This is a genomic window from Streptomyces speibonae, from assembly GCF_984686075.1.
In genome coordinates, this window is the sequence record NZ_OZ480260.1 from 2152691 (window position 1) to 2268033 (window position 115343).

General features: G+C 70.3%; 85 protein-coding genes, 1 tRNA gene, 3 rRNA genes and 4 pseudogenes (2 of these 93 running past the window's edge). 37 read left to right on the forward strand and 56 right to left on the reverse strand.

Going from position 1 to position 115343, the window contains the following annotated elements; all coding sequences use genetic code 11:
• Positions 1 to 103, reverse strand: the 5' portion of a protein-coding gene (locus AC5L3C_RS09395) for a hypothetical protein (protein WP_493653795.1). Its footprint begins 398 nt before the window's first position; the window shows 103 of its 501 coding nt (coding positions 1-103); the start codon lies at positions 101 to 103; its stop codon lies beyond the left edge, outside the window.
• Positions 104 to 211: 108 nt separating this feature from the next.
• Entirely contained in the window at positions 212 to 1150 is a 939-nt protein-coding gene (gene miaA / locus AC5L3C_RS09400; protein ID WP_493648375.1) for a tRNA (adenosine(37)-N6)-dimethylallyltransferase MiaA, read from the reverse strand.
• Between the two features lie 182 nt (positions 1151 to 1332).
• Between miaA and AC5L3C_RS09405 the strand changes: the two genes are divergently transcribed.
• Together AC5L3C_RS09405 and AC5L3C_RS09410 are read left to right on the forward strand one after the other, a co-directional pair.
• Complete coding sequence (locus AC5L3C_RS09405) at positions 1333 to 1602, forward strand: hypothetical protein (protein WP_493648377.1); 270 nt, start codon at positions 1333 to 1335, stop codon at positions 1600 to 1602.
• Positions 1603 to 1625: 23 nt separating this feature from the next.
• Positions 1626 to 1898, forward strand: coding sequence for an antitoxin (locus AC5L3C_RS09410; RefSeq protein WP_493648379.1), 273 nt, complete (start codon positions 1626 to 1628; stop codon positions 1896 to 1898).
• Between the two features lie 77 nt (positions 1899 to 1975).
• Here the strand turns inward: AC5L3C_RS09410 and AC5L3C_RS09415 are convergent, their stop codons facing one another.
• The 4 genes from AC5L3C_RS09415 to AC5L3C_RS09430 form a co-directional block, all read right to left on the reverse strand.
• On the reverse strand, positions 1976 to 2710 hold the full coding sequence (locus AC5L3C_RS09415) for a class III extradiol dioxygenase subunit B-like domain-containing protein (RefSeq protein ID WP_493648381.1): 735 nt from the start codon (positions 2708 to 2710) through the stop codon (positions 1976 to 1978).
• An 83-nt stretch (positions 2711 to 2793) separates the two neighbouring features.
• Complete coding sequence (gene miaB, locus AC5L3C_RS09420) at positions 2794 to 4311, reverse strand: tRNA (N6-isopentenyl adenosine(37)-C2)-methylthiotransferase MiaB (RefSeq protein ID WP_493648382.1); 1518 nt, start codon at positions 4309 to 4311, stop codon at positions 2794 to 2796.
• 71 nt (positions 4312 to 4382) lie between these two features.
• Complete coding sequence (locus AC5L3C_RS09425; RefSeq protein ID WP_493648384.1) at positions 4383 to 4967, reverse strand: DUF7010 family protein; 585 nt, start codon at positions 4965 to 4967, stop codon at positions 4383 to 4385.
• Positions 4968 to 5052: 85 nt separating this feature from the next.
• Complete coding sequence (locus tag AC5L3C_RS09430) at positions 5053 to 5484, reverse strand: pyrophosphohydrolase domain-containing protein (protein WP_493648386.1); 432 nt, start codon at positions 5482 to 5484, stop codon at positions 5053 to 5055.
• An 85-nt stretch (positions 5485 to 5569) separates the two neighbouring features.
• On the opposite strand from AC5L3C_RS09430, the gene AC5L3C_RS09435 reads away from it, so the two are divergent.
• Positions 5570 to 6565 carry a TAXI family TRAP transporter solute-binding subunit gene (locus tag AC5L3C_RS09435; protein ID WP_493648388.1) on the forward strand — a complete coding sequence of 332 codons (996 nt, stop codon included), beginning with the start codon at positions 5570 to 5572 and terminating at the stop codon, positions 6563 to 6565.
• Here the strand turns inward: AC5L3C_RS09435 and AC5L3C_RS09440 are convergent.
• Both AC5L3C_RS09440 and AC5L3C_RS09445 read right to left on the reverse strand, forming a co-directional pair.
• Entirely contained in the window at positions 6544 to 7971 is a 1428-nt protein-coding gene (locus AC5L3C_RS09440) for a sensor histidine kinase (protein WP_493648389.1), read from the reverse strand. The genes AC5L3C_RS09435 and AC5L3C_RS09440 overlap by 22 nt on opposite strands.
• A 9-nt stretch (positions 7972 to 7980) precedes the next feature.
• Positions 7981 to 8667: a response regulator transcription factor gene (locus tag AC5L3C_RS09445; RefSeq protein WP_493648391.1), complete on the reverse strand. Its 687-nt coding sequence runs from the start codon at positions 8665 to 8667 to the stop codon at positions 7981 to 7983.
• A gap of 284 nt (positions 8668 to 8951) precedes the next feature.
• Here AC5L3C_RS09445 and AC5L3C_RS09450 point away from each other — a divergent pair, with 284 nt between their 5' ends.
• From AC5L3C_RS09450 to AC5L3C_RS09485, 8 genes are all read left to right on the forward strand, one after another.
• Entirely contained in the window at positions 8952 to 9728 is a 777-nt protein-coding gene (locus AC5L3C_RS09450; protein WP_493648392.1) for an amino acid ABC transporter ATP-binding protein, read from the forward strand.
• 82 nt (positions 9729 to 9810) lie between these two features.
• Positions 9811 to 10656 (forward strand): glutamate ABC transporter substrate-binding protein, encoded by an 846-nt coding sequence (locus AC5L3C_RS09455; protein ID WP_493648394.1) that lies wholly within the window; start codon positions 9811 to 9813, stop codon positions 10654 to 10656.
• Between the two features lie 111 nt (positions 10657 to 10767).
• On the forward strand, positions 10768 to 11445 hold the full coding sequence (locus AC5L3C_RS09460) for an amino acid ABC transporter permease (RefSeq protein ID WP_493648395.1): 678 nt from the start codon (positions 10768 to 10770) through the stop codon (positions 11443 to 11445).
• A complete protein-coding gene (locus tag AC5L3C_RS09465) occupies positions 11442 to 12350 on the forward strand; it encodes an amino acid ABC transporter permease (RefSeq protein ID WP_493648397.1) in 909 nt (302 codons plus the stop codon). Before AC5L3C_RS09460 ends, AC5L3C_RS09465 begins: the two co-directional genes overlap by 4 nt.
• Before the next feature lie 295 nt (positions 12351 to 12645).
• Positions 12646 to 14271 (forward strand): FAD-dependent monooxygenase, encoded by a 1626-nt coding sequence (locus tag AC5L3C_RS09470; protein WP_493648399.1) that lies wholly within the window; start codon positions 12646 to 12648, stop codon positions 14269 to 14271.
• Between the two features lie 141 nt (positions 14272 to 14412).
• On the forward strand, positions 14413 to 14460 hold the full coding sequence (locus tag AC5L3C_RS09475) for a hypothetical protein (protein WP_309506048.1): 48 nt from the start codon (positions 14413 to 14415) through the stop codon (positions 14458 to 14460).
• Positions 14461 to 14530: 70 nt separating this feature from the next.
• Positions 14531 to 15058: a cupin domain-containing protein gene (locus AC5L3C_RS09480; protein ID WP_493648401.1), complete on the forward strand. Its 528-nt coding sequence runs from the start codon at positions 14531 to 14533 to the stop codon at positions 15056 to 15058.
• On the forward strand, positions 15055 to 15468 hold the full coding sequence (locus AC5L3C_RS09485) for a rhodanese-like domain-containing protein (protein ID WP_493648403.1): 414 nt from the start codon (positions 15055 to 15057) through the stop codon (positions 15466 to 15468). The genes AC5L3C_RS09480 and AC5L3C_RS09485 overlap by 4 nt, the downstream gene beginning before the upstream one ends.
• 30 nt (positions 15469 to 15498) lie before the next feature.
• Here AC5L3C_RS09485 and recX read toward each other — a convergent pair whose 3' ends face one another.
• The 4 genes from recX to AC5L3C_RS09505 all read right to left on the reverse strand — a co-directional run bounded on the left by recX (position 15499) and on the right by AC5L3C_RS09505 (position 19223).
• Positions 15499 to 16311 (reverse strand): recombination regulator RecX, encoded by an 813-nt coding sequence (recX, locus tag AC5L3C_RS09490; protein ID WP_493648405.1) that lies wholly within the window; start codon positions 16309 to 16311, stop codon positions 15499 to 15501.
• A 3-nt stretch (positions 16312 to 16314) separates the two neighbouring features.
• Positions 16315 to 17430: a recombinase RecA gene (gene recA / locus AC5L3C_RS09495; protein WP_493648407.1), complete on the reverse strand. Its 1116-nt coding sequence runs from the start codon at positions 17428 to 17430 to the stop codon at positions 16315 to 16317.
• A 228-nt stretch (positions 17431 to 17658) separates the two neighbouring features.
• The gene (locus AC5L3C_RS09500; RefSeq protein ID WP_493648408.1) at positions 17659 to 18969 is read right to left on the reverse strand and encodes an AI-2E family transporter; all 1311 of its coding nucleotides are present in this window, start codon (positions 18967 to 18969) and stop codon (positions 17659 to 17661) included.
• Positions 18970 to 19028: 59 nt separating this feature from the next.
• Positions 19029 to 19223, reverse strand: a complete 195-nt coding sequence (locus tag AC5L3C_RS09505) for a DUF3046 domain-containing protein (RefSeq protein WP_493648410.1) — start codon at positions 19221 to 19223, stop codon at positions 19029 to 19031.
• Between the two features lie 78 nt (positions 19224 to 19301).
• On the opposite strand from AC5L3C_RS09505, the gene AC5L3C_RS09510 reads away from it, so the two are divergent.
• Both AC5L3C_RS09510 and AC5L3C_RS09515 read left to right on the forward strand, forming a co-directional pair.
• Positions 19302 to 20246, forward strand: a complete 945-nt coding sequence (locus tag AC5L3C_RS09510; RefSeq protein ID WP_493648412.1) for a hypothetical protein — start codon at positions 19302 to 19304, stop codon at positions 20244 to 20246.
• A gap of 39 nt (positions 20247 to 20285) precedes the next feature.
• Positions 20286 to 20657 (forward strand): annotated as a pseudogene (locus AC5L3C_RS09515) (transposase); the annotation flags it as partial.
• A gap of 73 nt (positions 20658 to 20730) precedes the next feature.
• Here the strand turns inward: AC5L3C_RS09515 and AC5L3C_RS09520 are convergent.
• The 4 genes from AC5L3C_RS09520 to AC5L3C_RS09535 all read right to left on the reverse strand — a co-directional run bounded on the left by AC5L3C_RS09520 (position 20731) and on the right by AC5L3C_RS09535 (position 23290).
• On the reverse strand, positions 20731 to 21090 hold the full coding sequence (locus tag AC5L3C_RS09520; RefSeq protein WP_493648414.1) for an SCO0607 family lipoprotein: 360 nt from the start codon (positions 21088 to 21090) through the stop codon (positions 20731 to 20733).
• A gap of 276 nt (positions 21091 to 21366) precedes the next feature.
• Positions 21367 to 21675, reverse strand: a complete 309-nt coding sequence (locus AC5L3C_RS09525; RefSeq protein WP_493648416.1) for an AzlD domain-containing protein — start codon at positions 21673 to 21675, stop codon at positions 21367 to 21369.
• Positions 21672 to 22388: an AzlC family ABC transporter permease gene (locus tag AC5L3C_RS09530; RefSeq protein WP_493653796.1), complete on the reverse strand. Its 717-nt coding sequence runs from the start codon at positions 22386 to 22388 to the stop codon at positions 21672 to 21674. The genes AC5L3C_RS09525 and AC5L3C_RS09530 overlap by 4 nt, the downstream gene beginning before the upstream one ends.
• The gene (locus AC5L3C_RS09535) at positions 22289 to 23290 is read right to left on the reverse strand and encodes an AraC family transcriptional regulator (protein ID WP_493648417.1); all 1002 of its coding nucleotides are present in this window, start codon (positions 23288 to 23290) and stop codon (positions 22289 to 22291) included. The genes AC5L3C_RS09530 and AC5L3C_RS09535 overlap by 100 nt, the downstream gene beginning before the upstream one ends.
• 90 nt (positions 23291 to 23380) lie before the next feature.
• Between AC5L3C_RS09535 and AC5L3C_RS09540 the strand changes: the two genes are divergently transcribed.
• The 3 genes from AC5L3C_RS09540 (at position 23381) to AC5L3C_RS09550 (ending at position 29634) form a co-directional block, all read left to right on the forward strand.
• Positions 23381 to 28210, forward strand: coding sequence for an ATP-dependent helicase (locus AC5L3C_RS09540; RefSeq protein WP_493648419.1), 4830 nt, complete (start codon positions 23381 to 23383; stop codon positions 28208 to 28210).
• A gap of 91 nt (positions 28211 to 28301) precedes the next feature.
• The gene (locus AC5L3C_RS09545) at positions 28302 to 28763 is read left to right on the forward strand and encodes a GNAT family N-acetyltransferase (RefSeq protein ID WP_125503896.1); all 462 of its coding nucleotides are present in this window, start codon (positions 28302 to 28304) and stop codon (positions 28761 to 28763) included.
• Positions 28764 to 28833: 70 nt separating this feature from the next.
• On the forward strand, positions 28834 to 29634 hold the full coding sequence (locus AC5L3C_RS09550; RefSeq protein WP_125503897.1) for an Fpg/Nei family DNA glycosylase: 801 nt from the start codon (positions 28834 to 28836) through the stop codon (positions 29632 to 29634).
• Here AC5L3C_RS09550 and AC5L3C_RS09555 read toward each other — a convergent pair.
• The 10 genes from AC5L3C_RS09555 to AC5L3C_RS09600 form a co-directional block, all read right to left on the reverse strand.
• Positions 29607 to 29900 (reverse strand): hypothetical protein, encoded by a 294-nt coding sequence (locus AC5L3C_RS09555; RefSeq protein WP_493648421.1) that lies wholly within the window; start codon positions 29898 to 29900, stop codon positions 29607 to 29609. The two genes, AC5L3C_RS09550 and AC5L3C_RS09555, sit on opposite strands and share 28 nt — an antisense overlap.
• Positions 29897 to 30367, reverse strand: a complete 471-nt coding sequence (locus AC5L3C_RS09560) for a Dps family protein (protein ID WP_125503898.1) — start codon at positions 30365 to 30367, stop codon at positions 29897 to 29899. Before AC5L3C_RS09560 ends, AC5L3C_RS09555 begins: the two co-directional genes overlap by 4 nt.
• A 196-nt stretch (positions 30368 to 30563) precedes the next feature.
• Complete coding sequence (locus AC5L3C_RS09565) at positions 30564 to 30944, reverse strand: helix-turn-helix domain-containing protein (RefSeq protein ID WP_003993396.1); 381 nt, start codon at positions 30942 to 30944, stop codon at positions 30564 to 30566.
• Between the two features lie 109 nt (positions 30945 to 31053).
• The gene (locus AC5L3C_RS09570) at positions 31054 to 31599 is read right to left on the reverse strand and encodes a CinA family protein (RefSeq protein ID WP_125503899.1); all 546 of its coding nucleotides are present in this window, start codon (positions 31597 to 31599) and stop codon (positions 31054 to 31056) included.
• Positions 31596 to 32480 carry a CDP-diacylglycerol--glycerol-3-phosphate 3-phosphatidyltransferase gene (gene pgsA, locus AC5L3C_RS09575; protein WP_125503900.1) on the reverse strand — a complete coding sequence of 295 codons (885 nt, stop codon included), beginning with the start codon at positions 32478 to 32480 and terminating at the stop codon, positions 31596 to 31598. The genes AC5L3C_RS09570 and pgsA overlap by 4 nt, the downstream gene beginning before the upstream one ends.
• Positions 32477 to 33952, reverse strand: a complete 1476-nt coding sequence (gene rimO / locus AC5L3C_RS09580; protein WP_125503901.1) for a 30S ribosomal protein S12 methylthiotransferase RimO — start codon at positions 33950 to 33952, stop codon at positions 32477 to 32479. The genes pgsA and rimO overlap by 4 nt, the downstream gene beginning before the upstream one ends.
• A 93-nt stretch (positions 33953 to 34045) precedes the next feature.
• Positions 34046 to 34879 carry a helix-turn-helix domain-containing protein gene (locus tag AC5L3C_RS09585; protein ID WP_125503902.1) on the reverse strand — a complete coding sequence of 278 codons (834 nt, stop codon included), beginning with the start codon at positions 34877 to 34879 and terminating at the stop codon, positions 34046 to 34048.
• Between the two features lie 252 nt (positions 34880 to 35131).
• A complete protein-coding gene (locus AC5L3C_RS09590; protein ID WP_493648426.1) occupies positions 35132 to 37882 on the reverse strand; it encodes a DNA translocase FtsK in 2751 nt (916 codons plus the stop codon).
• 175 nt (positions 37883 to 38057) lie between these two features.
• On the reverse strand, positions 38058 to 38735 hold the full coding sequence (locus AC5L3C_RS09595) for a response regulator (protein WP_125503904.1): 678 nt from the start codon (positions 38733 to 38735) through the stop codon (positions 38058 to 38060).
• 306 nt (positions 38736 to 39041) lie between these two features.
• A complete protein-coding gene (locus AC5L3C_RS09600) occupies positions 39042 to 44534 on the reverse strand; it encodes a HAMP domain-containing protein (protein WP_493648428.1) in 5493 nt (1830 codons plus the stop codon).
• A gap of 414 nt (positions 44535 to 44948) precedes the next feature.
• On the opposite strand from AC5L3C_RS09600, the gene AC5L3C_RS09605 reads away from it, so the two are divergent.
• On the forward strand, positions 44949 to 47702 hold the full coding sequence (locus AC5L3C_RS09605; RefSeq protein ID WP_493648430.1) for a SpoIIE family protein phosphatase: 2754 nt from the start codon (positions 44949 to 44951) through the stop codon (positions 47700 to 47702).
• 47 nt (positions 47703 to 47749) lie between these two features.
• Here the strand turns inward: AC5L3C_RS09605 and AC5L3C_RS09610 are convergent.
• From AC5L3C_RS09610 to thyX, 8 genes are all read right to left on the reverse strand, one after another.
• Positions 47750 to 47822 (reverse strand) — tRNA-Thr (locus AC5L3C_RS09610).
• 92 nt (positions 47823 to 47914) lie between these two features.
• Positions 47915 to 48616 carry a DegT/DnrJ/EryC1/StrS family aminotransferase gene (locus AC5L3C_RS09615; protein ID WP_493648432.1) on the reverse strand — a complete coding sequence of 234 codons (702 nt, stop codon included), beginning with the start codon at positions 48614 to 48616 and terminating at the stop codon, positions 47915 to 47917.
• Between the two features lie 99 nt (positions 48617 to 48715).
• Positions 48716 to 48832 (reverse strand): 5S ribosomal RNA (gene rrf / locus AC5L3C_RS09620).
• A 93-nt stretch (positions 48833 to 48925) separates the two neighbouring features.
• Positions 48926 to 52048, reverse strand: a 23S ribosomal RNA gene (locus AC5L3C_RS09625).
• A 321-nt stretch (positions 52049 to 52369) separates the two neighbouring features.
• Positions 52370 to 53897, reverse strand: a 16S ribosomal RNA gene (locus tag AC5L3C_RS09630).
• Together the 16S, 23S and 5S rRNA genes form the textbook arrangement of a ribosomal RNA operon.
• Before the next feature lie 497 nt (positions 53898 to 54394).
• Positions 54395 to 56080, reverse strand: a complete 1686-nt coding sequence (locus tag AC5L3C_RS09635; protein WP_125503908.1) for a ribonuclease J — start codon at positions 56078 to 56080, stop codon at positions 54395 to 54397.
• Between the two features lie 152 nt (positions 56081 to 56232).
• Positions 56233 to 57135 (reverse strand): 4-hydroxy-tetrahydrodipicolinate synthase, encoded by a 903-nt coding sequence (gene dapA, locus AC5L3C_RS09640; RefSeq protein ID WP_125503909.1) that lies wholly within the window; start codon positions 57133 to 57135, stop codon positions 56233 to 56235.
• Positions 57136 to 57345: 210 nt separating this feature from the next.
• Positions 57346 to 58098 carry an FAD-dependent thymidylate synthase gene (gene thyX, locus AC5L3C_RS09645; protein ID WP_493648434.1) on the reverse strand — a complete coding sequence of 251 codons (753 nt, stop codon included), beginning with the start codon at positions 58096 to 58098 and terminating at the stop codon, positions 57346 to 57348.
• Positions 58099 to 58268: 170 nt separating this feature from the next.
• On the opposite strand from thyX, the gene AC5L3C_RS09650 reads away from it, so the two are divergent.
• A complete protein-coding gene (locus AC5L3C_RS09650; protein WP_125503910.1) occupies positions 58269 to 58823 on the forward strand; it encodes an SCO5741 family PH domain-containing membrane protein in 555 nt (184 codons plus the stop codon).
• Between the two features lie 46 nt (positions 58824 to 58869).
• Here the strand turns inward: AC5L3C_RS09650 and AC5L3C_RS09655 are convergent, their stop codons facing one another.
• The 5 genes from AC5L3C_RS09655 to rpsO form a co-directional block, all read right to left on the reverse strand.
• Positions 58870 to 59313 carry a tetratricopeptide repeat protein gene (locus tag AC5L3C_RS09655; RefSeq protein ID WP_125503911.1) on the reverse strand — a complete coding sequence of 148 codons (444 nt, stop codon included), beginning with the start codon at positions 59311 to 59313 and terminating at the stop codon, positions 58870 to 58872.
• A 15-nt stretch (positions 59314 to 59328) separates the two neighbouring features.
• Positions 59329 to 60081, reverse strand: coding sequence for a 4-hydroxy-tetrahydrodipicolinate reductase (gene dapB, locus AC5L3C_RS09660; RefSeq protein ID WP_125503912.1), 753 nt, complete (start codon positions 60079 to 60081; stop codon positions 59329 to 59331).
• A 26-nt stretch (positions 60082 to 60107) separates the two neighbouring features.
• The gene (locus AC5L3C_RS09665) at positions 60108 to 61487 is read right to left on the reverse strand and encodes a M16 family metallopeptidase (protein ID WP_493648437.1); all 1380 of its coding nucleotides are present in this window, start codon (positions 61485 to 61487) and stop codon (positions 60108 to 60110) included.
• Positions 61484 to 63700, reverse strand: a complete 2217-nt coding sequence (locus tag AC5L3C_RS09670; RefSeq protein WP_493648438.1) for a polyribonucleotide nucleotidyltransferase — start codon at positions 63698 to 63700, stop codon at positions 61484 to 61486. The genes AC5L3C_RS09665 and AC5L3C_RS09670 overlap by 4 nt, the downstream gene beginning before the upstream one ends.
• Before the next feature lie 358 nt (positions 63701 to 64058).
• Complete coding sequence (gene rpsO / locus AC5L3C_RS09675) at positions 64059 to 64346, reverse strand: 30S ribosomal protein S15 (protein ID WP_125503915.1); 288 nt, start codon at positions 64344 to 64346, stop codon at positions 64059 to 64061.
• 280 nt (positions 64347 to 64626) lie between these two features.
• On the opposite strand from rpsO, the gene AC5L3C_RS09680 reads away from it, so the two are divergent.
• Positions 64627 to 64908: a DUF397 domain-containing protein gene (locus tag AC5L3C_RS09680; RefSeq protein ID WP_125503916.1), complete on the forward strand. Its 282-nt coding sequence runs from the start codon at positions 64627 to 64629 to the stop codon at positions 64906 to 64908.
• A 55-nt stretch (positions 64909 to 64963) separates the two neighbouring features.
• Here the strand turns inward: AC5L3C_RS09680 and eccD are convergent, their stop codons facing one another.
• The gene (gene eccD / locus AC5L3C_RS09685; RefSeq protein WP_493653798.1) at positions 64964 to 66463 is read right to left on the reverse strand and encodes a type VII secretion integral membrane protein EccD; all 1500 of its coding nucleotides are present in this window, start codon (positions 66461 to 66463) and stop codon (positions 64964 to 64966) included.
• 321 nt (positions 66464 to 66784) lie between these two features.
• Here eccD and eccCa point away from each other — a divergent pair, with 321 nt between their 5' ends.
• The 10 genes from eccCa to AC5L3C_RS09735 all read left to right on the forward strand — a co-directional run bounded on the left by eccCa (position 66785) and on the right by AC5L3C_RS09735 (position 82329).
• Positions 66785 to 70762, forward strand: a complete 3978-nt coding sequence (gene eccCa, locus AC5L3C_RS09690; RefSeq protein ID WP_125503917.1) for a type VII secretion protein EccCa — start codon at positions 66785 to 66787, stop codon at positions 70760 to 70762.
• A 158-nt stretch (positions 70763 to 70920) separates the two neighbouring features.
• Positions 70921 to 71400: a hypothetical protein gene (locus AC5L3C_RS09695; protein ID WP_125503918.1), complete on the forward strand. Its 480-nt coding sequence runs from the start codon at positions 70921 to 70923 to the stop codon at positions 71398 to 71400.
• Between the two features lie 17 nt (positions 71401 to 71417).
• Positions 71418 to 73751 (forward strand): DUF6571 family protein, encoded by a 2334-nt coding sequence (locus AC5L3C_RS09700; protein ID WP_493648440.1) that lies wholly within the window; start codon positions 71418 to 71420, stop codon positions 73749 to 73751.
• Positions 73748 to 74332, forward strand: coding sequence for a hypothetical protein (locus AC5L3C_RS09705; RefSeq protein WP_125503919.1), 585 nt, complete (start codon positions 73748 to 73750; stop codon positions 74330 to 74332). The genes AC5L3C_RS09700 and AC5L3C_RS09705 overlap by 4 nt, the downstream gene beginning before the upstream one ends.
• 137 nt (positions 74333 to 74469) lie before the next feature.
• Positions 74470 to 74862 carry a hypothetical protein gene (locus AC5L3C_RS09710; protein WP_125503920.1) on the forward strand — a complete coding sequence of 131 codons (393 nt, stop codon included), beginning with the start codon at positions 74470 to 74472 and terminating at the stop codon, positions 74860 to 74862.
• 75 nt (positions 74863 to 74937) lie between these two features.
• A complete protein-coding gene (locus tag AC5L3C_RS09715) occupies positions 74938 to 77301 on the forward strand; it encodes a DUF6571 family protein (protein WP_125503921.1) in 2364 nt (787 codons plus the stop codon).
• Positions 77298 to 78137, forward strand: a complete 840-nt coding sequence (locus AC5L3C_RS09720; protein ID WP_125503922.1) for a hypothetical protein — start codon at positions 77298 to 77300, stop codon at positions 78135 to 78137. Before AC5L3C_RS09715 ends, AC5L3C_RS09720 begins: the two co-directional genes overlap by 4 nt.
• Before the next feature lie 208 nt (positions 78138 to 78345).
• Positions 78346 to 80619: a hypothetical protein gene (locus tag AC5L3C_RS09725; RefSeq protein WP_493648443.1), complete on the forward strand. Its 2274-nt coding sequence runs from the start codon at positions 78346 to 78348 to the stop codon at positions 80617 to 80619.
• A gap of 1 nt (position 80620) precedes the next feature.
• The gene (locus tag AC5L3C_RS09730; RefSeq protein WP_493648445.1) at positions 80621 to 81643 is read left to right on the forward strand and encodes a hypothetical protein; all 1023 of its coding nucleotides are present in this window, start codon (positions 80621 to 80623) and stop codon (positions 81641 to 81643) included.
• 38 nt (positions 81644 to 81681) lie between these two features.
• Positions 81682 to 82329: a hypothetical protein gene (locus AC5L3C_RS09735; protein ID WP_493648447.1), complete on the forward strand. Its 648-nt coding sequence runs from the start codon at positions 81682 to 81684 to the stop codon at positions 82327 to 82329.
• Between the two features lie 146 nt (positions 82330 to 82475).
• On the opposite strand, the gene AC5L3C_RS09740 is transcribed toward AC5L3C_RS09735, so the two are convergent.
• The 7 genes from AC5L3C_RS09740 to eccB form a co-directional block, all read right to left on the reverse strand.
• Positions 82476 to 82778 (reverse strand): WXG100 family type VII secretion target, encoded by a 303-nt coding sequence (locus tag AC5L3C_RS09740; protein ID WP_125503925.1) that lies wholly within the window; start codon positions 82776 to 82778, stop codon positions 82476 to 82478.
• A gap of 45 nt (positions 82779 to 82823) precedes the next feature.
• A complete protein-coding gene (locus tag AC5L3C_RS09745) occupies positions 82824 to 83165 on the reverse strand; it encodes a WXG100 family type VII secretion target (protein WP_125503926.1) in 342 nt (113 codons plus the stop codon).
• A gap of 69 nt (positions 83166 to 83234) precedes the next feature.
• Positions 83235 to 84347, reverse strand: a complete 1113-nt coding sequence (locus AC5L3C_RS09750) for a S8 family serine peptidase (RefSeq protein ID WP_493648450.1) — start codon at positions 84345 to 84347, stop codon at positions 83235 to 83237.
• 193 nt (positions 84348 to 84540) lie between these two features.
• Positions 84541 to 86292 (reverse strand): WXG100 family type VII secretion target, encoded by a 1752-nt coding sequence (locus tag AC5L3C_RS09755; RefSeq protein ID WP_493648452.1) that lies wholly within the window; start codon positions 86290 to 86292, stop codon positions 84541 to 84543.
• Positions 86292 to 86726 (reverse strand): DUF2563 family protein, encoded by a 435-nt coding sequence (locus AC5L3C_RS09760; protein ID WP_493648454.1) that lies wholly within the window; start codon positions 86724 to 86726, stop codon positions 86292 to 86294. Before AC5L3C_RS09760 ends, AC5L3C_RS09755 begins: the two co-directional genes overlap by 1 nt.
• A gap of 240 nt (positions 86727 to 86966) precedes the next feature.
• Entirely contained in the window at positions 86967 to 88229 is a 1263-nt protein-coding gene (gene mycP / locus AC5L3C_RS09765) for a type VII secretion-associated serine protease mycosin (protein ID WP_125503928.1), read from the reverse strand.
• A gap of 14 nt (positions 88230 to 88243) precedes the next feature.
• Positions 88244 to 89779 carry a type VII secretion protein EccB gene (gene eccB / locus AC5L3C_RS09770; RefSeq protein WP_125503929.1) on the reverse strand — a complete coding sequence of 512 codons (1536 nt, stop codon included), beginning with the start codon at positions 89777 to 89779 and terminating at the stop codon, positions 88244 to 88246.
• 217 nt (positions 89780 to 89996) lie between these two features.
• On the opposite strand from eccB, the gene eccE reads away from it, so the two are divergent.
• The 8 genes and pseudogenes from eccE to AC5L3C_RS09810 all read left to right on the forward strand — a co-directional run bounded on the left by eccE (position 89997) and on the right by AC5L3C_RS09810 (position 102767).
• Positions 89997 to 91316: a type VII secretion protein EccE gene (gene eccE, locus AC5L3C_RS09775; protein WP_493653800.1), complete on the forward strand. Its 1320-nt coding sequence runs from the start codon at positions 89997 to 89999 to the stop codon at positions 91314 to 91316.
• Positions 91313 to 92143 carry a hypothetical protein gene (locus AC5L3C_RS09780; protein ID WP_493648457.1) on the forward strand — a complete coding sequence of 277 codons (831 nt, stop codon included), beginning with the start codon at positions 91313 to 91315 and terminating at the stop codon, positions 92141 to 92143. Before eccE ends, AC5L3C_RS09780 begins: the two co-directional genes overlap by 4 nt.
• Before the next feature lie 397 nt (positions 92144 to 92540).
• Entirely contained in the window at positions 92541 to 95720 is a 3180-nt protein-coding gene (locus AC5L3C_RS09785; protein WP_493648459.1) for an SCO5717 family growth-regulating ATPase, read from the forward strand.
• Between the two features lie 274 nt (positions 95721 to 95994).
• On the forward strand, positions 95995 to 97845 hold the full coding sequence (locus AC5L3C_RS09790) for an ABC transporter substrate-binding protein (protein ID WP_493648462.1): 1851 nt from the start codon (positions 95995 to 95997) through the stop codon (positions 97843 to 97845).
• Positions 97846 to 97862: 17 nt separating this feature from the next.
• The gene (locus AC5L3C_RS09795) at positions 97863 to 98960 is read left to right on the forward strand and encodes an ABC transporter permease (RefSeq protein ID WP_493648463.1); all 1098 of its coding nucleotides are present in this window, start codon (positions 97863 to 97865) and stop codon (positions 98958 to 98960) included.
• Positions 98957 to 99871: an ABC transporter permease gene (locus AC5L3C_RS09800; protein ID WP_493648465.1), complete on the forward strand. Its 915-nt coding sequence runs from the start codon at positions 98957 to 98959 to the stop codon at positions 99869 to 99871. The genes AC5L3C_RS09795 and AC5L3C_RS09800 overlap by 4 nt, the downstream gene beginning before the upstream one ends.
• A pseudogene (locus AC5L3C_RS09805) lies at positions 99868 to 100815 on the forward strand (ABC transporter ATP-binding protein); the annotation flags it as partial. The gene AC5L3C_RS09800 and the pseudogene AC5L3C_RS09805, both read left to right, overlap by 4 nt.
• 941 nt (positions 100816 to 101756) lie before the next feature.
• Positions 101757 to 102767, forward strand: a complete 1011-nt coding sequence (locus tag AC5L3C_RS09810) for an ABC transporter ATP-binding protein (protein WP_125503935.1) — start codon at positions 101757 to 101759, stop codon at positions 102765 to 102767.
• Here the strand turns inward: AC5L3C_RS09810 and AC5L3C_RS09815 are convergent, their stop codons facing one another.
• From AC5L3C_RS09815 to nusA, 9 genes and pseudogenes are all read right to left on the reverse strand, one after another.
• Positions 102768 to 103721, reverse strand: coding sequence for a bifunctional riboflavin kinase/FAD synthetase (locus AC5L3C_RS09815; protein ID WP_125503936.1), 954 nt, complete (start codon positions 103719 to 103721; stop codon positions 102768 to 102770). It abuts the gene before it with no gap.
• Positions 103722 to 103919: 198 nt separating this feature from the next.
• Positions 103920 to 106649, reverse strand: a pseudogene (locus AC5L3C_RS09820) (serine protease); the annotation flags it as partial.
• Positions 106650 to 107801: 1152 nt separating this feature from the next.
• Positions 107802 to 108647 (reverse strand): annotated as a pseudogene (locus AC5L3C_RS09825) (S1 family peptidase); the annotation flags it as partial.
• 325 nt (positions 108648 to 108972) lie between these two features.
• A complete protein-coding gene (gene truB / locus AC5L3C_RS09830) occupies positions 108973 to 109878 on the reverse strand; it encodes a tRNA pseudouridine(55) synthase TruB (protein ID WP_493648467.1) in 906 nt (301 codons plus the stop codon).
• The gene (gene rbfA, locus AC5L3C_RS09835) at positions 109875 to 110324 is read right to left on the reverse strand and encodes a 30S ribosome-binding factor RbfA (RefSeq protein ID WP_125503938.1); all 450 of its coding nucleotides are present in this window, start codon (positions 110322 to 110324) and stop codon (positions 109875 to 109877) included. The genes truB and rbfA overlap by 4 nt, the downstream gene beginning before the upstream one ends.
• A gap of 50 nt (positions 110325 to 110374) precedes the next feature.
• On the reverse strand, positions 110375 to 110668 hold the full coding sequence (locus tag AC5L3C_RS09840; RefSeq protein ID WP_493648469.1) for a DUF503 domain-containing protein: 294 nt from the start codon (positions 110666 to 110668) through the stop codon (positions 110375 to 110377).
• A 216-nt stretch (positions 110669 to 110884) separates the two neighbouring features.
• A complete protein-coding gene (gene infB, locus AC5L3C_RS09845) occupies positions 110885 to 113884 on the reverse strand; it encodes a translation initiation factor IF-2 (protein WP_493648471.1) in 3000 nt (999 codons plus the stop codon).
• 149 nt (positions 113885 to 114033) lie between these two features.
• A complete protein-coding gene (locus tag AC5L3C_RS09850; RefSeq protein WP_125503941.1) occupies positions 114034 to 114354 on the reverse strand; it encodes a YlxR family protein in 321 nt (106 codons plus the stop codon).
• A gap of 101 nt (positions 114355 to 114455) precedes the next feature.
• A protein-coding gene (gene nusA / locus AC5L3C_RS09855; RefSeq protein WP_493648473.1) for a transcription termination factor NusA crosses the window boundary here: on the reverse strand, positions 114456 to 115343 show its 3' portion. The gene runs 123 nt beyond the window's last position; 888 of the gene's 1011 nt are visible here — the last part of the coding sequence; its start codon lies off the right edge, out of view — the gene reads right to left on this strand; the stop codon is at positions 114456 to 114458.

Genomic DNA, 115343 nt, shown 5'->3' on the forward strand with positions numbered 1-115343 from the left:
CCGGCCCGTCGGGGCTGAGACGGTCGGTTTCCTGCTCCGGTGCACCCCGCTCGGTGGTGAGCGGCTCGGTGCCGTGTGCGGTGTCGCGAGGGCCGGCCTCCATCGCCACGCGCCCTCCCAACTAGGACTCCACTTGGTCGATCGAAGCTCGATGATGGCACGGTGTCACAGGCCCGGATGACGGCCTGGGCGTCCCGATGCCAGGACGTGATCAGGCTGTAACCGGTCGTTCGACCAACGACATCGCGAGGCGTGGAAGTTCCGCGAGGTCCTCCGCGGCCCCACTCAACCAGTGCACCCGGGGATCGCGTCTGAACCATGAATCCTGACGGCGCGCGAAGCGCTTGGTGGCACGAACGGTCTCGGCCCGTGCCTCCTCGAGCGTGCACTCCCCGGCGAGCGCCGTGAGCACCTGCTGGTAGCCGAGGGCACGCGACGCCGTACGCCCCTCGCGCAACCCCTGCGCCTCGAGTGCGCGCACTTCCTCGACGAGGCCCGCCTCCCACATCAGGTCGACCCGGCGGGCGATGCGCTGATCCAGTTCGGGGCGGGCCACGTCGACGCCGATCTGGAGGGTGTCGTACACCGGGTCGGGGACCGGGAGGTTGGCGGTGAAGGGCCTTCCGGTGATCTCGATCACTTCGAGCGCGCGGACGATGCGGCGGCCGTTGCTCGGCAGGATCACGCGTGCCGCCTCGGGGTCGGCCGCCGCGAGGCGCGCGTGCAGCGCTCCCGAGCCGCGCAGGGTGAGCTCCTCCTCCAGCCGGGCCCGGACGCCGGGGTCGGTGCCGGGGAACTCCAGGTTGTCGACGGCCCCGCGGACGTAGAGGCCGGATCCGCCGACCAGGACGGGCCAGCGTCCGCCGGCGAGCAGCGCGTCGATCCGCTCCCGGGCCAGCCGCTGGTACTCGGCGACCGAGGCGGTCTCCGTGACGTCCCAGATGTCCAGCAGGTGGTGCGGGACGCCTTGGCGCTCCTCGGGCGTCAGCTTGGCGGTTCCGATGTCCATCCCCCGGTAGAGCTGCATGGAGTCGGCGTTGACGACCTCACCGCCGAGCCGACGGGCCAGGAAAACACCCAGATCGGACTTTCCGGCCGCGGTGGGTCCGACGACTGCGATGACGCGGGGGGCGGGGGGTGCGCTGCTCACCGACCCAGTCTCGCAAACCTCGCAGCACGCTCTCGAACGGGTTACGTGACGTGATGTCCACCGGGTCGTTGCCCGTTGCGAGGTTCCTGCCGCCGGATCGCGGCGGCGACGGCCCGGCTCACACGAATGGGCACACCGGGCCACGCAGAATGCAGCCCGCACGAGTAACGTATGGAGTGGATATGGGCGTTTTTGCACGACTTTTTCGGAGGTCGAAGACCACGGAGGAGACGCGGGCCGCCGAGACTCGGACCGACCCGGCGCCGACCGGTCCCGAAGCGGACGACGCGGCCGGGTCCGCCGAGCCGCAGGGGTCCGCCGAGGCGCGGGAGACCGTCGAAGCGACGGCCAAGGAGGCCGACGAGGTCGGCTCCGGCGAGTCCGTCGACATCCCCAAGCAGCAGTCCTCCGAGTCCGCCGGCAGCGAGGCCGGTGAGGGCGCCCGCACGTAGACGGCCGCGAGGGAAGGTACATCATGGGTCTGCTGGACAATCTGAAGGCCAGGATCGGCCCGGCCAGGGACAAGGTCTCCGGGCTCGCGCAGCAGCACGAGGACAGGATCCAGCACGGTCTGGACAAGGCCGCGCAGACCGTCGACAAGCGGACCAAGGGCAAGTACAGCGACCGGATCCAGTCGCGCACCGGCAAGGCCAAGGAGGCCGTGGACCGTTTCGCGCACAAGCACGACCCCGGTCAGGGCTCGGAGGGCGGCACCACCCCGCCGGCCGGGCCGCCGCCCGCGTCCTGAGCCGAGCGGCACAACGACGGACGGCCGCGGAGCACCCCGGGCGCTCCCGGCCGTCCGCCGCTGTTCCGGCAATCCGGCTACGGCTGCCGCACCGCGGCCCGGGTCCAGGCGGCCACGATGTACCCCACTCCGTAGGGGGCGTCCTCGTAGAGCAGCGTGCCGTCCAGTTCCCCGGCGTCCGCGGCCGCCCCGGCGAGCACCTGCCAGGGGGCCCGGCCGGACACCCTCAGCTCACGCGCCGGCCCGTCGTCCAGCGCGCGCAGCGCTGCGGTGTCGGCGGCGCCCAGCGCACGGGCGAGGTCCGCGTCGAAGGGCGCGGCCCGCTCGTCCAGGTAACCCGGCGCCTTGAGCGTGCGGCAGGCACTGGCGTCGCCCATCACCAGCAGCGCCACCCGCTCCGCGCGGCCGGCGATCGCCGCCCCCTCCTCCAGGCACCGCTCGGCGGTGAGACCGTCGCCCACGCCCCGGCCTTCGACCGGGGCCGCGGTCCACCCGGTCCGCTCCAGCAGCCAGGCGCCCACGGCGAGCCCGTACGGGAGGCGGCCTCCCGGCGCGGCCCCGCCCCGCCCGAGGGTGACGTCCAGGTCGACGCCGAAGCCCCGGAAGGACCCCGGGGTGCCCTCCGGGTAGCTCTCGGGCCCGGCACCGTCCGCCGGGCCGACCACGACGAGCAGGTCGGGGCGGGCGGCGGCGAGCACGCCCAGCGCGTCCGTGCAGGCGGCACGCGCGGTGTCCAGCTCGGCGGCGGCGCCCGCGGCGACCTCGGGCACGAGCAGCGGCGGACAGGGGCAGACTGCGGCGGCGACAAGCATGATCAGCAGCCTACTGCGGCGGCCCGGACCCGCCCCGCCGAGCGGTGCGCACAGCGCGGGCCGCGGGCTCCGGGCCGGTCGTGTCAGTCGACGGCGCAGCCCCCGGTCATCGCCGGCAGCGGCTCGGGCACGCCCACCTTGGGCAGGCCCAGCATCACGCCCGCGGGCCGCGCCGCCTTCTCGGCGGTGCGCTTCTCCCAGGCGTCGCCCGCGCGTGTGCGGCGCACGTCCAGTACGGCTCCCTCGGCGAGGAGGTGGTGCGGGGCTGCGTAAGTGATCTCGACGGTCACCACGTCGCCGGGACGCACCTCCTGCTCCGGCTTGGTGAAGTGCACCAGGCGGTTGTCGGGGGCGCGGCCGGAGAGCCGGCGGGTGGTGTCGTCCTTGCGGCCCTCGCCCTCCGCGACCATCAGCTCCAGGGTGCGCCCGACCTGCTTCTTGTTCTCCTCCCAGGAGATCTCCTCCTGGAGGGCCACGAGCCGCTCGTAGCGCTCCTGGACGACCTTCTTGGGGATCTGGCCGTCCATCTCGGCGGCGGGGGTGCCGGGACGCTTGGAGTACTGGAAGGTGAACGCCTGGGCGAAGCGGGCCTCGCGGACGACGTGCAGGGTCTGCTGGAAGTCCTCCTCGGTCTCGCCGGGGAAGCCCACGATGATGTCGGTGCTGATCGCCGCGTGGGGGATCGCGGCCCGGACCTTCTCGATGATCCCGAGGAAGCGCTCCTGCCGGTAGGAGCGGCGCATCGCCTTCAGGACCGGGTCCGAGCCGGACTGCAGCGGCATGTGCAGCTGGGGCATCACGTTCGGCGTCTCGGCCATGGCGGCGATCACGTCGTCGGTGAAGTCGCGCGGGTGCGGCGAGGTGAAGCGGACGCGCTCCAGGCCGTCGATCTTCCCGCAGGCCCGCAGCAGCTTGCTGAACGCCTCGCGGTCGCCGATGTCGGAGCCGTAGGCGTTGACGTTCTGCCCGAGCAGGGTGATTTCGGAGACGCCCTCGGCGACCAGGGCCTCGATCTCCGCGAGGATGTCGCCGGGGCGGCGGTCCTTCTCCTTGCCGCGCAGCGCCGGGACGATGCAGAAGGTGCAGGTGTTGTTGCAGCCGACGGAGATGGACACCCATGCGGCGTAGGCGCTCTCGCGCCGGGTCGGCAGCGTGGAGGGGAACGCCTCCAGCGACTCGGCGATCTCGACCTGTGCCTCCTCCTGGACGCGGGCGCGCTCCAGCAGGACGGGCAGCTTGCCAATGTTGTGCGTGCCGAAGACGACGTCCACCCAGGGGGCCCGCTTCACGATGGTGTCGCGGTCCTTCTGCGCCAGGCAGCCGCCGACCGCGATCTGCATCCCGGGCCGCCTGGCCTTCTTCGGGGCGAGGTGGCCGAGGTTGCCGTACAGCTTGTTGTCGGCGTTCTCGCGGACGGCGCAGGTGTTGAAGACGACGACGTCGGCGTCGCCGTCGGAGCCCTCGGGGGCGCGGACGTAGCCCGCGTCCTCCAGCAGCCCGGACAATCGCTCGGAGTCGTGGACGTTCATCTGGCACCCGTAGGTGCGTACTTCGTAGGTGCGCGTGCCGCCCACTGACTGGCTCCGGTCGATGCTGCTCATGCCCTTAAGAGTAGGCCGTGTCGGTGACAGCCTTCCGCCGCGCGGCCCGCCGGCCGTTCAGTGCCGGCCCGTCAGCCCTTCAGGGCCAGGTGGTACGCGGTGCCCCAGAGCACCAGCGCGCATCCCAGACCCACCACGATGCGCAGGGCCTCCCGCGGCAGGCCGGCCGCGGTCAGGACGAGACCGACGAGGGCCACCGCCGACAGCAGGGCGCCCGTCCACCGGTACTCCCGCTGGTCGTACAGGCGGGCGAGCGGGAAGAAGTGCAGCCCCACCACGAGCGCGACGGCGGCCGGGAGAGCCCGGACATGGCCGGATCCGGCGGTCGCGGCGATCACTGCGGCGATGGCCACCGCCTCGGCGGCGTTGACCAGGCCCACGCCGCGCGCCCAGTTCGCCGGCAGGTTCACGGTCCGCGGCGAGGGGGCGGCGTCCTTGCGGCGGCCGAGGCGGATCGCCACCGCCGTGACGAGGAGGGCCGCCGCCTCCAGGGCCACCGGCACCACGTCCGTCGCCGTGCCGGTTCCGGAGGCGCCGGTGAAGGCCCAGAGCAGTGCGAAGACGGAGAGGACGACCGTGCCCCGGCGCCGGAGCCGGCGGGTGAGCTCGACGCACTCGTCGCCGACGGTGGCCGGAACCTGCTGTGTCCGCGTCATGGCTGGAGCGCACAGCGATCACCGAGGCTGAATCGAACATATGCGTGAGGAACGAACGGTCGAGAGCTTCTGTCGGCCTGCCCGCTCAGGCCTCCTCGCTCGGCACCCACCCCTGCCGCCGCAGCACCGCCGCGACGTCCGGCGCCTCGTAGTGCTCGCCCTTGAGGACCTTGCCGTCGGCACGCCTGCTCACCTGCCCGTCGGGCCCCAGCTTGGTCATGTTGGAGCGGTGGATCTCGGCGATCACCGCGTCCAGGTCGATGCCGTGGACCAGCGCCGTGCCGTACGCGACGTAGACGACGTCGGCCAGTTCGTGCGCGAGCCGGTCCAGCGGGCCCGTCACCGACACCTCGGCGACCTCCCTGGCCTCCTCGGCGAGCAGCTCGCCGCGGTGGGCGGCGAGCTCCGGCGAGACCTCGGACGGTACGTCCCTCGCGTCGAGGCCGAAGGCGCGGTGGAACTCACGGACCAGCTCGGCGGGGGAAGCACTCGTACGGCGGTCGGCGGAAGCACTCATGCCGCGACTGTAGCGGCCGGTCACGGCCCGGCCGCTGTGAGCTCCGCCCTGGTCAGCGGGCACCCGGGCTGGCAGGATCGCGCGCATGCCCCACGTGCTGTCCCGCATCGGCCGGCGCCGGGCCCTGCGGGGCGCGGTCGCCGCCTTCGTGGCGCTCGGACTGCTGCTGTGGTGGCAGTCGCCCTGGAGCGAGGAGCCGCCCGGCGGGACGATCACACTGAGCACGGGCACCCGCGCGGGGGTCTACCAGAAGTACGGAGAGCTGCTGCGCACCTCGCTCGCCACACACATGCCCGACCTCGAGGTGCGGCTGGAGACGAGCGACGGCTCCCAGGAGAACGTGCGCCGCGTGGCGACCGGCCAGGCCGACTTCGCGATCGCCGCGGCCGACGCGGTCGAGACCTACCGCCTGGACGACCGGCCGGGGGCGGACCGGCTGCGCGGGGTGGCGCGGCTGTACGACGACTACGTGCAGCTCGCCGTCGCCCGCGGCTCGGGCATCCGCACCGTCGAGGACCTGCGGGGCAAGCGGGTCGCCATAGGGCCGCCGAAGTCGGGGGTCCGGCTCATCGCCAACCGGGTGCTGGAGGCGGCCGGCATCGATCCGGAGAAGGACATCGAGCCCTCCCCGGACGGCATCGACACCGGACCGGAGCGGCTGGGGCACGGCCTGGACGCCTTCTTCTGGTCGGGCGGGCTGCCCACGGACGGCATGCGGGCGGTCACGGAGGAAGGCGGACTACGGTTCGTCCCGATCGACACCGGCCTGGTGTCGAAGCTCCACGAGCAGGGCGGCGCCGCGCGCCACTACCGCGCCACCAACATGCCCGAGTCGGCGTACCCGGGCAGTCAGCTCGGCTCGGCCGTCCCGACGATGGCGGTGTCCAACCTGCTGATCACCCGGACCGACGCGGACCCCCGAATCACCGAGTGGCTGACCCGCATCGTGCTCAGGAGCCGCGACAACATCGGGGCGCACGTTCACTCCGCCCAGCTGGTCGACGTCCGCACCGCGATCTACACCGATCCGCTCCGGCTGCACGACGGCGCCCGCCGCTTCTACCGGTCCGTCAAGCCCTGATCCGCCCCGGCGGGGGCGTTCCTGGGCACCGTCACGGTCACCCGCAGCCCGTGCGGCTCGTGACGCTCGTACACGATCGAGCCTCCCCCGGCCGCGAGCAGGGCCCGTGAGATGGACAGGCCGAGCCCCGAGCCCTTGATGTTCTGGTGCCGGCCGCTGCGCCAGAAGCGGTCGCCGACGCGGGTCAGCTCCTCGTCGGTCAGCCCCGGACCGTTGTCGGTGACGACGACGGTCGACACGTCGCCGTTGGAAGCGACGCTCACCTCGACGGTCTCACCCTCGGGGGTGAACTTCACGGCGTTGTCGATGACGGCGTCCAGCGCGCTGGACAGCGCCACCGGGTCGGCCCACGCGGTGGTCGGCGGGCAGGTGCCGGTCAGTCTGACGCCCTTGGCCTCGGCGGTGGGCGCCCAGGCCGCGACGCGCTCGGCGGCCACGGCGCCGATGTCGGTGACCTGGAGGTCGGCCTCGCTGTGCTCGGCGAGCGCCAGGTCGAGCAGGTCGTCGAGGACCTGCGCCAGACGCTTGCCCTCGGCCTGGACGGAGGCGATCTCCTCGTTGCCCTCGGGCAGCTCCAGAGCGAGCAGCTCGATGCGCAGCAGCAGCGCCGACAGGGGGTTGCGCAGCTGGTGGGAGGCGTCGGCGACAAAGGCGCGCTGCTGCTCCAGCACGCTCTCGACGTTGTCCGCCATCTCGTTGAACGACCGCGCGAGGCGGCGCAGCTCCGGCGGCCCGCCGGCCGCCGCGACCCGGGACTTCAGCCGCCCGGTGGCGATGTCGTGGGTGGTGGCGTCCAGGATCCGTACGGGGCGGAGCACCCAGCCGGTCAGCCGCAGCGCCGCCCCGACGGCCAGCAGCATCGCGGCCGACTCCCCGGCGGCGATGACGAGCCAGCCGTGCAGGATGCGGGAGCGCATCGGACCGGTCGGCGAGTCGGTGACCACCACCGCGACGACGTCGCCGTCCCGGATGACCGGCGAGGCCACCACCAGGCTGCGGTCCTGCCAGGGCCACACCTGCTCGGGGTCGTGGCTGCGGCGGCTGAGCAGCGCCTCCGCGAAGGCGTCGCGCACTTCGCCCGTGGGGGGCAGGAACCAGTCGTCCGGGGCGTGGGCCATGGGGGAGTCGTTGCGGTAGAAGACGCCCGCGCGGATGCCGTAGACCTCGTGGTAGCTGCGCAGCTCGCTGTCGAGCGTCTCGCGGCGCTCGTTGACGTCGCCACCGGCCGGGTCGGCGGGCTCGGTGACGAACTGGGCGAGTGCGGCGAACCGCGCCGTGTCGTCGATCCGGTCGACGACGACCTTCTGCTGCTGCGCGCCGGCCAGGCTCACGGCCAGCGGGACGCCGAGGGCGAGGAGGACGGCCGCCATCAGGACGATGAGCAGCGGAAGCAGCCGTGTGTGCACCCGGCCCCGCTACGCCGCGGGCGCGACGAGCCGGTAGCCGACGCCGCGCACGGTCTCGATGAGGGCGGGCATGCGCAGCTTCGAACGCAGGGAGGCGACGTGCACCTCCAGGGTGCGTCCGGTCCCCTCCCAGCTGGTGCGCCAGACCTCGCTGATGATCTGCTCCCGGCGGAAGACGACGCCCGGCCGCTGGGCGAGCAGGGCGAGCAGGTCGAACTCCTTGCGGGTCAGCTGGACGACCGTGCCGTTCACCGTGACCTTGCGGGTCGGCAGCTCGATGAGGACGGGGCCGAGGCGCAGTTCGGTCTCCGTGCCGCCCGTGGTCTCCTCGTGGACGCTGCGCCGGCTGACGGCGTGGATCCGCGCGAGCAGCTCCCCCGTGTCGTAGGGCTTGACCACGTAGTCGTCGGCGCCGAGGTTGAGCCCGTGGATGCGGGAGCGGACGTCGGACCGCGCGGTGACCATGATCACCGGGGTGCCGGTGCGCTTGCGGATCTTGCCGCAGACCTCGTAGCCGTCCTGGTCGGGCAGTCCGAGGTCGAGCAGGACCACGCCGAAGCCCTCACCTTCCGGGACGAGAGCCTGGAGAGCCTCCTCGCCGCTGCGCGCGTGGGTGACGTCGAACCCGTGCCGCGCCAGCACCGCCGACAGTGCGGCGGCGACGTGGTTGTCGTCTTCGACGAGAAGCAGTCTCACCCGGGCCCCCTTCCGTTCATCGGCCGTACGATCTCCTTGTACAGAATTGGTGTGCACGCGCGCGTGCACCTTGCAGTGACGCCGATGGATGAGGACGGCGTCAAGGGGGTTCCGGTTGCGCTTCGGTACCGTTACCCGGCCGGTATGAGCCCTGCTCACAACTGCTACGACAGGTGTCCGATTGCTATCGGATCGTGATGCTCAGATTCCCCTCAGATGTAATGACGCAGGTCTGAAGGATTACTACTGTCCTCCGAAACCGAGGAGGACGGAGCCTGAGAGCGATGACCGAAGTATCGGTGGCCAAGGAAGATGTGGCCGCGACCGGCGATCTGGTCGTCCTGAAGAGCGTCAACAAGCACTTCGGCGCGTTGCACGTACTCCAGGACATCGACCTCACGATCGCCCGTGGCGAAGTCGTCGTGGTCATCGGACCCTCCGGGTCCGGCAAGTCCACCCTGTGCCGCACCATCAACCGTCTGGAGACGATCGACTCCGGCTCGATCACCATCGACGGCAAGCCCCTGCCCCACGAGGGCAAGGAGCTCGCCCGGCTGCGGGCCGACGTGGGCATGGTCTTCCAGTCCTTCAACCTTTTCGCGCACAAGACCGTGCTCGAGAACGTGACGCTGGGCCAGATCAAGGTCCGCAAGAAGGACAAGAAGGCCGCTGAGGAGCGGGCCCGTGCCCTGCTCGACCGGGTCGGTGTGGGTGCGCAGGCGGACAAGTACCCCGCTCAGCTCTCGGGCGGTCAGCAGCAGCGTGTCGCCATCGCGCGGGCCCTGGCCATGGAACCCAAGGTCATGCTCTTCGACGAGCCGACGTCGGCTCTCGACCCCGAGATGATCAACGAGGTGCTGGAAGTCATGCAGCAGCTCGCCCGCGACGGCATGACCATGATCGTCGTCACCCACGAGATGGGCTTCGCGCGTTCCGCGGCGAACCGCGTGGTGTTCATGGCCGACGGCCGCATCGTCGAGCAGGCTACGCCGGACCAGTTCTTCAGCAACCCGCGCAGCGACCGTGCCAAGGACTTCCTGTCGAAGATCCTTCACCACTGACGGCGCGCCCCGCGCCCTGACGACCTGCGTCACCGGACCTGGACCGGGCCGCATCACTTCACCAGTCAAAAGGATGTGCACCATGAAGCTCCGCAAGGTCACCGCCGCCTCGGCCGCCGTGTTCGCCCTTGCCCTGACCGCCACCGCCTGCGGGGGCGACGACAGCGGCGACAGCGGTTCGTCCTCCTCGGGCGGCGGCGAGAAGATCAAGATCGGCATCAAGTACGACCAGCCCGGCCTGGGCCTGAAGGAGCCCGACGGTTCCTTCTCCGGCTTCGACGTGGACGTGGCGACGTACGTCGCCAAGGAGCTGGGCTACGAGGCCGACCAGATCGAGTGGGTCGAGACGAAGAGCGCGGACCGCGAGAACGCGCTGTCGCGCGGGGACGTGAAACTCATCGCCGCGACGTACTCGATCACGGACGAGCGGGCGGAGAAGGTCGACTTCGCCGGGCCGTATCTGCTGGCTCACCAGGACCTGCTCGTGCAGAAGGACTCGGACATCACCGAGGCCACCGACCTGAACGACAAGAAGCTCTGTTCGGTGACGGGCTCGACCTCGGCGCAGAACGTCAAGAAGGACTTCGCCCCGGACGCCCAGCTCAAGCAGGTCGGCACCTACTCGGAGTGCCTGGCCGCCCTGCAGAGCGGTGCCGTCGACGCGCTGACCACGGACGACTCGATCCTCGCGGGCTACGCCTCGCAGGACCAGTACAAGGGCACGTTCAAGCTCGCCGGTCTGAAGCTGAGCAACGAGAACTACGGCATCGGTGTCAAGAAGGGTGACACCGAGACCGTGAACAAGGTCAACGACGCGCTGGAGAAGATGGTCAGCGACAAGTCCTGGGACAAGGCAGTCGAGGAGAACTTCGGTCCGGCCGAGTACAAGAACGAGCCGGCCCCGGAGATCGGCAACATCGTCAAGTAGGCCCAGGACCGCAACGCGGGATCTTGAAAGGCGCGCCGCCGTCCGTCGCGATCAGGGCGGCGGCGCGCCGCGTCCGCTACGTACGCCACACACCCGGAAGCGCGGGAGATCGTGTTCGACTTTATTTCTGACTATGACGATCCAACCTTGTTGGGTGCGTTCTGGATGACGGTGAAGCTCACCGTGTTCTCGGGCGTCGGCTCCCTGATCTGGGGGACCTTGCTGGCGGCAATGCGGGTCAGCCCTGTCCCGCTGATGCGGTGGTTCGGCACCGCCTATGTGAACATCGTCCGGAACATTCCGCTGACCGTCATCATCGTCTTCACCTCACTCGGCCTCGCCGACATCTTCGGCATGACCATGGGAGCGCCGGACGACTTCGCACTCCAGGGCTTCCGTCTCGCCGTGCTCGGTCTGGTCGCCTACACCGCGGCCTTCGTCTGTGAGGCGCTGCGCTCCGGCATCAACACGGTGCCCGTCGGCCAGGCCGAAGCGGCCCGCGCCATCGGGCTGAACTTCACTCAGGTCCTCGGCCTGATCGTGCTGCCGCAGGCGTTCCGCTCGGTCATCGGCCCGCTCGCGAACGTACTGATCGCACTCACCAAGAACACCACGGTGGCCGCCACCATCGGTGTGGCCGAGGCCGCCTTGCTGATGAAGGAAATGATCGAGAACGAGGCACAGACTCTGCTCATCGGCGCGGTCTTCGCCTTCGGGTTCGTAGTTCTGACCCTGCCCACCGGCCTGTTCCTCAACTGGCTGAGCAAGCGCCTGGCGGTGAAGCGATGACTTCCGTTCTGTACGACGCCCCCGGCCCCCGCGCCAAGCGGCGCAACGTCATCCTGTCGGTCGTCTTCGTCGCCGTCCTGGCCCTCGCCCTGTGGTGGATCTACAAGACGATGGATGACAAGGGCCAGCTGGAGTGGTCCCTGTGGAAGCCGTTCACCCAGTCCGAGGCCTGGACGACCTACCTGCTCCCGGGCCTTGCGGACACCCTCAAGGCTGCGGCGCTGTCCATGGTCCTCGCGCTCCCGCTGGGCGCCGTCCTCGGCATCGCCCGGTTGTCGGACCACCGCTGGGTGAGGATCCCGGCCGCTGTGGTCGTGGAGTTCTTCCGGGCCATCCCGGTACTGCTGCTGATGCTGTTCGCCAACGAGTTCTTCGCGCGGTCCACGGACGTCAGCAGTGACGACCGGCCGCTGTACGCGGTCGTCACCGGTCTGGTGCTCTACAACGCCTCGGTCCTCGCCGAGGTGGTCCGGGCCGGCATCCTGGCTCTCCCCAAGGGGCAGAGTGAAGCGGCTCAGGCGATCGGCCTGCGCAAGAGCCAGACGATGACCAACATCCTGCTGCCACAGGCCGTCACGGCGATGCTTCCCGCCATCGTCAGCCAGCTGGTCGTCATCGTGAAGGACACCGCACTGGGCGGCGTGATGCTCGGATTCACCGAACTACTGAACACGCGCGGCACGCTGGCGGCCAACTACGCCAACGTCATCCCGAGCTTCATCGTGGTGGCGGTCATCTTCATCGTCCTCAACTTCATCCTCACCTCGTTCGCCTCCTGGCTCGAGGGTCGTCTGCGCCGCAGCAAGCGGAGCACCGGCGCGGTGCTCGGCGCGGACGACGTCGACGACCTCAACGCGGCCGAGGTGGGCGGTATTCACGGTACGGGCGCCGGGGGTGCCGTCTGAGGCGCTGCTGCCCGTACGACATGGGTGTGGCCCGCCGGGATCCGGCGGGCCACACCCATGTCGAGTGACCGGCCGGCCCGGTTGGTGCAGCGGAGCGATACGCCGCGGACCGGTGTGATGAGCAGTCAAGTGCTGAGACGCGCTGCTCCTCCCCCACATGATCGCCACCAGCCTTCGGTCACTTGACGCAAGCAGCGGCAATAGGTTGCATACGTTCTGTGATCGTGCACCCTGCTCCATCTTCCTGTTCCTCCCCGTCCCTTCGGACGTCGCTTCGGGCAGGGGGCGCCGCGCCGTGGACCCGGTGATCATCGTCGGAGCCGGGCCCGTGGGGCTGACGCTCGCACTGTCGCTGGCACGTCAGGAGGTGCCGTGCGTGCTCCTCGACGAAGGGCCGGGCAAGGACGAGCCCCGTCCGGCGCGCACCGTCGTCCTGCGGGAGGACACCGCCGCGCTCCTGGAGCGGCTGACCGGCGTGCCGCTCGCGCACGCCGGGGCGCGTTGGGCCGGATGGCGGTCGATGCGGCGCAAGCAGGTGACGTACGAAGTGGCGTTCGGCGAGGCCGATCCCGCTCCGCTGCACATCGCCCAGCACGTCCTGACGGGTGCTCTGCGGACGGCGCTCGCAGGCGAGCGGCTCGTCAAGATCGCCGCGGACAGCCGGCTGGACACCATAGAGCAGGAACGGTCCGGCGTCACCGCCCGCACGCGTGGCTCGACGGGTACCTGGTGGCGCGGCAGTTATCTGGTGGGCTGCGACGGTCCCCGCTCGACCGTGCGCAAGCTCCAGGACATCCGCTTCCCCGGCCGCACCGCGGTGGAACGTCACGCCGTGGCCGCGCTGCGCGCCGAGCTGCCCTGGCACGACGAGGCGCTGCTGCACCGGCTGCCGCCGTGGCGTACGTCCGGTCCCTCGGCCGGGGAGATCACCGCGCGGCCCCTGCCGGACGGGGTGTGGCGCCTGGACTGGCTGCTGCCGCCCGGCAAGGACCTGGTGACGCCCGAACTGCTGCTGGCCCGGGTGCGGGAGACGCTGGCCGGATGGACCGACGGCACGACCCCGCCGTACGAGTTGCTGGACACCGGTGTGCACACCGTGCACCACCGGCTGGCCCGGCGCTGGCGGGCCGACCGCGTGTTCCTCGCCGGGGACGCGGCCCATCTGCTCGGCACCCTGGGCACGCACGGGCTGGACGAAGGGCTCCGTGACGCCGACAACCTGGCCTGGAAGCTGGCGCTGGCCTGGCACCACGGTCCGCACGAGGCGCTGCTCGACAGCTATCAGACGGAGCGCCGGGCCATCGTCGCCTCGCGGCTGCGCGCGGCCGACCAGGCGCTGCCGCTGGTGCGCGGCGGCGGAGGGCTGCGTGCCTACGTCCCCGGCTCCGCGCGGGGGCACGACGCGCTCCTGATGGACGGTCACCTCGGCCGGGGCCCCCTGGGGGCGCCGGGGACGTACGCCGATTCGCCGCTCGCACCCGGGAGGCTCGAGGGCGAGGCGCCGGTCGGCACGGCCCTCGGGGCGGCGGTGACGGATGTGCGGGTCACCGCGGAGGACGGCACGTTCGTCCGGCTGCGGGACCGGCTCGGGCGCGGTGCGCTCCTGGTGGTGCTGATCGCCCCGGGCACGGGTGTGTGGGAGCGCCGGCACTGGGTGTCCGCAGGGATCATGCCCCGGCTGGCGGCCGCGGTCTCGGCCCTGCCGCACCGGGCGGAGCTGCTGGTCGCGGAGAGCTACCCGGGGGCGGCGGCCCACACCGTGCTGCTGGTGCGGCCCGACGGCCACCTCGTCACCGCGCTGAGCGGGGTCCGCCCGGCGGATCTGTACACGGCGGCGGAGGCGGTGCTCGGCGGGCCCGTCGCGGCGGGGGCGGAGGGCGACGCGGGCGCGAAGGCCGATGCGGGGGCCGGGTCACGCTGAGGCGTCGGTCGTCGCTTCACCCGTCCGCCCGGTGAGATCTGTACGGTCCGCACAGTGGCGTCGAGTTGATCCCATGATCCGCCTCGTGGTGTACTCCGCCTCGTGACCGACACCTGCGTGCGCCTGTGGCGACGGGTCCACATGGACCTCGTCCGCTATGCGGGCTGTGTGTGTCGCCCGTCCTGCTGATTCGCCTTTCTTTCCTCTCCGGCGCGCCGTCGCGCGCGCCCGTCGCGAACTCACCTCCAGGACGGTGCACATGTCTGTCTCCTCCCCTGCCCCGGCGCCCCTCTCCGCTCCCACGCAGGCGGACCTCCTCGACTTCGTACGGCGTACCGCGGCCGACGCCGAGCTGATCGCCTCCCTTCCGCTCGACCCCGAAGGGCGCACCTGGGTGCGGCTCGACGGGCCGGGCGGCAGTGAGGCCTGGCTGATCGGCTGGCCGCCCGGCACGGGTACCGGCTGGCACGACCACGCCGACTCCGTCGGGGCCTTCGTCACCGCTTCGGGTGCACTGAGGGAGAACTCGCTCGCCGCGCGGCTGCCCACCGACGGCTGGAAGACTCTGGAACTGACGGAAGGTGTGGACCGGGAACGCCGGCTGGCGGCCGGGCAGGGGCGGGCCTTCGGGCGGCACCATCTGCACGAGGTGCTCAACGAGTCCCCGGACCGGCACGCGGTGTCCGTGCACGCCTACTACCCACCGTTGCCGCGGATCCGCCGCTACAGCCGCAGCGGCCGGTTCCTGCGGCTGGAGCAGGTCGAACGGCCGGAGGACTGGCAGTGAGCGAGACGAAAGAACCGTCCGGCGGTCCCGTCGGGATCGACGAACTGCTGGAGCGGGTGCGCGAGGGGTACGACCGCGTCGAGGCGCGCGACGCCCACGAGGCCGCCCGCGCCGGCGAGGCGCTGCTGGTGGACATCCGCTACGCCGCCCTGCGGGAGCGGGACGGGCTGCTTCCCGGCGCTGTCGTGGTCGAGCGCAACGAACTGGAGTGGCGCCTCGATCCACGGGGCAGTCACCGCCTGCCCGAGGCGACGGGCCATGAGCTGCGCGTGATCGTGATCTGCAACGAGGGCTACGCGTCCAGCCTGGCCGCGGAGTCGCTCCACCGGCTGGGACTGCGCCGGGCCACCGATCTGGTGGGCGGTTTCCAGGCCTGGCGGGCGGCGGGACTGCCGGTGGTGCCGGCGTAGCGCACGGCTGAGGGCTCGGGCCTCGCCTGCTCAGAGCTCCTCGTCGCCGAGAAACTCGGTGTCCTCGCCCTCCTCCTCCAGCGCCTGCCGGACGACGCGCAGGGCGAGGCCCTCGGGGTAGCCCTTGCGGGCGAGCATGCCGGCGAGGCGTCGGATGCGCTTGTCCCGGTCGAGCCCGCGGGTGGCGCGCAGCTTGCGGGCGACCAGGTCGCGGGCGGTCTCCTCCTCCTGCTCGGAGTCGAGCCGGGAGACGGCCGCGTCGATCAGGGCCGGGTCGACGCCCTTGGTGCGCAGCTCGCGCGCGAGCGCCCGCCGGGCCAGTCCCCGGCCGTGGTGCCGTGACTCCACCCAGGCGTCCGCGAAGGCGCTGTCGTTGATCAGTCCGACCTCCTCGAAGCGGGACAGCACCTCCTCGGCGGCCTCGTCCGGGATCTCCCGCTTGCGCAGGGCGTCGGCCAGTTGCTGACGGGTGCGCGGAGTCCCGGTGAGCAGGCGCAGACAGATGGCGCGCGCCCGCTCGACCGGGTCCTTCGGAGGTTCCTCCCGCTCTGCCCTCGACGAGGAAGAGGCGCCTCCCTCCGCCGCGGCCGCGTCGCCGAAGGACCGGCGCCCGCGCCCGCGTCCACCGCGCGGCCCGCCGTCACGCGAGCCGCCCGCCCGTGCACCGCCGCCGCGCCGCCGGCCGCCACCGGTGTCCGCGTCCGTCAGGCCGTCCGCGCCGGTGCCGTCGTCGTACGCCGCTGCACCGCCCGCGGCTGAGCCCCGGCCGCCTGCGGTGCCCCTCCCCCGTGGGGCGCCGAAAGCGTCGGACGCGTACTCGGCCCAGTCGGTTCGTCGGGTCACGGGTCAGCTCTTGGCAGCAGCGGCCTTGGACTTGGAGCCCTTGGCCGCCGGGGCCGGTACCGCGGCCGGCTCGGCCGGAGCGGTGCCCGCGGCGTCCGCGCCCGCTTCGGCGGTCTCCTCGGGACGCACGCCGACGCCCAGCTTCTCCTTGATCTTCTTCTCGATCTCGTTGGCGAGGTCGGGGTTGTCCTTCAGGAAGTTGCGGGCGTTCTCCTTGCCCTGGCCGAGCTGGTCGCCCTCGTACGTGTACCAGGCGCCGGCCTTGCGGACGAAGCCGTGCTCCACGCCCATGTCGATCAGGCCGCCCTCACGGCTGATGCCCTGGCCGTAGAGGATGTCGAACTCGGCCTGCTTGAAGGGCGGCGCCACCTTGTTCTTGACGACCTTGCAGCGGGTGCGGTTGCCGACCGCCTCGGTGCCGTCCTTGAGGGTCTCGATGCGGCGGATGTCGATACGCACCGAGGCGTAGAACTTCAGCGCGCGGCCACCGGTCGTGGTCTCCGGAGAACCGAACATCACGCCGATCTTCTCGCGGAGCTGGTTGATGAAGATCGCGGTGGTCTTGGACTGGTTGAGCGCACTGGTGATCTTCCGCAGGGCCTGGCTCATCAGGCGGGCCTGCAGACCCACGTGGCTGTCGCCCATCTCGCCCTCGATCTCGGCGCGCGGGACGAGCGCGGCGACGGAGTCGATGACGATGAGGTCGAGGGCCCCGGAGCGGACCAGCATGTCCACGATCTCCAGCGCCTGCTCGCCGTTGTCCGGCTGGGACAGGATCAGGTTGTCGATGTCGACGCCGAGCTTCTTGGCGTACTCGGGGTCGAGGGCGTGCTCGGCGTCCACGAAGGCGACCTGGCCGCCGGCCTTCTGCGCGTTGGCCACCGCGTGCAGGGTCAGGGTCGTCTTACCGGAGGATTCCGGTCCGTAGATCTCCACCACACGTCCGCGCGGCAGACCGCCGACGCCGAGGGCCACGTCGAGCGCGGTCGACCCGGTCGGGATGACCTCGATGGGCTCCTTCGACCGCTCGCCCATGCGCATGACCGCGCCTTTGCCGAATTGCCGTTCAATCTGTGCGAGCGCGGCGTCGAGCGCCTTCTCGCGGTCGGTTCCTGCCATGGGTTCCACCCGGTTTGCTTGAGTCGATCGCTTCACGTCAAAGACGCTAGCGCCTGCCACTGACAACGCGCCCCGACGCACGTCCGGCCTGTGGACAACGTGGGCGCTTTCCCCTCCGAACCAGGACGGAACGCCCTTTGTTGAGCCTCACCGGCGCCCCCATAAGAATAGATGTTCGATTTTTGTGTCAAGTCGCGCCACGCCGCCCCCGGCGGCGGGCGGCCGGGTTCAGGACGGTTCGGTGTCCGGCTCGCCGGCGCGCGCCGCACCCGGCCGGCCGAGCCACAGCCGCCGGACGTACGCGATCACCCGCGCCCCGCCGCCGGGGCCGCGACGGCCGTCGCCGGGGCCGGGACCGGGATGACCGTCACCGGGGCCGCGGTGGCCGTGCACACGGGGGTCGTCCGTGACGTCGTACCGCTTCACATACGCCCCCAGGAACGCCTGGAGCGTGGCGACGGCGGGGATGGCGATCAGCGCGCCGACCGCGCCCAGCAGGGCGGTGCCCGCGACGACCGAGCCGAAGGCGACCGCCGGGTGGATGTCCACGGTCCTGGCGGTCAGCTTGGGCTGGAGCACGTAGTTCTCGAACTGCTGGTAGACCACCACGAAGACCAGCACCCACAGCGCGTACCAGGGGTCGACCGTGAAGGCGATCAGCATGGGCAGCGCGCCCGCGAGATACGTGCCGATGGTGGGGATGAACTGCGACACCAGGCCCACCCACACGGCCAGCACGGGCGCGTAGGGCACCTCGAGGAACTCCAGCAGCACGAAGTGCGCCAGGCCGGAGACGAGCGCCATCAGCCCGCGCGAGTACAGGTAACCGCCCGTCTTGTTCACGGCGATCTCCCACGCGCGCAGCACCTCGGCCTGCCGCGCGGGCGGCAGCACGGAGCACAGGGTGCGCCGCAGCCGCGGGCCGTCGGCGGCGAAGTAGAACGAGAACAAGGCGATGGTCAGCAGCTGGAAGAGGCCGCCGAGCACCTGCGCGGAGACGTCCAGCACCCCGGTGGCGCTGTCCTGGACGTAGGTGCGCAGCCAGTCGGAGCGCAGCAGGCCCTCCTGGATGTCCACCCGACGCAGCTCGGTGTCGAAGTGGGTGTTGATCCAGTTGATCACGGAGTCGAGGTAGTCGGGGAAGTCCTCGACGATCTTGATGATCTGCCCCGCGAGCATGGACCCGAGCAGCGTGACGAAACCCGCCCCCGCGATCAGGATGCCCAGGAAGACCAGGAAGGTGCCCAGGCCCCGGCGCACCCCGCGCGCGGCCATCCAGCTGACCGCGGGCTCGACGGCGAGCGCCAGGAAGAACGCGATCAGGACGTTGATCAACAGGCCGGTGAGCTGATGGAAGGCCCAGCTGCCCAGCTGGAACACGGCGATCAGCGCCAGCGCGAGCACCATGGCGCGCGGCAGCCAGCGCGGCATGCGGGCGCCCGGCGCGGCCGCGGGGCCCACCGGAGGCTCTTCGGGCGCCGGCGCGCCGGGCGGGGTGGGGTGCCGGTCCGCCGGCCCGGTCTCGTCAGTGGGTGCCACGGCTCAAGTTTCACCCACACGGGTGACTACCGTCCGCACCGCAGGTGTCTCTGTGACGATCAGCGCATTTCCCGGGGCACGTCCATCACCGCGCAGACCACCTGCCACACGGCCTTGGCGTCCCAGCCGGCCGCCAGCGCCTCGTGCACGGTGCGCCCGCCGAGCTCGGACATGACATGGTCGCGCGCGAAGGTGTCGGCGTAGCCCGTACCGAAGTACTCCGCCATCCGCTCCCAGAAAACCGTCAACCGCATGCCCCCAGTATCCCGCCTGTGGGGGTGGGACCCGGCCACTGCCCCTGCCGGGGCCGCCGTGCGCCTACGGTCGGTGCCATGGCCGACACCGGAGCTGCCCCGCCACCCCCGACGTCTCCTCCGCACGGCGCCCTCGCGCGGGCGGAGCGGTTCGTCCGGCTCACCGCGCGGGTGCTCGAGCAGCATCTCTTCGCCCATCACTTCCGGGGCGGCGGTGCCGCTCCGGTGGAGCGGGCGCTGGACGCCTACCGCAACGACGACGGCGGATACGGCCATGCGCTGGAGCCCGATCTGCGCGGACCGGTCAGCCAACCGCTGCACACCGCCCGCGCCCTGCGGGTCCTGGACGCGGTGGGGCGCTGCGGCGGCAGGCGCGCCGAGGACGTGTGCCGCTATCTGACGTCCGTCTCCACGGCGGAGGGCGCGCTGCCGGCGATCCACCCGAGTCAGCGCGGCTACCCGACGGCACCCTTCATTCCGGTCGTGGACGACCCGCCCGGAGAGCTGCTGGCCACCGGGCCGGTGGTGGGGCTGCTGCACCGCAACGAGGTGTGGCACGCCTGGCTGTTCCGCGCCACGGACTTCTGCTGGCAGGCCACGGAGACGCTGGAGAGGTCCCACCCCTACGAGATCGAGGCCGCGGTGGCCTTCCTGGACCACGCGCCGGACCGCGCCCGCGCGGAGGCCGCCGCCGAGCGGCTGGGCCGCCTGGTGCGCGAGCAGCGGCTCGCGGCCCTCGACCCGGACGACCTCGGCGCATACCCGGTCGCCGCCGGCTACGCCCCGGGCGAGCACCACTTCCCGCACGACTACGCGCGGACGCCCGGCTCCCTGGCGCGCGCGTGGTTCACCGACGAGGAGATGGCACGCTCCCTGGACCACCTGGCGGCCGAGCAGCGGCCGGACGGCGGCTGGCCCATCCGCTGGCGCCAGTGGGCCGAGGGCCCGTCCTTGGAGGGCCGCTGCCTGGTGACACTCGAGTCCCTGCGCACCCTGGTGGCATACGGCCGCCCCATCGACTAAGACCGTGTCCTACGTGGTGAGGCGGTCGTTGGTGCGGCCATGGGGCGGGGTACGTGGAGTTGGATTGTTCCGGACGGGCTGTGGGAGATCGCGAAGCCGCTGATCCCGCCGTCGAAGGTGCGGCCGCAGGGCGGCGGGACGCAGGACACCTGATGAGACGCTCTTCTATGTGTTGGTCAGCGGCTGCGCCTGGCGCGCTTTTGCCACCCTGTTTCGCATATCGAAGTCGACCGCCAACCGCCGGTTCCTGATCTGGTCGAGAGCCGGCGTCTGGGGCCGCCTCCACGAGGCCGTGCCACTCCGGCTCGACGATGCCGGCCTCGTCGACGTCACACGTGTCGTCCTCGACACCGCCCACGTCAGGGCCAAAAAAGGAGCGAACACCCAGGTCCGAGCCCCGTGAACCGAGGCGGCCTTTCTCGGACTCGCCGCCGCCCTGTGCTGCTGCAAGCGACTCGCCCGCCTCACCACGTAGGACACGGTCTTAGGCGTCGGGAGCCTTGATGATCTTCCCGTTCTCGTCGACGGTGTGGGTCTCCCAGTACTTGTCCCACTTGTCGCCCACGTGCTCGGGGACCTTGCCCTCGGGGTAACGGGTGTAGCCCTTCGGCGGCTCCTCGCCGTTGGGCACACACGCGCTACCGGTGTCGCCCACGGTTATGACGGGGTACTCGCCGCCGCCACAGCTCGCGTCCTCGGTCGAGCAGCCGGTGACCGCCAACAGCGCGACGGTCGCGGAGGCCATGGCGAGGACCCTCACGGGGCGGACGAGGCGGCGTCGGCGGCCGGTGGCCGAGGACTGGTCGAGCGGGTCGAGCCGGCTGGTACGGCTGGTCTCTCGCATGATGAACTCCCTTTGGCTGGTGGCAAGAAGAGCCTGCCGCGCGACGGCGCACCGATCATGAGTACGCGTACTCAGACAGGCACGGCGCTCACGCCTAAAGCAGACCCCACGGCACCCCCGGGACGGGCCTTTCCGTGCCTCCGGCGCGATGGCCCCCGTCGCGAGCCGCCTCAGCCGCCCGCAGCCCCCGCGCCCCGGTGGCATACGGCCGCACCGTCGACTGAGCGGACGCCACGGCTCCCCGCGACGGGCGGGCTTCTCACGCCGCGGGCCGTTTCACCCGCCCAGGGCCCGTACCCCCGCCGTCACCACGACCGCCGCGCCGACGACGAGGAGGAACGGGGCGCGCAGGATGAGGGCGACCGCGGCCGCCGCCAGTCCGGCCGCGCGGGCGTCCAGGACCAGCGCCTGGCCGTCGGAGAAGGTCTGCTGGGCCGTGAGGGCGGCGAGCAGGGCGACCGGCAGCAGCGCGGCCAGGCGCCTGACGAGGGGCCGTTCCAGGGCCCCGGCGGGCACCAGCAGTCCCGCGAGTTTCACGGCGTAGCAGCCGAGGACGGTCAGACCGATCGCGATCCAGATGTTCAACGGTCCCCCTCCCCCAGATCACCGCGCGACGCGCCGCGGCGGCCCTGTGCCCACAGCACGACCGGCGCCGCGAGCGCGGCCACCAGCACCGGCACCCCGGCCGGCAGGACGGGCAGCAGGCCCAGTCCCAGCAGCACGGCGAGCCCGGCGACGGTCCGCTCGGTGCCGGTCCGCAGCATCGGGGCGAGCAGCGCCAGGAAGACCGCGGGACCTGCCGCGTCCAGCCCCCACGCGTCGGTGTCCCCGATCGCCTCCGCGCCCAGCGCGCCGAGCAGCGTCGTGAGGTTCCACAGGATGTACAGGCTGAGCCCGGTCACCAGGAAGCCGATGCGGGCGCTGCGCCGGGTGGGCTGGGTGAGCGACACGGCGGCCGTCTCGTCGATGACCCACTGCGCGGCGAACGGCCGCACCCCGCGGGGAAGCGCCAGCAGCTGTGACAGACGCAGCCCGTAGAAGGCGTTGCGCACGCCCAGGAAGAACGCCCCCGCGGCGGCGGTGAAGGGTCCGCCTCCGGCGGCCAGCGCGCCCACCAGCGCGAACTGGGAGGCGCCGGTGAACACCAGCAGGCTCAGTGCGCAGGTCTGGAGCAGCGTGAGCCCGCTGCCCGCCGAGGTCACGCCGAAGGCGAAGCCGGAGAGTCCGACGGCGATCCCGACGCCGAGCGCGTCCCGGACGACGGCGCCGTCCGGCTTTCCTCCGCCGTCGTCCCGTATGCCTGAGGGTGCTGGTGTTGTCCGTTCCACTGCCACGCCCCGGACGCTACGAGAAGGCGGTTCCGCGCGTCTTGTACGTTCTTGCGCTCGCGCTGGTAGGCGCCCGGCGGCACGCCGACGATGCGGCTGAAGTGCCGGTTGAGATGCGGCTGGTCGGTGAAGCCCACCGCGAGGGCGGCCTGGGACGGCGCCGTCCCCGCGTCCAGCAGCCGCCGTGCCCGGCGCACCCGAGCGTCGGTGAGCCAGGTGTGCGGCGGCATCCCGTAGGTGTCCCGGAACGCGCGCAGCAGGGCGAACGGGCTGGTGCCGAGTTCGGCGGCCAGCCGGTCCAGGGTCGGTGGCGCGGCCATCCGCTCCTCCAGCACGGCACGCGCGCGTGCCGCGATCCGGGCGCCCGCCGTGCGCACCTCGCGTCGCGGCAGCGTCCCGCCGTTCAGCCGCAGCAGCCGGGTCACCGCCACGCGGAGCAGCGTGTCGGCGGCGAGCGCGTTGCCCTCGTCGGTGGCCCGCAGCACCTGGTGCACCAGGTGCACGGTGTAGGGATCGTCGAACACCGGTGTCGCGAATCCGGGCGTCCCGCGCAGCGTGGTGGTCTCGGCGGCGATCGCGGCCACCACATCCGGCGAGGGGTACACCGCGCCGTACTGCCACCCCTCCGGGACACCCGCCCTGCCGGTGTGCGGGGTGTCCGGGTTGACCAGGGCGAGCGTTCCCGCGCCCGCGTACACGTCGCCGCCGCCGTGGTGGAACACCTCCACCCCTTCGGCGATGCCCGCGATCACGAAGTGCTCGTGGGTGTGCCGGACGAACGACTTGCGTATGTACCTGGCACGCAGCAGATCGACACCGGGCAGTTCGTCGTACTGCCAGTGCCGCGCACGCTCCTTGCGCGATTCCGCCATACGGCCATTGTCACGCGGGTGGCGCGCGGCCCCGGCCGCCCCCGTCCCCTCCCCCGCCCGATTGTCAGTGGCGGGGTGCACGATGGACGCATGGTCAGCGATCCGCACCGAGCCCTGGACGGCTTCTCCTCCGCGACCCGCGGCTGGTTCACGGGGGCGTTCTCCGCGCCCACCGCCGCCCAGGCCGGGGCGTGGCGGGCCATCGAGGAGGGCTCGGACGTGCTGGTGGTCGCTCCCACCGGCTCCGGAAAGACCCTGGCCGCCTTCCTCGCCGCTCTCGACGACCTGGCCTCGTCACCGCCGCCCGCCGACCCCAAGAAGCGCTGCCGCGTGCTGTATGTCTCGCCGCTGAAGGCCCTGGCCGTCGACGTCGAGCGCAACCTGCGCAGCCCGCTGACCGGTATCCGCCAGGAGGCCGTGCGCCTGGGGCTGCCGGAGCCCGAGGTGAAGGTCGGCATCCGCTCCGGCGACACCCCCGCGGCCGAGCGGCGGTCGCTGGCCACCCGGCCGCCGGACATCCTGATCACCACCCCGGAGTCGCTGTTCCTGATGCTGACGTCCGCCGCGCGCGACGCGCTGACGGGCGTGGAGACGGTGATCCTGGACGAGGTGCACGCGGTCGCGGGCACCAAGCGGGGCGCGCATCTGGCGCTCTCCCTGGAGCGGCTGGACGAGCTGCTGCCCCGCCCGGCCCGCCGCATCGGCCTCTCGGCGACGGTGCGCCCGGTGGACGAGGTCGCCCGGTTCCTCTCCCCGCGCCGCAAGGTGGAGATCGTGCAGCCGGAGGCGGGCAAGGAGTTCGACCTCTCCGTGGTGGTGCCGGTCGAGGATCTGGGGGAGCTGGGCGGTTCCCCGGCCACGGAGGCGTCCGAGGGGGCCGAGCGGCCCTCGATCTGGCCGCATGTCGAGGAGCGGATCACCGACCTGGTGCAGTCGCACCGCTCGACCATCGTGTTCGCCAACTCCCGCCGCCTCGCCGAGCGCCTGTGCAACCGGCTCAACGAGATCGCCTACGAGCGGGCCACCGGGGAACCGCTGGAGGAACACCACTCCCCCGCCGAGCTCATGGGCGGCTCCGGGTCCGCCCAGGGCGCGCCCGCGGTCATCGCGCGCGCCCACCACGGTTCGGTGTCCAAGGAGCAGCGCGCCCTGGTCGAGGAGGATCTGAAGGCGGGCCGGCTGCCCGCGGTGGTGGCCACCTCCAGTCTGGAGCTGGGCATCGACATGGGCGCGGTGGACCTGGTGGTGCAGGTGGAGTCCCCGCCGTCCGTCGCCTCCGGCCTGCAGCGGGTCGGCCGCGCGGGGCACCAGGTGGGCGCGGTCTCCACCGGCGTGGTGTTCCCCAAGTACCGGGGCGACCTGGTGCAGGCGGCCGTGGTCACCGAGCGGATGCGCACCGGGGCGATCGAGTCCCTGCGGGTCCCCGCCAACCCGCTCGACGTCCTGGCACAGCAGCTCGTCGCGATGACCGCCATGGACACCTGGCAGCTGGACGACCTGCTCGCCCTGGTCCGCCGCGCGGCGCCGTTCGCCTCCCTGCCCGAGTCGGCCTTCACGGGCGTCCTGGACATGCTCGCCGGCCGCTACCCGTCCGACGCCTTCGCGGAGCTGCGCCCGCGCGTGGTGTGGGACCGGGTCACCGGCGAGATCACCGGCCGCCCCGGCGCCCAGCGGCTGGCCGTCACCTCCGGGGGCACGATCCCCGACCGGGGCCTCTTCGGGGTGTTCCTCGCGGGCTCCGACCCGAAGAAGGGCGGTGGTCGGGTCGGCGAGCTGGACGAGGAGATGGTCTACGAGTCCCGCGTGGGCGACGTCTTCACGCTCGGCACCAGTTCCTGGCGCATCGAGGACATCACCCGCGACCGGGTCCTCGTCTCCCCGGCGCCGGGCGTGCCGGGCCGACTGCCCTTCTGGAAGGGCGACCAACTGGGCCGGCCGCTGGAGCTCGGCCGCGCGGTGGGCGCCTTCCTGCGCGAGGTGGGCGCGCTGTCCAGGGACGACGCCCGGCTGCGGCTCGTCGCGGCGGGGCTGGACGCCTGGGCCGCGGACAACGTGCTGTCCTACCTCGACGAGCAGCGTGAGGCCTGCGGCCACGTGCCCGACGACCGGACCATCGTCGTCGAGCGCTTCCGCGACGAACTGGGCGACTGGCGGGTCGTCGTGCACTCCCCGTTCGGGGCCCAGGTGCACGCCCCGTGGGCCCTCGCGCTCGGCGCCCGCCTCTCCGAGCGGTACGGCATGGAGGCCCAGGTGATGCACGCCGACGACGGCCTCGTGCTGCGGCTGCCGGACGCCGACCTGATGAGTCTCGACCTGCTCGACCAGGAGCCGATGAAGGCCGGCACCGAGTACGACGCGGACCAGGCGCCCGTGGGAGCCGCCGACGTCGTCTTCGACAAGGGCGAGGTCGACCAGATCGTCACCGACCAGGTGGGCGGCTCCGCGCTGTTCGCGTCCCGGTTCCGCGAGTGCGCCGCCCGCGCGCTGCTGCTGCCGCGCCGCAACCCCGGCAGGCGCACCCCGCTGTGGCAGCAGCGTCAGCGCGCCTCCCAGCTGCTCCAGGTGGCCGGGGAGTTCGGCTCGTTCCCGATCGTCCTGGAAGCCGTCCGCGAATGCCTCCAGGACGTCTTCGACGTTCCCGGGCTCGTCGAGCTGATGGGCGACCTGGAGTCCCGCAAGGTACGGCTGGTGGAGGTCACCACCCCCGAGCCGTCCCCCTTCGCCCGCTCCCTGCTGTTCGGATACGTCGCGCAGTTCCTCTACGAGGGCGACTCCCCGCTCGCCGAGCGCCGCGCCGCCGCCCTGTCGCTGGACTCGCGGCTCCTGGCCGAGCTGCTCGGCCAGGCGGAGCTGCGCGAGCTGCTCGACGCCGAGGTACTGACCGAGCTGGAGCAGGAGCTGCAGTGGCTCACCGAGGACCGGCGCGTGAAGGACGCGGAGGGCGTGGCCGACCTGCTGCGGCTGCTGGGCCCGCTCACCGATGCCGAGCTCGCCCAGCGCGGGGCGGATCCGGCGTGGGCGCGGGGGCTCGCCTCCGCACGGCGCGCCATCCGGGTGCGGGTGGCCGGCGCCGACCACTGGGCGGCCGTCGAGGACGCCGGACGGCTGCGTGACGCGCTGGGCACGGCGCTTCCGGTGGGTGTGCCGGAGGCGTTCACCGAGCCCGTCAAGGACCCCCTGGGCGACCTCCTCGCGCGGTACGCGCGCACCCACGGCCCGTTCACCTCGGCCACGGCGGCGGCCCGCTTCGGCCTGGGCGTGGCGGTCACCGAGGGCGCCCTGCAGCGGCTCGCGGCGGCCGGCCGGGTGGTCCAGGGCGAGTTCCATCCGGCGGGGATCGGACAGGAGTGGTGCGACGCCGCGGTGCTGCGCAGGCTGCGCCGCCGTTCCCTGGCCGCGCTGCGGCACGAGCTGGAGCCGGTGCCGCCGGCCTCGCTCGCCCAGTTCCTTCCCCAGTGGCAGCACATCGGCAAGGGGCACACCCTGCGCGGCATCGACGGCCTGGTGCGTGCCGTCGAGCAGTTGCAGGGCGCCTCCGTGCCCGCCTCCGCCCTGGAGAAGCTGGTCCTGCCGTCCCGCGTGGCGAACTACACGCCCGGGATGCTGGACGAACTCACGGCCGCCGGAGAGGTGGTGTGGGCCGGCGCCGGTTCGCTCCCCGGGAAGGACGGCTGGGTCTCCCTCTACCTCGCGGACACGGCCCCGCTGCTGCTGCCGCCCCCGCATCCGCTGGAGCTCACCGCGCTCCACCAGTCGGTCCTGGACACCCTCACCGGCGGCTACGGCCTGTTCTTCCGCCAGATCGCCGACCAGGTCCGCGCCACCACCCACCCCGAGGCCACCGATCCCCAGCTGGCCGACGCGCTGTGGGACCTCGCCTGGTCCGGGCGGCTCACCAACGACACACTCGCTCCCCTGCGCTCCCTGCTGGGCTCCGGCCGCACGGCGGGCTCCACCGCCCACCGCGCGAAGCGCTCCGTCCCGCGCGGGCGCTACGGCTCGCTCACGGCGGCCGCCCGGACCGCCTCGCGCACCGGTCCGCCGACCGTCGCCGGCCGCTGGTCCCTGACCCCCGCCCGGGAGGCCGACCCCACGGTCCGCGCGCACGCGCTGGCCCACACCCTGCTGGACCGGCACGGTGTGGTGACCCGGGGCGCGGTCGCCGCGGAGGGTGTCGAGGGCGGCTTCTCGGCGACGTACCGCATCCTGTCGGCCTTCGAGGAGACCGGGCAGGCCCGTCGCGGCTACGTGGTGGAGGGCCTGGGCGCCGCCCAGTTCGCGATGGACGGCGCGGTGGACCGCCTCCGCGCGGCGGCCAACGCCCGCGAGCGGGGGGAGCCCCTCCCGGCCGCCCCGGCCGTGCCCGGCCCCGTCGGCACCGGCCCGGACGACGGCCCGTGGCCGCCCCCGGCGCCGGGCGACTACGTCTCCCCGCGCGACCTGGCCGCGCAGGCACCGCCCTCCTGGCAGAACGGCGGCCGTCCCTCGTACGACCCCTTCGCCGGCCGTCGCACCGGACCCGACGCCACCGCGCGGGCCGTCGTCCTCGCGGCAGCGGACCCGGCGAACGCCTACGGTGCCGCGCTGGGCTGGCCCGAGCCCCCGACCGGAGCCGGGCACAAGCCGGGCCGCAAGGCGGGCTCCCTGGTGGTGCTGGTGGACGGCGAGCTGACGCTCTACATGGAACGCGGCGGCAAGACGCTGCTGGCCTGGCCCGCGGCGCCCGACGGCAGCCCCGCGGAGGATCCCCGTCTGCCGGCCGCCGCCGAAGCTCTCGCCGCGGCGGCCCGCGCGGGATCCCTCGGCACGGTCACGGTGGAACGCATCAACGGCACCTCCGCCCTGACGTCTCCCCTGGGCACCCTCCTGGAATCCGCCGGCTTCGTCGCCACCCCCCGAGGTCTGCGCCTACGCGCCTGACCCGACCGCCGGACGGAGGCCATCGCGTACTGTTCCCGCACGACCGCGGGGTGCGAAGATCGAAAGACCTACGCCTGAGCGGGGGATGTGGATGGACGTACTGATCAGGCCCGCACGGGCGACGGAAGCCGACGTGCTCACCGACCTGGCACTGCGGTCCAAGGCGCACTGGGGCTATGACGCCGCGTTCCTGCACGCGTGCCGGGACGAGCTCACCGTCGCCGCGAACGAGGTCGCACGCCGACGAGCCACGGTGGCTGACAGAGACGGCCGCGTCCTGGGCTTCACGACTCTTGAGGGAGAGCCGCCCGCAGGCGTTCTGGGCATGATGTTCGTCGAGCCGCGGGCCATCGGCCAGGGCATCGGCCGCCTGCTGTTCGAACACACCATCGCTGCCGGACGAGACCTGGGGTTCACCCGGCTCACGATCGACGCGGACCCGAATGCCGAGCCGTTCTACCGCGCGATGGGCGCGGTCCGTACAGGAAGCGTCCCATCGGGCTCCATCGCCGGCAGAGTGCTGCCGCGGATGGTGGTCACCGTCCAGCGTTGAATCAGCGTCGCCCGAGCCGCCCGCGGTCGCCCGGCGGACCGTGCCCCGTCCGGCGTGCCACCCTTGACGCATGCCCGAAGGAGATACGGTCTGGCAGGCCGCGCGGCGGCTGCACGATGCCCTCGCGGGCAGGGTGCTGACCCGCAGCGACCTGCGGGTGCCCCGGTACGCCACCGCCGACCTCACCGGCCGCGCGGTGCTGGACGTCACCCCGCGCGGCAAGCATCTGCTGACCCGGTTCGAGGGCGGTCTGACCCTGCACTCGCACCTGCGGATGGACGGTTCCTGGCGGGTGTTCACCGACGGGCAGCGCTGGAACGGCGGCCCGGCGCACCAGATCCGCGCGATCCTCGGCACCGCCGGCCGCACCGCCGTCGGCTATCGGCTGCCCGTCCTCGAACTGATCCGCACCGCCGACGAGGACCGGGCCGTCGGCCACCTCGGACCCGACCTCCTCGGCCCGGACTGGGACCCCGGCATCGCGTTGGCCAACCTGCTCAAGGACCCGGCCCGTCCCCTCGGCGAGGCCCTCCTCGACCAGCGGAACCTCGCCGGTATCGGCAATGTCTACAAGAGCGAGCTCTGCTTCCTGCTCGGCGCCACGCCCTGGCTCCCCGTGGGTGACCTGTCCCCCGACCGCACGGCGAAGCTGCCGGAACTCGCCCGGAGGCTGCTGGAGTTCAACCGCGAGCGCCCCATCCGCAGCACGACGGGCCGGCGCGGCCAGGACCTCTTCGTGTACGGCCGCGCCCGCCGCCCCTGTCTGCGCTGCCGGACGCCCATCCGCCTCGCCGACCAGGGCGACGGCTCCCGCGAGCGCCCCACGTACTGGTGCCCCACCTGTCAGCCGGGTCCGGCACCCGCCCGCTGACCGGAGGGGTCGTCGACCCGATCACGCATCGCGCGGTCAGCTCCCTCGCCCGGCCACCGCCAGGCGCTCCGCCAGCGCCGGGCCGCCACGGCGCCTTCCGCGTGCGCCTTGGGCACGCAGTGCACCGGCAGCACACTGAGCCCCCACCCCCCGGCCGCGACCGCCGCCTCCGGCGCACCCGCGTCGGGCGCCAGCAGCAGCCGCAGCACCGCCCACCACCACAGTGCCCCGCACGCCAGCACGGCCGTCCGGCGCGCGACCGTCACCCGTTCTCGGCCTGGAACATCCAGTGTTGCTTCTCGAGGTCCCCGGTGATCGTGATGAGGACGTCCTGGGTCACCGGATCCGGCTCCTCCGTCGACGTCACCCGCTCGCGCATCCGGGCGATCACCGCACCCAGCGCGTCCACCATCGTGCTCACGGCCGTGGAGTCGTCGACCCAGCCCTCCGGCGTCACACCGATCCCGCTGGCGACGGCCACCGTCGCGGCGCGCCCGTCGGGCGGGACACCGAGGGCCGCCGCGCGCTCGGCCACCGTGTCGGAGTGCTTGCGTGCCAGGGCCACGACCTCGTCGAGCTGGAGATGGATGGTGCGGAAGCGCGGTCCGACCACGTTCCAGTGGATCTGCTTGGCCACCAGGGCGAGGTCCACCAGATCGGCCAGGGCGCCCTGCAGCGCCTCGGACACGGTCTTCAGGTTCTCGTCGGACAACGGGCTCTTCACGACGTACATCCGCACCTCCGTGGCTGACCCCCCGCCTCGTCCTTCAACGATGACGGCCCCGTCCCGCACCGGCAAACGCACGCCGGGCGCACCACGCGGCAGCCCCCGCACGCGAAAAACCCCGGCGGCACCCATCCGGATCCCCGGAAGGGCCCCTACCGGGGCATCTCACAGCTTCACACCGCGCGGGCGCCGTGCACCGCGCTCACGCGGCGACGACGTCCACCGCCTCGGCGGGCGCCTTGATGGTCACCCGTTCCGGTGGCACACCGGTCACCGAAACGGAACCCAGCATCGGACGCACCGGCGTGGGAACGGGTTCGCTGGGGGTCGCTGCAGCAGACTGGGCCAGCTCGGCAAGGGCGAGCTCGTCGCTCACTTCCCGCATGAGCTCGGACATCCGTACGTCCAGCGCGTCGCAGATGGCGGAGAGCAGCTCGGAGGAAGCCTCCTTCTGCCCCCGCTCCACCTCGGAGAGATAGCCGAGTGAGACTCGGGCGGACGAGGAGACTTCGCGCAGAGTACGGCCCTGGCGCTGGCGCTGCCGACGCAGCACGTCACCCAGCAGGCGACGGAGCAGAATCATCGGTGGCTCCCTCCTCGGACCGCGTAGCCGCATCCTTCTCGCCCCACCGTACCGCCTCGCGCCGCGGCCGTGCGGGGAGCGATGTCGTGTTCACTCAGGGCTGCAAACATCAAAACCCCCCGTTCCGTTCCGTATCCTGTGCCCGCTCATTCCCGGTCTGTTCGCCCGCAAGCTCCCTCAGAAGCAGTGCGAGTACGCTCCGTACACTCTCCATACGAATTTCCGCACGGTCGCCGTTCAACCGCAGATGCTTCACTTTTCCGCCAGAGGCGGAACCGGAGCCGTTGGCAAAAGGCCCGTCCACAGCCACGAACACCGTTCCCACGGCCTGTCCGTCCTGGGGTTCCGGACCGGCGACACCCGTGGTGGCGATGCCCCAGTCGGCGCCGAGCGCCGTGCGGACACCGGCCGCCATCTGGGCCGCCACCTGCGCATCCACCGCTCCGCGCTCGGCCAGCAGAGTGGCGTCCACGCCCAGCAGCCGCTGCTTCAGGTCGGTGGCGTAGGCCGTCACCGAGCCCCGGAAGACCTTGGACGCCCCTGGCACCGACGTGATCTCCGCCGCCACCAGGCCACCGGTCAGGGACTCGGCGACGGCAAGCGTTCCGCCGTTGACGGTGAGTAGTCGCACCACGTCGGTGGCCGTCGAACTCACGCTTCCGTCTCCTCCAACGCCGCCTTGCGCTCGGCGATTCCCCGCCTGCGGAGCACAATGGCCTGTTTCACATAGTCGAGCCCGGTCGCCACGGTCAGCACGACCGCCGCGGCCATCACCCACCACCGCAGCGTGGCCAGCCACCCCGTCAGCGCCAGGACGTACATGCCGACCGCGACGCCCTGGGTGAGGGTCTTGAGCTTGCCGCCCCGGCTGGCCGGGATGACGCCGTAGCGGATGACCAGGAAACGCAGCAGGGTGATGCCGAGTTCCCGGCCGAGGATGACCCCGGTGACCCACCACGGCAGATCGCCCAGCGCCGAGAGGCAGATCAGCGCCGCTCCCATGATCGCCTTGTCGGCGATGGGGTCGGCGATCTTCCCGAAGTCGGTGACGAGGTTGTACGTGCGCGCCAGATGCCCGTCGAACAGGTCGGTGATCATGGCGATGGCGAAGGCCGCCCAGGCGAACGACCGCCACATCGGGTCGTAGCCGCCGTTGGCGAGCATCAGCATCACGAACGCCGGCACCAGCAGCAGCCGGAGCATGGTCAGCAGGTTGGCGATGTTCCAGATGCTGGCCTGGTCGACGGCCGCCGCCGCGATCTTCCCGCCGCGCGCGGGCCTGGTGCCGTCCTCGGCATCGGCGCCGTCGTGCGAGGACGTGACCGGAGCCGTCTCGTCCCCGTGCGCCCGGGAGCCGCCCGTGCCGTGGTCGGACGCGCTCCGCCGGGCCCGGCCACCCCCGGACGCCCCGGGGGCCGCGTCCCGCGCCTCGCGCGCGGCCATGCGCCCGGACCCCGGCAGGCCGCCGGGCGCGCCGCCCGCCGCTCCCCTCGCGCCGGAGGGGCCGCCCGCCGCCGATGCCGGGACACCCGTCATCTGCCCGCCTCCTCACTCCACGCGAGCGAACCCTGGAAGAGCGGCTCGGCCACCAGGTCGACACCTTCCGTGCCCACCACCTTCGCCTCGACCATACGGCCGACGCTCACACCCTCGCCGCTCGTGAGCAGCACCTGGCCGTCCGTCTCGGGAGCCTGGTGCGCCGCCCGGCCGTACACGCCCTCCTCCTCGTCCACGGACTCCACGAGCACGTGGACGGTCTCGCCGATGCGCTCATCGGCGCGCTGCGAGACGAGTTCCTCGGCCAGGCGGGAGACCCGGGCCAGCCGCTCGGCGACGGTCTCCTCGTCCAGCTTGCGGTCGTACGTCGCCGCTTCGGTGCCCTCCTCGTCGGAGTAGCCGAAGACGCCGATGGCGTCGAGCCGCGCGTGGCCGAGGAAGCGCTCCAGCTCGGCCAGGTCGGCCGCGGACTCGCCCGGGAAGCCGACGATGAAGTTGGAGCGGACACCGGCCTGGGGCGCCTTGCCGCGGATCGTGTCGAGCAGTTCGAGGAACCGGTCGGTGTCGCCGAAGCGGCGCATCGCGCGCAGCACGCCGGGCGCGGAGTGCTGGAAGGACAGGTCGAAGTAGGGGGCGACCCTCGGGGTGGAGGTCAGCACGTCGATCAGGCCGGGTCGCATCTCGGCCGGCTGCAGGTAGCTGACCCGCACCCGCTCGAGGCCGTCGACCTCGGCGAGTTCGGGCAGCAGGGACTCCAGCAGGCGGATGTCGCCCAGGTCCTTGCCGTAGGAGGTGTTGTTCTCGGAGACCAGCATGATCTCCTTCACGCCCTGCTCGGCCAGCCAGCGCGTCTCGTTCAGCACGTCGCTGGGGCGGCGCGAGATGAAGGAGCCGCGGAAGGACGGGATGGCGCAGAAGGAGCAGCGCCGGTCGCAGCCGGAGGCGAGCTTCACGGAGGCGACCGGGGAGCCGTCCAGCCGGCGGCGCAGGGGCGCGCGGGGGCCGGAGGCCGGTGCGAGGCCCTCGGGGAGGTCCACCGGGCCGTGTCCCGGGAGCGCGACGACGGCGGCCGAGTCCTGTCGCTCGGCCGGGCTGATCGGCAGCAGCTTGCGCCGGTCGCGCGGGGTGTGGGAGGCGTGGATGCCGCCGTTCAGGATGGTCTGGAGGCGGTCGGAGATGTCGGTGTAGTCGTCGAAGCCGAGCACGCCGTCGGCCTCGGGCAGGGCCTCGGCGAGCTCCTTGCCGTACCGCTCGGCCATGCAGCCCACGGCGACGACGGCCTGCGTTCTCCCGTGTCCCTTGAGGTCGTTGGCCTCCAGGAGGGCGTCGACCGAGTCCTTCTTCGCGGCCTCGACGAACCCGCAGGTGTTGACGACGGCGACGTCGGCGTCCCCGGCGTCCTCGACCAGCTGCCAGCCGTCCGCCTCCAAACGGCCTGCGAGCTCCTCCGAGTCCACCTCGTTACGGGCGCAGCCAAGGGTGACGAGTGCGACGGTACGGCGTTCAGGCATGGGCTCAAGACTACTTCGTCCCGGCGACACCCCACGTCGACGGGGTTGGCCGATCATGGCCGACCCCGTCTCCGTTGTGTGCTTCGGTACCGCTTATCCGGCCTGCGGGTCGCCCTTGGTGTAGGTCAGGCGCTCGACGGCGCCGGGCTGCCAGTCGTCCTCGATCTTCTTGCCGTTGACGAACAGGTCGATCGCGCCGGCGTCACCGAGGACCAGGTTGATCTTGGAGCTGTCCTGGAATGTCTTGGAATCGCCCTGCTTGAGCAGTCCGTCGAACAGCAGCCGGCCGTTGTGGTCCTTGGCGGAGATCCAGCTGCGTCCGTCGGCGGCCGTGACCTGGACCGTCACCTTGTCCTGCGGTGCGGCGGCGATGGCGCTGTCCGACGGTTCCGGCTCGGGGGCGGCGGGCTTCTCGGACTTGGGGGTGGGCGAGGCGGACTTGCTGGGGGTGGCGTCGTCGGCGACGGTCGCCCTGTCGCCGTCGTCGTCACCGTTGACCATGGTGAAACCGACGAAGCCGATCACCACGACGATCGCGGCGACCATGGCCGCGGTCCAGTTAGGCCCGCGCCGCTCCGGGCGGATGCGTTCCGCCTCGAAGAGGGGCGCGGCCGGCGTCGGGGCCGGGCGGCCGCCGCCGTGCTCGGCCTCGAACCGGGCGATCAGTGGGGCCGGGTCGAGGTGCACGGCCTTGGCCAGGGTCCGGATGTGCCCGCGCGCGTAGACGTCGCCGCCGCAGGGCGCGAAGTCGTCCGCCTCGATGGCGCGCACGATGCCGATGCGGACGCGAGTGGCGGTACTGACGTCGTCGACGGTGAGCCCGGCGGCGATGCGTGCCTGCTGCAGGGCTCGGCCGACGGAGGGGCGGGCTTCGTCGGATACGTCTTCGAACGGACGCTCGCCTTCAGGGGAGTTGCCGATGGACACGGGGGCGCCTTTCGAGCGTGTAGCCGCCTGTGCTGGAGGTTCAGTCTAGGTGGGGTACGAGAGGGTGGGGCAACCGGGCGGTCGGACTTTGTAGCCCATCGGAATGGCCCGACGTCCCGATGGTGGGCCTGTGGTTTGTCATTTCCCTCAACTTGACGTACGCCGACGGGAAACGGTTGCTCAAGGATCCCTTACGGCTGGGTCACGAATCGGCCACCCGGATGCCCCGGGTGGCGGCCGTGTCCCGTGCGCCTATCCTTCAGACTCCCCACGGATCAGCGCGAGCACGCCATCCAGCTCGTCAGGCTTCACAAGAACGTCACGGGCCTTCGAACCCTCGCTCGGTCCGACGATGTTCCGGGACTCCATGAGGTCCATCAGCCGGCCGGCCTTGGCGAAGCCGACGCGCAGCTTGCGCTGGAGCATGGACGTCGACCCGAACTGGGTGGAGACGACCAGCTCGGCCGCCTGGCACAGCAGGTCGAGGTCGTCGCCGATGTCCTCGTCGATCTCCTTCTTCTGCTTGGTCCCCACGGTGACGTCGTCCCGGAAGACGGGCGCCATCTGCTCCTTGCAGTGCCGGACGACGGCCGCGACCTCCTCTTCGGTCACGAACGCGCCCTGCATGCGCACGGGTTTGTTCGCGCCCATGGGCAGGAACAGTCCGTCGCCCTTGCCGATCAGCTTCTCGGCGCCGGCCTGGTCGAGGATGACCCGGGAGTCCGCCAGGGAGGAGGTGGCGAACGCCAGCCGGGACGGCACGTTCGCCTTGATCAGACCGGTGACGACGTCCACGGACGGCCGCTGGGTGGCGAGCACCAGGTGGATGCCGGCCGCCCGCGCGAGCTGGGTGATGCGCACGATGGCGTCCTCGACGTCGCGCGGGGCGACCATCATCAGGTCGGCCAGCTCGTCGACGATCACCAGCAGATACGGATACGGCTGGAGCTCCCGCTCGCTGCCCTCGGGCGGTGTGACCTTGCCCTCGCGCACCGCGCGGTTGAAGTCGTCGATGTGGCGGTAGCCGTAGGCGGCCAGGTCGTCGTAGCGCAAGTCCATCTCGCGCACGACCCACTGCAGCGCCTCGGCGGCCCGCTTGGGGTTGGTGATGATCGGCGTGATCAGGTGCGGGATGCCCTCGTACGCCGTGAGCTCCACCCGCTTGGGGTCGACGAGGATCATCCGGACGTCCTCCGGGGTCGCCCGCATCATGACCGAGGTGATCAGGCAGTTGATGCAGGACGACTTGCCCGAACCGGTGGCGCCGGCGACCAGCATGTGCGGCATCTTCGCCAGCGAGTCCATCACGTACCCGCCCTCGACGTCCTTGCCGAAGGCGACCAGCATCGGGTCGTCGTCCTCGGCGGACTCCGCGAGCCGCAGGACGTCACCGAGGTTGACCATCTCCCGGTCGGTGTTCGGGATCTCGATGCCGACCGCGGACTTGCCGGGAATCGGGCTGATGATCCGCACGTCCGGACTGGCGACGGCGTACGCGATGTTCTTGGTCAGCGCGGTCACCCGCTCGACCTTCACGGCCGGGCCGAGTTCCACGACATAGCGGGTGACCGTCGGGCCGCGGGTGAAGCCGGTGACGGCGGCGTCCACCTTGAACTCCGTGAAGACCTTCCGCAGGGCCTCGACTATGGCGTCGTTGGCCTCGCTGCGCGCCTTGCCGGGGCCGCCGCGGGTGAGCAGGTCGAGCGAGGGCAGCGCGTAGGTGATGTCGCCGGAGAGCTGGAGCTGCTCCGCGCGGGGCGGCAGATCGCGGGGTTCACGCGGCGGCTCCTTGGTCATGTCCAGGACGCCCGCCGGAGGCTTGTCCTGCTGCGCCCTGTCCGCCTTCGCCTTCCCCGCCTGAGGCTTCTCCTGATGCGGCCGGGCGGCCGGTACCGGCGTCGGTGTGGTCGGCTCGCGGTCGCCGGTGCTCACGCCCTGGGTCAGATCGGCGACGACCGGCGAGGGCGGCATGCCGTGCAGCACGGCACCGTCGAGCGCGGCGGCCGCGGCTGCGGCCACGTCCACGGCGTCCATCGGCCGGTCCATGTCGGGCTGCGGCACCGCGGACCTGCGGGGCCGGGAACGGCGCCGGGACAGTGCCTCCTGCTCCGCGGCGTCGGGGTCGTACTCCTCGGGGGCCGGCCGGCGCCGGCGGCGGCTCGCGGGCAGCGTCTCGCGCCACTGCTCCTCGTAGCGCGCGTCGTCCTCGCTGAACTCCTCGGGCTCGGTGTCGTCGTCGACGAGGCCGAGCCGTACGCCCAGTTGGCGCAGGCGCTGCGGAATGGCGTTGACCGGTGTGGCCGTGACGACCAGCAGACCGAAGACAGTGAGCAGCACCAGCAGCGGAACGGCGAGGACATCGGTCATGGTGGACGACAGCGGCGTGGCCGCCGCCCAGCCGATCAGACCGCCGGCGTCCCTTATGGCGTGCATGCCGTCGCTGCGGGCGGGCGACCCGCACCCGATGTGGACCAGTCCGAGCACACCGACGACCAGCGCGGACAGACCGATGACGATCCGCCCGTTGGCCTCGGGCTTCTCCGGGTGCCGGATGAACCGTACGGCGATGACCGCGACCAGGATCGGCACCAGCAGGTCGAGCCGGCCGAAGGCGCCGGTGACCAGGATCTCCACGAGCTCGCCGACGGGCCCCTCGAGGTCGGCCCAGGTGCCGGCGGCGACGATCAGGGCGATGCCGAGCAGGAGCAGCGCGAGACCGTCCTTGCGGTGCGCCGGGTCGAGGTTCCTGGCGCCCTGCCCTATGCCGCGGAACACCGCGCCCACGGCATGCGCGAGCCCCAGCCACAGGGCCCGGACGAGCCGGTACACGCCACTGGTCGGGTTCGGTGCCGGTGCGGGGGCCGGCTTCTTGGCCGCGGCCTTCTTCGCGGGGGCCTTCTTGGCCGGGGCCTTCTTGGCAGCGGCCTTCTTCGCCGGCGCCTTCGCGGAAGCGGCCGCCTTCTTCGCGGGCGGCTTCTTGGCAGCGGAGGGACGTGAGGCCATAGGTGTGAGGTTACCGGTGGAGACGGCAGGGGACACGCGTGGCGGATGCTTCACCCGTTCGTGTCGCGCTCGTCGGGGCGTGAAGCTGACGCGGAGAGCCCGGGTTCCCAGCGCAGTTGACGCCACCTCAGGTCCGGTCCCGGCCGAGGGCCGGGCAAGGCACCTGGCTCCGGGATCAGTTCTGCGAGGGCACCGACGACGCGCTGCCGGTTCCCGGCTCCAGGGCGTCCAGCGCCCTCCGCAACCCGGTGAGTTTGCGCTCCAGATGGGCCGCCGTGGCCACCGCGGCCGCGTCGGTCGACTCGTCGTTGAGCTGCTTGGTCAGCGCCTCGGCCTGCTCCTCGACGGCCGCGAGCCGCGCCGACAGCTCGGCGAGCAGTCCCGCCGACTCCTTGGCCTCACCGACGTCCTTCTCGCTGCCCTCCAGCTGGAGCCGCAGCAGCGACGCCTGCTCCCGCAGCTGGCAGTTCTTCATGTACAGCTCGACGAAGACCGAGACCTTCGCCCGCAGCACCCACGGGTCGAACGGCTTGGAGATGTAGTCGACCGCTCCCGCCGCGTAGCCCCGGAAGGTGTGGTGCGGGCCGTGGTTGATCGCGGTGAGGAAGATGATCGGGATGTCCCGGGTCCGCTCCCGTCGCTTGATGTGCGCGGCCGTCTCGAAGCCGTCCATGCCCGGCATCTGGACATCCAGCAGGATGACCGCGAAATCATCCGTGAGCAGTGCCTTGAGTGCTTCTTCCCCGGACGATGCCCGCACCAGCGTCTGATCGAGCGCCGAGAGGATCGCCTCCAGCGCCAGCAGATTCTCCGGCCGGTCATCGACCAGGAGGATCTTGGCCTTCTGGACCATGGCCCGCCCTCCTCGCCCCGGCTTGGGGCCTCCCCTGTCCGCAGGACCTGGGAACGCACCTGTGGGTACCGCCCCAGGGGACGACTCCCTTACGCCGTCCATCCTTGTGCCGGTCATCGTAGCCGTACCCCGCCTGTCGCCACACCCTGTCACCGCGATGTCACTGTGCACGTAGCAGAAACGCGGCGGGAGACCAGAAGGTTCCCCGAATCCCGTACTTCTACACGACTTCGCGTGCACCGCCTGCGCAACTCCGGATGAACACCGAAGCTTCCCGTCACATTCCCGCGCCCGCCGGCGCCGGTCTCACTCCGTCCGCATCCACTGCTCCATCACCGACAGCAGGTGATCGGGGTCGACCGGCTTGGTCACGTAGTCGGAGGCGCCCGACTCGATCGCCTTCTCCCGGTCGCCCTTCATCGCCTTCGCGGTCAGCGCGATGATCGGCAGCCCGGCGAACTGCGGCATCCGGCGGATCGCCGTGGTCGTGGCGTAGCCGTCCATCTCGGGCATCATGATGTCCATCAGCACGACCGCCACATCGTCGTGCTGCTCCAGCACCTCGATGCCCTCGCGGCCGTTCTCCGCGTACAGCACGGACAGGCCGTGCTGCTCCAGGACGCTGGTGAGCGCGAAGACGTTGCGGATGTCGTCGTCGACGATCAGCACCTTCTGCCCGCCGAAGCGGATACCGCGGCGCGTCGTCCGGGACGGCCGCTCCTGCTCCGCTTCCGGCCACTGCTCCGGCTCGGCGGCGGGCCGCTGCTCCGACTCGGCGGCGGGCCGCTGTTCCAGCGCGATCCTGCGGCGGCGCCGGAACAGCGCGGCCGGGCCGTTCTGCGTCTCCCGGTACGACGCCACCTCGGCCGGCGTCTCGGCCCGCGGCACGGCCGGCTCCGCCGACGCCATCAGGTCCCCGCCCTCCAGGGGCGGCATGGGCTGGGCGTAGCCGTGCGGGGGCAGCTCGCTCGGGTGCAGCGGCAGGTACAGCGTGAACGTCGAGCCGCGGCCCGGCTCGCTCTGCGCGTGGATCTCACCGCCGAGCAGCTGGGCGATCTCCCGCGAGATGGACAGCCCCAGCCCCGTACCGCCGTACTTGCGGCTGGTGGTGCCGTCGGCCTGCTTGAACGCCTCGAAGATCACCCGCATCTTGCCGGCGGCGATACCGATGCCCGTGTCGCTCACCGAGAACGCGATCAGGTCCGCGTCCGGGTCGGTCAGCGAACCGGCCTCCAGCAGCTGCTCCCTGATGGCCTGCGGGACGTCGTCCCGGGCGGGCCGGATGACCAGCTCCACCGATCCGGAGTCGGTGAACTTCACCGCGTTGGACAGCAGGTTCCGCAGTACCTGCAACAGCCGCTGCTCGTCGGTGTGCAGCGTGGCCGGCAGCTCCGGCGAGATGCGCACGGACAGGTCCAGGCCCTTCTCCGCGGTCAGCGGCCGGAACGTGGCCTCCACGTAGTCCACCAGCTGGACGAGCGCGATACGCGTCGGGGAGACGTCCATCTTGCCCGCCTCGACCTTCGACAGGTCCAGGATGTCGTTGATGAGCTGCAGCAGGTCGGACCCCGCGCCGTGAATGGTCTCGGCGAACTCGACCTGCTTCGGCGACAGGTTCGCGTCGGCGTTGTCGGCGAGCAACTTGGCCAGAATCAGCAGCGAGTTCAGCGGCGTGCGCAGCTCGTGCGACATGTTGGCCAGGAACTCGCTCTTGTAGCGCATGGAGACCGCGAGCTGCTCGGCGCGCTCCTCCAGGACCTGCCGCGCCTCCTCGATCTCGGTGTTCTTCACCTCGATGTCGCGGTTCTGCCGGGCCAGCAGCTCGGCCTTCTCCTCCAGTTCGGCGTTGGACGCCTGGAGCGCCTTCTGCCGCTGCTCCAACTCCGCCGACCGCTCCCGCAGTTGCTCGGTCAGCTCCTGCGACTGCGCCAGCAGCCGCTCGGTCTTGGTGTTGACCGAGATGGTGTTGACGCTCGTCGCGATCATTTCGGCGATCTGGTTGAGGAAGTCCTTCTGGATCGCCGTGAACGGCGTGAACGACGCCAGCTCGATGACGCCGAGCACCTTCCCCTCGAACACCACCGGAAGCACGATCACCTGGGCCGGCGGCGCCTCCCCGAGCCCCGAGGAGATCTTCAGATAGCCGCTGGGCGCGTTCTCCACCAGGATCGTGCGCTTCTCCGTGGCGGCCGTCCCCACGAGCCCCTCACCGGGCGCGAACGACGTCGGCATGGACCCCATGGAGTAGCCGTACGAGCCGAGCATGCGCAGCTCGAACTGGTCGTCGTCCGCCGCGTTCAGATCCTCGCCGTCGACCAGCGGCATCGCCAGGAAGAACGCGCCGTGCTGCGCGGACACCACCGGCGTCAGCTCGCTCATGATCAGCGAGGCCACGTCGTCCAGATCCCGGCGGCCCTGCATCAGCGCGGAGATCCGGGCGAGATTGCCCTTGAGCCAGTCCTGCTCCTTGTTGGCGATCGTGGTGTCGCGCAGGTTGGCGATCATCTTGTTGATGTAGTCCTGGAGCTCCTGGATCTCCCCGGAGGCGTCCACGTCGATCTTCAGGTTCAGGTCGCCCCGCGTCACCGCGGTCGCCACCCGCGCGATGGCGCGCACCTGCCGGGTGAGATTCCCGGCCATCTCGTTCACGGACTCCGTCAGGTCCCGCCAGGTCCCGTCGACGTCGCGCACCCGGGCCTGACCGCCCAGCTGGCCCTCGGTGCCCACCTCACGGGCCACCCGGGTGACCTCCTCGGCGAAGGAGGACAGCTGGTCCACCATCGTATTGATGGTCGTCTTCAGCTCGAGGATCTCACCGCGCGCGTCGATGTCGATCTTCTTGGTGAGGTCGCCCTTGGCGATGGCCGTCGTGACCATGGCGATGTTGCGCACCTGGCCGGTCAGATTCGACGCCATCTGGTTCACCGACTCGGTGAGGTCCTTCCAGGTACCGGCCACACCCGGCACGTGCGCCTGGCCGCCCAGGATGCCGTCCGTGCCCACCTCACGCGCCACCTTGGTGACCTGCTCGGCGAACGCGCTCAGCGTCTTGACCATGGTGTTGATGGTGTCGGCGAGCTGCGCCACCTCACCGCGCGCCTCGATGCTGACCTGCCGGGTGAGGTCGCCGTTGGCGACGGCCGCGGAGACCTGGGAGATGTTCCGCACCTGGGTGGTCAGGTTCTTGGCCATCAGGTTGACGTTGTCGCTCAGGTCCTTCCAGATGCCCGTGACACCCGGCACGTGCGCCTGACCGCCCAGAATGCCCTCGGTGCCCACCTCGCGGGCCACCCGGGTCACCTGCTCGGCGAACGACGACAGCTGGTCCACCATCGTGTTGACGGTGGTGACCAGCTCGAGGATCTCGCCCTTGGCATCGACGGTGATCTTCTTCGACAGGTCGCCCTTGGCGACCGCGGTGGTGACCTCGGCGATGTTGCGCACCTGGAGGGTGAGGTTGTTCGCCATGCCGTTGACGGACTGCGTGAGGTCCTTCCAAGTGCCGGAGACGCCCTGCACCTCGGCCTGGCCGCCGAGGATGCCCTCGGTACCCACCTCGCGGGCCACCCGCGTGACCTCTTCGGCGAACGACGACAGCTGGTCCACCATCGTGTTCAGCGTGTTCTTCAGCTCGAGGATCTCACCGCGCGCGTCCACGGTGATCTTCTGCGACAGGTCACCGCGCGCCACCGCCGTCGCCACCTGGGCGATGTTGCGCACCTGACCCGTCAGATTGGACGCCATGCCGTTCACGGAGTCCGTCAGGTCCCGCCACACACCGGCGACGCCGGGCACCTGGGCCTGGCCGCCCAGCCGGCCCTCCGTACCCACCTCGCGGGCCACCCGGGTGACCTGGTCGGCGAAGGAGGACAGCTGGTCGACCATCGTGTTGATGGTGTTCTTCAGCTCGAGGATCTCGCCGCGCGCGTCGACGTCGATCTTCTGCGACAGGTCACCCCGCGCGACGGCCGTCGTGACCTGCGCGATGTTGCGCACCTGACCGGTCAGGTTCGACGCCATCGAGTTGACGGAGTCGGTGAGCTCCTTCCACGTGCCCGACACGCCGTCCACGCGCGCCTGGCCGCCCAGCCGGCCCTCGGTGCCCACGTCCCGCGCCATCCGCGTGACCTGGTCGGCGAAGCTCGACAGCTGGTCCACCATCGTGTTCACGGTGTTCTTCAGCTGGAGCATCTCACCGGAGACGTCCACGGTGACCTTCTGCGACAGGTCACCGTTGGCGACCGCCGTCGTCACCTGGGCGATGTTCCGCACCTGACCGGTGAGGTTGCGGAACGCGGTGTTGACGGAGTCCGTCAGGTCCTTCCACGTCCCCGCCGCGCCCGGCACCTGCGCCTGACCGCCCAGCTCACCCTCGACACCGATCTCCCGCGCCACCCGCGTGACCTCGGCACCGAAGGCGGACAGCTGGTCCACCATCGTGTTGACGGTGTTCTTCAGCTCCAGCATCTCGCCGGCCACGTCCACGGTGACCTTCTGCGACAGGTCACCGTTGGCGACCGCCGTCGTCACCGCGGCGATGTCCCGCACCTGCGTGGTCAGGTTCCGGAAGACCGTGTTGACGGAGTCCGTCAGGTCCTTCCAGGTTCCCGCAGCACCCGGCACGTTCGCCTGACCGCCCAGTTGACCCTCGGCCCCGACCTCGTTGGCGACCCGCGTGACCTCGTCGGCGAAGATCCGCAGCGTCTCGGTCATCTGGTTGATCGTCTCGGCGAGCTGCGCGACCTCACCGCGCGCCGGCACCGTCACCTTCCGCGACAGATCACCGTTGGCGACCGCGGTCGTCACCTCGGCGATCCCGCGCACCTGGGCGGTGAGATTCCCGGCCATGGTGTTGACGGAGTCGGTGAGCTCCTTCCACACGCCGTCCACCCCGGGCACCTGCGCCTGCCCGCCCAGCTCACCCTCGGTGCCCACCTCGCGCGCGACGCGTGTCACCTCGGAGGAGAACGCGGACAGCTGGTCCACCATCGTGTTGACGGTGTTCTTCAGCTCCAGCATCTCGCCCTCGACGTGCACGGTGACCTTGCGCGAGAGATCACCGCTCGCGACGGCCGTCGTCACCAGGGCGATGTCCCGCACCTGCGCCGTCAGCCGCTCCGCCATCGTGTTGACGGAGTCGGTCAGGTCCTTCCACGAACCCGACATGCCGCGCACCTGGGCCTGCCCGCCCAGCTTGCCCTCGGTGCCCACCTCGCTGGCCACCCGGGTGACCTCGTCGGTGAAGATGGACAGCTGGTCGACCAGGTTGTTCACCGTCCGCGCGACCTTCAGGAACTCGCCCCGCAGCGGATGCCCGGCCCCTTCCGGCGCCGCCTGCGTGCGCAGCTCCATCCGCGGCGACAGATCACCCTCGGCCACCGCCGACAGCACCCGGCTGACCTCGGAGACCGGCCGCACGAGGTCGTCCACCAGCGCGTTCGAGTTGTCGATCGCGGTCGCCCAGGAGCCCTCGGAGGGCCCCGTCTCCAGCCGCTCCGTGAGCTTTCCCTCACGCCCGACCATGCGGCGCACCCGCGCCAGCTCGCCCGTCAGGTGGAGATTGCGGTCGGCCACCTCGTTGAAGACCGCCGCGATCTCCGCCATCACGCCGTCGCCGGTCACCGTCAGCCGCCTGCGGAAGTTGCCGTCCCGCATCGACACCAGCGCGGCCAGGAGACGGTTCAGGGATGCGGTCTCGACCGTCGTGGTCCCGCCCCGCGCCCTTCCCGGCTTGTTCAGGGACTGTCCGCCTTTCGCGCGCGTCGTCTTCGTGCCCCGCGTCGCTGCGCCAGACTCCACTGTGTCCCTCCCGCAGGGGTCGACCGTTACCGCTGTGCCCGGGCGCACCACCAGGGGGCGTCCGAATTCCGCTGTGCTTTTCCCGTACTACTGCGATGTGCTGCCCGACGTTCCAAGGTGCCGCCAGGGGGCTGCTGCCCACCCGGCGCGGCAGGCACACTGCCTGCCTGAACCTTCACTACAAGCCTGCCCAGTGTTTCACCCCCGCCGAACCAGGCCATAACAGTTCGGCAGCTTCGCACATCGTCCGCACACCCGCCGGACGGCGAACACCTCCGGACGGAATCACAGCAGACCGGCATCCGCTCGGACCGCGAAGGTAAGTAACCTTGCATCCGGCTGTCCAGCCACGCCGGTCCGTCCGGCCTGGGCGGTGGCAGGAGACGAGCGGGCATCGGAGGGGCGGCCGGACACATGACCACCGGACTGATCCCGGGGGAGCAGCCCCCGGAGCCACGGCCGACTGACGGCCTGCCGCACCAGCGGCCCGAGCCGGTCGGCCAGGGAGCCATGCCCGTCGAGAACCGGTCGAGGAGTTCTGTGATCACCGCGCGCGCGGCCGCCAGCTTCGAGCCCCTGGGGCGATCGGTCGCCAGTGCCCGCTCGTTCGTCCGCGACACCCTGCAGGGCTGGGGCTTCGCCGACATCGTCGACGACGCCGTGGTACTCACCAGCGAACTGGTGACCAACGCCGTGGTGCACGCCGGCACCTCCGCCGACCTGCTCTGCCTGCGCAGCGACGAGGGCGTACGAATCGAGGTGGCCGACCGGTATCCGGAGCGCGAGATCCCGCTCCAGGGCTCCCCGGTCAACATGGGCAGCCCCGACCGCGAGGGCGGCCGCGGGCTCCAGCTGTGCGCCGCCCTGGCCGGTCACTGGGGCGTGGACTACACGCCCACCCACAAGACCGTCTGGTTCCAGCTCGACCTGCCCGAGCGCCCGGTCGGCACCCGCGCCGCCGGCCCCTCCCTGCCGGCCCACCTCCTCCCCCTCGCCGACACCCGGGTCCGCGTCGCCGTCGTACAGATCGACCGGACCGGCTCCATCAGCGCCTGGAACGAGGACGCGGAGGAGCTGTTCGGCTACTCCGCGGAGCAGGTCACCGGCAAGCCGCTCACCGACCTCGCCGCCTGGCCGCACACCCCGGGCACGGGCACCGGCATCGCCGACGCGCTCCAGCTCTCCCGCTGGGAGGGCAGCTACGGCATCAGGGGATCCAACGGCCGGGTGATCCCCGTCTACGCGTCCCACCTGCGCGTCCGTGACACCGACGGGGAGCCGTCAACGGTCTGCCTGCTCGTGCGGGACCACGAACGGGCGGTTCTGCAGAGCCCGCTGCGCGGCCCCTCGAGCGACACCTCCGGCGGCTCCGAGACCCAGAGCACCGACCCGTTCGAGGTCTTCATCGGCTCCCCCGCGCCGGACGACCTCGACGGCCTGCTCCAGCGCACCGTCGAACGCGCCCGCGACATGCTCGACGGCGACTCCGCCTTCCTGCTCCTGGCCACCGACGACGAGACCGAACTGGAGGTCCGCGCCTCCACCGGCCTGCCCTCCGCCCGCCAGCGCTTCGCCCGCGTCCCCGTCGAGGCCGGCCCCGGCCGCTACGGCTCCGCCCGCATGCCGGCCGTCCACGAGGATCTCACCGCCGTCTCCGGCGCGGTCCCCCTCCTCAACGGCACCGGCATGCGCTCGGTCGTCACCGTCCCGCTGAAGGTCGAGGGCCGGCTCACCGGCTCCCTCGGCGTGGCCGCCGAGGCACCCGGCAGATACTCCAACGAGGAGGCACTGCGCCTGCAGTTCGCGGCGGACCGCATCGCGCTCGCGGTGGAGTCGGCCCGCCTGGGCGAACTGGAGCGGCTGCGCCGTGGCTCGCTCAGCTTCCTCGTCGAGGCCTCCGACCTGCTGGCCGGCACCCTGGACCGGGACCAGACGCTGGCCCTGATGGCCCAGATGACCGTCCCCACCCTCGCCACCTGGTGCGCCGTCTACACGATCGCCGACCAGGCCTCCGAGCCGTACCTGTCCTACGTGCTCCACGAGGACGAGGAGCTGATCGACGGCATCAAGTCCCTGCTGTCGAAGGTCCCCCCGCCCGACCCGGTCCCGACGCCCGGCGCCCGTGTCTGGTCGGCACCCGCGGAGGTCGCCCACCAGACGGCCCTGCGCACCTCCATGCGCAGCCTCGGCCTCAGCGGCGGCCCGACCCGGCACGTCACCACGGGCATCGGCCCCACGCTCGCCACGGCCTCCGCGCTCGGCGGCGAGACCGTGGTCCTGCCCCTGGTGGCCCGCAACCGCGTCATCGGCATGCTCACGCTCGGCAAGCCCACCGACGAGCACTTCCGCCAGGAGATCCTGGAGCTCGCCGAGGACCTCTCCCGGCGGGCCGCCCTGGCCCTGGACAACGCCCGCCTGTACTCCGAGCGCACGGCCATCAGCCAGTCACTCCAGCGCAGCCTCCTGCCGCCCGAGCTGCCGACGGTCGAGGGCGTCGAGGTCGAGGTGATCTACCGCGCGGCCGGCGAGGGCAACGAAGTGGGCGGCGACTTCTACGACCTCTTCCCGATCAGCGACGGCGCCTATGGCTTCGCCATCGGCGACGTCTGCGGTACAGGGCCGAACGCGGCGGCCGTCACCGGCCTCGCCCGGCACGCACTCCGTCTGCTCGCCCGCGAGGGCCTCAGCGGCCCGGCGGTCCTCGAGCGCCTCAACTCCGCGATCCTCGACGAGGGCGCCCGCAGCCGCTTCCTCACGCTCCTGTACGGCGAGATGCGCCCGCAGGAGGACGGCAGCGCGGAGCTGAAGGTGGTCTGCGCGGGCCACCCCCTGCCGCTGCGGCTCCGCCAGGACGGCACGGTCGAACCGGCCGCGGAACCGCAGCCGCTCCTCGGTGTCCTGGAGGACCTGGAGCTCTACGAGCAGACCGTCACCCTCGACCCCGGCGACGTCCTGCTCTGCGTCACCGACGGTGTCACCGAACGCCGCGAGGGCTCCAGGATGCTCGGCGACGACGGCCTGGCCGAGGTCCTGACGACCTGTACGGGCCTGACGGCCGGGGCGGTCGCGGCCCGCATCATGCGCGCGGTGGAGCGCTTCGCGACTGACGCGCCGTCCGACGACATGGCCATCCTCGCCATGCGCGTCCAGGGCCTGCAGAAGGACTAGGGAGCATGCGAAAGGCCCCGCCCGAATGGGCGGGGCCTTTCTCGCGGAGCCCCCAAACGGAATCGAACCGTTGACCTTCTCCTTACCATGGAGACGCTCTACCGACTGAGCTATAGGGGCCTGTCGCCTCGTGCGAGGTTTCCCTCGCGGCAACGGGATAGATCATACCCTGAACAGCCCGGTGCTCATAACCACGCTCGGAGCGCCGGGACTCAGAGGGCCGGAACTCGGAGTGCCGGCTCCAGCAGTCCGCCCAGCGCATTGCACGCGGACGCGATCCGCTGCATCTCCCGCTTCGTCAGCGAACCGTCCACGGGAAGCGCAAGCGTCTCGTCCGCGGCCCGCTCGGTCTCCGGAAGAGACACGTACTGCCGGAATTCAGGCAGCCGGTGCACGGGTGTCTTCACGGGCACTCGGCACTCAACGCCCTTGGCCCGTACGGCCCGCGCGAAAGCGTCCCGATCCGGCCGTCCATTGCCGGGTACCCGCACGACGTACTGCTGATAGATGTGCCCGACCCCGCTCTCGGGCGTCCGTACACCCCTCAGCTTGGCATCGAGAAACGCCGCCCGCTCCCGCCGCCGGACCGTCTCGTCGTGCGAGGCTTCGGGCTCTCCGCGGCCCCTGTGCTCCAGCACCAGCAGCCCACACCGCCGTCCGAGCGCGTGCAGCAGCCCGAGATCGGCGGGCCGGCCGAAGCGGTGGACGACAACGACGCCCGCCGTGCGAGGAGTTACGGCCGCCTCCACCGCGGCCGGCGCCAGACAGTACGTCGCCGGATCTATGTCGGCGAACACCGGAAACGCCCCTGCCGCCACCACGGCCTCGGCGACTTCCACGTTGCCGAAGGCAGGTACGACGACCTCGTCACCCACGCCGACACCGGCGGCCCTGAGCAGTGCAGCAGTACTCATGGGAGGGATGCTGGTTGCACAACGTGAACTTCAAGTGACGCAGAACAAAAAAGGGTTGGACCCGGAACCGAAGTTCGGGGTCCAACCCTTTGAAGAATTGTTCGGCGGCGTCCTACTCTCCCACAGGGTCCCCCCTGCAGTACCATCGGCGCTGTAAGGCTTAGCTTCCGGGTTCGGAATGTAACCGGGCGTTTCCCCTACGCTATGACCACCGAAACACTATGAAACAATCAACAACCAGCACCACGCCGTGACCATGGCATGGGGTTGTTCGTGGTTTCAGAACCAACACAGTGGACGCGAGCAACTGAGGACAAGCCCTCGGCCTATTAGTACCGGTCAACTCCACACGTTACCGTGCTTCCATATCCGGCCTATCAACCCAGTCGTCTACTGGGAGCCTTACCCCATCAAGTGGGTGGGAGTCCTCATCTCGAAGCAGGCTTCCCGCTTAGATGCTTTCAGCGGTTATCCCTCCCGAACGTAGCCAACCAGCCATGCCCTTGGCAGAACAACTGGCACACCAGAGGTTCGTCCGTCCCGGTCCTCTCGTACTAGGGACAGCCCTTCTCAAGACTCCTACGCGCACAGCGGATAGGGACCGAACTGTCTCACGACGTTCTAAACCCAGCTCGCGTACCGCTTTAATGGGCGAACAGCCCAACCCTTGGGACCGACTCCAGCCCCAGGATGCGACGAGCCGACATCGAGGTGCCAAACCATCCCGTCGATATGGACTCTTGGGGAAGATCAGCCTGTTATCCCCGGGGTACCTTTTATCCGTTGAGCGACGGCGCTTCCACAAGCCACCGCCGGATCACTAGTCCCGACTTTCGTCCCTGCTCGACCCGTCGGTCTCACAGTCAAGCTCCCTTGTGCACTTACACTCAACACCTGATTGCCAACCAGGCTGAGGGAACCTTTGGGCGCCTCCGTTACTCTTTAGGAGGCAACCGCCCCAGTTAAACTACCCATCAGACACTGTCCCTGATCCGGATCACGGACCCAGGTTAGACATCCAGCACGACCAGACTGGTATTTCAACGACGACTCCACCCGAACTGGCGTCCAGGCTTCACAGTCTCCCAGCTATCCTACACAAGCCGAACCGAACACCAATATCAAACTGTAGTAAAGGTCCCGGGGTCTTTCCGTCCTGCTGCGCGAAACGAGCATCTTTACTCGTAGTGCAATTTCACCGGGCCTATGGTTGAGACAGTCGAGAAGTCGTTACGCCATTCGTGCAGGTCGGAACTTACCCGACAAGGAATTTCGCTACCTTAGGATGGTTATAGTTACCACCGCCGTTTACTGGCGCTTAAGTTCTCAGCTTCGCCCACCCGAAAGTGAGCTAACCGGTCCCCTTAACGTTCCAGCACCGGGCAGGCGTCAGTCCGTATACATCGCCTTACGGCTTCGCACGGACCTGTGTTTTTAGTAAACAGTCGCTTCTCGCTGGTCTCTGCGGCCACCCCCAGCTCACCGAGTAAATCGGATCACCGAGCGTGGCCCCCCTTCTCCCGAAGTTACGGGGGCATTTTGCCGAGTTCCTTAACCATAGTTCACCCGAACGCCTCGGTATTCTCTACCTGACCACCTGAGTCGGTTTAGGGTACGGGCCGCCATGAAACTCGCTAGAGGCTTTTCTCGACAGCATAGGATCATCCACTTCACCACAATCGGCTCGGCATCAGGTCTCAGACTATTGCCAGGCGGATTTACCTACCTGACGTCCTACACCCTTACCCCGGGACAACCACCGCCCGGGATGGACTACCTTCCTGCGTCACCCCATCACTCACCTACTACCAGCTCGGGTCACCGGCTCCACCACTCCGACCTCGTCCGAAGACTCAGCCGACGGCTTCACGGGCTTAGCATCACTGGATTCAATGTTTGACGCTCCACAGCGGGTACCGGAATATCAACCGGTTATCCATCGACTACGCCTGTCGGCCTCGCCTTAGGTCCCGACTTACCCTGGGCAGATCAGCTTGACCCAGGAACCCTTAGTCAATCGGCGCACACGTTTCTCACGTGTGAATCGCTACTCATGCCTGCATTCTCACTCGTCAACCGTCCACAACTCGCTTACGCGGCTGCTTCACCCGGCAGACGACGCTCCCCTACCCATCCACACAGGCGTTGGCCCTATTGTGTGAATGACACGACTTCGGCGGTACGCTTGAGCCCCGCTACATTGTCGGCGCGGAATCACTAGACCAGTGAGCTATTACGCACTCTTTCAAGGATGGCTGCTTCTAAGCCAACCTCCTGGTTGTCTCTGCGACTCCACATCCTTTCCCACTTAGCGTACGCTTAGGGGCCTTAGTCGATGCTCTGGGCTGTTTCCCTCTCGACCATGGAGCTTATCCCCCACAGTCTCACTGCCGCGCTCTCACTTACCGGCATTCGGAGTTTGGCTAAGGTCAGTAACCCGGTAGGGCCCATCGCCTATCCAGTGCTCTACCTCCGGCAAGAAACACACGACGCTGCACCTAAATGCATTTCGGGGAGAACCAGCTATCACGGAGTTTGATTGGCCTTTCACCCCTAACCACAGGTCATCCCCCAGGTTTTCAACCCTGGTGGGTTCGGTCCTCCACGAAGTCTTACCTCCGCTTCAACCTGCCCATGGCTAGATCACTCCGCTTCGGGTCTTGAGCGTGCTACTCAGATCGCCCTCTTCGGACTCGCTTTCGCTACGGCTACCCCACCCGGGTTAACCTCGCAACACACCGCAAACTCGCAGGCTCATTCTTCAAAAGGCACGCAGTCACGACTGATGGGCAAGCCCATCAGCGACGCTCCCACGGCTTGTAGGCACACGGTTTCAGGTACTATTTCACTCCCCTCCCGGGGTACTTTTCACCATTCCCTCACGGTACTATCCGCTATCGGTCACCAGGGAATATTTAGGCTTAGCGGGTGGTCCCGCCAGATTCACACGGGATTTCTCGGGCCCCGTGCTACTTGGGTGTCTCTCAAACGAGCCGCTGACGTTTCGACTACGGGGGTCTTACCCTCTACGCCGGACCTTTCGCATGTCCTTCGCCTACATCAACGGTTTCTGACTCGTCTCATGGCCGGCAGACCATGAAAGAGAGATCCCACAACCCCGAATGCGCAACCCCTGCCGGGTCTCACACGCATACGGTTTGGCCTCATCCGGTTTCGCTCGCCACTACTACCGGAATCACGGTTGTTTTCTCTTCCTGCGGGTACTGAGATGTTTCACTTCCCCGCGTTCCCTCCACTTGCCCTATGTGTTCAGGCAAGGGTGACAGCCCATGACGACTGCCGGGTTTCCCCATTCGGACACCCCCGGATCAAAGCCTGGTTGACGACTCCCCGGGGCCTATCGCGGCCTCCCACGTCCTTCATCGGTTCCTGGTGCCAAGGCATCCACCGTGCGCCCTTAAAAACTTGGCCACAGATGCTCGCATCCACTGTGCAGTTCTCAAACAACGACCAACCACCCATCACCCCAAGCCAGAAGCTCGAGTTCACTGGGGCCGGCACCGAAGGCTTCCCGGCCTCACGGCCGTGCCCTCAGACACCCAACAGCGTGCCCGACCAGTACCCGTCCGAAGATCATGCGTTCCACGCTCTTACGAGCAGTACTAGCAGCCCCCGACCCGAGGTCCTGACCGAGTAGTCAACGTTCCACCCATGAGCAACCAGTGCGAGACATTCGCCCGCATACTGGCCTCTGACCGTGCCCCGAAGGACCCGGTGAGAAGTGCTCCTTAGAAAGGAGGTGATCCAGCCGCACCTTCCGGTACGGCTACCTTGTTACGACTTCGTCCCAATCGCCAGTCCCACCTTCGACAGCTCCCTCCCACAAGGGGTTGGGCCACCGGCTTCGGGTGTTACCGACTTTCGTGACGTGACGGGCGGTGTGTACAAGGCCCGGGAACGTATTCACCGCAGCAATGCTGATCTGCGATTACTAGCGACTCCGACTTCATGGGGTCGAGTTGCAGACCCCAATCCGAACTGAGACCGGCTTTTTGAGATTCGCTCCACCTTGCGGTATCGCAGCTCATTGTACCGGCCATTGTAGCACGTGTGCAGCCCAAGACATAAGGGGCATGATGACTTGACGTCGTCCCCACCTTCCTCCGAGTTGACCCCGGCGGTCTCCCGTGAGTCCCCAGCACCACAAGGGCCTGCTGGCAACACGGGACAAGGGTTGCGCTCGTTGCGGGACTTAACCCAACATCTCACGACACGAGCTGACGACAGCCATGCACCACCTGTACACCGACCACAAGGGGGCACCCATCTCTGGATGTTTCCGGTGTATGTCAAGCCTTGGTAAGGTTCTTCGCGTTGCGTCGAATTAAGCCACATGCTCCGCCGCTTGTGCGGGCCCCCGTCAATTCCTTTGAGTTTTAGCCTTGCGGCCGTACTCCCCAGGCGGGGCACTTAATGCGTTAGCTGCGGCACGGACGACGTGGAATGTCGCCCACACCTAGTGCCCACCGTTTACGGCGTGGACTACCAGGGTATCTAATCCTGTTCGCTCCCCACGCTTTCGCTCCTCAGCGTCAGTATCGGCCCAGAGATCCGCCTTCGCCACCGGTGTTCCTCCTGATATCTGCGCATTTCACCGCTACACCAGGAATTCCGATCTCCCCTACCGAACTCTAGCCTGCCCGTATCGACTGCAGACCCGGGGTTAAGCCCCGGGCTTTCACAACCGACGCGACAAGCCGCCTACGAGCTCTTTACGCCCAATAATTCCGGACAACGCTCGCGCCCTACGTATTACCGCGGCTGCTGGCACGTAGTTAGCCGGCGCTTCTTCTGCAGGTACCGTCACTTTCGCTTCTTCCCTGCTGAAAGAGGTTTACAACCCGAAGGCCGTCATCCCTCACGCGGCGTCGCTGCATCAGGCTTTCGCCCATTGTGCAATATTCCCCACTGCTGCCTCCCGTAGGAGTCTGGGCCGTGTCTCAGTCCCAGTGTGGCCGGTCGCCCTCTCAGGCCGGCTACCCGTCGTCGCCTTGGTGAGCCGTTACCTCACCAACAAGCTGATAGGCCGCGGGCTCATCCTGCACCGCCGGAGCTTTCGAACCGCCTGGATGCCCAGACGGTTCAGTATCCGGTATTAGACCCCGTTTCCAGGGCTTGTCCCAGAGTGCAGGGCAGATTGCCCACGTGTTACTCACCCGTTCGCCACTAATCCCCACCCGAAGGTGGTTCATCGTTCGACTTGCATGTGTTAAGCACGCCGCCAGCGTTCGTCCTGAGCCAGGATCAAACTCTCCGTGAATGTTTTCCCGTAATCGGGATGAACACCACGAGAGCGGTGCGAGAGGAGGAATAGTCCCCTCGCACACAGCGTCCTCGCTGTGTTTTTTCAAAGGAACCTCGCCCCAGCAGAAGCTGGAGACGGGGTATCAACATATCTGGCGTTGACTTTTGGCACGCTGTTGAGTTCTCAAGGAACGGACGCTTCCTTCGTACTCACCCTCGCAGGCTTTCCTCCGGGCGCTTCCCTTCGGTGTTTCCGACTCTATCAGATCTTTCCGATCCGATTTCCTCGGTGCTTTCCAGGTGCACGCGCTTTCGCGTTTCCCTTTCCGGCGGGACCGACTTTATCAGAGATTCTGAGCCGGTTTTCCCACCCCTCCGGGGACAGGCTCCGGTGCTCACGAAGTGGCCGGGTGCCCGGTCGGGGGGAGCTGTAAACGTACTGGAGCGGGGCGCCCCGATGCAAATCGAGGCGCCCTGCTCCAGGTTCGCTCGTGCGTGGGATCCGACGGACCGTCAGACCTCAACCACCACGGGCAGGATCATCGGCCGGCGCCGGTAGGTGTCGGAGACCCACTTGCCCAGCGTGCGGCGGACGAGCTGCTGCAACTGGTGGGTGTCGACCACACCGTCCTGGGCCGAGCGCTCCAACGCCTCCGTGATCTTCGGGAGCACCTCGCCGAAGGCGGAGTCCTCGATGCCGGAGCCGCGGGCCTGGACATGGGGTCCGCCCGTGATCTTGCCGGTGGAGGAGTCCATGACCACGAAGACCGAGATGATGCCCTCGTCGCCGAGGATCTTGCGGTCCTTGAGCGCCGGCTCGCCGACGTCACCGACGGAGAGGCCGTCGACGTAGACGTAGCCCGCCTGGACCTTGCCGGAGATCTTGGCCTTGCCCTCGACGAGGTCGACGGCCACGCCGTCCTCGGCGATGACGACCCGGTCGTGCGGGACTCCGGTCAGGGCGCCCAGCTCGGCGTTGGCGCGCAGGTGGCGCCATTCGCCGTGCACCGGCATCAGGTTCTTCGGGCGGCAGATGTTGTAGAAGTACAGCAGTTCCCCGGCCGAGGCGTGACCGGAGACGTGCACCTTGGCGTTGCCCTTGTGGACGACGTTGGCGCCCCAGCGGGTGAGCCCGTTGATCACGCGGTAGACCGCGTTCTCGTTGCCGGGGATGAGCGACGACGCCAGGATCACTGTGTCGCCCTCGACGATGCGGATCTGGTGGTCGCGGTTGGCCATCCGGGACAGCGCGGCCATCGGTTCGCCCTGGGAGCCCGTACAGACCAGGACGACTTCGCTGTCCGGCAGGTCGTCCAGGGTCTTGACGTCCACGACCAGGCCCGGCGGCACCTTGAGGTAGCCGAGGTCGCGGGCGATGCCCATGTTGCGGACCATGGAGCGGCCGACGAAGGCGACCCGGCGGCCGTACTCGTGCGCCGCGTCCAGGATCTGCTGGATGCGGTGGACGTGGCTGGCGAAGCTGGCCACGATGATCCGCTTGCGGGCGCCGGCGAAGACCTGGCGCAGCACGTTGGAGATGTCGCGCTCGGGCGGGACGAAGCCCGGGACCTCGGCGTTGGTGGAGTCGGCCAGCAGGAGGTCGATGCCCTCCTCGCTGAGCCTCGCGAACGCGTGCAGGTCCGTGAGCCGGTTGTCCAGCGGGAGCTGGTCCATCTTGAAGTCGCCGGTGTGCACCGCCATGCCCGCGGGGGTGCGGATGGCGACGGCCAGGGCGTCGGGGATGGAGTGGTTGACGGCGACGAACTCGCAGTCGAAGGGGCCGATGCGCTCGCGCTGTCCCTCCGCCACCTGGAGGGTGTACGGGCGGATGCGGTGCTCCTGGAGCTTCGCCTCGATGAGGGCGAGCGTCAGCTTGGAGCCGATCAGCGGGATGTCCGGCTTCTCGCGCAGCAGGAAGGGGACGCCGCCGATGTGGTCCTCGTGGCCGTGGGTGAGGACGATGCCCTCGATGTCGTCGAGGCGGTCCCGGATGGACGAGAAGTCCGGCAGGATCAGGTCGATTCCGGGCTGCTCCTCCTCGGGGAAGAGCACTCCGCAGTCGACGATCAGCAGGCGGCCGCCGTACTCGAAGACCGTCATGTTGCGGCCGATCTCGCCGAGGCCGCCGAGCGGGGTGACCCGCAGGCCGCCCTCGGGGAGCGGCGGGGGCGGGCCCAGTTCAGGATGCGGATGACTCAAAAGACTCTCCTCACCACACGCGCCACGTACCGGTGGGCACGTGGCGCGCATGACGTTCGTGCAGAAGCAGTTGTCGTTGTGGGGTGCGGGCACCGGTGTCCCGCGTATTCAGTTGTGAAGTACGCCTGCGCGAGCGGTCGCGCGAAGTCTGGTTACTGGAGTTGTACCCCGCCTGCGGCAAGATCGATCTTGAGCTGCTCGATCTCTTCCGGCGTGCACTCGGCCATGGGGGCGCGCAGGGGGCCCGCGGGGAGGCCCTTGAGGGTGAGCGCCGCCTTGGTGGTCATCACGCCCTGTGTGCGGAACATGCCCGTGTAGACGGGCAGCAGCTTCTGGTGGATCTCGGTGGCCTTCTGCACGTCTCCCGAGGTGTAGGCCTCGACCAGGGCGCGCAGCTCGGGGGTGACGAGGTGGCCGACGACCGAGACGAAGCCGACCGCTCCGATGGAGAGCAGGGGCAGGTTGAGCATGTCGTCGCCGGAGTACCAGGCGAGGCCGGAGCGGGCGATGGCCCAGCCGGCCCGGCCGAGGTCGCCCTTGGCGTCCTTGTTGGCGACGATGCGCGGGTGCTCGGCGAGGCGGACGATCGTCTCGGTGCTGATCGGGACGCCGCTGCGGCCGGGGATGTCGTACAGCATGACCGGCAGCCCGGCGGCGTCCGCGACGGCCGTGAAGTGCCGGTACAGGCCCTCCTGCGGGGGCTTGTTGTAGTACGGGGTGACGACCAGCAGGCCGTGGGCGCCGGCGCGCTCCGCCGCGCGGGCCAGTTCTCTGCTGTGGTGGGTGTCGTTGGTGCCAACACCGGCCACGACGTGGGCGCGGTCGCCGACGGCTTCCACGATCGCCCGTACGAGATCCGATTTCTCCGCGTCGCTGGTGGTGGGGGACTCGCCGGTGGTGCCGTTGACGATCAGGCCGTCGTTGCCTGCGTCCACCAGGTGGGTGGCGAGCCGCTGTGCGCCGTCGAGGTCGAGTGCGCCGTCCGCCGTGAAGGGCGTGACCATGGCGGTGAGGACCCGCCCGAAGGGGGTCTGCGGAGTGGAGGTCGGAGCCATGGGTTACACGCTACTCGTTGCTCAGGCCGGGGTCTTCCCTCGGGGGAGGCGACAAGGCGGGACAAAGGGGGAGCCCGGTACTGCCTGCTCGGGGGTTCAGGCAGTACCGGGCCCGTTTGATCAGGCTAGATGAACTTCACGAAATACTGCAATACGGACACTTCGCTCGACTACTCCGTCCCTGTGTACCCGCAGGTGGGAGGCGGCTCGTTACGGAGCCACACGTCCGTTCGCGTTGAAAGCGGCGTGGGTCAGCGGCATGAGCCGGGCCCACTCGGCCTCCATCTTTTCGCCGACCATCTCGATCTCCCGCTGCGGGAAGGACGGGACCTTCGCCAGCTCGTGCTGGGTGCGCAGCCCGAGGAAGTGCATCAGCGAGCGGGCGTTGCAGGTGGCGTACATCGAGGAGTACAGGCCGACGGGGAGCACCGCGCGGGCGACCTCACGGGCCACGCCCTCGGCCAGCAGCTTCTGGTAGGCCTCGTACGCCTGGTGGTAGGAGTCGCTCAGTACGTTCCGCACGGTCTCGTGCTGCGCCGGGGTGCCCTCGACGAAGACGTACTTGCCCGGGCGGCCCTCCTGGACGAGCTTGCGCGAGGCGTCGGGGACGTAGAAGACGGGCTGCAGCTCGCGGTAGCGCCCGGACTCCTCGTTGTAGGACCATCCGACCCGGTGGCGCATGAACTCGCGGAACACGAAGATCGGCGCGCTGACCAGGAAAGTCATCGAGTTGTGCTCGAAGGGGCTGCCGTGCCGGTCCCGCATCAGGTAGTTGATCAGGCCCCTGGAGCGCTCCGGGTCCTTCTGCAGCTCCCCGATGGACTGCTCACCCAGGGTCGAGACGCGGGCGGCGAACAGGACGTCGGAGTCCGAGGCGCTGGACTTCACCAGCTCGACTGTGACGTCACTGCGCACGGTGACGTCGGTGCGCGTTGACGGCTTGGGATCGTCGGCGGAGGTCAAGGGGGTCCTTCCCGTCGCGGCTGTGGTGCGGCGCCCACTTTACGGGCTGCGGGGCACGGGAGAGCCCCCCTGTTCACAGGCGCCACACCGACCCCGAGGGTGGTGACCCCTGGTATGGCTCGGTAGCCTCACCGGGCACAGCCCACGCATGGACCGAGTGAGGAACCGCCGTGCCCCTGCCCTTCCTGACGGCCGACCGCGCATTCGACACGGCGGACGAAGTCGCCCTGCCGTACGACGACCGGGACCGCTGGCGTCGCCCGTACCGCCCGGGCCCGTGGCGGGTGGGAGCCTCGGCGCTCCTGCTGCTGCTCGCCTCGTTCGTGCTGTTCGCCGGGGTGATCATCGCGGCGACCGCGACGCCGGCGTCCGCCGGGACGGTCTTCGCCATCGCTCTGGTCGTCGTCGCCGTCGCGCTGCGGATGCTGCGCATGGGTGTGTGGGTGAGCGCCAAGGGGCTGCGCCACGTGGGTTTCGTCAGCACGCGCACGACGGGGTGGGGCCAGGTCGTCTCCGTGCGCACGGTGCAGCAGCCGGTGCGCTGGCTGGGGCTGCCGCGCACCGTGCAGGGGCAGGCGCTGATGCTGGCCCGGCGCGGGCGCACGGAGGAGCCGCCGCCGTTGCTGACCTCGCACAACGCGGACTTCCTGGGGCGCGACCAGCTCGCCTTCGACCGGGCGGCCGACACCGTGGAGGCGTGGGCCGCCGAGTACCGCAGGGCCTGAGCCGGCCCGCTCCCCCGCGCGGGGGCGGCTCCACTCCCCCGCGCGCTCAGGACGAGGTCTTGTGCAGGGTGATCGCCCGCTGCATCGCCTTGCGGGCGCGCGGGGTGTCGCGGGCGTCGTGATAGGCGACGGCGAGCCGGAACCAGCTGCGCCAGTCGTCCGGCGCGTCCTCCGTCTCGGCCTTGCGCCGGGCGAAGACCTCGTCGGCCGAGTCACGGTCGATCCGCCCGCTGGGCAGGCGTTTCAGCTCGTCGACGGGCAGCCCGCCCTCGGCGTCCAGCAGCGCGGCGAGCCGGTTGGCCTCGCGGACGAACTCGGTGTTCTTCCACAGGAACCAGACCCCGATGACCGGCAGGATCAGCACCGCGGCACCGAAGGTGACGGTGAGCGGCGTCCCGGCCTTGATGAGCAGCACGCCGCGGCTGCCGACCAGGACGAAGTAGACGACCAGGACGGCGGCCGTGACGGCGTAGGAGATCTTCGCGCGCATGAGGGTCTGCCGGGCTCAGTTCAGGTCGAGGAAATGTTCCAGGCCGAAGGTCAGGCCGGGAGTGGTCACCACGCGGCGGGCGCCGAGCAGGATGCCCGGCATGAAGCTGCTGTGGTGCAGGGAGTCGTGGCGGACGGTGAGGGTCTCGCCCTCGCCGCCGAGCAGCACCTCCTGGTGGGCCAGCAGCCCGCGCAGGCGGACCGCGTGCACCGGGACGCCGTCGACGTCGGCGCCGCGGGCTCCGTCCAGGGCCGTGGTCGTGGCGTCCGGGGCGGGGGCACTGCCGGCCCGGCGGCGGGCCTCCGCGATGAGCTGGGCGGTGCGTGTGGCGGTGCCGCTGGGGGCGTCCACCTTGTTCGGGTGGTGCAGCTCGACGACCTCGACGGATTCGAAGTAGGGCGCGGCGATCTGCGCGAACTTCATGGTGAGCACGGCGCCGATGGAGAAGTTCGGTGCGATGAGGACGCCCGTCTGCGGGGACTGCTCCAGCCAGCCCCGCAGCTGCGCGAGGCGGTCGTCGGTCCAGCCGGTGGTGCCGACGACGGCGTGGATGCCGTGACGCACGCAGAAGTCCAGGTTGCCCATGACCGAGGCGGGGGTGGTCAGCTCGACGGCGACCTGGGCACCCCGCTCGGCCAGCGTCTCCAGCTTGTCGTCCCGGCCGAGGGCGGCCACCAGCTCCATGTCGTCGGCGGCCTCGACCGCCCGTACCGCCTCGGAGCCGATCCGGCCCTTGGCGCCGAGGACCGCCACGCGCAGCTTGCTCATCTTCGTTGCTTCCTTACCCGTGATCGTCAGGCGACGGCGTCGTGCAGCCGGGACGCCTGCTTGTCCTTGAGCGGGCCGATGACCGACAGGGAGGGCCGCCGACGCAGGACGTCGCGGGCGACCGAGCGGACGTCGTCCGGGGTGACCGAGGCTATCCGGGCCAGCATGTCATCGACCGACATCTGCTCGCCCCAGCACAGCTCGCTCTTGCCGATACGGTTCATCAGCGCGCCGGTGTCCTCCAGGCCGAGGACCGTGGAACCCCTCAGCTGGCCGATGGCCCGCTCGATCTCGTCGTCGGGCAGTCCGTGCTCGGCGACCTGGTCGAGTTCGTCACGGCAGATCTTCAGCACGTCGTGCACCTGCGTGGGCCGGCACCCGGCATACACGCCGAACAGGCCGCAGTCGGCGAAGCCCGAGGTGTAGGAGTACACGCTGTAGGCCAGGCCGCGCTTCTCCCGGACCTCCTGGAACAGGCGGGAGGACATGCCTCCGCCGAGGGCGGTGTTCAGCACGCCGAGCGCCCAGCGGCGCTCGTCGGTGCGGGCCAGTCCCGGCATGCCGAGGACGATGTGCGCCTGCTCGGTCCTGCGGCCGATCAGTTCGACCCGGCCCGCGGTGCGCAGGGCGCGCCGTCCGCCGCGCGGGGCGATCGGCTCGGCGGACGGGTCCGTGAGCGCGCCGGCCTTCTCGAAGGCGGCGCGGACCTGGCGTACGACCTTGTGGTGGTCGACGTTGCCGGCGCAGGCGACCACGAGGTGGGTCGGGTCGTAGTGCTTCTTGTAGAAGCGGCGGATGCGGTCGGCGGTGAGGGCGTTGACGGTGTCGACCGTGCCGAGGACCGGGCGGCCCAGGGGGTTGTCGCCGAACATGGTGTGCGCGAACAGGTCGTGCACGCAGTCGCCCGGGTCGTCCTCGGTCATGGCGATCTCTTCGAGGATGGCGCCGCGCTCGACGTCGACGTCCTCCTGGCGGATCACGGAGCCGGTGAGCATGTCGCAGACCACGTCGATGGCCAGCGGCAGGTCGATGTCGAGCACGCGCGCGTAGTAGCACGTGTACTCCTTGGCCGTGAACGCGTTCATCTCGCCGCCGACGGCGTCGAGGGCGGAGGAGATGTCCAGGGCGGACCGGCGGGAGGTGCCCTTGAAGAGCAGGTGCTCCAGGTAGTGGGTGGCGCCGTTGAGCGCCGGGGTCTCGTCGCGGGAGCCGACGTGCGCCCAGATGCCGAAGGTCGCCGAGCGGACCGAGGGCACGGTCTCGGTGACGATGCGCAGGCCGCCGGGGAGCGTGGTCCTGCGGACCGTGCCGATGCCGTTCTCGCCCTTGATGAGGGTTTGGGTACGGGCGACGGCCCGCCCCTCCGAGGAGGTGCGGGCCGTCGTCCTGGCGTTACGGGACGTCACTTGGCGGCGTCGTCCTTCTTCTCGTCGCCCTCTTCGCCCTCGATCACGGGGATCAGGGAGAGCTTGCCGCGGGAGTCGATCTCGGCGATCTCGACCTGGACCTTCTGGCCCACGCCGACGACGTCCTCGACGTTCTCCACACGCTTGCCGCCGGCCAGCTTGCGGATCTGCGAGATGTGCAGCAGACCGTCCTTGCCGGGCAGCAGGGAGACGAACGCGCCGAACGTGGTCGTCTTGACGACCGTGCCCAGGTAGCGCTCGCCGACCTCGGGCATCGTCGGGTTGGCGATGCCGTTGATCGTGGTGCGGGCGGCCTCGGCGGCCGGGCCGTCGGAGGCGCCGATGTAGATCGTGCCGTCGTCCTCGATGGTGATCTCGGCGCCGGTGTCCTCCTGGATCTGGTTGATCATCTTGCCCTTGGGGCCGATGACCTCGCCGATCTTGTCGACCGGGATCTTCACGGTGATGATCCGCGGCGCGTTCGGGGACATCTCGTCCGGCGTGTCGATCGCTTCCATCATCACGTCGAGGATGTGGAGGCGGGCGTCACGGGCCTGCTTGAGGGCGGCGGCCAGGACTGAGGCCGGAATGCCGTCCAGCTTGGTGTCGAGCTGGAGGGCGGTGACGAACTCCTTGGTGCCGGCGACCTTGAAGTCCATGTCGCCGAAGGCGTCCTCCGCACCGAGGATGTCGGTGAGGGTGACGTAGTGGGTCTCGCCCTCGATCTCCTGGGAGATCAGGCCCATGGCGATGCCGGCGACCGGGGCCTTGAGCGGCACACCGGCGTTCAGCAGCGACATGGTGGAGGCGCACACGGAGCCCATGGACGTCGACCCGTTGGAGCCGAGCGCCTCGGACACCTGGCGGATCGCGTAGGGGAACTCCTCGCGCGTCGGCAGGACCGGGAGCAGGGCGCGCTCGGCGAGGGCGCCGTGGCCGATCTCGCGGCGCTTCGGGGAGCCCACGCGGCCGGTCTCGCCGGTGGAGTAGGGCGGGAAGTTGTAGTTGTGCATGTAGCGCTTGCGGGTCACCGGGGAGAGGGTGTCCAGCTGCTGCTCCATACGGAGCATGTTGAGGGTGGTGACGCCCAGGATCTGGGTCTCGCCACGCTCGAACAGCGCCGAGCCGTGCACCCGCGGGATGGCCTCGACCTCGGCGGCCAGGGTGCGGATGTCGGTGACACCGCGGCCGTCGATGCGCTTCTTCTCCTTGATGACGCGCTCACGGACCAGGGACTTGGTCAGCGAGCGGTACGCGGCGGAGATCTCCTTCTCGCGGCCCTCGAACTCCGGCAGGAGCTTCTCGGCGGCGAGCGCCTTGACGCGGTCCAGCTCGGCCTCGCGCTCCTGCTTGCCTGCGATGGTGAGCGCCTGGGCCAGCTCGGGCTTGACAGCGCCGGTCAGCGCCTCGAGGACGTCGTCCTGGTAGTCCAGGAAGATCGGGAACTCGGCGGTCGGCTTGGCGGCCTTGGCGGCGAGGTCGGCCTGGGCGCGGCAGAGCACCTTGATGAAGGGCTTCGCGGCCTCCAGACCGGCGGCCACGATCTCCTCGGTCGGCGCCTCGGCGCCGCCCTCGACCAGCTTGATGGTCTTCTCGGTGGCCTCGGCCTCGACCATCATGATCGCGACGTCGCCGTCCTCCAGGGTGCGGCCCGCGACGACCATGTCGAAGACGGCGTCCTCGAGCTCGGTGTGCGTCGGGAAGGCCACCCACTGGCCGCGGATCAGCGCGACGCGGACGCCGCCGATCGGGCCGGAGAAGGGCAGACCGGCCAGCTGCGTGGACGCGGAGGCGGCGTTGATCGCCACGACGTCGTACAGGTGGTCGGGGTTGAGGGCCATGATCGTGGCGACGACCTGGATCTCGTTGCGCAGGCCCTTCTTGAAGGACGGGCGCAGCGGGCGGTCGATGAGGCGGCAGGTGAGGATGGCGTCCTCGGAGGGCCGGCCCTCCCGGCGGAAGAAGGAGCCGGGGATCCGGCCGGCGGCGTACATCCGCTCCTCGACGTCCACCGTGAGGGGGAAGAAGTCGAGCTGGTCCTTGGGGTTCTTGGAGGCGGTGGTGGCCGACAGCACCATGGTGTCGTCGTCCAGGTAGGCCACGGCGGAACCGGCGGCCTGACGGGCCAGGCGGCCCGTCTCGAAGCGGATGGTGCGGGTGCCGAAGGAGCCGTTGTCGATGACGGCCTCGGCGTAGTGGGTCTCGTTCTCCACTAGCGTTTTCTCCGTTACTTTGTCGTCTTTTGTCCCTGCCTCGCCCGTGTGGCGGGGGGACAGGCGGAGAAGCGCTCCACTGGTGCGGGCCGGTCTTCGATCGAAGCACCCGGGTTCACTCTTCCGGGGGCCACTACCGAGGACCGGCGGCGGGGTGCGCTCCTCCTCGTGCGTCGTGACGTCCGATGACGTCGGTCGGTGGTGTCCGTGGGGCCGCCTACCCGATGCGGTCCGGGTCATCACACTGAGTCGTGTCTCTTGCGTTGTGTTACCACACTACAAAGGCGTGGTGACAGTCCGCACGTACAGCAAAGGGAGCGGTCCCCTTCTCCCAGGGAACCGCTCCCTTCACGGCGTCCTACTTGGCGCCCGCCGCACCGCGGCGGATGCCGAGGCGGTCGACCAGCGTACGGAAGCGCTGGATGTCCTTCTTGGCGAGGTACTGCAGCAGCCGGCGGCGCTGGCCGACGAGGATCAGCAGACCACGGCGGGAGTGGTGGTCGTGCTTGTGGGTCTTGAGGTGCTCCGTCAGGTCGGAGATGCGACGGGACAGCAGGGCGACCTGGACCTCGGGGGAGCCGGTGTCACCCTCCTTGGTACCGAACTCGGTGATGATCTGCTTCTTCACTGCGGCGTCGAGCGACACGCGTACTCCTCATGGTCTGTGAGTGGCCACCGAGTGCCCCCGGTCTGCGTCTCGGGGGGTCTTCCATGACTCGGAAGGCGGGGATCCGCTGGGCGCGGCCACCAGAGTGAGAGCTCGCTCCGGGGGTGCGTACACAAACGGCCGTCGGCCAGCGTACCAGGCGGCGGCGAGGGCTCCGCCCCGGTCCGCGGAACCGCCCAGGTCGGGCGGCAGGCGCCACTAGAGTGATGCCCGGAACGGATTCGAGCGTCGGGGAACGTCGGGAAGGGGTCGCTGCGGCATGGCGGAGACGGCTGAGGAGATCAAGGCACGCAAGGAGCGGGAGAGGGACGAGCTCTACGCCCTCGACATCTCCGGCGTCGAATGGCACAGCGCGCCCGGTACCGAGGAGCACGAGGAGCGGGTCGAGATCGCGTACCTGCCCGGTGGTGCCGTGGCCATGCGGTCCTCCCTCGACCCGGAGACGGTCCTGCGGTACACGGAGGCGGAGTGGCGGGCCTTCGTGCTGGGCGCGCGGGACGGGGAGTTCGACCTGGAGCCGGCGGGCCCCGACGCCGGCTGACCGGCGTACGCGCCGGAAAAGGGTGCGCGAGTCCGGCGCGCCTTGCGCCGGCACGTCAGCCGGTCATCGACCGCACCGACGCGTACACGTCGAAGACGGCGAGCGCCAGCGGTACCAGCGTCAGCAGAACGAAGCCCTCGGCGATTTCCAGGAAGCGTCCCCAGAAGGGCGTCAGACCGCTGCGGGACGCCATCAGTCCGATGGCGGTGACGAGCGCGGCCGCCGCGGCGATGGCGGCGATCAGCCAGACCGTGCGGATGTCGAGGTCGGTGCTGTTTCCCGCCAGGGCCGCGCGGACCAAGGCGTTCGGCGGGTCGAGCGCCAGGCCGAGACCGAGCACGATCAGAGAGCCGAGACCGGCGGCCAGGACGGCGGCGACCTGTGCGGTGTAGCGGAACAGCTGCGCCCGCATCAGCAGGGCGATACCGGTGGCCAGGGCCAGCAGCTGCGCCCAGAGGTCGTCGGAGAAGCCCAGCACCAGGGCCGCGCCGAGCGCGACCAGCGAGCAGCCGCCGACCAGGCCGACGAGGAGTTCGTGGCCGCGCCGCGCCTGGGCCCCGATCCGTGCGGCGTCCACCAGCTCGTGCGGTTCGGGCTCGGCGGCGTACGCGCTGCGCGGGGCGGTGTCCGGGGTCTCGAAGCCGACGGGCAGTCGGGCGAAACGCATGGACATGCCCGGCAGGAAGGCCAGGGCGCCGACGGCAACAGGGGCGCACAGGGCGGCGATCTCGGCCGGGGTCCACTTGTTCAGCAGCGCCGCGAAAGAGGTGACCAGGGCGAGGCCCGAGGCGACCGCGAAGGCGACGAACGGGCCGTCGCCTCGGGGTGAGCACAGGGTGAGGATCACCGAGGCCACCAGCACCGCCGCACAGGCGAGCAGGAACTGCAGTTTCCCCACGCCCTGCCCTTCGGAGAGGGACAGCAGGCCGGAGCCTGCCACGCCCACGTTGGGGAGGGCGCCGAGACCCAGCGCGATGGCCGAGGCCCGGTCGTCGTAGACACGGGCGCGGACGCAGGCGAGGGTGACGAGGAGCACCCCGGCGACGCCCGCGAGGATGCCGGGGAGGCTGTGCATGTCGTGGAGCGGGTCGGCGGTCCAGGCGACGAAGGCGAGTAGGGCGAGCAGCAGACCGCCGCCCACCAGGCCCGCCGCGCGGGTGAGATCGCCGTGCCACAGGGAGCGGTCACGGGTCACCGCGGAGGCGACCGCCTCGGAGACATCGTCGAAGACGGCCGGAGGCAGCGATGCGGCGAAGGGGCGCAGGGTGAGGAGTTCGCCGTCGAGAATGCGCTGGGCCGTGAAAGAACGGGAACTGTCGAGGACGGTGCCGTCGCGGCGGACGAGGTGGTAGCCGACCGGGGCGCCCTCTGCGGCGGTCTGCCGGGAGAGCCGGAGGATCTCGGGGTAGACGTCGGCGACCGGTACGTCGTCGGGGAGCGCCACGTCGATCCGGCTGTCGGGCGCGACGATGGTGACCCGGCAGAAGCCGAGCCCCGTCACCGTCCCGGGAGAGGCTCCCCGGCCGGACTCGCTGGCGCCGGTGGCGGCCGTCATGCTCACCTGCTGTTCCCCCTCGGTGCTGCTGCCGTGTCTGCGGTGTGAAGGAACCCGCGCGCCTTCCGGCGCAGGTCGCGGGTTCCGGTGGTGCGGAGCGGACGGGAGACCGTCCGGCCGGGCCCGGCGCATGCGCTCGCGCCGCATCCCCCGGAATGCCCCGTACGTCCGCCGATCCTCGCGTGTGCTCACGCGAACATCCGGCACCCTACCGCCCGCCTGTGTGTGAGGGGATCAGTAGGATCACACGGCGGCCCTCGTCTGCCTGAGACGGGGTGGTGGACGGCAAACCCAGTGGGTCGGCAAGGGAATTGGTGAGCAGTGAGCCAGATCGTCGTGAAGCGCCCGCCACGAGCGCTGCCGCCGGAGGTGCCCGCGGGCGAGGTGATGGTCCAGCCGCCGCCGGAACTGCCGCGCAACCAGCACGAGAGCGTGCTGATGCAGTTGCTGCCGACGCTGGGTATGGGCGGCTCGGTCGTCTTCTTCTTCACCAGCGGGCAGCCGTTCATGCGGATCATGGGCATGGTGATGATCGCGTCGACGATCGCCATGTCGATCGCCATGGTGGTCCGCTTCCGCCGGGGTTCCCAGGGACAGATCGCCGACCTGCGCCGCGACTACCTGAGCTACCTCTCACAGACCCGTCGGGTCACCCAGGAGACGGCGAGGGCACAGCGTGACGCCCAGTACTATCTTCACCCCTCCCCCGAGCAGTTGTGGGCGCTCGTCGCCGAGGGCAGCCGGGTGTGGGAACGGCGGCCGGGCGACGAGGACTTCGCCCAGGTGCGCATCGGTCTCGGTCCCCAGCCTCTGGCCACCCCGCTGGTCGCCCCGGAGACGGGCCCGGTCGATCAGCTGGAGCCGCTGACGGCGGGCGCGATGCAGCGGTTCGTCTCGGTCCACGGCACCCTGGACGACCTGCCGATGGCGGTCTCCCTGCGCGCCTTCCACCACGTCACGCTCGGCGGCGAACCGGAGTCCGTACGCTCCTCCGTCCGGGCGCTGACGGGTTCGCTGGCCTCGCTGCACTCCCCCGAGGACCTGATCGTCGCGATCGTGGCCGGCCGGGAGGAACTGCCGCACTGGGAGTGGGCCAAGTGGCTGCCACACGTCCAGCTGTCCGGTGTCACGGACGGCGCCGGCTCTCGCCGTCTGATCGGCGGGGACCCCCGTGAGGTGGAGGACCTACTGGCTTCCCGGCTGGCCGCACGCCCGCGTTTCCATCCGAACGCCGCGCCGCTGCCGGACACCCCGCACATCGTCGTCCTCCTCGACGGCGTATCCCTGCCGCCGGAGTCCGTACTGGCGGGCCCCGAGGGTCTGCAGGGCGTGACGGTCGTCGAGGTGACCGGGCGGGAGACGGCGGGTCCGCACGGCGACCTCTCCGTCGTCGTGGAACCGCGCGCGCTTCGTCTGGAGTCGGCTCACGGCGCGGTCTACGAGGGAACGCCCGACGCACTGTCGCAGGAGTCCGCGGAGGCGCTGGCCCGTCAGCTGGCGCCGCTGCGGATGGCCTCGGGCGGGGACGACGACGAGCCGCTGCTCGCGAACCTGGAGTTCACGGACCTGCTGAACCTGGGCGACGCCGCCTCCGTCGACACCCGGCGCACCTGGCGGCCGCGGTCGCAGGCGGAACGGCTGCGGGTGCCGATCGGCGTCGGCGAGGACGGCCGGCCGGTGATGCTCGACATCAAGGAGGCGGCACAGGAGGGCATGGGCCCGCACGGCCTGTGTGTCGGCGCCACGGGTTCCGGCAAGTCGGAACTACTGCGCACCCTGGTACTGGGCCTCGCGGTCACCCACTCCTCCGAGACCCTGAACTTCGTCCTGGCGGACTTCAAGGGCGGCGCCACCTTCGCCGGCATGGCACAGATGCCGCACGTGGCGGCGGTCATCACCAACCTGGCGGACGACCTGACCCTCGTCGACCGCATGGGCGACTCCATCCGCGGTGAGCTCAACCGCCGCCAGGAGATGCTGCGCGACGCGGGCAACTACGCCAACATCCACGACTACGAGAAGGCCCGCGCGGCGGGCGCGCCGCTCCAGCCCATCCCCTCCCTGCTGCTGGTCATCGACGAGTTCAGCGAACTGCTGACGGCGAAGCCGGACTTCATCGACATGTTCGTGCAGATCGGCCGCATCGGCCGGTCGTTGGGCGTGCACCTGTTGCTGGCCTCGCAGCGACTGGAGGAGGGACGGCTGCGCGGCCTGGAGACGTACCTGTCGTACCGCATCGGCCTGCGCACCTTCTCCGCCGCCGAGTCGCGGGCGGCGCTGGGCGTGCCGGACGCGTACGAGCTGCCGAACGTACCGGGTTCGGGGATCCTGAAGTTCGGCACGGACGAGATGCTGCGGTTCAAGGCGGCGTACGTGTCGGGCGTCTACCGATCCGGAGGGCAGCGGGACACGCCCTTGGGCGGCCCGCTGCCGGTGGACCGGCGGCCGGTGCTCTTCACGGCGACGGAGGTACCCGTGCGGTACGTCCCGGTGCCGCGGCAGGGCACGGACCCGACGGGCGGCGCCGACGAGGTGGACGACGCGCTGGCGGACACCGTGCTCGACGTGGTCGTACGCCGACTGGAGGCCCAGGGTCCGGCGGCCCACCAGGTGTGGCTGCCGCCGCTTGACAGCCCGCCGTCGCTGGACGGGCTGCTGCCCGGTCTCGCCGCCGTGGAGGGCCGGGGCCTCACTCAGCCCGGCTTCGAGGGCGCCGGGCGCCTGGTCGTCCCGGTCGGCCTCCTCGACAAGCCTTACGAGCAGCGCCGTGACCCGCTGTGGGTGGACTTCTCGGGCGCGGCGGGGCACATGCAGATCCTCGGCGGACCACAGTCCGGCAAGTCGACGCTGCTGCGTTCGCTGATCTGTTCCTTCGCGCTCACCCATACACCGCACGAAGTGCAGTTCTACGGACTGGACTTCGGTGGCGGCGGCATGTCCTCGGTGGCTGGGCTGCCGCATGTCGGCGGCATCGCCTCCCGTCTGGATCCGGAGAAGGTGCGGCGCACGGTCGCGGAGGTCCACGGGGTCCTGACCCGCCGCGAGGAGTACTTCCGGGCTTCGGGCATCTCCTCCATCGCCGAGTTCCGCACGCGCCGTGCTCGAGGCGACATCTCGGTCACCGATCAGCCGTGGGGCGACGTCTTCCTGGTGATCGACGGCTGGGCCAACTTCCGCGCCGACTACGAGGCGCTCGACCAGGTGGTCACGGACATCGCCGCCCGCGGTCTGGGGTACGGGATCCACCTGATTCTCTCGGCGTCCCGGTCGATGGAGGTGCGGTCCGCGCTCAAGGACAGCCTGCTGAACCGGCTGGAGCTGAGGCTCGGTGACACCATGGACTCCGAGCTGGACCGGAAGGTGGCGGCCAACGTGCCCACCGGTGTGCCCGGCCGGGGTCTGTCACCACAGAAGCTGCACTTCATGGCGGCGGTGCCGCGCATCGACGGGCTGACCTCGGACACCGACCTGGCGGACGCGACGTCCGCGCTGGCGGCCGAGGTGTCCCGGCACTGGCAGGCACCGGGTGCGCCGGAGGTGCGCCTGCTGCCGCGCGAGGTCCCGGTGGAGCAGCTGCCCCCGGGGGACCGTTTCCCGCGGCGCGGTATCGCCTTCGCGCTCGACGAGAACAATCTCGAGCCCGTCTTCGTCGACTTCGACCAGGACCCGTTCTTCCTCGTCTTCGGCGAGAGCGAGTCCGGCAAGTCGAACCTGCTGCGCCTGCTGATCAGGCAGCTGACCGCACGGTACCCGGGCGAGGACTGCAAGCTGTTCGTTGTGGACAACCGGCGCTCCCTGCTGGGGGTCACCCCGGACAGCCACCTCGCCGAGTACATCCCGATGTCCAACGACATGGACCACCACATGGCGGCCCTGGCCGACCTGATCAAGCGGCGGACCCCGACCGCCGAGGTGACCGCCCGGCAGTTGCGCGACCGGAGCTGGTGGACGGGCCCGACGGTGTACGTGGTGATCGACGACTACGACCTCGTGGCCACCTCGAGCGGCAACCCGCTGAGCGGCCTGACCGAACTGCTGCCGTTCGCCCGCGACGTGGGCGTGCGGTTCGTCATCGCGCGCTCCACGGCGGGCGCGAGCCGTGCCTCGTACGAGTCGTTCATGCAGCGCATCAAGGAGCTGGGTGCCCAGGGCGTCGTCCTGGCGGGCGACCCGGCCGAGGGCGACGTGCTGGGCGGGGTACGCCCGCGGCCGATGCCTGCCGGACGAGGCGTGTTCGTGTCCCGGCGGCGGGGGCGGCCGTTGGTGCAGACGGGACTCGTGCCGGAGCAGGAGTGGTGATGGTGACGTGGGAGGAGGGGCAGTGACGGTCCGCCGGCGCGCGGACGTCTCCGGCGGCCGTGGCGGAGGCGACAGCGCACACCGCACGGACGCCACGGACGGCACGGAAGAAGCCGGTACGACCGCATTCGGCTGATGGCAGCGAAGGGTAGCGAAGCGTGGCATGGGACGAGTGGGAGCGATTGAAGGCCCAGGCTGCCGACCGGCAGTCGACGCGCATGCGGCTGAACCAGGCGCCCGCCCAAGGAGGGCCGGGAGGCGGCGAAGCACCCGATCTGGTGGTACGGCAGGACGACCTGGGTGCCGTGGGGCACGACGCCTTCGTCCTGCACGGTGACCTCGTGAAGAAGGTGGACATCGCCGGAGCAGGCCTGAACTCCGACCAGGCCGGCTCGACCCACCAAGCGGCGACCGCCCTGTCCGGCTCCCACTTCACCCTGGGCGACGAACTCATGACGACGCTGTCGGTTTGGGAGAGCCAGGTGAAGGCGGTGCGCCAGGCCTGCGCCCACATCTCCAACCACTTGGATTTCAGCAAGAAGCTGCACGCCAACGACGATGCCGGGGTCGCCGCCGTCATCAGGAGCCGGGACGGCTCCGCGATGCCCGTGTCGGAGCTCGACAAGTACTTCGAGTAGTACGGGGAAGCTCACGCATGTCCATCACCTACGACGACCTGATGCAGGTCGATCTCGGCAAGCTGGGCGCCGCAGTCTCGGACTGGAAGAAGGTGGTCGGCAACCTGAGCCAGCTTGAGGCCGACGCCCGTGACGGCCTCAAGAAGAAGTCCGACCGCGCGCGTTGGGAAGGCCTGAACGCCGGCGTCACACGCCAGTTCGTGAACAAGACCGCCCAGGAGTTCGCGGACCTCCATAGGGAGGCCAAAAGCATCTTCCGGGTCCTGAATGACGCGCACCGTGAACTCGAAGCGCTCCAGGAGGGCGTCAGGGCGCTCACGGACGAGGCCGAGGGCAAGGGCTACACCATCCAGGACAACGCCGACGGAACGGTGAACGTGGGGCTCCGGCCCGCGTCGGACGCCGACAAGAAGGACGGCAAGGACGACACGAAGGAGGACCGGCAGCGCTACGCGAACTCCATCACAGGCAAGCTCGCGCACGCCAACGACATTGACGTCTCCACGAAACTGGCGCTCAAGCGAGCACACGGCGACGACCTCTACAACGCCGGCCACGCGGAGTACGACTCCCTCAACGACGCGCAGGTCGAACGCGCCCTGGCACTCGCCAAGAAGCGCGAGAACCTCACCGACCGCGAACTCACCGAGCTGAACAGGCTGCTCCGGCACAACGGGCGGGAGAAGAACGGCGAGTTCGCGACCGAGTTCTTCGAGGGTCTGGGCGGGCCGAGGCAGACACTCGAGTTCTACGGCGCGATGGCAATCAACGGAACGGACGAGGACGCCTCGAAGACGCGCCTGGCCGGAGTGCGGGACCTGCAGAAGTACATGGGTCACGCACTGGCCAACGCCACCGACCCCTACACCCCGCAGAGCCTCCGCGGGGACCGGCAGCACCTGCCCACGTGGTGGGGCACGCAGTTCCGCGAACTGGGCACCCAGCAGATTGAATGGGAGCGTGGCATGGGGGGCAAGCCCTACGGCTACCAGGTCCTGGGCGGCCTGCTCCGCTACGGGAACTACGATCCCGCGTTCCTGACCTGCATCGCGGAACACGTGACCCAGCTCCACGAGGACGATCCCCACCGCTTCCTGTCCAACAGGCCCGTCGGCGCCGAGGACAGGTACGGTTTCAACCCCTCCGGGAAGCTCGGCTCCGGCAACGACCCGCTGAACAGCGTGCTCGAGGCACTGGGACACAGTCCCGAGGCAGCCGAGCAGTTCTTCACGGAGAAGCCCACGGCGTACAACGAGGACGGGACGGTCAAGTCGGGCGGGAAGACGGACTTCAAGTCCTACCTCGACCTGTTCACCGACAAGGACTTCGAGTGGACGATCGACAGGAACAGTGTCCACTTCCTCGCGGATGAGGAAGCGACGGAGAAGGCTCACAACTTCGGTCCCGACGCCCTCGGCCACGCCTTGGAGGCCGCCGCGACGGGCCACCCGTACGACAGCGGAACGGCCGACCCGTCGGTCAGGCACAGTGAGGCGCAGGCGAAGCTGGTCCACGACATCGTGGAGAAATTCTCCGCCAACCCGGATCTGCTGACCCACAACATGAACGGGAACCTCGAGGACGAGAAAACGGGCCCTCTCCACGCCCTGCGCGACAGTCTGGGCAACCTCTCGGCGGACTACATCGGCGACTTCCAGCGGTCGATGTATCTGGAGAGCCCCGACAGCAAGACCTTCCCGGTCAACGGCGCCCCTGCCAACCTCGGATACGGGGACGCACAGAAGTTCCTCGGACTGGTGGGCCAGGACCCGGACGCCTACGTTGCCATCACGGCCGCGCAGCAGGCGTATACGGCGAACGTGGTGCACGAGTTCCTGAGGGCGGAGGGGAAGGAGCTCACCGCGGAGGACGGAGCACGCGTCGGGGACCTGGTCGCTCCGGGGGCAGCGATCGCGGGCATCATGAGCAATTCGCGGGCCGACGCCATCTACGACTACCACACGGCCGAGGACAAGGAGTACAACGAGGCGGTGGCCGACAAGGCCAAGTGGGTCAACCGCATCGTGGGAATCGGCACGGGCGCCATTCCCGCCCCCTTCTCCGTCGTCGGTGAGCCGATCAACTGGCTGGCGGAGGACATTTCCGAAAGTGTCGTGGAGAGCGTCAATCAAGACACCACAGATAAGGCTGAGCACAGCGCCGGAAAAGACTACTCGAAGGGCAGAGAAGCGACAGTTAAGTCCTCTCAACTAGCTGTCACCACGTACTTCACGCACTATGGCATCTTCGACTCGAAGACTAGGGATTCGCTCCTTCGGGCGGTCGGCACTCAAGCAGGTGTGTGCCATTCGGACGGCGCCCAATGGAATTCCTCAGGAGACGGCACGTGAAATTCTCCACTCACCGTTCAGCCGACTACCTGCCGAAGCAAAAAAACGGGATCCGGGGTCTCGTCCTGTCGCCGGTGAGACTGATCGCTGCCGTTGCTTTTGCGGTAACTCTCGCCGCCTGCGGGTCATCGAACAAAGGGCTCTCGTATCTCGTACCGGACAATATCTGCGGGATCTCCGTAGATCCAGAGATTTTGGAATCCCTGCTCCATGACGGAGACGAACTGGAACAGGACACAGGGCCTTTCAGCCTCACAGAGGGCCAGATTTGTCACATGTACGTGGACGGGAACGACTCCGTGCTCGGTGTCGGCGATTGGCATGAGAGCGGGTTTGAACTCCGCGATCACTTCGTGGGTCTCGATAGAAAGCACCTGCACTACTCCGAGGGAGGCAAAGTCGCCTCTTGGCCGTCAGGGATAATCACAGCCATTCGCTGCCCTGGCGTCAGCGAGGAGGGAGATGTCCTCACCGTGGAGTTGAGCGACATCAGGTCCGACGAAAACTCACGGGAGCTCCTGGAGAAACTAGCTCCCGAGTACTTCGACGGCTACGCGAAAAGGCTCGGCTGTCCGACCTGACGGCCGATGGCGAGTGGCGCCCCTGTGATACGGGGGCAGCGGGCCCGTTGCTAACCTGGCCGGGCGCATGACAATCATGAAGACGGGGTGGTGACGTAGTGTACGGGGACAGTGATGGGCCGGGATGGCCGGTCGGTATGGAGCTGAATCAGTATCCGGCCGATCCGGGGGGCGCGCCGGGGCCTGTGGGCGGTGGTGCGAAGGACCTGGCGTCCAGTCCCGCGCAGAAGAAGGCTGCCGCCAAGGCGATCCAGGACCACATCGAGCCGGACACCCGTAAGGCCGGCGACTGGGCGGACGAGGAGACCGGCGCCGCGGTCAAGGCCTTCGCCGCGAAGGACGGCCACGGGTGGGTCACCTCGACGGCGTTGAAGAAGGCGCACAAGACCTGGGGCGAGCAGGTGCAGAACCTGATGAACCGCCTGAGTTCCGAGAAGGAAGCCCTGCGGAGCACAGGCATCCTGTTCCAGAACACCGACTTCGGCATCGGACAGGGCATCCGCAAGTCCTCCAACCTCGACGGCTACTAGGCCCACCGCCGCCGCCTTCGACCCATCACGCCGACACCGCACCAACGGGGATTCATGCCGACGTACCACGAGATCATGACGACCGACCTGGCCACCCTCACCACGGCAGCCGACGGCTGGGACGACATGGCCAAGGAGTTCGGCAAACAGGAGAAGGCCTACAAGCGGGACGTGCACGGCATCTCCCTCGGCCCCGCCTGGCAAGGACTGGCCGCCAACACCGCCAACCGCCGCTTCGACACCACCCTCAACGAGTACCAGAACGCCCAGACCGAGGCGAAAGCCATCGCCTCCCTCCTGCGCGACGCCCACACCCAGTTCACCGACCTGCGCGGCAAACTCAAAACCGCCCGCCAGGAAGCCATCGACGCCGGCATGAAGGTGTCCGAGCAAGGACGCGTCTCCTTCGACACCCAACGCCTCAGCGAAGGCACCCGCACCGCCTACCACCACGACCCCGACTACCAGGAAAGCGTCCGCAAAAGCGTCCGCTCCTGGCAGGACCGCATCGACCAACTCGTCAAGGACACCACCGACGCCGACAAAGGCGTCGAAATCGCCTTCAACGCCGTCGTCATCGACACCGACCCCCTCGACGGCACCCTCAACGGCTTCAACGGACAAGCCAAGGGCGACATCGAGCAGTACGAGGCCAAGAACGCCGAGGACATCGCCACCAGACTCGCAGGCGGTGAAAAGATACCCGCCGCCCAACTCGCCGAACTCGACCGTGCCTTCCGCGACAACGCTGATAACAAGGTGTTCAGTCAGACCTTTCTCAATGGTCTCGGAACCAACGGCACCATCAAGCTCACGAATCGGCTCAACGATTTGGCCTACTTTGACGCCAAGGACGACAAGAAGTCTTACCTGGGGCTGCAGAAGGGTCTTGCGGAGACGCTTGCGTCGGCCACCCGGGTCCCTGCTTTCGGGCTCGATGGAAAGCCACTGCCTCCGGATTCGAAACGCGAGCAGCTCAGGATCGGGACGAAAGAATACGCCGACGCCCACAAGAGATGGAAAAAAACGGCTGACGCCGAATTTTACAACAACTGGCTTTCCGCGATGAAGAACGCAGGGATCAAGGAATATGATCTTGCAGCTACCGATGTTCACCGAGTCGGGGCGGAAAGCGGCAAAGCGCTGGGTTATCAGAGCATAGTGACTCTGATGCAGCGGGGCGGCGATTACAGTGGCGCCTTTCTTCACGAACTGGCCGACGATATTCGCGCGGCGGAAGACCCGGCTTTGGGCGGCAACAAAGACGTCTGGGACCTAAGCCACAAGTTTGATGCCTCAGCTCCGAACAAGACCGAAGGCTGGTTCGCCAATGATCCGCTGGATGGCCTGCTCGGCGTCATGAGCAAGAACCCTGATGCCGCAACAGCGTACTTCGACCCGGCTCATCAGTCCGGTAAGGACCGACTGCACTACCTTCAGGTCGACCGGGACTGGGATGTTGTGAACGACCACCGGACGAGCATGAAGGACGGTGGGTTGGTATACCGCGGCGATGTCGAGGACGCTGACAGCCACCGGGGGTTCGGGGCGGCTCTGGAAGCCGCGATGACTGGCGTCGTCCCCGGAAGCGACCTCGATCCGGAAAGTTACTCGCAGCATTCTCCTGCGGAGAGCAGAGTACTCGAAGAGGTCGTGAATTTTTACGGAGAAGCGGGAATCGAGGATCACGGAAGCGCCATCCCGCAGAATATGCGCCAGAACTTCGCCAACGCAGTCGCGTCCTACCCGAGCGACATTTACCAAGTCCTCGGCAAGGACGTCGACTTTTCCGATCCTGACTATTCCACCGATCCCAACGACCTCGATCTCAAGGAAACATCACTGATCAGATTCCTTCGTGAAGTGTCCGAGGACGGTGGAGCTTATCGAACGGTTCATGATTCGCAAGTCTCCTTCGCCGCCACGGAAATTGGTGGGCTCACCAAAGAGGATCTGTTGTCCCGGCCGGGTGAGGGACAAGCCGACAAGGCGAAAGGAGTGGCACAGGAGGCCGGCTACGTCATGGGTACTCTTGACCAGATACGGGCAGACGTTCTGATCGATCAGAGAGACAGCGAGATCGGCGCGAACAACTGGAACAAGGTCTACAAATATCATGTCTACGGCGCCCCGGTGACCGGCCTTCCCGTCATTGGCGACACCTTTCAGCGGCTCATCGACATCGGGACAGGGAAGGAAGCCGAGGCCCTCAATAATGAAGTCTCGAATCGAACCAGAGAAGAACTCATCAATCACTACGAAGAGAAGGGCCACCCTCGCCTTCAAAACATGATCAATGAGCATGCACAACACGTGGGGGTCTCAAGTACACAGACTACGGAGACTGGAGGGAGAATGATGGAGGTGAACGCTACGGCGAGGTCAGCCTATTACCACGGCCTTGGCGCAACCAGGGGAGCTACAGGGGAGCAAGGATGACACCTGAAGGAGCCGAGAGAGAACGAAGAATTCGTCGCGCTCCGCTGGTGATCGCAGCAACGGCTATCGCTAGCCTGATCGTAGGAGGCAGCGTTTTCTTCCTTTCGAAGGATGAAGCCTCGGATCCTGGCGAGGAGCTTTGCTGGAGTCTCGTGTCGCCAAAATTGAGCGCGAATTCTGAACCGCTCACCAAGTGTGGCGACGCGTTGGAATCCTCTATGACTGGGCGTCCTGCGGGAGAAGATGCTCCCCAGGCAGCTTACCGGCACTCCGCAGAAGAGGTCAGGATGACAGAGCGTGTCATCAAGGCTTATACGGAATCCGAAACGACCATCGTGCCGGAGGAAATCCGCCAGAACCTCGCCAACGCACTCACCCACTACACTTCCGACGTATCGAACATCCTTCAAATCACTGTCGACTACTCGGACCCGGCCTTCTCCACCGAGCCGAACGACCTGAGCGTATCAGTGGTAGATTTGGGCGATTTCATTCTCAAGCTGGGCGCGGACCCTGATGCTTTCGATATCGTCTACGAATCACAATTCGACCGAATTGTCCAACAAGCCGGAACACTCACGCACAGGGACTTTACGACCGCTCCCACAGGGAACACAGACAGACCACTCGGGTTGATGTGGCAATTCGGGCGAGCCACCGGGATACTGCACAAACTTACCGAGAGAGGGTCCTTCGAAGATCCCGAGAAGTACGGGTTTTCCCGACTGCGGAGCACCATAGAAGAGCGGGCAGAAAACGTAGGAGTGAGCAAGAAGGAAGCACGTCTTCAGAATCTGTACCGTGCAGCTGAGGATTCCTTCCTTGATTGGTCCTGAGCACCTCCCCGCCCCTGCGTCACAAGACACTCGGCCACCACGCAACGGGCCTGCTCGCAGCCCTGAACGAAGCACCGTCGCTCAGGGGGTGAACACGTAGGGGGGCACCACCGGTACGGTCAACCATGTGCTGTTAAGCCTGGACGGTTCCTGAGCCGTCCGCCGCAGTCTTCGACCAGTCAGGCCGACGCCACGTTACGGGGGTTCCATGCCGACGTACCACGAGATCATGACGACCGACCTGGCCACCCTCACCACGGCAGCCGACGGCTGGGACGACATGGCCAAGGAGTTCGGCAAACAGGAGAAGGCCTACAAGCGGGACGTGCACGGCATCTCCCTCGGCCCCGCCTGGCAAGGACTGGCCGCCAACACCGCCAACCGCCGCTTCGACACCACCCTCAACGAGTACCAGAACGCCCAGACCGAGGCGAAAGCCATCGCCTCCCTCCTGCGCGACGCCCACACCCAGTTCACCGACCTGCGCGGCAAACTCAAAACCGCCCGCCAGGAAGCCATCGACGCCGGCATGAAGGTGTCCGAGCAAGGACGCGTCTCCTTCGACACCCAACGCCTCAGCGAAGGCACCCGCACCGCCTACCACCACGACCCCGACTACCAGGAAAGCGTCCGCAAAAGCGTCCGCTCCTGGCAGGACCGCATCGACCAACTCGTCAAGGACACCACCGACGCCGACAAAGGCGTCGAGATCGCCTTCAACGCCGTCGTCATCGACACCGACCCCCTCGACGGCACCCTCAACGGCTTCAACGGACAAGCCAAGGGCGACATCGAGCAGTACGAGGCCAAGAACGCCGAGGACATCGCCACCAGACTCGCGGACGGCAAGAAGGTCTCGGCGGCCGAACTCGCCGAACTCGACCGCGCCTTCCGCGACAACTCCGACAACAAGGTGTTCAGCCAGACCCTGTTGAAGGGACTCGGCCCCGACGGCACCATCAAGCTGACCAACGAGCTGAACCAGCTGGCCCACGACGACGACAAGAAGCACAAAGCCCAGTACATGGAACTGCAGGGCGGTCTGGCCGACACCGTCGCCAAAGCCACCCAGGTGCCCGGCTCGGTCACCGACGCACCTCCGGGTTCGCAGAAGTTCAAGGACTGGCTCGCCAGTGACGACGGCCGCTTCTACCGGCAGTGGACGGAAAGCCTCGACAAGCACGGCACGAAGAACTACGGATCCAACACGCAACCGCTGTACGGCTACCAGTCGTTCGTCAGTCTGATGCGGCACGGTGACGTCAGGTACGACGACCAGTTCCTCTACCAGCTGGGTGACGATCTGATAGCCGCCGAGAAGAAGCAGCCCGGTATCTACACCGAGTGGGGAGCCGGTCACGACGGCATCCGCGCGGACGCCCTGGACGGGCTCCTGGGCGTCATGAGCAAGAACCCGGACGCGGCCACCGCCTTCTTCGACCCCGCGGGTAACGGCTCCGGCTCCGACCACGTCGCCAACGACCACCTGAAGTACCTGCTCCACGAACGCGACTGGCCCCAGTACAGCACGGTCGCCGGTCCGACCGTCATCACCATGGACGACCCGCTCAATCGCACAGGGCTCGGTGCGGCCCTGGAGGCAGCGGCCACTGGACGGGAACCCAACTCCGCCGGAGCGTCGTTCGACCGTCACACCGAGGCACAGGCCCGGGTCATGCAGGAGACGATCACCCAGTTGGACAAGGACGGCAAGGGCGATGCGATCCCGCAGAACCTGAAGGTCCCCCTCGGGCGGGCCCTGGCCGACTACACGACCGACACCCACGCAATCCTCAGCGGCACCGAGCCGAACAGTCCCCAAGGAGCTTCGAGGATCAACGCCGACGGAGACGAGTCGAACATCACCAACAGCAAGCACAGCCTGCTCCGGGTGATGCGCGGTGTGTCCGACGCACCATACGGCCAGACTCCCGACGGCGAACCCGTGCTCGTCTACGACATGCTGTACGAGAACCAGAAGCTCTACTCCGCGGAGTACCTGGACACAGCCAGGGAAGCGCCCGCGGAGCAGCGGAGCAACGTCGTCGGCGACTGGGACAACAAGGCCCGCCACGTCGGCGAGGTGTACGGCTCGATGACCGCCATCGGGTCCGACATGATCCTCGACGACCGGGACACCAAGGTCGGCAACCTCAACGACGCCATGCGGTACACGTACCACGGAGTCGGCGGCCTCTTCACCCAGATACCCGTGGTGGGCGACCCGGTCCAGCGCATGGTCGACGCGGCCACCTACGAGTACTCCAAGGACGTCACGGCCGCGGCGGAGGATGCCGCCAGGTCCGAGGACAGCAGCACGACGTCCGCTGGCATCGGCGGTACGAACGTCCTCCTCGACGCATGGGGCGGCGAGCACGGCATCCAGGGCTCCGAGGCGCACGAGCACGCCAAGGGTGAGGCCAAGCAGAGCTTCATCACCGGGCGCGAGGACGCGTACTCGGCACTGCGTACGAGGAAGTGAGATGACGGACAAGAGCAGCCGGGCGCGTCTCGGGCGGAGGGGCCTCGCGGTCGCCCTGGCGATCGTCGTGCTGGTGGCAGGTGCGTACGTGTGGCTCAACACCAACCTCTTCGGCCGTGAGGACGTGTGCGCGGGGCTGGTGTCCGGTGATGCGGCGGAGTCCGTCTTCGCCGGCTCCGGCCGCATTTCCGACGAGGGCGGCACGGACAGCCCGTCGAGTGACCGGGTCTCGTTCACCTGCACGGTGGAGAGCTCGTCCTTCCTCCTCGGGCCGGACACCGAGTACCTGAGGATCTCGGCGAGCCGCGAGCGCGGCGACTTCCCCTTCAGCGACCGCGGCCGGTGGCCGAGCCCGGCATCGGTGTCGTTCTTCTCCGGCGGTTCCGGCGGTGCCACCGGTGGCGTGGGCTCGGACCACGGCTGGGTCCTGCTGCCCGAGGCCTGCACGACGGCCGACGGACCGGCCGTCATCGAGGGGTACGCGCCGAAGGGCTCTGACCCGGTGGAATTCGCCCGGCTCCTCACCGAAGCCGCCAACAACACGGCAGAGCGGGCGGGCTGCACGGCCGGGAAACCCCTGACCGCCCCCGACTCCCTCGACACGGCCCCGGAGCCGCGTGCCGTCCCGAGCGGCACGGTGTGCGGCTCCGCCGACCTGACGTTCCCCGGCCCGGCGACCCGGCCGGAGGCGACGGAGAGGATTCAGGAGAGCGCCGGCCCCACCTGGGCGTGCGAAATCTCTGACCACGCCACTTACGTCGTGTCCCAGGAACCGCGTCTGCTTGCCGGCATCCGCTCCTCACCGGGGTTCACCGAACAGCCACGTGTGGCCGGCCTCCAGGTGTCCGGCTTCGACGCGAGGCACGTGGTCGCCGACTGCGCGGGCACTCCCACGTACTTCTCCATGGAGGTCGACCTGGGGTACACCTCCGCCCTCGAGAAGCCCGGAACGCCGCGCCTGGGAGCCCTGTTCGACAACTTCATCGACGTCATCGGCGAGCGGTTCGGCTGCGACGCGCGCTGATCCCGGGAGCATCTCGGAGAGCACGGAGGACACGACACGTGACACACGTACACCGGCCGGTGTTCGCGGCCACCCTGGCCGCGGTGGCACTGGTCGCCGGTTGCCAGAACGGCAGCGGCACGGCGCCGCTGAGCCTGAAGAGCCTGACCGAGACCGCTGACGGCGTACCGGACGGCGGAGCGGACACCTGCCCGCTGCCGTACGACATCGCCGAGGCGGCGAAGGCCGCGGGAGTCGGTGGCAAGGCCGGCTCCGGTCCCGTCCGGGGGGACGGTGACACGCCTGTCGCCACGGGCGAGGGCGGTAAGCGCGCCGAGCCCGGAGAGCCGCTGGCCGAGAATCCCGGCGCCTTGGTGAGCTGTACCTTCCACATCGGTCAGGACGACGTGCGGGTCCACACCATCGCCACCAGCGAGCCGAATGCGATCAATCACCTGGCCCCGGTGATCTCACCGCTGACCGGGACGTCCACCGATGCAGCGATCGGCTACATCAACCAGGCCGCCGGCGCCGAGGCCGGAGAGGTCACCCTCACGACCAGCGGCAACGTCGCCTCCGTGCGCCTGAAACTCGACGGGCACGGAGACGCGGCCCTCCTGGTCGGCGCCGGACAGTCAGGGGCCGCTTCCCTGAGCCGGAAGCAGCTCGGCGACCTCACCGAGGAACTCGCGGGGCAGGTGCAGTAGACCGGGGCATCCGCACCGCGTCCGCCCATGAGGCGCGGCTCATCCGCCAGGGTGACACCTGGCCGTCCCGCTTCACATCGCATCGCACGACAGGGTGGACACCTCCCGCGTGTGTCCACCCTGTTCGTCCCCTCGGACCGGCCCCCTCACATGAAGTAGCTGGAGCCCTTCAGGTCGCCGCCGCGGTAGTCACCGCCGGCGGTGCCGACCCGCTTGCTGATGGCGACCAGGGCCTCGTGGATGCCGGTGGCGTGACGGTCCCACTCCTTGGTCTTCTTCGTGAACTCCTCGTACGCCTCGCCGCCCCAGCCCGCGGCCGCGTCGAGCACGGCCTTCTTCAGGGCCTCGAGGTCCTCCTCGAGTTTCTTGGCCTGGTCACCGAGTTCGGTGGCGAGGGCGTCCATCGTGCCGTACTTGACGGCGAGTTCGTCGTAGTGGGCTCCGGACATGATTTCCTCGTTTCGTTGGGAGCCGGAAGGTGTCGGTGGCTCGCGTCAGTACTTGCTGAGGGCCGAGGTCCTGCCGCCGAGGTCCTCCACGGAGATCGCGGCGATGTCGGCCTCGATCTGACTCTCGAGGTTCTGCTTGTCCTTCTTGTTCAACTGGATGCCCTCGAGGAAGTCGTCGAGCATCCGGCCGATCGCGGCCATGTGGGTGTTGATGTCCGTCTGCTTCTTGTCGAAGGCCATGGCACCCTGACCCGTCCAGTTCTTCTCGATCATGTCGATCGTGCCCTGGAGACGGGCCAGGCTCTGCCTGATCGAGTCATAGCGGTCGATGACGTTCGTCTGGAGCTTCTGTACCTGGGCCTCGTAGAGCTTGCGGCCATCAGCCATGTCGGCGGTCCCTTTCGTGAGAGCGGTGAGGTGGTGAGTGGTCGGTGCCGCCGGGTGCGGCCGGTGGTGCTAGGCGCTGCGACGTGAGCGGTACACGGCGAAGGCGCCGCCGCCGATCACCAGTACGGCTGCCACGCCCCCGAGGGTCACCCAGAGGGTGGAGTTGTCGGAGGCATCCGCGTCCGAGGCGGTTGCCGACGTGTCGGCGTCCGGCGTTTCCTCCGGGTTCTTCGAGGGCTCGGCGGACGGTGCGGTGGAAGAGGCGGAGACCGGGTCGCCCGCTTCGTCCAGGGCGCCCGTGGCGTTCTCCTTCGCCAGGGGGTCGGCGTTCGCCGGGCCCGGGTCGTAGTTCTTGTCCTCCAGCACCTTGCGCGGGCGGATCAGGCCGTAGCCGAGGTACGTGCTCGGGTCGTCCCGGGCCCAGTCGCGGCCAGCGGTGTCGATCAAGCTGTTGAGGACCTGGTTGGCGGTCCAGTCGGGATGCGCGGACCAGATGAGGGCGGCGGAGGCGGAGGTGAGGGCGGTGGCGGAACTCGTTCCCCCACCCTCGTCGCAGTACGAGCGGAAGTTGCTGTCGCACCAGACCGGCATGTTCAGGCCGGGCGCGGCGAGGTCGACATAGTTGCCGTGTTCCGAGAACTTCGCGACCTTCCCGGATTCGTCCGAAGCAGCAACGCCCACTACAAAGGGATATGCGGCGGGATAGCCTATGAAGTTCTTGCCCTCGGCGTCATTACCCGTACCGGCTACCAGCAACTTCCCTCTGGAGTGCGCATACCTGACTGCTTCGAGGACTTTGTCATTGGCGAGATCGTTGGTGAACGACATGTTGAGGATCTTGACGTCACTCTCGGCAGCCGCTCGGATCACATCCGCCAGTTCAGGGGACTTTTCAGTCTCGGCCGATTCCATCCCCTTCATCGGGATCCGGTACGGCACGATCTTGGCCCCAGGAGCCAGCCCCTTCAACCCACCATCGGCCCCGGTTCCGGCGATCAGTTCGGCCATGGTCGTTCCGTGACCTTCGTAGTCCTCCGTAGCTTTGTAGGCTTGGGCCTTGGGCGCTTCCCCGGCTAGTACCTGACCCTTGAGTGACGGAGTATCCGGGTTGACACCCGTGTCGATCACAGCGACCTTGACGCCCTCGCCTGTGCTCACCTTCCACATCTGGTTGGCCTTCATCGCCGACAGGTACCACTGTTGCGACTGGGCGTCCGCGGCCACTGCAGCGGATGTCAGAGTCGTCGACAGGACTGCCACAGCTCCAAGTACCGAGCCGCCACAAGCCACCCATCTTGCGTGCCGCCGCCGAAAGGATGCCCACTTCCCCACGCGCCGGCTGAACCTGCCATCCATGTCTGCTGTCCCTTTTCCATCACGGTCTATCGGTCGCCGATGCGTCGCCGCGCCGTTTATCGCCCGGTGAACGAGTCACGCCCGGTCCGTGGTTGGTCATAGCGCTGCCTTGCGTACCGCGGTTTTCGGAGAGGCGTCCGCTGTTACGAGCTGCGGGGGCGGTGCCCTGCGGCGGCCCAACACCGCCTTCACGCCGACTGTCGGTACCACGTGCAGTCCGCCCTGCGGACGACGTCGCAGGAGGGGTGCCGATCACTCCCTGTTGTCCGGGCCTCTGTCCCGTGGTACGAGGGGCAGGTGTGTCGTCGGCACCGATGACCGTGCCCCGCGTCTGCCTGGGGCCGCGGCCGACGGGCGTGGCGCCCGCGACGGGTCGTCCACCGACGATGCCGTCACCGGTGCGTCTGGAGCCGACGGTGGCCGACGGCGTGGCACCGGCGCCCATCCGACTGTGCGGGACACCGCCGCCAGGACCACCGGGTACGGGCCCTGCGGGCTTTGCCATGCCACCAACGATGCCACGGGTCACAGGCCTGGCACCTGGCCCGGCGGCCTGGCCAGGCGGGACAGGACGTCCCATCGGGCTCACGGGGCCGGTCGGGCGATTCCCCGTTGGCCCCGACGCGCCGGAAGGAGCCGGGCCCAAAGGACCGGGATTGACCCGCCTTGAAGGGTTGTTGTTTCCGCCCCCTACGCGCCCCTGCGCCGAAGGGGGAATTCGGTCGCCGGGTACGCCTCCGGGCCCCATAGAGCGCTTGGTGGCGCCACGTCCAGCAGGCGGAGTCATGCTGGGCGCACCGGGAGGGACCGGTCCAGGTTGACCGGCGGGGCCGGTGTTCATCTGTGGCCCGCCCGTGGTCGGCTTAACGAGTTCTTGGACCGGCAACGTATCGACGCTGTTGATCTCTGTGCCAACCACCTGTTGCGGCAGCAGCGAGGGTTCCAAGGACCCCTTCACCATTGACTGATGCTCACCCGGGCGAGCTTGCGCCGGTCCGGCGTCCGGGGCGCTCTGGTAGGCCCTACGGGCATCCCCGAGGACGGCAGAAGGCTCCTGGCCTGTTCCCGGGACCACGGGCCTGTCGTTCAGCGGCTCCGGTACCCCCACGTCCGGCATCTTCGGGAACACCGGTTCCTGCGCTGCCTGCATCGTGCCCGCCGACACCGTGTAGAACGACGCCAGCCGGTACATCTGGTTGATGGCCTCCTGGCGGTGTCCCTCCGCCTTCACGGCGGCCGTGTACTCCTCGTTGCCGTCGACCCGCTTGACCACAGGGATGTCGTCGACGGACTTGGGGTCGAGGCGGGTGTCGCGCGGGGGCATTGACTTGCGGACGGAGGCGAGGCCGGAGCCGGCCGCCAGGACCTGGGTGCCGATGACGTCGGCGTAGTCGGCGATGCCCTCGGCCGTCTTGACGAGGCTGCCGGCCCAGTCCTGGAAGGCGGTGTGGGCCTCGCCCTCCCAGTCGATCTTCCCGAGGTTGCGGCTGAGCTCTCCCGCGGCGTCCTTGATGGCGTCGCGCGCGGCCACCAGGGCCTCCCCCGCGGAGTCCAGCAGCGTGGGATCGGCGGACTCGACGATGTCGATCATGTCGTTGAGCTCGTAGCCCTCGAAGCTCGTGGAGCCGAAGTGGAAACCCCTGAGTGTGGGGCCGCCGAAGGGGTTGATGACCCGCGACATGTTCGTGAACGCGTCGAGTGCGCCGTTCTGGGCCAAGGCTTCCTGGCGCTCCTCCTCGTGGAGGCCGGGTTTGTTCTTGTCGCCGCTCATCAGTACCCCGCGTCGGTGCTGTCGGCCTTGTTGTCCCGCTTGCCGTGCTCGTTCAGCATCTCCTCACGGGTCCTGTTGACCTCGGTCCGGATCTCATGGAACCGGTAGCGCTGCTCTTCCTCGATGTTGTCGAACGTGACGTCCACGCCATGCACGGCGATCTGCATGGCCTCCAGTTGCAGGCCCAGCGACTTGGAGAGAGCGGTGATTCTCTCGTGGACACGTTCGTACTCTTGGTGGAGCCGTTTACCCTCCGGAAAAGCGCCGCTGCCGAAGGCGCTCTCCGGCAGCCGGTGGGCGCCGACGCTGGGCACACTGCCCGCCGATGCCTCGAAGGCGGTCAGCAGGTCGTCCACGCGCTTCTTGAACGTCGACAGCGCCATCACGCCGCGGCGTACGTCCGCGCCACCTCCGCCCGTGTCTGCAGGAAGCACTTCGCTTTCCTCCCCGTTGTCCCCGTGTCGCGACCGGTCGTGCGCAAGTCTTCACGCGTGTCACGCCGTTGAGGCGGTCATGACGGTCACGGGATCACTCTAGTTACAGACACCAACAGTCCCAACTGCCATTTCGCGACAACACCGCCGTCCACGGCAGGCCTCCGTCTCCTCCACTCCCGGCGGACGCGCTCGTCACAAGAGGTTCCGGATGCCTCAACGGCGGTCGAGCGATGTTCGTCACGTTGCACCGTGACCACCGTCAACGCCCCCGCCGCCGGCCCGTCTGCGCGCGTCCCGGACCGCCACCGCCGCCCCGCCGAGCACCGCCACCACGATCGCAGCTCCGACGGCCACATAGGTGGCGAGGCGGGCGTTGCGTTCGTCGGCGGTCTCACCGAGCGGGAGTTCGGCCGCCGCCGGGGCCTCGGCGCCGACCAGGCCCTCGCGGGGGCGGGGGGACTCGATCGGCCGGTCGTCCTCGGTCAGGGCGCGGACCGGGTCCACCACGCCCCAGCCGACCAACCGGTCGTGGCCGGCGGTCGTGCGTTCCGCGGTCTGCTCGATCTGGGCGACGATCTGGTGCCGGGTCCAGGTGGGGTGCTTGGCCTTGATCAGCGCGGCGACACCGGCGACGTACGGTGCGGAGAAGCTCGTGCCGTTGTCGGCGCAGTGGCCGCCCCGGGGGACGGTGGAGATCATGTCGACGCCCGGGGCGGCCACGTCGACGAAGTCGCCGGACTGGGAGAAGGACGCGCGTTCGTTGTTGCGGTCGGAGGCCGCCACGGCGAGTACGCCTTCGTAGGAGGCGGGGTAGGTCTTCTTGACGTTGCCGCCGAGTCCGTCGTTGCCCGCCGACGCCACGACGACGATCTCCCGGGCCAGGGCCTCGTCGACAGCCGCCTTCAGGTCCGGGTCCGGTTCGACGGCATTCGACGTGTCCTGGGAGATGTTGATGACGTCCGCCTTCGCCTGGACGGCGTAGCGGATCGCCTTGGCGAGGGTTTCGGTGTCACCGTGGCCCTCCGCGTCGTTCTGCTGAATCGGGATGACGGTCGCCCCGGGGGCCAGACCCACGAAACCGGTCTTGCCGACAGGCCGCGCGGCGATGATGCCGGCGACCTTCGTGCCGTGGCCGACGGTGTCGGTGGTGCCGTTCTCGGCGCCCCTCTTGATGGGGTCACCGTCCTCGTCCTTGAGGCCCTTGGGCAGGAAGTTGCGGCCGCTCTTCACGTCCACCGCGTTCTTCAGCTGCGGGTTGCGCACGTCGACGCCGGTGTCGATGACGGCGACCCGGACGCCCTCGCCCCTGGACTGGCTCCACAGCTCGTCGAGCTGGACGCGCTGGAGGGACCAGGGGCGCCCGGGGTAGGAGGCGTTGGGGTACTCGCAGCTGTCGGAGAAGGAGTCCGCCGCGGCGGAGGGTGGTGCGAGGACCACGGGGGCCGTCAGCAGGACGGCGGCGGCCGCCGTCCGCAGGAGGGCGAGGCGTGTGTGTCGCATGGCGGCGTCCTCCGTCACGAGCCCTGGGGCTGGCGCGCCGCCGCCGTGGACAGGCGGGGGCCCGTGGGGAGGTACGCGGACCAGGCGGCGGGGATGGGGGCGGGCTCCACGTCGGCGTATCCCAGGCGGGTCTGGGCCTGTTGGGCCTCCTGCTCCAGCCGCTTCCGGTCCTCGGCCGACATGCCGATGCCGGCGTCGTCGGTCGCGCTGTCCGCGTTGGACTGCAGTACGTACCGCAGGCCGGTGTCGGTGACCAGGAACACGGGGCCCGCTTTCGTCTCGGTGCCCTGGAACTGACGGTAGAGCTGGCCGGATCCGGGGGTGACGTAGGCGCTGGAGGAGGCGGCGGGGAGGTCGGCGGGGAAGTCGGCACCGGCCCACGTGGTGAGGGTGGTGGTGCCCTTGCCGTCGACACCGCGCAGCACATTGCAGACCGTGTTGCGGCTGCCCTTGGCGTCCGACGCCTCGTTGACCGCCCGGGGGGCGCCGGTGGGCCAGTCGTGCTCCGTGCCGAAGGGATCGCCCGGGACGATCGCGCCGGGGCTTGTCTCCAGCGCCTGTCCGGCCTGACCGACCTGCGCCAGGTCCTTGCTGAACAGCAGCAGTTGGGCGACGAACGCGGAGACCGGCGCGACCCGGCCGGGCAGCACGACGTAGTACTGCTCCTTGTTGTTGTCGAACGCCTTGAGGACAGTGCCGACCCTGTCGGCCGACGGGTCGAGCCTGCCGGGGGCGTTCGCGGGGGCGCCTGGGGTGCCCTCGATCCGGGGGAAGGTGACCGGGTCGCCCTCGTGCAGGGTCGCCAGCCACTCCCGGGACACCCGCTGGGGCTCGCGTCCGGAGCCGACGACCGTGCGCAGCAGCAGTTCCAGGTCCTCGCCGGTGTCCGCCTTGTCGACCTGGTAGGCCGTGCCACCCGGATCCACGACGAATCGTCTGCCGTCGGGGCCCGTCACGTAGAGCAGTTCGCCGCCGGACAGCTTCTCCTTGCCTTCGGTCAGCTTCTTCTCCCGGTCGGCGAGGACCAGCGCGGCCTTCTGGATGGACCGGCCGCCCGCACTGGGACGCTCGCAGACGGCCCAGCGCTTGGCGGCGCCCGCCTCCTTGTCGGAAGGCAGACGGTCGGGGGCGTACGGGATGCCGATGGTGACGCCGTGCGGGATCTTGCCGCTGTCCAGGAGGGATTCGCTGACGGTGACGACATCGCCCTTCTGGGGCGCCAGGAGGAGCTTGGCGGACGCCATGTTCAGCACGGGGTGCAGCTGGACTTCGTCACCGGTCTTCAGCACGACGTACCGGGTGGTCGACTCGCTGGCGATGATCACTTTCTCGTTCGGAGTGTCCCAGCCCTTCGGTGCCGTGGGTTTGAGCATGCCCCACGCGCCAAAGACCGCCATGACGATCACACCGATGATGATTCCGGGCACGACACCACGCAGGGGGCGTGGCGCGCCTTCCTCCGACCCCTGCGGGTACGACAGGACGAAAGCCGCGAGCAGGCGGCGCTTCGCGAAGGTGTAGGCGTTGAGCTGGTCCCGCCGAGATGCCATGGATGCGTGTCTCTCCCCGATTTCCGCCCGTTTTCCACCCGCGTTCCGCCGGGCGGCGCCGGAGGGCGCCATCCCCCGCCCGCCGCTGTCGGACCGGCCCCCTACTATGCCTGGTACGGAAGGCGGTACGGGGAGCGGGTAGGGTGCCGGGGCCCTCAACGGCCTGGTGCGCCGCTGGAATTCCAGCGAGCTGTAAGCAAATCGGGGGGATGAAGTGATTGCTTCCGGGACGCGGGTGCCGGGTCGCGGCCGGACACGGGCGGCGCGTGGCTCTGTCGATCCCGGGGCCGCGGCAGCACGGCAGGCGCCCGCGCGGGGCGGTCTCCGTCTCAGGACATCGACGGGCAGGCCAGGTTCGTCCCGGCTGCAACGGCTCGTCCTGCTGGAGCTCGGGGCCGCTGCCCTCGTCGTCGGGTGGGTGATCGACCCCCTCGCCCTGGTGCCCGCGGCCGCCGTCGCCGCCGTCCTGGTTCTGCTGGCCTTCGTACGCCGTCGGGGTCGCTCCCTGCCCGAGTGGATCGCCACGGCGCGAGGTCTGCGCGCCCGCCGGAAGAGCGCCGCGACACTGGTGATACCGCCCGGCACGGAGCCAGGTCTCGCCCCGGCCGTGGAGTGCGATCCGAGCCTGCGCACCGACACGTACGGCGGCCGGGAGCGACGGCCCGTGGGCATCGTCGGCGACGGGACGTTCGTCACCGCCGTGGTCCAGGTGGAGGCCGACGCCACCGTCCTGCGTGCCGAGCGGAGCCGACGGCCCCTGCCCCTGGCGTTGGTGCGGGACGCGCTCGAGGTCGACGACGTCCGCCTGGAGTCCGCGCAGATCGTGCTGCACACCCAGCCCGCGCCCGCGCTGCACCTGCCGCGCCAGTCCGTGGCCGTGAGCAACTACGCGCCGCTGCAGGAGCAGACGGGCGCCCCCGCGGTGCGCATCACCTGGATCGCTCTGAAGGTCGACCCGGAGCTGTGTCCGGAGGCGGTGGCCGCCCGGGGCGGTGGTGCGGTGGGGGCGCAGAAGTGCGTCGTGCGTGCCGCCGACCACCTGGCCAGCCGGATGACCGGGGCCGGTTTCCGTGCCACGGTTCTCGACGAGGAGGAACTGACCGCGGCGATCGCCACCTCGGCCTGCGCCAACCCTCTGGTGACGGCCGAGGCCGGGCGGGTGGACCGGCAGGACCGGCGCACCGAGGAGTCCGGCCGCAGCTGGCGCTGCGACAACAGGCGGCACACGACCTACTGGATCCGCAGGTGGCCCCCGCTGGGCGGCGACCGGGGAGTGTCCCTGCCCCAGTTCGTCGCGCGGGTCACGGCGGTGCCCGCGCTCGCCACGACCATCAGTCTCACCGTCGCGCGCGCGGACCGGCGGGAGATGTCGCTGAGCGGCCATCTGCGGGTCACCGGACGCAGCGCCGAGGAACTGGCCGCGGCACGGCGCGCGCTGGAGGAGTCCGCCCGGGGGGCGGGTGCGGTGCTGGCCCGGCTCGACCGGGAGCAACTGCCGGGCGTACTGGCCACTCTGCCCCTCGGAGGTGTCCGGTGACGGCGATGACGACGCATGTCGCTGACGGGGCCGGTGCGTACGGCATGCCCAGAGCGGCGGGAACGGCCGGAGGCGCACAACTCCCGGCCGGGGAACCACAGCAGGCATCCGGGCGGGCACGTGGTCTGCTGCGCACCGGCTTCGGCCTGCTGGGTCCGCGTCATGGACGGCACACCCTGTCCGCGGACGACCTGGACACGCTGACCCTGCCCATCGGGGACGACGGGGTGGTCATCGGCGTGGACGCGGAGGGACAGCCCGCCGTGCTCGGGCTGAACCGGCCCACGCCCTACGATGTCGTGCTGATCGGCGGCCTGTGGACCGCCCAGGTCTTCGCGCTGCGGGCCGCCGCGACCGGCGCGCGGGTGGCGGTGGAGACCGGACGGGCGCAGGCCTGGACGCAGTTGGTGCACGCGATGGGCGGCGGGCAGAACGGGCTCGCGGTGTACGACGTGGGGCGAGTGCCGCCGCAGGGCGCTTCGGCCGGTACTCCGGTGCTCGTGGTGCGGGACTGCGGTATGCGGCCGCCGCGGGGGCGCGTGGTGTCGGGGCCCTGGCAGTCGGTGCTGACCTTGCTGCCCTACCTCAGTCCCGTCGCGCCCCGGTTGGTGCGGCAGGCCCGGCTGGTGGGGGTGCAGCGGATATCACCGGGCGAGGCCGGGGAGCTGAGGCAGGCGATCGTGCTGCCCCGGGACGATGCCGATGCCCTGCCCACACTCGCCGACGGGGTGACCCTCTGGTGCGCCGACGGCGACCGGCAGTACGTGACGACCGTGCCCACCGATGCCGAGACCGGGCTGCTCGGCATGCCACGAAGGATGGACTGAGCGGGCGGGAAGGCGACGCCCGGGGTCTCGGTGTGCGGCGCCGTTTTCTCACCCTGTGTTCACGTCGTGCGCACACGACTGCCGCCCTTGTCCGATTTGCAGGTGGATGTCGGCCGACGCGCCGGGCGGTGTGGTGAGTTGCACGGCCGGGAGGGTTGAGGGAGGTGGCGGGACGGGCCTGCCGTGGCGGGGCGTGTGGTGATTAGGCTGGGAGTGGGCGTGACGTCGAAACCCGTGAATCGGGCGGCGGCGTCCCGGGTGAGCGCGGGGGAGGACCGGTGAAGCCGGGGGGATCCCGCACGACCTCGAGCGGCTTCGGACCACTGCGAAGCACTTCGGACGACACACACCGTCGCCCCAGCGTGGCATGAGGGTGCACGACCAACCAGGAGGAACTGTGAGCAGCGATCGGGACGGGACGCGCGGGGGCTGGGCGACACCCGGCGATGACCAGCCCGACGCGGAGGCCGTCGACACGACGGGCGACTTCACCATCGACTACGCGCCGCCGGCCTGGTACACGCAGAACGCTTCGGGGGGTTCGGAGACGGGGGCGTCGTCCCCTTCCTCGCCCTCCCCCGATTCCTCCGGTCCGTCCGCTTCCTCCGGTTCCGACGTCGCGCCTCCGTTGCCGTCCGCGGCTCCCGCCGCCGGGGGGCCGGTTCCGCCCGTGCCCGCGCCGCCTTCGGGGCCGCCGGTGGCCGTGCCCCGGCTTCCGGTCGGCAGCGGGTTCGAGCCCCAGCACTCGGATGCGGAGCCGGCGCAGCCGGAACCTGCCGACAACGGTGACCTGGAGAGCGGGGACACGATCCGGTTCTCCCCCGTCGCGTTGCAGCGCGAGGTCGCGGAGCGCGCGGCGGAGGAGAGCGAGGACGGCGCCGGGGCCGGGGCCGACGGCGCGGCTGATGACGACGCGGAGGCCGCGGTGACGTCCGCCGACGACGAGGCGGAGGCCGGTGAGGCCGCTGCCGGCACCTCCGACGCCGGTGCCGAACCGTCGGACGCGGAGGATGCGGCTGACGCGGAGGACTCGGAGGACGCGTCCGGTGGGTCCGACGAGGGCGAATCCGACGCCGTCGCCGTCGTTGCCGCCGACTCCGACGACACCGCTTCCGGCGCGGACGAGGAGGCCGAGGACACCGGCGCCGCGTCGGCAGAGCCCGAGTCCGAGCCCGAGGACGCGGTGCCCGCCGAGGACGTACCGGCGGTGGCCGAGCCTGAAGACGCCGAGCCGGTGAACGACGCCGTGCCCGTCGACGCACCGCCCGCCGGGCAGGCGGACGACGCGCCCCAGGACGCGGTTCCGGCCCCGGCCGACGCCGCGCCCGCCTGGACTCCCCCGGTGCCGCAGGTGCCTCCGGCTCCTCCGGGGTTCCCCGCCGCCCCGGCGCCCGCGGGCGAGTGGCCCGCGCAGCCGCCGCAGCAGCCGGCGGCGGCCCAGGAACCGCAGACCGCGCCCGGCCAGCAGCCGCCGTTCCAGCCGCAGGCGCCGCAGCCCGCGCCCGCCGCCTGGAACCCGCCGCCCGCGCCGCCGTCCGCCCCGCAAGCGGGATACGGCTTCCCGCCCGCCGGCCCGGCCGCCCAGCAGCCCGGTACTCCCCCCGCACCTGGCGCACCGACCGGCCAAGCCGCCGCGCAGCCGGGCACTCCTCACACCGCCCCGGCCGGTTACGGATTCCCGCCCGCCCAGCAGCCGGGTACTCCTACCGCGCCCGGCGCACCCGCCGGACACGACACACCGCAGCCCGGCACGCCGCCCACCCCCCAAGCCGGTTACGGCTTCCCCCCTGCCGCCCCGGCGGCCCAGCAGCCCCCCGCCCCACAACAGCCAGGCACACCACCCGCACCCGGCGCACCCGCCGGACACGACACCCCGCAGCCCGGCACGCCGAACGCCGCCCAGCCCGGCCCGAACGCCCCGCAGCAGCCCGGGACTTCGCCCGAGGCGGGCACGCAACCGCCCGCCGCCCCGACCGGTTACGGATTCCCGCCTGCCGGCCCGGCCGCCCGGCAGCCGGGCACTCCCCCCGCGCCACAGCAGCCGGGCACACCACCCGCACCCGGCGCACCCGGCGCCCCGCAGCCGGGCGCACCGAACGCCGCCCAGCCGCCCACCGCTCCGGCCGGTTACGGCTTTCCCCAGCAGCCGCCCGCGCCCGACCCGCAGGGTGGTCACGCCGCGCCTCAGCCCGGCGGCCCGACGCCCCCGGCCGGATACGGCTTTCCGCCCGCCGGGGCCGCTCCGGGTACCCCCGCTCCCCCGGGGCCGCAGCAGCCCGTCGATCCCCGGCTCGGGGCCGCCTGGCCGCAGCCCGTTCAGCACGACCAGCGACAGCCGGTCAACCCCGGTGCCGCGCCCCTCGGTTACACGGCGGCCGTGGAGCTGTCGTCCGACCGGCTGCTGAACAGCAAGAAGCAGAAGGCGAAGAGCAGCCGTGCCGGATCCGGCGGTTCGCGTTTCAAGCTGGGCGGCAAGAAGGAGGAGGCGGAGCGGCAGCGGAAGCTGGAGCTGATCCGTACGCCGGTGCTGTCCTGCTACCGCATCGCCGTGATCAGCCTCAAGGGCGGCGTCGGCAAGACGACCACCACCACGGCTCTCGGCTCCACCCTCGCCACCGAGCGGCAGGACAAGATCCTCGCGATCGACGCCAACCCGGACGCCGGTACGCTCGGCCGCCGGGTGCGGCGCGAGACCGGGGCGACCATCCGTGACCTGGTCCAGGCGATCCCGTACCTCAACTCCTACATGGACATCCGGCGGTTCACCTCGCAGGCGTCCTCCGGTCTGGAGATCATCGCCAACGACGTGGACCCGGCCGTGTCGACGACGTTCAACGACGAGGACTACCGGCGCGCGATCGACGTGCTCGGCAAGCAGTACCCGATCATCCTCACCGACTCGGGCACGGGCCTGCTCTACAGCGCGATGCGCGGGGTGCTGGACCTCGCCGACCAGCTCATCATCATCTCCACGCCGTCCGTGGACGGTGCCAGCAGCGCCAGTACGACGCTGGACTGGCTGTCCGCGCACGGGTACGCGGACCTGGTCTCGCGGTCCCTGACGGTCATCTCGGGGGTGCGCGAGACCGGCAAGATGATCAAGGTCGACGACATCGTGGCGCACTTCCGGACCCGGTGCCGGGGCGTGCTCGTCGTACCGTTCGACGAGCATCTGGCCGCCGGTGCGGAGGTCGACCTGGACATGATGCGGCCGAAGGTGCGGGAGGCGTACTTCAACCTCGCGGCGATGGTCGCGGAGGACTTCGTACGGCACCAGCAGGCACACGGGCTGTGGACGTCCGACGGCAACCCGCCGCCGGTCGCCGCCCCGCCGCTGCCGGGACAGCCCGTCCCCGGTCAGCCTCCGGTCCCCGGTCAGCCCGTGCCGGGGCAGCCCGTGCCGGGTCAGCCGGGCCCGTATCCGCAGCAGCCTCCGCCCGGACAGCCGTACGCCCAGCCGGGCCAGCAGCCGGGATACCCGCCCGCGCCGCCCGGACACCCTGGGCAGCCCGGTCAGGCGTATCCGCAGCACCCGGGCCAGCCCTATCCGCCCCAGCCCGGGCACCCCGGCCAGTAGGGTCCCGCGCCCGTCCCACACGCCCGAGCGGCCCCTTCTCCGGAAGGGGCCGTTCCCGCGTGCGGGCCGGGCGCGCGCTCGTCATCAGGCCCTGGCCTGGGGCGCGTCAGTGGTGTCGACCAATGGGCGCAAAACACCTACCGGCGTGATGTTTGCGCAGGCCACACGGGGTGTATGCGCCGTTGACGCTCGCAGTGGTCGCTGATAGACACACACATCACCCATCTGATCAACCCGTCCTTCCCGTGCGAGCGATGACGCGAGGTCAGCGACCATGGAAACGAATGATCGGCACGGCGGCTCCCGCCGCACCCGGCTCGTCCTGGCGGCCGGCGCGGCCGCGCTCACGCTCTGCGCGGGACTCGCCACCCCCCTCAACCCGGCGCCGCGGCAGGCCGAGGCGGCCGACGACGGCAAGAAGGTGCTGACCGTCGCGGTGGCCCAGAGCGTCGACTCGCTCAGCCCGTTCCTGGCGGTGCGGCTGCTGAGTACGAGCATCCACCGGCTCACCTACGAGTACCTGACCGCCTACGACCCCGAGGACAACCATGTCGTCCCGGGGCTGGCCACCGAGTGGGAGTCGTCGCCCGACAAGTTGACCTGGACATACACCATCCGCTCCGACTCCACGTGGTCGGACGGTGTGCGGGCCACCGCCGAGGACGCGGCCTGGACGTTCACCACGATGATGACCGACCGGGGCGCCGCCACCGCGAACGGCAGCTTCGTCGCCAACTTCGAGAAGGTGACCGCGCCGAGCCCCACCAAGCTGGTCATCGAGCTGAAGAAGCCGCAGGCCACGATGACCGCACTGGACGTGCCGATCGTGCCGCGGCATGTGTGGGAGAAGGTCGACGACTACGCGAAGTTCAACAACGACAAGGACTTCCCGATCGTCGGCAACGGGCCGTTCGTCCTGACCGACTACAAGGCGGACAGCTATGTGCGACTGAAGGCCAACAAAAACTTCTGGCGCGGCGCGCCGAAGTTCGACGAGCTGGTCTTCCGTTACTACAAGGACCAGGACGCGGCGGTGTCGGCGCTGCGCAAGGGCGAGGTGTCGTTCGTCGCCGGGTCGCCCTCCCTGACGCACGCCCAGGCCGAGTCGCTGAAGAAGGACGAGAACATCCACGTCAACGACGCCCCGGGCCGCCGCTTCTACGCCCTCGCCACCAACCCGGGGGCGAAGGCGAAGAACGGCGAGAAAATGGGTGACGGGCACCCCTCGCTGCTCGACCAGCGGGTGCGCAACGCGCTGTTCAGGGCGGTGGACCGCAAGACCGTCATCGACAAGGTGTTCCAGGGGCACGCCGTGGAGGGGGCGGGTTACATCCCGCCGCGCTTCTCGCAGTACTTCTGGGAGCCGTCGCCCGGCCAGGAGCTGGCGTACGACCCGGCGGAGGCGGCCCGGCTGCTCGACGAGGCCGGTTACCGGAAGAACGGTGACGGCAAGCGGGTCGGCAAGGACGGCAAGCCGATCGTCTACAGGGTGCTGTGCCATGCGACCGACCCGAACGACAAGGCGATCGGGCAGTATCTGGAGGAGTGGTGGGGCGATCTCGGTATCGGGGTGACGCTCAACTGCCTGGACAACGTGACCGATCCCTGGCTGGCCGGCGAGTACGACCTCGCCTTCGACGGCTGGTCGGTCAACCCCGACCCGGACTTCGTCCTGTCCATCCACACCTGCGCCGCGCTGCCGGCGACACCGGAGGAGACCGGCGCGACCGACAACTTCATCTGCGACAAGAAGTTCGACGAGCTCTACGCCCGGCAGCTCGCCGAGTACGACGCCGGTGAACGGGCGAAGATCGTCAAGCAGATGGAGTCGCGGCTGTACGACCTCGGGTACATGAACATCATGGCGTATCCGAACGCGGTCGAGGCGTATCGCACGGACCACATCGAGTCGATCACCACCATGCCGGCGAAGGCGGGCAACATCTACGGGCAGGACGGCTACTGGAGTTGGTGGTCGGCGGTGCCGGCGGACTCCGCGGACACGGGCGGTGGCGCGTCGTCGACGGGTGTGGTCGTCGGGATCGTCGCGGGTGCCGTCGCTCTCGCGGGGCTGGGGGCGTTCGTCGCGCTGCGGCGACGGGCCACGGCCGATGACCGCGAGTAGCCGGCGGACGGGGCCCCATGACCTCTGACGCGACATCGGGAACATCGGCATCGGTCGGCGGGAGCACGGGGGCCGCCGCGGGGCCGGTGAAGGAGGGGCCCGCGGCCGGGCGCGGGCCCCGCGGCGGCCGCCGGGCCACCGCCTATCCGCGGTATGTGGCGGGCAAGGTGGCGGGCGCGGCCGTGTCCCTGCTCGCCGTCCTCGTCACCAGCTTCTTCCTGTTCCGGCTGATCCCCGGCGATCCGGTGAAGTTCATGACCGGGGGCCGGCAGGTGTCGGCCGAGCAACTGGCGGCGTACCGGGAGCAGTTCGGTCTTGATCTGCCGTTGTGGCAGCAGTTCACCGACTACTGCGGCAAGGCACTGACCGGTGATCTGGGGACGTCGTACCAGTTCAACGCGCCCGTGGTCGACAAGATCACGGAGGCGCTGCCGAACACGCTGCTGCTGACCGGCACCGCCTTCGTGCTGTACACGGTGCTCGGCATCGTCCTCGGCACCCGGTCGGCGTGGCGGAACGGGCGGTTCGGGGACCGCTTCCACACCGGGCTCGCGCTGGTGCTGTACTCCCTGCCGTCGTTCTGGCTGGGGCTGCTGCTCATCGTCACCCTGTCGGTCGGCATCGGCCCGCTGCCGGGGCTGTTCCCGACCGGCGGCATGGAGTCGGGCGGTGGTGAAGCGGGCTTCGCGTACGCCGTGGACGTGGCGCACCATCTCGTGCTGCCGGTGGTGACACTGGTGGCGGTGGAGTACGGGCAGACGCTGCTGGTGACGCGGTCGGCGCTGCTGGACGAGATGGGCAGCGACTATCTGACGACGGCGCGGGCGAAGGGGCTGCGCGACGATCTCGTACGACGGCGGCATGCCGTGCCCAACGCGCTGCTGCCGACCGTGACGCTGATCTTCATCAACCTCGGGCGGACGGTGGCGGGCGTGATCCTGGTGGAGACGGTCTTCTCCTGGCCGGGGCTGGGCGGGCTGTTCTACCAGGCGCTGAGCGTGCCCGATCTGCCGCTGGTGCAGGGGCTGTTCTTCGTGTTCGCCGCCGCGGTGATCGTGATGAACACGCTCGCCGATCTGATCTATCCGCTGTTCGATCCCCGGGTGGGCCGATGACGACCGAGAAGGTGCCGGACGCGGGTGCCGGCGGCCTGGCGTGGCAGCGGCGCCGGGCGTCGGCCGCGCGTTTCTGGCGGCAGTACCGTACGCACCGGGCCGGTGTCCTCGGCCTGTCGACACTGGCGCTGTTCGTGCTGCTCGCCGTGGCCGCTCCGCTGCTCGTCGGCTCCGACGTGGCCGACGTGACCGGGGCGCCGGGCGGTCCGCTGGAGCGGCCGAGCGCCGAACTCCCCTTCGGTGCCGACCGGTTCGGGCGCGATCTGCTCGGCCTGGTGATCTGGGGCGCCCGGGTGTCGCTGCTGGTGGGGCTGCTCGCGGCCGTGCTGTCGGTGGCGATCGGGATGGTGATCGGGGTGACGGCGGGGCACTTCGGGGGGTGGTACGCGACGGTGATGATGCGGATCACCGACTGGTTCCTGGTGATGCCGACGCTGGTGCTGGCGATCGCGCTGGCCACGGTGATGTCCCGCTCGCTGCTGACCATCGTCGTGGCGATCGGGGTGACGACCTGGCCGACCACGGCCCGGCTGGTGCGGGCGCAGACGCTGGCGGTGGAGACCCGCCCGTACATCGAGCGGGCGCGGGCGCTCGGCGGCGGGCACTGGCACATCATGTCCCGGCATGTGCTGCCCAATGTCATGCCGTTGGTGCTGGCGCAGACGACGCTGATCATCTCCTCGGCGATCCTGGCGGAGGCGACGCTGGCCTTCCTCGGGCTCGGTGATCCGACGGTGGTGTCGTGGGGCGGGCTGTTGCAGGACGCCCGGGAGGCGGGGGCGGTCAGTGCCGGGCACTGGTGGTATCTGGTGCCGCCGGGCATCGCCATCGCACTGGTGGCGCTGGCGTTCACGCTGTGCGGGCGTGCCGTGGAGTCCGTGCTCAACCCCCGGCTGGGGGTGACGCGTTGAGCCTGCTGGACGTCAGAGGGCTGACGGTGACGTACCCGGGCGGGGCGGAGGCCGTGCGCGGGGTGGACCTGCGGCTGGACGCGGGCCGGAAGCTGGGGCTCGCGGGTGAGTCGGGCTGCGGCAAGTCCACGCTGGCGCTGGCCCTGCTGCGGCTGTTGCCCGCGGGGACCCGGGTGGGCGGACGGGTCCTGCTGGACGGCGAGGACGTGCTGTCCATGAAGTGGGGCCGGGTACGGGCGGTCCGCTGGGCCGGGGCGTCGATCGTGTTCCAGGGGGCGATGCACTCCCTCAACCCCGTGCGGCGCGTCGGCGACCAGATCGCCGAGCCGGTACTGCTGCACCGGAAGGCCACGCCGGCGGGGGCGCGGATGAAGGCCGGGGAACTGCTGGAGCACGTCGGTCTTCCGGCCGCGCGTGCGGCGGCGTACCCGCACGAGCTGTCCGGCGGGCAGCGGCAGCGCGTCATGATCGCCATGGCGCTGGCCTGCGATCCGCGGCTGATCGTCGCCGACGAGCCGACGACGGCGTTGGACGTGATGGTGCAGGCGCAGATCCTGCGGCTGATCGAACGGCTGGTGGCGGAGCAGGGTGTGGGGCTCATCATGATCAGCCACGATCTGGCGGTGCTGGCCGGCACGTGTGACCGGCTCGCGGTGATGTACGCGGGACGGGTGGTCGAGGAGGGTCCGGCGGCGCGGGTGTACGAGGCCGCCCGCCACCCGTACGCCCAGGCGCTGTCGGCGGCGTTCCCGCGCGTCGGCGACCCGGCGTCCCGCTTCGCGCCCCGCGGTCTGCCGGGCGATCCCCCGGACCCGACGGCCCTGCCACCGGGCTGCGCGTTCCATCTCCGCTGCCCCGTCGCCCTGTCTTCCTGCGGCTCGGAGGACCAGCCCCTCCGCACCACGGCCCCGGACCACCGGGCGGCGTGCGTACGGGTGACCCCGGAGTTCGTGAAGAGCGGCACTCCGGACTCCGGGGGCGGGCAGGAGGGGGCGCCGCCGCCGGTGCCGGAGGGCGGGCGGGCGATGTCCCTTCCGGACGGGGAGGGCGGGTCGCCGGAGGCCCGCCCGAACGCGGGGAACGGGCGGGCGGGGGCCCACTCGGGCTCCGGAGCATCCGGGGCCGCGCCGGACGCCGAAGACGAGGCGGCAGAGGCGCAGCCGGGCCCCAAGGGCGCACCGGCCGGGCTCGCGCCGGATGCCGAGGACGGGTCGTCGGACGGCCTGCTGGACGCCGGGGGCAGGCAGCCGGAGGCGCAACCGGACGCAGGCGCTCCCGCCAGGCCCGTGCCACACACCGAATACCGGCCGCCCGAGACCCCACCGGTCACCGAGGGCAGCCGAGCGAAGGAGAGCGCGCCGGAGACCGAGGACGGAGCGGCAGAGGGCCTGCCGAACATTCAGGGCAGGCAGCCGGACGCGGCAGGCCCACCGGCCGAGTCCGCGTCGGATCCCGACGCCGGGACGGCGGAGACCCTGCCCAACACCGAGGGCAGGCAAGCGGAAGCCACGCCTGGCGCCGGGGGCGGCCCGGCCGGGGTCCCCGGAGGGGGTGCGACGGATACCCAGCCGGGCGGCGTCGCTGGACGGGCACACGCCCCGTCCCGCGCGCAGGACGAACAGGCCCAGGCAACACCCCACACAGCCGACGGAGCAGCCGGCGACCGGCCGAGTGCCGCCGGTGGACAGGCACACGCCCCGTCCCGCGCGCAGGACGAACAGGCGCAGGCAGTACCGGACGCAGCGGGTGCTCAGCCGGGGGGCGTTGGTGGGCGGGCGAGAGGTCTGCTGGGTGCGGAGGACGGACGAGCGGGGGCGGACGTGGCGAGGGAGTCGGGGCCGGGGGGCGTGGTGGGCGGTTCGGAGTCGGGGGGAGGGGGTGGCTCATGAGCCGGGCCGCGTTGCTCGCGGCGCGGGGTGTGCGCGTCGAGTTCCCGGGGCGGCACGGGGCGCCGGACGCCCGTGCCGTGGACGGTGTCGACCTGGACGTCCGGGCCGGCGAGATCGTCGCCCTGGTCGGTGAGTCGGGCTGCGGCAAGACGACGCTGGCCCGCACCCTGCTGGGCCTGGTCGAGCCGACGGCGGGCCGGGTGGAGTTCGACGGGCGGCCGCTGGCGTACTCCGGGCGCGCCTTGAAGGCGTACCGCAGGCGTGTGCAGCTGGTGTTGCAGGACCCGAGCGGCTCGCTCAATCCGCGGCACACGGTGTACGACGCGGTGGCCGAGGGGCTGCGGATCCACCGCTACGGCGGTGACGAACGGGCCGCCGTGGCTGACGCGCTGGCCCGCGCCGGGCTGCGGCCGCCGGAGCGCTTCTTCCTGCGCTATCCGCACGAGCTCTCCGGCGGGCAGCGCCAGCGTGTGGTGATCGCGGGCGCGCTGGTGCTGGAGCCCGAACTCCTCGTCGCCGACGAACCGGTCGCCTCGCTGGACGCGTCGGTCCGTGGGGAGATCCTGGCCCTGCTCCTCCGGCTGCGCGCCGAACTGGGCCTGTCCGCGCTGGTGGTCACGCACGACCTCGGGCTGGCCTGGAACATCGCCGACCGGGTCGCGGTGATGTATCTCGGCAGGATCGTGGAGACCGGGGCGGTGGAGCAGGTCCTGACGGCGCCCCGGCACCCGTACACCCGCTCCCTGCTGTCGGTCCTTCCCGAGGCACCGGGCGAACCGGTGGTCCTCACCGGCGAGACCCCTGACCCCTCCCGCATCCCCTCCGGCTGCCGTTTCCACGCCCGCTGCCCCGTTCTGGCGAGCGGCGAGGCGGAGCGTGCGGGGGTGGCGCAGGCGTGCCGGAGCCGGGACCCGGGGATCCTCGGGGGCGGCGACGCGGCCCGGGTGGCGTGCCACTGGGCGCACGCCGTGGCGGAGGAGAAGAACCGGCAGACCGGTACCGGCTGATCATTCCTTCTCGGCGGCCGCCACCAGTTCCCTGCAGCGCTCGACGTCCGCGGCCATCTGTTCCATCAGCGCGTCGAGCGTGTCGAACTTCGCCTGGCCGCGCACGAAGGCCAGGAAGTCGACGGCGACGTGGAGGCCGTACAGGTCGAGGCCGACGCGGTCGATGGCGTACGCCTCGACCGTGCGCTCGGTGCCGTCGAACTGCGGGTTGGTGCCGACGGAGATCGCGGCCGGCATGGCCTCGCCCTGGGCGTGCAGCCAGCCGGCGTAGACGCCGTCGGCGGGGATGGCGGTGTGCGGGAGGGTCTCGACGTTGGCCGTGGGGAAGCCCAGGTCACGGCCGCGCTGGGCGCCCCGGACGACGACGCCCTCCACCCGGTGCGGCCGGCCCAGGATCTCGGCGGCGCCCTCCACGTCTCCCTCGGCGACGAGGCGGCGGGTGAGCGTCGAGGAGAACGGCTCGCCGCCGCCCGCCGCACCGGACACGTACAGGTCGACGACCTCGACGTCGAAGTCGTAGATCTCGCCCTGCTCGGCGAGGAACTCCACGGTGCCCGCGGCCTTGTGGCCGAAGCGGAAGTTGGGGCCCTCGACGACCGCCTTGGCGTGCAGCTTGTCGACCAGGACCTTCCCCACGAAGTCGGCGGCGGACAGCCGGGAGAACTCGGTGGTGAAGGGCAGGATCAGCACCGCGTCCACGCCCAGCTCAGCCATGAGTTCGGCGCGCCGGTGGTGCGGGGCGAGCAGCGGGGGGTGGCTGCCCGGGCGGACGACCTCGCTCGGGTGCGGGTCGAAGGTGACGACCACCGCCGGAATGCCGAGGGCGCGGGCCCGGTCCACGGCGTGCCGGATGATCAGCTGGTGCCCGCGGTGCACTCCGTCGTAGGAGCCGATGGTGACGACGCTGCGCCCCCAGTCCTGGGGGATGTCCTCCAAGCCACGCCAGCGCTGCACTGTGCCTGCTCCTTGTCGAAAACCTTGCCGGACGGACCCGGGTCCGCGGACTTCTCTGCGCAGCTCTAAGGGTGCCATGCCGCGTGCCGGGGGCTCGCATCGGCATGGTCACCGTGTGCCGGGTGGCACGGCCGCCCGGGAGGCGGACGGGCACGCTCCGACCCGCCCGCTCAGACCGGCGCGCTCAGACCGGCACGGTCAAGACCCGCACGCTCGGACCGGCACGCCGAGGCCCGCGAGGTTCTCGATCATCCGGCGGGTGTCGGTGCCCACGAGCGTGGCCCATTCGCGCGGCGCGTCGGCCAGCCAGCCGGCCACGGCGGCGGCGAAGCCGGGGACATGGCGGCTCAGCTCGGTCAGGCAGCGGTCGAAGCGGGCGGCGCCGACCGGGGTGCGGGCCAGGTGCAGCCCGGTGCGGTGGACGAGGACGCGCAGTTCGGGGCCGGAGTTGCGGGCGGCGGACCGCAGCACCGCGTCGAGCACGGCGGGGTCGGACTCGCGGGCGAGCAGGCAGTCCAGCAGTTCGCGGCGGAGCGGGCGGGAGCCGGAGGTCCCGGGCGCGGCGAGGATGCCGGCGAGGACCACCCGCAGCGGCTGCGGACCGTCGTCCAGCAGTCCGGTGAGCAGGGCGCGCAGTACGGCGCGGTCGGCGGGGCCGCCCCGGTCCAGCCGCCGGTCGGCGTACGCGGCCACGTGCCCGGTCAGCTCGGGCCGCCGCTCCACGGTGTCGCGTACGACCGCGGCGATCCGGCGGGCCAGGGCGGGGGTGGCGGCGTCGGCGAGGGCGTGGAGGGTGCCGGCCGGGTCCGCCGTCCGTGCCAGCCGGGCGCGGAAGGCGTCGAGCACCGGCTCGGGATGGGTGACGAGGGCGTCGGTCAGCGCGCCCGAAGGGAGGTGGGGGTCGCCGTCGGCGAAGTGGGCCAGGGCCCGCGCGAGGTGCCGGTCCCTGCTGTCCGGGTCGCGGACGAGGAGGGCGAGCGCCCCGCCGTGCAGCTCGCGGTCGGCGCTGCGGACGAGGACGGTCAGGGCGGTGTACCTCAGCAGGGTGCGGTCCGTGCGGTCGCGCGCGTGGGGTGCGGCCAGCAGGCCGTAGGCGATGGCGGCGGCCCGGCGCGCGGGGCGTTCGTCCTTCGACCAGCGGTCGGCGGCCCGGCACAGGGCCGCGGGCTCCTCCTCCGCCAGGACGGTGAGCAGCTGGTCGGCCCGGCGGTGCGCGCTGTCCGCGAGGACGTCCGTCAGCGCGTCGATGGCCGCGTGCCGGTGGGTGTGCAGCAGGGCCTGCGCGGCCGTCGCGACGGTGGCGTGCGGGGTGGCGGGCAGCGGCCGGTCGTCCTCGAACCAGCGGACCAGGTACGGCAGTACGGACCCCGGGTCGGCGGTGAGGAGCCGGGCTGCGGCGTCGAGGAAGCGGGGTCCGCGCTCGCACGGGGGGCCGTCGGCGTGCACCAGCCGGCGCAGCAGGGCGCACCGTGCTTCCAGCGGCAGGGCCAGCGCGGTCCAGAAGGCGGGGCCCAGTTCCGGCGGCACGGTACGGCGCTGCTCCCGCCACGCCACGATGCGGTCGGTCAGCAGCCGCAGCACATCCGTGTACGGCGTCGCGTCGGGCAGCCGGGCGAGCGTGCCGGTGAGCAGGCGGGCGGCCCACCACGAGCCGGGGTCGGCATCGAGGGCGTGCGTCAGGTCCGCGAGGCGGGAGGCGAGGCGTCCGGTGCCGTGCTGGCGGGCGAGGAGCAGCAGGGCCTGGACGACGGGGCCGACGCGGTGGTGCGGTACGGCGCCGGGGCCGTGGGGTCCGGGGCGGTCGTGGACCAGGGCGCGCAGGGCGCCGTCCACGTCGAGGTGGGCGCCCTGGAGCCAGTCGGCGAGTGCGTCGTGGGCGAAGCGGTAGCCGGTGCCGGCCGGGACGAGGAGGCCCTCGTCGAGGACGGCCGCGGCCCAGCCGGTGACCCCGCCAGGCAGGTCCGGGGCCCGCCCCGCCGGGAACACGGCCTCGAACGTCTCCGGGTCCAGCCCGCCGTGCCCGGCGGCAAGGCTCCTGCGGGCGGCCTCGTGCACCTGCCCGGCCGCCTTGGCCGCCAGCCGTCGTACGGCGGTGCCCCGGAGCCCGTGGGCGGCGGCGAGACGGGTGGCGATGCGCAGGCACATCAGGTCCAGGTGGGCGGCGAACACGTCGTCGCGGCCGACGGGGACGTCCGGGTCCGGGGTGCCCTCCGCCAGGCCGGCCCGCACCTCGGCGAGCAGCCGCAGGGTGAGGGGGTGGCGGGCGTCGGGGTCCGCGAGCGCGCCGTCGGGGACGCCGTGGCGGGCCCGGGCCTCCCTGGCCTCTCCGGGGGTGAGGTCGCCCAGGACCACGCACGGGGGGAGTCCCTCGGGCCGGGGTCCGCCGGCGTGCAGCGCCTCCTCCGGGAACCCCGCCTCCTCCCAGAATTCCTCACGGCACGCCACCACCAGCCGCGCTCCCGACGCCCGCAGCCATCGCGCGGTCCCCGCGGTCCAGTCGGCGAGGCGGTGGAAGAGGGTCGGCGGCATCTGTTCGGGGTCGTCGAGGAGCACGAGCAGGGGGGCGCCGACGGTACGGGCGAGCCGGGCGAGGCGGTCCGGGGCCAGGTCTCCGAGAGCGTCCGGTGTGACGGCGAACGGGGTGCGGGAGGCGGCGACGACCGCGGCGGCCCGGTCCAGCGCGCGGCGGGCGGCGTCCTCCACCGTGCGGTCGTCCTCCCGCAGATCGGCGCCACGCAGCCACAGCGTGGGCCGTCCGGCCCGGTGACGGCGGGCGGCGAACTCCGCCAGTTCGGTGGTGCGCCCGCTGCCGGGCCGCCCGACGAGGCCCAGCACGACGGGCCGCCCACCCCGCTCGAACGCGGCGAACTCCGCGAGTGCGGCCCGCCGTTCCACGGGGCGGGGCGAGGACGTCGGTGCGCCGGGAGGGCTTGGCGGGGAACCGAACGCGGCGGAGCCTGCGCGGCCCGCGCCCGGCCGGCCTGGCGCGGTGCCCGGGCGGCCCTCACCCGGCCGGACTGCGGATGGGCTCGGGCGGCCCACGCCCGGCCAACCCACCACCGGGCCCGCGCAGCCCGCCGAGGAGTCTCCACAGCCCACGGAAACCTCCGACCGACCCACTGACCCGCCCGTGCGGTCCACACCCGACCGGACTACCGACGGGCCCGTGCAGCCCACGCCCGGCCAACCCACCACCGGGCCCGCCCGGCCCGCCGAGGAGTCTGCACAACCCGCGGAAACCTCCGACCAACCCACTGACCCGCCCGCGCCGCCCTCACCCGACCGGACTACCGAGGGGCCCCTGCGGTCCTCGCCCGACCGGACTGCCGAGGGGCCCGTGCAGCCCACGCCCGGCCAACCCACCACCGGGCCCGCGCAGCCCGCCGAGGAGTCTCCACAGCCCACGGAAACCTCCGACCGACCCACTGACCCGCCCGTGCGGTCCACACCCGACCGGACTACCGACGGGCCCGTGCAGCCCACGCCCGGCCAACCCACCACCGGGCCCGCGCAGCCCGCCGAGGAATCTCCACAACCCACGGAAACCTCCGACCAGCCCACTGACCCGCCCGTGCGGCCCGTGGAAGGACCCGGACCGCCGCCCTCTGCCGAGCCCGCGCGGTCCGTCAACGGGGTGGCGCAGCTCGCCGGGCGGCCACTGCGGCCCGCAGACGGGTCCGGGCAACCCGTCGCCGGCCCCGGACAGGAGGTCGCGAGGCCCGTACAGTCCCCGGCCTCGGCCGTGCACCCCGACGGGTCCGCCGTATGCGCCGCGGACGGGCCCGTGAGACGTGCCGTGGTGCCGGTGGGTCCCTCGGTCGCGTCCCCGCGGCCCGCCCGGCCACCGGTAAGGGTGTCCGAGGCACCGGAGCGCCCTCCCCCGCCGCACCCCTGCGGCGCGCCCGCAGAGTCCGCGTCGGTGCCCATGCGCGCGGGGGTGGCACCGATGTGTCCCGCCGACGGAACCGTGTGGCCCGCCCAGGCGTCGGTACGCCCACCCGCACCCCACGAAGTGCCCGGGAACCCCGCCGGGGGATTCGCCCAGCCCGTCCCGCCGCCGGTGAGCGCGGCTCCCAGCCCCGCCGGGGGAGGCGCCCCGCCGCCGACACACGTGGCCGTCGTCGTGAGGCGTACGACGCCGGCGAGGTTGAGGTCGGGGCCGTACGCGGGGACCGTTGCCGTGTTCTCGGCGAGGAGCCGGGCGAGGGCGGGGTTCGCGCGGGTGAGCGGTACCGCGAAGCCCACGTCGCTGTCGGCCGAGCGGAGTGCCGTGCCCAGGACGCCGAGCACGGTGCCGGTGTCGGCGTCGAGCACGGGGCCGCCCGCCGTGCCGCCGCCCAGGCGCAGCGCGTCCCGGCCGGCGGTGCCGACGGCGAGCTCCAGGGCGCGGTCGACGGGGTGGGCGCGGTCGGTGGCCGTGTAGGTGACGGCGGTGGTTCCCAGCACGCGCGCCTCGCGCCACCCTCCGGCGGCGATCCGCACGTACGTGCCTCGCGCGACGTCCTCCCGCCCGGAGACCGGCAGGGGTGCCACCCCGAGCCCCTCGCTGCGTACGAGGGCCAGGTCTAGCTCCGGCAGCGGGGTCACGGCGTCGGCGGTCACCACGCAGCGGCGGCGGCCCCCGGCCGCGTACAGCACGAGCCGGGGCAGCCCGTCGACGGCCTCATGGCTGGTGATCACCGTGCCGTGGTGGTCTGCCACGAACCCCGCACCGCGCGGGCGGCCCGCAAGATCGTGGAGACGGACCAGGCCGTCGTTCTCCCCAGGCCGCTCCGGCCGCTCGGGTCCCCCGGCCCCCTCCCCGTGGGTCTGCGCGGCGGGAACGGGGAAATACGGCGGTGGCTGCTCCGCGGCCCAGGAAGGGCGGGGACGGCCTGCCCCCTCCGCGCGCCCCGGGTGCTCACGTGCCCCGTAGTGTGACGGCATCCTCGATGCCTCCCGCCGTACATCCGTGCCCTCACCTGCGACGGTAGGGCCGGAATGATCAGCGGGACAGATCGGCCGGCGAACGCGCCCCCTTCCACTCCCCCGGTTCACTCCGAGCGCCCGCTATTACGGGTGAACAGGCAGGCGTGGATGGATACACCCTAGGGGTGGGGGAACCGAGGGGGGACCGTGGAGCGGCGGCATGTCCATCCCCGTGGCGCCGCTCCACGGGCGGTTGGGTGCGACCGGTCGGCCCGTGCACCGGGTGCGCCCGTGCACCGGTCGGCCCATGCGCCGGGTCCGCCCGTTCACCCGGGTCCGCCCCTCAGCCGAAGACGGCCAGGCTCTTGGCCTTGCCCCGGTGTTCCTCGACGAGCGCCAGGAAGCGGCCCCCGGGGCCGAACACGGCCACGGCTCCCGCGCCCGCGTACTCCTCGGGCATCTCCAGCCGCACCCCGTTGGTGAGCAGCCGGGCCCGCCGTTCGTCGACGTCCCAGCGGGGGAACGCGGCGGCGGCCGCCTCGGCGATCGGCATCACGGTCAGCTCCTCCTGGAGCTGGTCCAGCGTCCTCGCGGACTCCAGCTTGTACGGGCCGACGCGGGTGCGGCGCAGCGCGGTGAGGTGGCCGCCCACGCCCAGGGCGGCGCCCAGGTCGCGGGCGAGGGCGCGGATGTAGGTGCCGGAGGAGCAGGTGACCGAGACCACGAGGTCGAGCACGGTGGTGCCGTCCTCGGCGGCCGTCCCGCGCACGTCGTGGACGGTGAAGGACGAGACGGTGACCGGCCGCGCGGGGATGTCGAACTCCTCGCCCTCCCGCGCGCGCTTGTAGGAGCGCACCCCGTTGATCTTGATGGCGCTGACCCGGGACGGCACCTGCATGATGTCGCCGGTCAGCCCGGCGATGGCGGCGTCGACGGCCTCACGGGTGATGCCGGCGGCGTCGGTGGAGGAGGTGATCTCCCCCTCGGCGTCGTCGGTGAGCGTGTTCTGCCCGAGCCGGACGGTGCCGAGGTACTCCTTCTCGGTCAGCGCGAGGTGGCCGAGGAGCTTGGTGGCCTTCTCGACGCCGAGGACGAGGACGCCCGTAGCCATCGGGTCGAGGGTGCCGGCGTGGCCGACGCGCCGGGTGCGGGCGATGCCGCGCATCTTGGCGACCACGTCGTGCGAAGTGAAGCCCGACGGCTTGTCGACGATGACAAGGCCGTCGGGCGTGGTGGGCTGCTGGGTCATTCGGCGGTGTCGTCCGTCTCGTCGTCTTCCGGCTTGCGGTACGGGTCGGCGCCGCCGGCGTACGAGGCGCCCGCGGACGCCTCGCGCACCTTCGCGTCGGACTGGCGTGCCTTGTCGAGGAGGTCCTCGATGGTGCGCGCGGTGTCCGGCAGGGCGTCCATGACGAAGGTCAGGGTCGGCGTGAACTTCACCCCGGCCGCCCGGCCGACCTCGGAGCGCAGCACGCCCTTGGCGCTCTCCAGGCCCGCCGCGGCGGCCTTGCGCTCCTCGTCGTCCCCGTACACGGTGTAGAAGACGGTCGCCTCCCTGAGGTCACCCGTGACACGGGTGTCCGTGATGGTGACGTGCGAGCCGAGCCGCGGGTCCTTGATCCCGCGCTGCAGCTTCTGGGCCACCACCTCTCGGATGAGGTCCGCCAGCCTTTTCGCCCGCGCGTTGTCGGCCACTGGTCCGTCTCCCGTTCTTTGCTGTCTGTGTTTCTCTGCGGCTGTGGTCGTCAGTCGTCTTCACCGTGGAGGCGCCGCCTGACGGACAGCAGCTCCACCTCGGGGCGCCCGGCGACCAGCCGCTCGCACCGGTCCAGTACGTCGCTGAGGTGCCCCGCGTCGCCGGACACCATGGCCAGGCCGATGACGGCCCTGCGATGGAGGTCCATGTGTTCCACCTCGGCCGCGCTCACCGCGTACTTGCGCTGGAGATCGGCGACGATCGGGCGGACGACGGAGCGCTTCTCCTTCAGCGACCGTACGTCGCCGAGGAGCAGGTCGAAGGACAGCGTCCCCACATACATGTGTGCAACCGGTTCACCCGCCGGTCCGGGATCGATGGCCCCGCCATCCGTAACGGGCAGGGACATCAGAACCGTACAACGAAGGGGGCGGGGCGATCGACGGATATTGCGCCCGCCGGGAGCGCGCCCGGGGCACCGGGAGCGGGCCGTCGGCCCCGCACACACGAGCCGGCCGGCGGGACCGCGGTCCCGCCGGCCGGTACGCACCGTGGGGTGTTACACCCGCGGCTTCTCGCGCATCTCGTACGTCGCGATGACGTCGTCGACCTTGATGTCGTTGAAGTTTCCGAGGTTGATACCGCCCTCGAAGCCTTCGCGGATCTCGGTGACGTCGTCCTTGAAGCGACGCAGACCCTCGATGTTGAGGTTCTCCGCGACCACCTTGCCGTCGCGGATGAGGCGGGCCTTGGTGTTCCGCCTGACCTCGCCGGAGCGGATGATGACACCCGCGATGTTGCCCAGCTTGGACGACTTGAAGACCTCGCGGATCTCCGCCGTGCCGAGCTCGACCTCTTCGTACTCCGGCTTGAGCATGCCCTTGAGGGCCGCCTCGATCTCCTCGATCGCCTGGTAGATGACCGAGTAGTAGCGGACGTCCACGCCCTCGCGCTCGGCCATCTGCTGCGCGCGCCCGGCGGCGCGCACGTTGAAGCCGATCACGATGGCGTCCGAGCCCATCGCCAGGTCGATGTCGGACTCCGTGACCGCACCGACGCCGCGGTGCAGGACGCGGATGTCGACCTCTTCGCCGACGTCCAGCTGGAGCAGGGAGGACTCGAGAGCCTCCACCGAACCGGACGCGTCACCCTTGATGATCAGGTTCAGCTGCTGGACCTCGCCGGCCTTGAGCACCTTGTCCAGGTCCTCCAGCGACACGCGGCGCGTGCGCTTGGCGAAGGCGGCGTTGCGCTCACGGGCGGCGCGCTTCTCGGCGATCTGACGGGCCGTACGGTCCTCGTCCACGACGATGAAGTTGTCACCCGCGCCCGGGACGTTGGTCAGGCCCAGGACCTGCACCGGCGTCGACGGGCCGGCCTCGGCGACGTTGTTGCCGTTGTCGTCGAGCATGGCGCGCACACGGCCGTAGGCGTCGCCCACCACCATCGTGTCGCCGACCCGCAGCGTGCCCCGCTGGACGAGGACGGTCGCCACGGCACCGCGGCCGCGGTCGAGCCGGGACTCGATCGAGATGCCCTGCGCGTCCTGCTTGGGGTTGGCCCGCAGGTCGAGCGAGGCGTCCGCGGTGAGGACGACGGCCTCGAGGAGGCTGTCGATGTGCAGACCCTGCTTGGCGGAGATGTCGACGAACATGGTGTCGCCGCCGTACTCCTCGGCCACCAGGCCGTACTCGGTCAGCTGACCGCGCACCTTGGTCGGGTCGGCGCCCTCGACGTCGATCTTGTTGACCGCGACGACGATCGGGACGTCGGCGGCCTTGGCGTGGTTGAGCGCCTCGACCGTCTGCGGCATGACGCCGTCGTTGGCCGCGACGACGAGGATCGCGATGTCCGTCGACCGCGCACCACGGGCACGCATGGCGGTGAACGCCTCGTGACCCGGGGTGTCGATGAAGGTGATCTTGCGCTCTTCGTCGTTGACCTCGGTCGCGACCTGGTAGGCACCGATGTGCTGGGTGATGCCGCCGGCCTCGCCCGCGATGACGTTCGTCTTGCGGATGGCGTCGAGCAGTCGGGTCTTGCCGTGGTCGACGTGACCCATGACGGTGACGACCGGCGGGCGGACCACCAGGTCCTCCTCGCTGCCCTCGTCCTCGCCGAACTCCAGGTCGAAGGACTCGAGCAGCTCGCGGTCCTCCTCCTCCGGGCTGACGATCTGAACGGTGTAGTTCATCTCGTCCGCGAGGAGCTGGAGCGTCTCGTCGGAGACGGACTGGGTCGCGGTGACCATCTCGCCGAGGTTCATCATGACCGCGACGAGCGACGCCGGGTTGGCGTTGATCTTCTCCGCGAAGTCGGTGAGCGACGCACCGCGCGACAGGCGAATGGTCTCGCCGTTGCCGCGAGGCAGCATCACGCCGCCGACCGACGGGGCCTGCATGGCCTCGTACTCCTGGCGCCTCTGCCGCTTCGACTTGCGGCCGCGGCGCGCGGGACCCCCGGGACGGCCGAAGGCGCCCTGCGTGCCACCACGGCCACCGGGACCGCCGGGACGGCCGCCGAAGCCGGGACGGCCACCGCCGCCGCCGAAACCGCCGCCGGGACGGCCGGCGAAGCCGCCGCCACCCGGACGACCGCCGCCACCGCCGCCGGGACGGCCGGCGAAGCCGCCGCCACCGGGACGACCGCCGCCACCGCCGCCGGGACGGCCCGCACCGCCCGGACCACGGCCGCCGGGGCCGGGACGCGGGCCGGCAGCGGGACGCTGCGGCATCATGCCGGGGTTCGGACGCGGGCCGCCGGGACCGCCGCCGGGACGGGGACCGCCCTGCGGACGCGGCATCGAGCCCGGGGTCGGGCGCTGCCCGCCCGGAGCCTGCGGACGCGGACCGCCGCCCTGGCCGGGGGCCTGGGGACGCGGACCGCCGCCGGGGGCACCGGGACCGCCGGGACGCTGGCCCTGCGGGCGCGGGGCCTGCGGACGGGCCATACCGGTGGAGCCACCGGAGGTGAAGGGATTGTTGCCGGGACGGGGACCGGCCGGGCGGCCGCCCGGACGCGGAGCGCCGCCACCGGAACGCTGACCCTGGCCGGACGGACGGCCCTGGCCCGGACCGCCGGGACGGGCGCCGGGCTTGGGCGCGCCGGGACGCGCGCCGCCGGGCTTGGGACCGGACTGGGCCGGGGACGCCGCGGGCGGGGCCTGGAACTCCGGTGCCGCCGGGGCCGGGCGCGGCGCGGGGCGCGGGCCGGGCGTCGGACGCGGGCCGGGAGTGGCCGGCGACGGCGCCGACGGGGCCGGGGGCTGCTGGGCCGCGGGCGGCTTGGGTGCCGCCGGCGGCTTCGGGGCAGCCGGACGGGGCGCCGGGGACGGCGCCCCGGGCTTGGGTGCGGCCTTCCTGGGCGCGCCGGGCTTGGCGGCGGGCTTGCCGTTGCCCCCGCCCTGCTGGAAGGCGTCTGTCAGTTTGCGTACTACGGGCGCTTCGATGGTCGAAGACGCCGAACGGACGAATTCACCGAGTTCCTGGAGCTTGGCCATGACGACCTTGCTCTCCACGCCGAACTCCTTGGCGAGTTCGTAGACCCGGACCTTAGCCACTTCGCTCCTCTGAGGTCCGGGTTGCGTCCGGACCGTCGCTAGTTCATGGGCGTACTCATCGCGTACTCATCGAGTGCTCATCGCAATCTCGACCTGCTTTCGACTCGCGAGGTACCAGACCGCACGGGGGTTTCCGTGCGGCACGTTTCTTACCGTGTCGCCCCTTCAGCGGGCCTTTCGGCCGCCGATCGGCAACCTTGCGCCTGCTCGACGTGGTGGCGCAACGCCTTTACGTCGAGCGGTCCCGGGACGCGCAGCGACCTCGGGAACGCCCTGCGGCGCACCGCCTGGTCGAGACAGACCGGGACGGGATGCACATATGCACCCCGGCCGGGCAGCGTACCGCGAGGATCAGGGACGCACTCGTCCTCGATCGCCACGACCCGCAGCAGCTCGCTCTTGACCGCTCGCTCCCGGCACCCCACGCAAGTGCGCTCAGGGCATACGCCAGCTCGTGTCCGGCCAGACACTCCTCAGTCTACCTCCCCGGACCGACCTCACCCCTACGGGGCGAGAATCGAACACCGCCACGACCAAAGCTGTCGTGATCTCAGCGAATCGCGGCTTGGATCTATTCCCCGGCCCGCTCCCCAACCCGTTCTCCGGTCTGCTCCGTGTCGGGCCGGATGTCGATCCGCCAGCCGGTCAGCCGCGCGGCGAGACGGGCGTTCTGCCCCTCCTTGCCGATCGCCAGGGACAGCTGGTAGTCCGGCACGGTGACCCGGGCGGACCGGGCCGCCAGGTCGACGATCTCGACCTTGGAGACCCGGGCGGGCGACAGCGCGTTGGCCACCATCTCCGCCGGGTCGTCGGACGAGTCGACGATGTCGATCTTCTCACCGTTCAGCTCGGCCATGACGTTGCGCACGCGGCCGCCCATGGGGCCGATGCAGGCGCCCTTGGCGTTCAGGCCCGACCGGGTGGACCGCACGGCGATCTTCGTACGGTGACCTGCCTCACGGGCGATCGCGGCGATCTCCACGGAGCCGTCGGCGATCTCCGGCACCTCCAGGGCGAACAGCTTCTTCACGAGGTGGGGGTGCGTGCGCGAGAGGGTCACCGACGGACCGCGCACGCCCTTGGCCACCCGGACGACGTAGCACCGCAGCCGCATGCCGTGCGGGTAGGTCTCGCCGGGGACCTGCTCCTGCACCGGCAGGATGGCCTCCAGCCTGCCGATGTCGACGAGTACGTTCTTGGGGTCGCGGCCCTGCTGCACCACGCCGGTGACGATGTCGCCCTCGCGGCCGGCGTACTCGCCGAGCGTCGCGTCGTCCTCGGCGTCGCGCAGGCGCTGCAGGATGACCTGCTTGGCCGTGGTGGCGGCGATACGGCCGAAGCCGGACGGGGTGTCGTCGAACTCGCGGGGCTCCTGGCCCTCCTCCAGGTCCTCGGGGTCCTCCTTCGCCCACACGGTGACGTGCCCGGTCTCCCGGTCGAGCTCCACGCGCGCGTGCCG

Excerpts from the sequence above, each read along its gene's own strand:
- AC5L3C_RS09710 (WP_125503920.1), top strand. The coding sequence starts at position 74,470 with ATGGAGCTGAATCAGTATCCGGCCGATCCGGGGGGCGCGCCGGGGCCT.
- AC5L3C_RS09425 (WP_493648384.1), bottom strand. The coding sequence starts at position 4,967 with ATGACGCGGACACAGCAGGTTCCGGCCACCGTCGGCGACGAGTGCGTC.
- pgsA (WP_125503900.1), bottom strand. The coding sequence starts at position 32,480 with ATGACGGGTGTCCCGGCATCGGCGGCGGGCGGCCCCTCCGGCGCGAGG.
- AC5L3C_RS09560 (WP_125503898.1), bottom strand. The coding sequence starts at position 30,367 with ATGTACGTCGTGAAGAGCCCGTTGTCCGACGAGAACCTGAAGACCGTG.
- AC5L3C_RS09745 (WP_125503926.1), bottom strand. The coding sequence starts at position 83,165 with ATGGCTGATGGCCGCAAGCTCTACGAGGCCCAGGTACAGAAGCTCCAG.
- AC5L3C_RS09540 (WP_493648419.1), top strand. The coding sequence starts at position 23,381 with ATGGTCAGCGATCCGCACCGAGCCCTGGACGGCTTCTCCTCCGCGACC.
- AC5L3C_RS09405 (WP_493648377.1), top strand. The coding sequence starts at position 1,333 with ATGGGCGTTTTTGCACGACTTTTTCGGAGGTCGAAGACCACGGAGGAG.
- dapA (WP_125503909.1), bottom strand. The coding sequence starts at position 57,135 with ATGGCTCCGACCTCCACTCCGCAGACCCCCTTCGGGCGGGTCCTCACC.
- AC5L3C_RS09415 (WP_493648381.1), bottom strand. The coding sequence starts at position 2,710 with ATGCTTGTCGCCGCCGCAGTCTGCCCCTGTCCGCCGCTGCTCGTGCCC.
- AC5L3C_RS09465 (WP_493648397.1), top strand. The coding sequence starts at position 11,442 with ATGACTTCCGTTCTGTACGACGCCCCCGGCCCCCGCGCCAAGCGGCGC.
- AC5L3C_RS09755 (WP_493648452.1), bottom strand. The coding sequence starts at position 86,292 with ATGAGCGGCGACAAGAACAAACCCGGCCTCCACGAGGAGGAGCGCCAG.
- AC5L3C_RS09680 (WP_125503916.1), top strand. The coding sequence starts at position 64,627 with ATGGCGGAGACGGCTGAGGAGATCAAGGCACGCAAGGAGCGGGAGAGG.
- AC5L3C_RS09790 (WP_493648462.1), top strand. The coding sequence starts at position 95,995 with ATGGAAACGAATGATCGGCACGGCGGCTCCCGCCGCACCCGGCTCGTC.
- dapB (WP_125503912.1), bottom strand. The coding sequence starts at position 60,081 with ATGAGCAAGCTGCGCGTGGCGGTCCTCGGCGCCAAGGGCCGGATCGGC.
- AC5L3C_RS09720 (WP_125503922.1), top strand. The coding sequence starts at position 77,298 with ATGACACCTGAAGGAGCCGAGAGAGAACGAAGAATTCGTCGCGCTCCG.
- AC5L3C_RS09615 (WP_493648432.1), bottom strand. The coding sequence starts at position 48,616 with ATGAGTACTGCTGCACTGCTCAGGGCCGCCGGTGTCGGCGTGGGTGAC.
- eccB (WP_125503929.1), bottom strand. The coding sequence starts at position 89,779 with ATGGCATCTCGGCGGGACCAGCTCAACGCCTACACCTTCGCGAAGCGC.
- AC5L3C_RS09730 (WP_493648445.1), top strand. The coding sequence starts at position 80,621 with ATGACGGACAAGAGCAGCCGGGCGCGTCTCGGGCGGAGGGGCCTCGCG.
- AC5L3C_RS09725 (WP_493648443.1), top strand. The coding sequence starts at position 78,346 with ATGCCGACGTACCACGAGATCATGACGACCGACCTGGCCACCCTCACC.
- eccD (WP_493653798.1), bottom strand. The coding sequence starts at position 66,463 with ATGACGGCCGCCACCGGCGCCAGCGAGTCCGGCCGGGGAGCCTCTCCC.
- miaB (WP_493648382.1), bottom strand. The coding sequence starts at position 4,311 with ATGAGCAGCATCGACCGGAGCCAGTCAGTGGGCGGCACGCGCACCTAC.
- AC5L3C_RS09520 (WP_493648414.1), bottom strand. The coding sequence starts at position 21,090 with ATGCGAGAGACCAGCCGTACCAGCCGGCTCGACCCGCTCGACCAGTCC.
- AC5L3C_RS09655 (WP_125503911.1), bottom strand. The coding sequence starts at position 59,313 with ATGCGCGCGAAGATCTCCTACGCCGTCACGGCCGCCGTCCTGGTCGTC.
- AC5L3C_RS09410 (WP_493648379.1), top strand. The coding sequence starts at position 1,626 with ATGGGTCTGCTGGACAATCTGAAGGCCAGGATCGGCCCGGCCAGGGAC.
- AC5L3C_RS09795 (WP_493648463.1), top strand. The coding sequence starts at position 97,863 with ATGACCTCTGACGCGACATCGGGAACATCGGCATCGGTCGGCGGGAGC.
- AC5L3C_RS09505 (WP_493648410.1), bottom strand. The coding sequence starts at position 19,223 with ATGCGGTTGACGGTTTTCTGGGAGCGGATGGCGGAGTACTTCGGTACG.
- AC5L3C_RS09750 (WP_493648450.1), bottom strand. The coding sequence starts at position 84,347 with ATGAAGGCCAACCAGATGTGGAAGGTGAGCACAGGCGAGGGCGTCAAG.
- AC5L3C_RS09455 (WP_493648394.1), top strand. The coding sequence starts at position 9,811 with ATGAAGCTCCGCAAGGTCACCGCCGCCTCGGCCGCCGTGTTCGCCCTT.
- AC5L3C_RS09590 (WP_493648426.1), bottom strand. The coding sequence starts at position 37,882 with ATGGCCTCACGTCCCTCCGCTGCCAAGAAGCCGCCCGCGAAGAAGGCG.
- AC5L3C_RS09800 (WP_493648465.1), top strand. The coding sequence starts at position 98,957 with ATGACGACCGAGAAGGTGCCGGACGCGGGTGCCGGCGGCCTGGCGTGG.
- AC5L3C_RS09435 (WP_493648388.1), top strand. The coding sequence starts at position 5,570 with ATGCCCCACGTGCTGTCCCGCATCGGCCGGCGCCGGGCCCTGCGGGGC.
- AC5L3C_RS09565 (WP_003993396.1), bottom strand. The coding sequence starts at position 30,944 with ATGATTCTGCTCCGTCGCCTGCTGGGTGACGTGCTGCGTCGGCAGCGC.
- AC5L3C_RS09605 (WP_493648430.1), top strand. The coding sequence starts at position 44,949 with ATGACCACCGGACTGATCCCGGGGGAGCAGCCCCCGGAGCCACGGCCG.
- AC5L3C_RS09740 (WP_125503925.1), bottom strand. The coding sequence starts at position 82,778 with ATGTCCGGAGCCCACTACGACGAACTCGCCGTCAAGTACGGCACGATG.
- AC5L3C_RS09840 (WP_493648469.1), bottom strand. The coding sequence starts at position 110,668 with ATGTATGTGGGGACGCTGTCCTTCGACCTGCTCCTCGGCGACGTACGG.
- mycP (WP_125503928.1), bottom strand. The coding sequence starts at position 88,229 with ATGCGACACACACGCCTCGCCCTCCTGCGGACGGCGGCCGCCGCCGTC.
- AC5L3C_RS09715 (WP_125503921.1), top strand. The coding sequence starts at position 74,938 with ATGACGACCGACCTGGCCACCCTCACCACGGCAGCCGACGGCTGGGAC.
- truB (WP_493648467.1), bottom strand. The coding sequence starts at position 109,878 with ATGACCCAGCAGCCCACCACGCCCGACGGCCTTGTCATCGTCGACAAG.
- AC5L3C_RS09550 (WP_125503897.1), top strand. The coding sequence starts at position 28,834 with ATGCCCGAAGGAGATACGGTCTGGCAGGCCGCGCGGCGGCTGCACGAT.
- AC5L3C_RS09430 (WP_493648386.1), bottom strand. The coding sequence starts at position 5,484 with ATGAGTGCTTCCGCCGACCGCCGTACGAGTGCTTCCCCCGCCGAGCTG.
- AC5L3C_RS09595 (WP_125503904.1), bottom strand. The coding sequence starts at position 38,735 with ATGGTCCAGAAGGCCAAGATCCTCCTGGTCGATGACCGGCCGGAGAAT.
- AC5L3C_RS09480 (WP_493648401.1), top strand. The coding sequence starts at position 14,531 with ATGTCTGTCTCCTCCCCTGCCCCGGCGCCCCTCTCCGCTCCCACGCAG.
- AC5L3C_RS09810 (WP_125503935.1), top strand. The coding sequence starts at position 101,757 with ATGAGCCGGGCCGCGTTGCTCGCGGCGCGGGGTGTGCGCGTCGAGTTC.
- recA (WP_493648407.1), bottom strand. The coding sequence starts at position 17,430 with ATGGCAGGAACCGACCGCGAGAAGGCGCTCGACGCCGCGCTCGCACAG.
- rimO (WP_125503901.1), bottom strand. The coding sequence starts at position 33,952 with ATGCCTGAACGCCGTACCGTCGCACTCGTCACCCTTGGCTGCGCCCGT.
- AC5L3C_RS09545 (WP_125503896.1), top strand. The coding sequence starts at position 28,302 with ATGGACGTACTGATCAGGCCCGCACGGGCGACGGAAGCCGACGTGCTC.
- AC5L3C_RS09510 (WP_493648412.1), top strand. The coding sequence starts at position 19,302 with ATGGCCGACACCGGAGCTGCCCCGCCACCCCCGACGTCTCCTCCGCAC.
- AC5L3C_RS09700 (WP_493648440.1), top strand. The coding sequence starts at position 71,418 with ATGTCCATCACCTACGACGACCTGATGCAGGTCGATCTCGGCAAGCTG.
- AC5L3C_RS09450 (WP_493648392.1), top strand. The coding sequence starts at position 8,952 with ATGACCGAAGTATCGGTGGCCAAGGAAGATGTGGCCGCGACCGGCGAT.
- AC5L3C_RS09535 (WP_493648417.1), bottom strand. The coding sequence starts at position 23,290 with ATGGCGGAATCGCGCAAGGAGCGTGCGCGGCACTGGCAGTACGACGAA.